This window comes from Gemmatimonas sp. UBA7669 (genome assembly GCF_002483225.1).
Taxonomy (GTDB): Bacteria; Gemmatimonadota; Gemmatimonadetes; order Gemmatimonadales; family Gemmatimonadaceae; genus Gemmatimonas.
The window spans coordinates 1-115,343 of the sequence record NZ_DLHL01000055.1; the positions used below are offsets into that span (position 1 = coordinate 1).

Sequence of the window (115,343 nt, forward strand, 5' to 3'; positions counted from 1 at the left end):
TTTTTCAGCACCCTGCTAGAGGAAACCAAGGACGCGGCACTCAAGACCCGGAACCCGAACCCAGAACTCGGAACTGATCAGTTTCGGGTTTTGAGTTCGAGTTTCGAGTCGTAAGTGTCTGTTGACTCCGAACTCAAAACTTGAACTCAAAGCTCACAGCTAACCGGACTGTCGGTGAGCTCTGAGCTTTGAGTTCAAGTTTTTGAGTTTTGGGTTTCCCGGCGCTCAGCCCCCCGGGGACAGCCCCTGCAACCAATCCGGCCCAGCCCGCGTACGGCCCGTATGCCTACCCCCCTGACTCAGATCAGCTCGGTCACCTGGGAACACCCGGCCGACCGCGCCGCCCTGCGCGCACTGCGCGCCATCCCCGGTTTCGACGAGGTGGTCCGCAAGATTGCCGGCGCCTTCGGCGAACGCGGTGTACGCAACCTCTTCCTCGGCGATGCGGTCCTGGTAGGGCCCACACAGCGCCCACGTCTCCACGCCATGTACGAAGACGTGCTGCGCACCCTCGACTGGCCCAACGCCGGCCAGCCGGTCCCGCAGCTCTATGTGGCGCAGAATCCCATTGCCAACGCCGGTGCGGTCGGATTCGACCAGCCCTTCATCGTGATCAGTTCGGGCACTCTCGAACTGCTGGAGCCCGACGAGCAGCGCTTCGTGTTGGCCCAGCAGCTCGGCCACATCATGACGGGTCGCACGACGTACCGCACCATTGCGCTCATCGTGCTGTTCTTCGGCATGAGCGCGCTGCCACTCCTGGCGTCGATTGCGCTGCTGCCCTTCCAGCTCGCGCTGCTCGAGTGGTATCGCAAGTCGGAACTGTCGGCCGATCGCGCCGGCATGCTCGGCACACAGGATCCGCGCGCGAGCCTGATGGCCTTCCTCAAGCTCGCGGGTGGCAAGGCCGAGGGTGACACCATCGACCTCGACGCCTATCTGGTGCAGGCGGCCGATTACGAGATGGGTGGCACGGCGTGGGACAGCGTGCTCAAGGCCCTCAACACCGCGCTGCGCGAACACCCCTTCCACACAGTGCGCGCCGGCGAGCTGCGCCGCTGGGAGCAGAGCGGCGCCTACGCCACGATTGTCGGCGGCGAATACATCCGCCGCGGCAGTGAGGCTGAACGTCCGTTCCGCGACGACCTGCGCGATGCGACCGATTATTACAAGGAGAAGGCGCGCGAAGCAGCCGACGCCGTCGGTGGTGTCATCAATCGCGCGGCCGACGCGTTCCGCGATGCCTTCAAGGCGGCGGCCAGCATGGGCGACGCGCCCCCTCCGCCTCCGTCGGAGCCGCCACCGCCCGCTCCCGAGCCGCCGCCAGCCCCGGAGCCACCACCGGCCCCTGCACCGCCGGGCAGCACCTTCTGACACATCAAACCCGCCCGCCGAGACCACGCGTCTCGGCGGGCGGGGTGTTTGTGCTGCAGCGCGAGTCGGACGCAGCCTGATGGCCCGCTGCCCGACTAGATTTCCGCCCCATGAAGATCCTGCTTCTTGGTTCAGGTGGCCGCGAACATGCGCTGGCCGATACGCTCTCGCGCGAAAACACCGCCGTTGAACTGCTGGCCGGTCCCGGCAATCCGGGTATTGCGCAGCTTGGTCGTCTGGTGAGCATCAAGGCCGATGACCCCACGGCCGTTGTCGCGCTGGCGGAGCAGGAGCAGGTGGACCTCGTGGTCGTGGGCCCTGAAGCCCCGCTGGCGGCCGGCGTGGTGGATGCGCTGCAGGTGGCGCGCATTCCCGCCTTCGGACCCACCATGGGCGCCGCGACGGTGGAGACCAGCAAGGCCGACACCAAGACCCTGATGCTGCAGGCCGGTGTGCCCACCGCGCACGCGGAAACGCATCGCGTGGCGCGTGACGCCAAGGAGGCCGTGCGCACGCGCTTCGGCGCCCCCGTGGTCATCAAGGCCAGCGGTCTCGCGGCCGGCAAGGGCGTGATCGTGTGTCAGTCGGAGGCCGAGGCCTTTGATGCCATCGATCGCATTCTCGATGATCGCGTGTTTGGTGAGGCGGGCGCGGAATGTCTCGTGGAATCCTTCATGACGGGCGAGGAGCTTTCGCTCTTTGCGGTCACCGATGGCCACGACGTGCTGCCCATGATCGGCGCCCAGGATCACAAGCGTCTGCTCGATGGTGACGAGGGCCCGAACACGGGTGGCATGGGGGCGTATACGCCGGTGTCCTTCTCCACACCGGCTCTTGTAGACGAGGTGACGGAGCGTGTCTTCCTGCCCACGCTGCATGCGCTACGCAAGCGTGGCACACCGTTCACCGGTCTCCTGTACGCGGGCCTCATGCTCACGCCCGACGGCCCCAAGGTGGTGGAGTTCAACTGCCGATTCGGTGACCCGGAGACGCAGGCCATTCTGCCGATGCTCACCAGCAGTCTGCTGGAACCCATGCTCGCGGTGGCGCGCGGCGCGCGCATTGGCAACATGCCGGCCTTTACGTGGCGCGCTGGCGCCAGCGTGACCACGGTGGTGGCGTCAGCCGGGTATCCCGATGCCCCGCGTACCGGCGTGCCGATCTCGCTGCCGGAGTTCGGCGACGCGGTGCGGGTATACCACGCCGGCACCAGGCGCGACGGGCGCGATCTGCTCACCAGTGGCGGTCGCGTGTTTGCGGTCACCGCCATGGCCGACAGCTTTGCCGCCGCGCAGCAGGCCTCGCGCGACGCCGCCTCGCGCATTGACTTCGAGGGGGCCAGGTATCGTCGCGACATCGGATGGCGCGAGGCCACACGAGTCGGATGATTCTGACCTGACTACCACGGACAAACACCGACAACAACGGAAAAGTCAGGATGACCGCTCGGATTTGTGGATGGTGCGAACATCCGACGCCGTCTCCTGTTGTTTCTTTTTTCTTCGGTGTTACTCCGTGGTAGGCAGTAGAGACATGCGCCATGCCTGAACTCCCGGAAACCGAAACCATCGCGCGCGATCTGCACGACATGGTGCGGGGCGCCCGGGTGACGCGGGTGAACGTGCCGCGCCCCGACGTGCTGCGCGAGACGGATGTGGCGGGGCTGGATGCCGCCCTGCGTGACGCAGCGGTGGAACGGGTGTGGCGGCGCGCTAAGCTCATCGTGCTGGACCTTCGCGGCGCCTCAGGTGCGTGGCACGTGGTTGTGCAGCCGCGCTTCACCGGTGGCCTCATCGTGGACGACGGCCAACTCTCCGAGAGCGAACGCCAGTACGTGTGCGTGAGCTTCACGCTCGGTGATGGCCGCGTGCTGCACTACCGCGACGTGCGCCGACTGGGCGCCGTGGCCCTCATGTCTGGCGAGCGTTTCGCCGAGTATTCCGCCGGACTTGGCCCCGAGCCTCTTGACCCGACACTCACTACGGCTGCATTTTCGGGTTGTATTCGGGACTCACGCCAACCTATCAAGGCCGCGCTCATGGATCAACGGCGGCTGGCCGGCGTGGGCAACATCTACGCCAACGAGGCGCTATGGCTGGCCGGCATCGACCCATCACGCGAAGCAGCGTCGCTTTCCGATCCGGAGTGGGCCACGCTGCACCACGAACTGCGGCAGGTCCTGCAAGCCAGCATCGCGGCACGTGGCACCAGCTTTCGCGACTACCGGGACGCGCGCGGTGAGCGGGGACGTTTTGTCGAACAGTTGGCCGCATACGGTCGTGCCGGCGAGCCCTGCCGCCGCTGCGGGCATCGCCTCATCGGTACCCACGCCGTGGACGGACGCAGCACGGTCTTCTGCGCGAGGTGTCAGTACTGATCTGGCCGCGGGTCTGGCCGCGTCACTGCCAGCCCGCCCCACGCGTCGCCCGCGTGCGCTGGCCACACAGCTCGACCTGGCCATGCCGGCCAGCGAAGCCAACGTGGCCCGGCTGCGTGAACAGGTGCGCGCCACCACGCGCAATGCGCCCGGTGTGTACCTCATGCGCAGCGCACACGGCGAGGTGCTGTACGTCGGCAAGAGCACGCAGGTCCGCACGCGCCTGCTCAGTTACTTCCGCCTGCCCTGGCCCGAGCACCGCCACGCCCGCATGCTGCGTGAAACAAGCAGCATCGAGTGGGAGCCGCAGCCCAGTGAATTCGCGGCCCTGCTGCGCGAGGTGCGACTCATTCGCGCGCACCTGCCGCGCTACAACGTCCGCTCGGCACGGCCGCTCGACAAATGGTGGGTCATCAGCATTGCGAGGGGGCCGGCGCCGCGTCTTCGCATCCAACGCGCCAGTGCCGCCGCCCGCTCGCGGGATGTGGCGCAGATCATTGGCCCCTTCGCGTCACGTCGTCCGTTGCAGGACGCATTGCGCGTGCTCAACGACGCGCTGGGCCTGCGCGACTGCAGTGACCGCGTGCCCCTGCATCTCGCCGATGTGCAGGAGCTTTTTGACGCCGCGCATCCGGCCATGCAGCGCACGCCTCGCTGTCATCGCTACGAAACCCGCCGCTGCCTCGGCCCCTGCGTGGGCGCCACGAGCGAGTATGAATACCGCGCGCAGCTTACGCGGGCCCGGGCGGTCCTCGAGGGGCGCGACGATACGCCGCAGCAGCAACTGGTGCGCGAAATGGCGGCAGCCAGTGCGTCCTTGAGCTACGAGCGCGCGGGCTGGCTGCGCGACCGACTCACCGCGCTGCAGGAACTCGAGGCGCAACTATCGCGTGTGCGCGAGGCGCTGGCACGTCCGAGTTTTGTGTATGCGGTGCCTGGTCACGATGGCGACGATCGTTTGTATCTCGTGCGCCACGGTGTCGTGGTGGCCGAGGCGCGTTGCCTGGAACCTGAGAGCGTGAACAGCATGCAGGCACTCGAGCGGCAGACGACGCAGGCGGTACCCACTGGTGCGCTGGTCGATCGACTCGATGAGCTGCTGCTGGTGGAGTCGTGGTTCCGCGGGCGCAATGGGGCACAGGCCATTGTGGCGGAGACAGTGGTGGGGGCGCTGGAGGGACTCGTGCTTGCGGCCAGATCGTTGAACTGATGGTGTGAGGATTGGAGGATCCAAGGATTGGAGGGGCGGGCGTCGAGGGTTCCGCCAACGGGGAGCCCTCGACGCCCGCCTCTCTTATCCTCCGATCCTCTGATCCTCACACCTTCAGTTCAGCGGTTCAGCGGAGAGCAACGGAATCAACTCCACATCCGCCTGCCCCTTCCAGATATACAGCTTGGCCACACAGGGCTGCAGCTTGAAGCGCTGCGGACCCGCCGCCCCTGGGTTCACCACCACGCGGCGCGCCGCCTTCGTCACCAGTTGCTGATGCGTGTGCCCGTACACAATCACGTCGGCGTTGGGAAAGGCGCCAACCAGCTTGGGCGGCGTGGGGCTGCCCAACTCGTGGCCGTGCGTGACCACAATGCGAACGCCATCAATCACGTCCTCAATGCGCTCGACGAGATCGGGACGCCCCGGCGCATCGGTATTGCCCCACACGGCGCGAACCGGCGCGATGGTGGCCAACTCCGTCAGGACATCCGCCGGCCCCACGTCGCCGGCATGCAGAATCTGCGACACGCCCTCCAACGCTTCGAACACTTCGGGACGCACAAGCCCGTGCGTATCGGAGATGAGGCCGATGATGGTGGCGCGTTCGTTCATGGCTCGGAGGAAGACGGTGGTGTGGAGTCAGCGTTGCGAATATCGCGCGGAGCGTGAGGCGCCGCGTGTCCGGCCTGCTCACGCAAGGTGGCTAGGGCCGTTTGTGCGCCTTCGGCGTCACGCGATCCGGGAAACTGTTGCATGATGCGGCGGAGCTCGCTCATGGCACGGTCGGTATCGTGCAATGGACCGAGATAGAGATCAATGAGGCGCTGCGTGGCGAACAGGTCGTCAGAGCGCGTGGCGCCATCGGCCTTGCGCAAGCGCTGCAGCAGGGCCTTGGCCCGCTCGACATTACCGCCAGGCTTGAGTTGCCAGGCAATCTCGGCGTGCAGCACATCGACCCGGTCGCCGCGCTCCGCATGCAGCGCCTCGAACGCCGCTTCGGCCTCGGCCATGCGACCGGCCGCCGCCAGCGCCTCGGCATGCGAGTAGCCCGGTGGGGCCGCCTTGCCGCCACGCCCGGGGTGCAGAACGTTCATCAGCGCGCCGGAGGCCAGCCCGCCAACGCCCCTGACAGCCGCATAGACCAGTGCGGTGGCCAACGGTGCGCCCACCCACGCGAGCGGCCAGCGGAATTCCACGGGTAGGCCTACGAGCCCAAGCAGCACGTGCACCGGCTTGACGAACAGCAGCGAGGCCAACGCCCACAGCAGCAGCCCATCACGGCGCCGGCGGCGGCGCTCCCGCTCGACCGATGCCGCAAACTGCTGCTCGTCAATCACTCCGAAGGCTCCGCGACGTCACCCCAGCGCTTGCCCACCTGATGCTCCACATCGAGATGGTCAAGAATGCGCGCCACGATAAAGTCGACCAGATCGGCAATGCCGCTGGGCCCGTGGTAGAAGCCCGGCGCCGCCGGAATGACCGTGGCACCGGCGCGCGTCACGGACGTGAGGTTTTCGAGATGCACCAGTGAGAGTGGTGTTTCCCGTGGAACGAGAATCAGTCGACGCCGCTCCTTGAGGGCCACGTCGGCCGCGCGCTCCACCAGCGACCGCGACGTGCCGTGTGCAATGGCACTCACCGTGCCCATGCTGCAGGGGCAGACCACCATGCCACTCGAACGCGCCGATCCGCTGGCCGGCTTCGCCCCGCGGTCGCCGTCGTCGAACACCGTCACATGCCGATCAAACAGCGCTCCGCCCGCGGCCTCGCGCAGTGCCGCGAGATTGGCAATACCGCTCTCTGTTTGCAGCAGTCGCCACCCATGCCCCGACACGATCAGCCAAGTGGGCACGCCGAGTTCCACCAGCGCCTGCAGCAAACGCACAGCGTAGGGCGCACCCGATGCGCCGGTGATGGCCAGCACCACAGGGTGGCGCGCGGCGTTGCCCGACGTGCGCGGCGAGAGGTCGCGAGTCGTGTCCGGCATCAGGCTATCGCTCCCACACCGCGCGCCACGAGCACACGCGCCACCAGCACAAACAACAGGAAGCCGAGACTGATGAGGCCATTCATCGTGAAGAAGGCCGCGTCCACACGGGAGAGATCGTGCGCCTTCACCAGTCGGTGCTCCCAGAGCAGCATGAGGGCGACGCCAACCACCGCGGCCCACAGCACATTCTGCGCCAGTGGAGACACCGTGCCGAGGGGCTGCGCGGCCACGACCGCCGCAAAACACACCACCGCCAGCACATGCAGACTGCGGGCGATGGCGATGGCGCCCGCCACACCAAACGTGCTGGGCACGCTGTGCAGCCCATGCACTCTGTCGAACTCGGCATCCTGCAGCGCATAGATCATGTCGAAGCCGCCGCTCCAGCACACCACGCCAAGCGCCAGCACACAGAGCAACCACCAGGGCTCGCTCCACGCTCCGGTCACGGCCAGATAGCCCCCCACGGGGGCAATGGACAGGCCGAGGCCCAACCAAAGATGCGACCAGCGCGTGAAGCGCTTGGTGTAGCTGTAGCCCAGCACCCACAACAGGGCGACTGGCGAAAGCAGAAAACACAGGGTGTTGAGCATGTAGCTGGCCAGCACAAACAGGCCGCTCGACAACACGATGCTGAAGCGCGCCTGCCCCACCGTGAGCGTGCCGGCCGGCAGCTCGCGCATGGCGGTGCGCGGATTGAGTGCGTCCACGTCGCGGTCAACGAGCCGGTTGAACGCCATGGCGGCAAATCGTGCGCTGGTGAACGCCAACAACACCCATCCCACCACGGCCGCACTCACGGGCGCAACGACACTGGCAAACAGCACGCCAACCAGCGCGAACGGCATGGCAAATACCGTATGCGGCAATTTGACGAAGTTGGCCAGTCGCACCGGCAGCGACTGGCCGCTCAGCAACTGCCCGTCACGTGCGCCCTTGGGCGGCATTACGGTGTTCACGGCTGCGGTACCGGCGGCAGCCCGAGGCTGCTCCACATGGCGTCCACACGCGACTTGGTGGCCGGGTCCATGCTGATCACGCGCGGCCAACTGCGCGTGAAGCCTTCCTCGGGCCATTTGCGCGTGGCATCGATGCCCATCTTGCTGCCGTAGGTGAACGCACGACTGGCATGATCGAGCACGTCCACAGGGCCCATGGTGAAGCGTACGTCGCGCTGCGGGTCCATGTTGTTGAGCGCCACCCACCAGGCTTCCACCGGGTTGCGCACGTTGATGTCCTTGTCGACCACCACCAGGACCTTGGCCAGGGACATGAGCCCCTGGCCCCAGAGGGCGTGCATGACCTTGTCGGCGTGGCCGGGATACTTCTTGTCGATGCTCACGAAGACGAGGTTGTGAAAACCACCCTCAGCCGGCATGTGATAATCCACGACTTCCGGCGTCGTGAGCTTGAGCAGCGGCAGGAAGATGCGCTCGGTGGCGTGACCGAGGTAGAAGTCTTCCATGGGGGGCCGCCCCACGATGGTGGTGGCGTACACCGCGTTGCGCCGCATGGTGACGGCCGTGACGTGCACGCGCGGATACATGTCCGCTTCGCTGTAAAAGCCCGTGTGGTCACCGAACGGGCCTTCCACCACCAGCTCCTCGGCGGGATCGATGTAGCCTTCGATGACAATCTCAGCGTCGGCCGGCACTTCGAGATCGTTGCTGACGGCCTTGGTGAGACGCACCGGATCACGGCGCAGAAAGCCGGCGAACAGGAACTCGTCGATGTTGGGCGGCAGCGGCGCCGAGGCGCTGAACATGCTGGCGGGATCACTGCCCACCACAATGCACACCGGCATCTTCTCGCCGCGTTCGGCCATCTGCCGCATGTGTTCGGCGCCGGTCTTGTGGCGCTGCCAATGCATGGCCACATGCCGCTTGCCGAGCTGCTGCACGCGGTACATGCCCACGTTGCGGATGCCGCGCACGGGGTCCTTGCTGACAACCGCCGTCATGGTGACGTAGGGTCCCCCGTCCTCGGGCCAGCAATGCAGCACGGGCAGCTTGTCGAGATCGATGTCGTCACCGCGCCACACGATGTCCTGGCAGGAGGGCGTGCCACTCTTCACGCGCGGCGGGAACTTGCTCACCTCGAGCAGGCGCGGCAGCAGCGACAGCTTGCCCAGGAACCCGTCGGGCACCTTGAGGTCCATGAGCTGCGTGATGCGATCGCCAATATCGTCGAGGCGTTCCACACCGAGTGCCAACGCCATGCGGCGCATGGACCCGAAGAGATTGATGGCCACCGGGTATTCGGACACGGTGCCATCACGCAGCACGGGCTTCTCGAAGAGCAGCGCCTTGCCACCGCCGGGCATCTTGGAGACGCGATCAGCGATTTCGGTGAGTTCGAGATGCACCTTCACCGGCTGCGAAATGCGATGCAGTTCGCCGATGCCATCAATGGCGTCGATGAATTCAGACAGCGTGTCGAGAGCCATGCGCAGGACTGCGGAGTTGAAGGGCGTTCAGGCGACGCCGGTATGAATGGCGGCGATGCCGAACGTGAGGCGCTGCCAGGTGACGGTCCCGAACCCGGCGGCGCGCATGCATTGAGCCAACGCTTCCTCGGTGGGGAATTGTGCCACCGACATGGGCAGATAGGTGTACGCCGAGCGATGTCCGCTCACGAGCCGCCCCACGAAGGGCAGCACGCGGTGGAAATAGAAGTGATACCCCGCGCGCACGAGTGCGGATGGCGGCGTGGAGAACTCCAGAATGACAAACCGTGCGCCGGGCTTCAGCACGCGATGCACCTCACGCAGGCCGGCGTCGAGGTCCGCCACGTTGCGAATACCAAAAGCCACGATGGCGCCGTCGAGTGACGCCGGCGCAAAGGGCAGTTGCAGGGCGTCGGCGCCAACGGGAGCGAGGCGCTGGCGCGGCGCCTTGCCGGTACCGTGCTGCAGCATGGGCACGGCAAAGTCCGCGCCGGCCACAAAGCCTGTGAACCCCGGCTGACGCACGAGCAGGGCACCGACATCGAGCGTGCCGGCGCAAAGATCGAGATAGCGGCCGCTCGGTGTGGCGCGCCACGCGAGCGCTTCGAGGGCCCGGGCGCGCCAGCGTTTGTCGATGTTGAGCGACAGGACGTGATTGAGCAGATCGTAGCGCGGGGCGATGTCCGAGAACATCTGCTGCACGTAATCGCGCTTTCCCTCGCCCTGGGCCGCCTGTGCGGCCCGCGCGAGCTCCTGGCCGACCGCCTCGGGATTCGAGGGGCCGGGGACGTCCGTGGTACTGGGCATGTCCAAACTTCAGTGAGCGTGCCAAGCGGAGCAAGCGCTGGTCCCCTGCCCGCTCCGGGACTAGCTTGCGCTGCTGCATGCCGACCCTCGACGAGCTGGGAACCCTTCCTGACGCCGACGTCGTACGCCTCGCCCAACAGGGACGGGAACCGGCGTTTCGGGAACTCGTCCGCCGATATGAGCGGCCGGTGTTTTCGCTCGTCTACCGCATGGTGCGCGACCGCGAGACGGCAGAGGATCTGGCCCAGGACGCGTTCATCAAGGTCCTGAACCACATCGACAAGTACAGCCCCGAGTTCAAGTTCTCGAGCTGGCTCTTCAAGATCGCGAACAACGTCGCCATCGATCACCTGCGGCGGCGGCGGCTCGACACCATCAGCATGGACGGTAGTCCGCACGCGACCTCGGCCTCCGAGGTAGAGGCGTCGTCCATCGAGCTGCAGGCCGACCAGGAGACCGCGCTGGAGGAGTTGGAGGCCAAGGAACTGGGGTCGGCCATCGAGCGGGCCATCGGCTCGCTCAGGCCCGAGTATCGCGCCTGCATCATGCTGCGTCACGTGGAAGGGCGGTCGTACGAGGAAATTGCCGCCACGCTCGACCTGCCCCTGGGGACGGTCAAGACCTACATCCACCGGGCTCGGCATGAGCTGCGCAAGGCGCTCGAGCCACTCCGGCAGTGATCACCCCGAGCCTGTTTCTGACTGGCCGCTGCTTTTTCCGGAAAGCCGGGAATGGCCTGAAACCTGCGGCACTCCTGCGGCGTAGTCCGCACATGGAGGCTCATCGCTATGCCTGAACGACACCTGAGACCCGACGAAATCGAACTCCTTCTCGATGGCGAGGAGGGTTTTGGCGTTGCCCCCCTGCGGGCGCACGTCCGATCTTGTGCGTCCTGCCAGGCCGAGCTGCATAGCGCGCGCCTTTTCATGCAGTCCCTTGATGCCCTGCCCGATTTTGCGCCGTCGGCCGGCTTTGCCGACAAGGTCATGAATCAGGTGCAGGTGTTCGAGCCCTGGCATGCCGCCGCCACCCGTACGGTGGCTGATCTGGTGCCGGCCTCACGCCCGGCCCGTCTCGCCGCCGGTGTTGGTGCGGCCTTCGGTGCCGGCCTGCTCACTACCGGTACAACTTGGGCGCTGGCCCGCGCTGACATGGCGGTCATCCTGGCGCAGCTTGGTCTGGAGAGCTTCCGCGAGCAGGTGCTCGCGGCCGGCACGGACCTCATGAGCACGGTGCTGGGCCAGTCCGGTCTGGCGGCACTTCAGGGCAGCACGCCCGAGGTCCTGGCCCTCGCGGCCGGCGGCTTCGTGGCAGCGGCCGGCATGGGTGTGGTGGGCATTCGTGCCCTCGCCTCGGCGTCTTCCCGTCAGGGGCGCTAGCGTTTCATGCTGGCCACCACGCTCACGGCCATTGCCGGGGTCTTTGGCATCGGGCTCATCATCGGCCTGGTGGTGCTGACCACGGCAGAAGAAGCGCTGGTGGCGGTGGCCCGCACGGCCGCCCGCGATGTATCGGGCAGCTTCTGGGCTGGTGTGCTCACCCAAGTGCTGGCGGTACCGGCCCTGGTGGTCGTGGTGGTGGCCTGCGCCGTGACCATCATTGGCATTCTGGCCATTCCGCTGGCGGCCCTGGCCTGGGGCTTGGCGCTGGCTGGCGCATTCACGCTTGGCGTGTTGGCCGTCGCCCTGGTTATCGGCTGGGCCCTGGTTGGCCGTGGGGCCTCAGGCTCCGAGCGTTCGGCGGCCGTGCGAGGCCTGGTGGTGGGTCTTACGGCCCTCAGTCTCGTGTGGTTCGGCGCGGCACTGGCGGCGCAGATGCCTGTGCTGGGCACGCTCAGCCGTCTGGTGGCGGTGGCCTTCACCTGGGCAGTTGCCACGGTGGGTATGGGCGCCGTGGTCAAGTCGCGCATTGGCATGTCCAGACTGAGTGTGCAATTCGGCCGCGTCGGCGGACGCTGGGGCAGCCGCTGGAACGGCGGTACGGCAGCCGCATCCTGGGCCCCCGGTTCGAGCACCGGGGTGAATGAGGTGCCGGTGTCCCAGGTGAGCTGGCAGACCCCGACGCCGGTCCAAGGCGTGGTGGCCGCGCGGCGCCCGGTGGAAGACAAGGAAGGCACGGGGACGGGCGCGGAGCTCTGAGGCGCATGGCCCGCCGCAGGTAAGAACTCAGTGCAGCAACGGGTTCTCGTAACGAAGCCCGCGGAATCTCTGGAAATCACCATCCGCGCTACAGAGCGTGGCTCCGCGCTCCACACAGAGTGCCGCGAGATGGGCATCGGTCACGAGATTGGCCCCTCGCCCCGCCTGGCGCAGCATGTCCGAAAGGATGCGCGCATGCTCCGGACCTGGCTCCACGACTGAGACCACGGGCTGCCGAAGCCAATCCTCGACATTTGTCATGGCTTCATCAATGGACAGTGGCGCACTCATGATGCGTCTGTTGGTGGCAATCCGGAGCACGCCAAGGACGGTCACCCACGGCAATCCGATGGCCTCGTGACCGGTCAGTACCCTCTCCCACCATGCGAGCGCGCGGGCATGGTGCGGACTGTCTGCGTTCAACACGTACACGAGAAGGTTGACGTCAGGGACAATCATCAACGCCCCTCGTTCATCTTGCGAAGGATCTCCTCATCTTCCAGGTCATCGGCAATCCATCGTGCCTTGACGAGATCATAGCCCTCTCGAACAGCGCCCATGTGATACGTGCGCTGCACGTATCGAGACGGACTCACCTCGGGCCCTTCTTCGAGTCCGCGCATGATGACACGATGCAGCATCGCCTTGAATGACACCCCTTCGCGGTGCGCCGCGTCGCGGAGCCGCTCCAGAAGCACAGCGTCGAGATCGATGGTGGTGCGCATTATTTGATGCTAACGCATCACCGACAGTGATGCAATGGCATCACTGTCGACTCATTTGCGTGGCTTGCGGCTCAGCGAGTCTTGACCGCGTCGCCCCGCCTGAGTCCTAGCGTGGCCGCGGCGTTCCCGTTGCGGACCGCCAACTCCAACCAGCCGCTCGACCCGACCAGAGCGACGGCCTCACCGTCCTCCGCGTCGGCATAGGTGCGCACCACGCGCAGCGCGTGCATGCCGGCCGCAACGGCCTGCGGCAGGGCACCGGGCGCAGGCATGAGATTGGTAATGGCGTTGCCGAAGCGGTCGATGGTCAGCACTTCGCCATGCAGGGCACCGTCGGCATCCCGTCGTGGTGCGGGTGTGCGCAAACGCACGGGATGCAGCAGCCGTTCGCCGAGCTCGTCGAGTGGTGCGCCTGTGGCCAGACGCGCGGCAGCAGGCGCAAACACATCGCGCCCATGGAACGTTGCCGAGGCACTGTCGTGCACGACGAGTTGCACCACCTTCGCGTCGAGCGCGAAAAGCGCCGGCGAGAGCACGCCATTGTCAGGGCCCACGAGAAAGCGACCTTCACTGGCCACGGCGAGAGCCGCGCGTGATGTGCCGACGCCCGGGTCGACCACCACGAGATGCACGGTGCCCGCGGGAAACCGGCGCCAGCAGCGCGCGAGTGCGAGGCGCGCCGCGGTGATGTCCTGTGGCGGGATGTCGTGTGAGAGGTCCAGCAACGGAAGGCCGGGAGCGAGCGTGGCCAGCACGCCCTTCAATTCGGCCACGTAGCCGTCGGCGGTGCCGAAATCGGTGAGCAGAGTGATGGGTGGACGTGTCATGCTGCACTCAACTTACCGCGCCAACGCAGACGGTGCGCGAACGCCAAAGTTGCGCCGCGCACCGTGTTGCAAGTTTTCGTGAATGTCTTTCGCGCTGGTGCGATGCTCAGCCCTGGCGCGCCGCCATGCGCTCCATGACGCGCTGCGCCACCTGCTCGATGGCCTTCGCGGCACGGGCCTCAGGTTCCGCGGCCACTATGGGCCGTCCGGTGTCGCCGCCTTCCTGAATGCGCGGATCGATGGGAATCTGCCCCAGAAGCGGCAAGTCGCACTCCTTGGCCAGACGCTCGCCACCACCGCTGCCAAAGAGCGCGATGGGCTTGCCGGTCTCGGGGTTCTCGAACCACGACATGTTCTCGACGATGCCGATGACGGGCACGCCGGTGCGCTCGAACATCTTCACGCCGCGCAGCGCGTCACCCACGGCCACCTGCTGCGGCGTGGTGACGATGACCGCGCCATGCACGGGCGTGGCCTGCACAAGCGAGAGCTGCGCGTCGCCGGTTCCGGGCGGCATGTCCACGAGGAAGTAATCGAGCTCGCCCCACTGCACGTCGCGCAGGAACTGCGTGATGATCTTCATGACGATGGGGCCACGCCAAATGGCCGGCTGCTCCTTTTCAATCAGGAAGCCGAGCGAAATGACCTTCACGCCGTAGGCCTCGAGCGGGATGATCTTTTCGTCGCGCACGGCGGGCGGCGCGTCCACCCCCAGCATGAGCGGCAGATTGGGGCCATAGATGTCGGCGTCCATGATGCCGACACGCTTGCCGGCCTTGGCCAGCGCAATGGCGAGGTTCACGGCCACGGTACTCTTGCCCACGCCACCCTTTCCTGACGACACGGCAATAACGCGGCCGAGGTGCGGATAGGCGACGGGCTCGGGGACCTTGGGCGGGGCCTTCTGCGGCGCGGCCTCCATGACGGGGAGGGCGCGGCCCATGCCGCCGGCTGCGGGGGCCATCGGTTGGCTCATGGCTGGATTGGGCGCGCGGCGCGCCGGTGTGGGTTCGGATTGCGCGGGATCGCGCACGTCGACGCGCACGTCGGCCACGCCGTCGAGACGTTCGATGGCCTGACGCACATCGCGGACGAGCGTGGCGTCGTCTTCGGGCGCCAGCAGCAGCGTGAGACGGACTTTGCCGTCCACGGAGGTGGCGATATCGCGGACCTGCTCGGCGGCCATGACATCGGCGCCGGTGCGGGGGTTACGGACCGTGGCGAGGGCGCCGGTGATCCGCTCCATGAGAGCTGACATAGGGAGTAACCGGTTCGGGATTCCCCTGAAAGCTAGGCGCGGCGGGGTGGCGTTGGAATGGCCCGGGTGTCGACGAAATGGTGACAGCGCACTGACGGGTGGGTGTTATGGTGGCCCCGTCGCGCGGCCCCGGATACCCGGTCCGGCACCGGCGACCAGCAGCGCGGCGCGTGGCCGCGCGCTGATGCACTCATAGATCCAGAGGAGAATACACCATGTCCATTTCACGCTTGGCCACAGCTGTGGCCCTCGTGCTCGCTGCTGCTGCGTCTCTTGCCGTATCGCCCGTGGGCGCACAGGCCGGTGAAGGTGAGGTTGTGTCAACGGTGTGTCAGTCTGGCACTCTGACGCAATGCGGATGGGAGCCGGCCAAGGAGTCCTGCGCCTGGGACTTCTCCATCGGATGGAACTCCACCTCCATTCTCGGAATCACCATCAGCTTCAAGACCTGCACATACGTCGGTGAGAAGAAGTTCTACAAGGACTTCATCCGCGGGCAGAGTGCGGGTGCGTGTGTGGTTCATCCGTCGGGAACAGCGCCCAAAGACAATACGAGTTCGGGCGGCAACGACGAGTCGTTCTCGGAATGCTGACCAACGAGCAGCGGGGAGACCATCGGTCTCCCCGCACCTCCGGCCGCCGACCTTGGCGTGTGCCCGTTGCGGTTGCTGCGTTTACGGGCATGACCATTCTGTTCGGCGTACTGCGCCTTGCATCAATCGATTCCGAACCGCGTTCCAACTCCGTCGGTGGTCCGCGCGTTCAAGACACAACGACATCATCTCCTTCGAAGGCCTTCGCCAGCTCGTTTCGAGCCCTGGTGTATCTCCAGGCGAGCGACTGTCAGGGCAACCTGGCAGTGGTACGGCCAATCCTTGCGATGGCCAGTGCGCACGCGATGCTGGACGTCGAGATAGTTGATGTTTCACGTGCACCGTCAGACAGCGCCATCGCGTCACTGCTTCCCCGTTCGATGCGGTCGTTCCCACTTCGTCGAATTACCCCTGCAGAACGCGATCGGCTTGAGAAGCTCGGTTCCAGAGAGAGTCCGGTTGTGCTTGTCGTCGATGACAGGGAGCGCGTTCGCATGCTGCTCACCACTGAGAGTGAACCGACACTTCGCGTTGCTCAAGCGAGAGCCGTCCGCCACCTGATCGAAGGAGACCCCGGCAGATGACCCCCAATAACATCACTGCGAGCACTACGATGTTGGTGATGTCGACGAGACTGCTTCTGGCACTGCTGGTGCTTGTCCAATTCATCGCAGTGTCCTCAGCGCGAGGTCAACGCACACGTCACTACGAAGCCACACGCTGGGTCATGCTTTGGAATGTTGGCGGGCGAATGGCCGACACGACGTTTGGCGTGATTCGCGAGCATGTAGGTAGCGAGAAAGCCATCTATGTTCTCGACGAAGGTACACTACAGGTCCACGCACTGGATCCTAGAAGCGGCCGCGTGATTTGGACGAGAGGGCGGCGTGGCTCCGGTCCTGGAGAGCTACTCCGTCCAGTTGACATCGCATTGACCCCCACGGGACTTGCTGTGCTGGATCAGGGGAATGGGCGGATCACGTGGCTCGACGCGGGTGGTCGCCACTTGCGTGACGTAGCTGGCGAATCGCTATCCAGTGCAAGCGCGCTTTGCGTGTTTGCAGACGGAAGTTTCGTGACACAACAATCGAGACGCAGCGGTTACCTCGTGCACTATCGATCAGATGGTCGCGTACAAACGAAATGGGATTTCCCCTGGCAGGTCAACACCGAACAGCCCATGCTGCTCTCTTCAAGCGTACTTCGTGGGAATCCCAGTGGTGAGTGTCATTTTGCGCCGACGTTCGGCTTCGGTCTTGTCCATGCAAGTTCTTCAGGCCGTTTGCGCACCACTCCGCTACTTGAGAAATACCCGTCGCCGGAGTTCCAAATTCAACCTGGCAGCAACGGCGTACCACGTACGTTGTTGGTTTCCGGTCAGAACGCCAGCCTCGGAGGTTTTTCTTGGGGCGACACCGTCGGTGTTCAAGCTATTTCGGCATCAGGGAAATACGCCGGACTCGATCTCTACGACCGCATTTCTGGGCAATATCTCGCGACCTGGCGATTGCCACCGGATGATCGTTTCGCGCGCACAGGTGGAGTTGTGTATTCCATTTCCGCTTCGGAGATCACCCAAAGCGTACGCGCGTGGGCCGATACTTCCGACACCACGCGCGTCTTCAGGCATTGGGGACTTGTCCGGAACGTACGGCTTAACCCAACTCCCCCCGCAAATACGCCCGCGCGTCCGCCAGCACCCGCTCGCGCACGTCCTCCAGCGAACCGGTGAGCATGGCGCCTGAGGCCTTGGCGTGGCCGCCGCCACCGTAGCGCCGCGCGAACTGCTGCACATCCACATCGCCGGTGCTGCGGAAGCTCACCTTCACCTTGCCGTGCCCGAGGTCGCGGAAGAACAGCGCCAAACGCGTGCCCACAATGCTTCGTGGATGCTCGACGATGCCGTCGAGTTCTTCGCCGGTCACATCAAAGCGCTCCATGACGTCAGAGGCCACGGAGATGTGTGAAAGACCGAGTTCGGGATCGGAACCGAGACTGGCCAAGGCCTCCCGCAGCAATTGCATGCGCCCCACGCTCACCTGCGCATAAATGCGCCGGTACATCTCCTCGGGGTTTACGCCCGCCGCCAGCAGCATGGCCGCAATCCCGTGCGCGCGCGGCGAGGTGTTGCTGAAGCGGAAACTCCCGGTATCGGTGAGCACCGCCGCATACAGGGCCTGCGCTATGGCCGGCGTGATGTCGAGCCCCAGCGTCATGGCGATGTCGTACACCAGCTCGCCCGTGGCGCAGGCACGCGTGTCGGCCACGGCCAACGTACCCACCGGTTCATCGCCCGCCACATGATGATCGATGACCGAGATGGGCACGGTGAGCGCACGCACACGATCGGCCAGATGGCCCAGGCGGCGCAGGTCGTTGATATCGAGCACCACCAGCGCGTCAATGTCGTCGAGCGCCGCCGCACCGCGCGCACTCTGCTCGTCGATGTCATCGCCAAGCAGGAAGTCGAACATGCCCGGCCAGGGCGTGGGATTCACGATACGACAGTGAATCCCACGCTGAGCCAGGAGGCGGGCCAATGCCGCCTCCGAGCCACAGCCATCGCCATCGGCATTGATATGGGTGGACAGCGCCACCGTCATGCCAGGGCGCAGGGCGGCGAACCACTCCCGGATCGCCGCCTGCCGCGCCTCGGAGGCCGTCAGCAGCCCGTCGGCCACAGCCCCCGTCATGCCTTACCGGCTTCCTTCTTGCCGATGGTGGAGTTGCGCATGCCGTACAGGAAGTACGTGGACATGCCGATCAACGTCCAGGCACCCAGCAGCGTCCAGGTGAGCGCCGGCAGCTGGTACATCATGTACATCGTGGCGCCCGCACCCAGGATGGGCACAACCGGCACGAAGGGCGTGCGGAACGGACGCTCGAGTTCGGGCGAACGCACCCGCAGGATCCACACACCGATGCACACCGTGGCGAAGGCCGCGAGCGTACCGCCCGACACCAGCTCGCCCAGCAGGCCGAGCGGGAAGAAGCCGGCGATGACCACGGCAATGATGCCCACGATCCAGGTGGACGCGGCCGGCGTCTGATACTTGGGGTGCACGCGGCTGAAGATCTTGGGCAGCAGGCCGTCACGCGACATGGTGAAGAAGATGCGCGGCTGACCCATGAGCATCACCAGCACGACGGACGACAGACCCGCGACGGCGCCGATGTTGGTGAGGTACTCGAGCCACTTGAGCTGCGGCACCGCCTCGAGGGCGGCCGACACCGGATGCGCCACACCAAGCGCCGTGTACGGCGCGAGACCGGTCATGACCAGCGACATCAGGATGTAGAGCACCGTGCAGATGAGCAGCGAGGCGATCATGCCGATGGGCAGATCACGCTGCGGGTTCTTGGCTTCCTGCGCGGCGGTGGATACGGCGTCAAAGCCGATGTACGAGAAGAACACCACGGGCGCCGCACGCAGCACACCGGAGATGCCGTACTTGGTGCTGCCGTCCGGGTTGGTGACCATGTCCGGAATGAACGGCGACCAGTTGTCGGTGTTCACGTACATGAAGCCGAAACCGATGACCAGCAACACGATGGTCATCTTGATGGCCACGACGATGTTGTTGAACATCGCCGACTCCTGCACACCACGCACCAGCAGCATCGTGAGCGCCAGAATGAGCGCGACGGCCGGCAGGTTGATGATGCCGTTCACCACGCTGCCGCCCGCCGCCGTGCAAGCCTCGCGCACCACGTAGGCCGCCGAGGTGGCCGGGTCGATGAGCGCCACACCATTGGGATCGACGCAGGCAAAGGCGCGCACGATCTCGTGTCCGTTGACCACCGTGAGCGGCGCAGACGCCAGCGCCGCCGGGATGTGCAAACCGGCCGAACCGAGCATGGCGCTGAAGTAGCCCGACCAGCCCACACTGACGGTGGCCGCGGCGAACAGATACTCGAGCACGAGGTTCCAGCCGATGAACCACGCCACGCCTTCACCCATGGTGGCGTAGCTGTACGTGTACGCTGAACCCGCGATGGGGATCATGGACGCGAACTCGGCGTAGCACAGACCCGCGAACAGACAGGCCAGGCCGGCCAGTACGAAGGAGAGTGACACGCCGGGGCCGGCGAAGTTGGCAGCCGCCGTGCCGGTGAGCACGAAGATGCCGGCGCCGATGATGGCGCCGATGCCGAGCATCGTGAGGTTGAGCGCGCCGAGTGTGCGCTTGAGCCCAGCTTCCGAGCTGTCGGCTTCGGCGCGCAGCGCCGCGATCGATTTCTTGGACCAGATTCCCATCAGTGCGGTACGGTCTGGGTGGAGCGGGCCACGGGTTGGCGTGTGACCCGCGAGGTTCGGCGGGGTCTGCTGCGGTGACAGTGGTCACCCGCGGCAAAATGTGGGGGGGTGCACTGCGTTCGGACAGTGGCGCCCGCAAACTCGGGGGCCGCGGGGCTTGGCGCAACGGGGGTGGGACGAGCGACGGCCTGCCCTGGTGCGGTCCGAAGGACGAACCCAAAACACGGAACCTGAACCCGGAACTCAAGACTGATCAGTTCTGAGTTTTGGGTTCGGGTTCTGAGTCTTGGGTTCGTTTTGCTACAGCGAGTAGTTCGGCGCCTCGCGGGTGATCGTCACATCGTGCGGGTGCGACTCCCGCAGGCCCGCCGTGGTGATACGCACAAATTCCGCTTCGGTGCGTAGCTGCTCAATGGAGGCGCAGCCCGTGTAGCCCATGCCGCTGCGCAGGCCACCGATCATCTGAAAGAGCACGTCGCCGACCGGGCCCTTGTAGGGCACGCGCCCCTCAATGCCCTCGGGCACGAGCTTCTTGGGGGACATTTCGCCGTCCTGGAAATAGCGATCGGCGGAACCGTCCTGCATGGCCGAAAGGGAGCCCATGCCGCGGATCATCTTGAAACGACGGCCCTCGAGCAGGAAGGACTCGCCGGGGCTCTCCTCGGTGCCGGCCAGCATGGAGCCCATCATCACACTGGAGGCACCCGCCGCCAGCGCCTTCACAATGTCACCCGAGTACTTGATGCCGCCGTCGGCAATGACCGGCACATCCCCTGCCCCTTCCACAGCATCCATGATGGCGGCAATCTGCGGAACGCCGACGCCGGTGACGACGCGGGTCGTGCAAATCGAGCCCGGTCCGACGCCCACCTTTACGGCATCCACGCCGCGCGCCACGAGTGCGGCGGCGCCGCCTTTGGTTGCCACGTTGCCGGCCACCAACTGGACCTCTGGGAAGGCCTCGCGCACACGCGCAGTGGCCTGCAGCACGCCTTCGCTGTGTCCGTGCGCCGTGTCGATGATGAGCACGTCGACGCCCGCCTGGATGAGCGCGCGTGCGCGATCGAGGTAGTCACCGCCGGCACCGATGGCGGCCGCAACACGAAGCCGCCCGTACTGATCCTTGTTGGAGTCAGGGTACTGGCGGCGCTTGTGAATGTCCTTGACGGTGATGAGCCCCTTGAGCACCCCCTCACCATCGACCACCGGAAGCTTCTCGATGCGATGCTTGGCGAGAATGCGCTCGGCTTCGTCGAGGTTGGTGCCCACCGGCGCCGTGACGAGATTGGCACTCGTCATGACTTCGTGCAGCGGGCGGTCGAGTACGCGCTCGAACTGCAGGTCGCGATTGGTGAGAATGCCCACCAGCTTGCCGGCCGTATCGACGATCGGCACACCCGAGATCTTGAAGCGCATCATCAGCGCGACGGCCTCACGCAATGACGCGGAGGGCGAGAGCGTGATGGGATTGAGGATCATGCCACTTTCGCTGCGCTTGACACGATCCACCTCGGCCGCCTGCCGATCGATGGACATGTTCTTGTGCAGCACGCCAATGCCACCATAGCGCGCCATGGCGATGGCCATTTCGCTTTCGGTGACCGTGTCCATGGCCGCCGAGATGAGCGGCACGTTGAGGGCAATGCCGCGCGTGAAGCGCGAACTGATGGTCACCTCACGCGGATGCGTGAGCGAGTGACGCGGCGCGAGCAGAACGTCGTCGAAGGTCAGTGCGACGTCTTCGCGAATGCGATTGGGGCGAGAAGAGGGTGCCATCTCGAAAAATACTCGCCCCGGCCCGCTGCAACCAGCGGGCGATGCTCAGTCGTCGTCGCGGTCGCGATCGCGGTCCCGGCGCGGGCGGACCACCATGCGCTGAATGCGGCGCCGCAGCCTGGTGGGCAGGAAAAACCCGGCGGCCGAGACGACACCGGCAATGTTCAGATCATCGAGATCGTCGGGATGACCGCGCCAGTGATCGAGCAAGACGCGGCGCCCGGCATGCTCCACGAGTCGCTGCAGCGAGAGCATGAGCAGGAAAATGTCATCCACTTCGCCCAGGAACGGCACGAGGTCGGGCAGGAAGTCGATGGGCGATACGATGTAGACGAGCGCCGCGACCACGAAGAATCGATCAAGCCGAGAGACGCGCGCATCCCCCACGAGGCCAACCAGCAGGCGGAGATAGGCCGGCAATTGGCGGATGGTGCGCAGCACCGAGCGCTTGAGCCCCGTCTGAGGGCCCCGGCGGCGGCGCGGCGTGTCTTCAGCGTCGTCAGGCAGTCGATGGAGGCGGCGTGGCATTGGCAGGTGCGGAAGAAGCGTTCGGGGGCGCCCCTGTTGCCGGCGCCGGACTGGAAGACGCCGGACTGGAAGACACCGGGCTGGCAGGCGCCGAGGCGGCAGGTGCCGCACCCGGAGCGGGGGCACCCGGAGCGGCCGGTGGCGGGGCGCCAATCTGATCGGCCACGGTCTTGGCCGTGGTCATGACATCGGTGGCGACCGTCTTGCCGGTCTGGGCGACGTTGTTGAGTACACCCATGGCCTTGTTGAGAAAGCCCATGGCCTCAGACACCGTCCCCACCGCCAGGCCGCCGGCGCGCAGGGTGTCTTCCACACCGTCCGTGAATTTCTGGAAGACGTTGGTGGCCGGTGCCGGCTTTTCAGCATACTTGCTTTCGAGGAACTCGACATAGTCGAGCACCTGATACAGTCGCTCGTCGGTGAGCGTGTCCAGCTTGCGGTTGATGCGATCGCGAACGTACGGATTCATGGGGGAGCCTCCTGGCCGGCCCTACGCGGTCACCCGCGCCAACGTTTCCGTTCGCCGCGCGCGTCGATATGGCAATATGGCGTGGCGTAGCCCCGGCTGCTGTATACCCCAAGCCCGCCGGCAAGCTCCGGATGCAAGCGCTCCACCCAATCGACTGCCGTCTCCACCCGATAGGCATCAAAGATGGTCAGCTTGCCATCACCGTCGGCATCGATAGCCACATCGGCCGCGTCCCCATACAGGTGGCGCGAATCACGCGCCGAGCCTTCGACGTTGGCATTGTGGAGCGGCGTGCGGAACCCGCTGTGCACTTCCACGCGGAAGTCCATGCGGTCTTCCCCACGACGGCGCGCCAGCTCGGCCAGCACGAGTTCGATCTTGTCGAGCACCCGCGGATCGATGGCGACGTATCGCGGCCAGATGGTTTGCCGGTCGTGCGTGATGAAGTCGCGCACCTTGAGATGTCGCGTGAGCGGCAGATCGAGATGGTGCTCATGCACCTCGGCAAAACCATCGGGCTTCTCGAGATCGCCGTTGCGGTTCCACTCCGCCGGATAGCGACCGATCTGATAGCCATTGAGGGTGCTGCCCAGCTTGAGCTCAAAGGGCACGAGCACGGCGAGACGTGTCTCGCTGAGCCGCTGCGTAACGCCACCGCGCGAAACGGCCAGCTCGTAAAACCCGGGCTGCAGCGGCGCGAGCAGGGTGTCGCCGTCGATGGGCCGCATGACATCGGCCGATTCCTGCGTGCCGACTTCGACCCACTGATAGCGATAGCCCGTGAGATCGGCGCGCGACTCGAGCGGAAATGCGATGCGCTCGCCGGCACGAACAAAGCGCATCTGCACTTCGCCACTCAAACCGCGGGCTTCACTGGCTACCGCCACGCGGGCCACGGCGCTGCGTGCACTTTCGGCCGACGAGTCGGCCATGAGGACGGCCGGTGGCTGATAGGCGACGGCCGCCACGATGGCGGCGCAGCCACTGAGAATGAGGGCGGTGCGACGACGGATCACCATTCCCCCCAGCGCGCGCGCACGCCCCGCACATCGATGTGCACGAAGGGCCCGTGCGCGCTGGTGGCCTTGTAGATGCCAACGCCACCCACGAGCTCCGGATACCGCTGTTCGACACGCTCGGCGGCCTGGGCGATGACCCGCGCATCGCGCGTGTCCACCCGCCCGTCGCCATTGAGATCCGACATCCAGTCCTTGCTGCCGTTCACCACGTACACATCGGCGGCATCACCATACTGGTGACGGCTGTCGCTGGCGCGGCCACCGGCGCCTACCCCCTGTGCGTTGTACTGCGGCGTACGGAACCCGCTCATGACCTTGAGCTGATTGGCTGCAACGCCCATGTCGCGCAATTCGGCGAGCACCAGTTCGAGCTTGTCGAGCAGCGGCTCGCGGAGCACGAGATACTTGGGCCAAACGCTGTGCTGGTCCTTCGTGAGGAAGTCGCGCAGACGGAAGTGCTCCGAAATGCGCGTGTCCTGGTTGGCGAGCGTGACTTCGAGGAAGCCGTCGGGCTGTCCGCGCAGTGCGGCGGCCGACCCACTGTTGGCTGCCAGGGTGACCTGCGCGCGCGGAGCGCGGCGCTCGGCCGGGAAGGTGCCAATGCGATAGCTGCCGATGCGCCCCTGCACCTTGTCGGCAAAGGGACGCATGGTGATGAAGTGAAACGGGCCGTCCTTGAGGGCCGAGGTGTAGACACCGGCACGCTGTGCGACCGGCTCACCAAAAAGTTCGCGGAGCACGGGCAGACCGGCTGCGAGCCGCGGACTGAGGAAACGAGCGCGGAGCTTCCCGCTGTTGCCACGCAGGGTGTCGAGCAACGAGGCCAGCGCGGAATCGGGCGAAGCCTTGGGCGCGGGCAGCCCCGGCGCACGCCCGGACGTGGCGCGCGCCGGAGCCGGGCGCACCAGAGAAACGAGCGTTGCACACACGAGCGCGGCCGCCACCACCATGAGAGAATGGCGAAGCGGGCGCACGCGCCGGGAACGCGCAGAAGTGCTACTATGCAAAGGCGCTGACGCGCCGGACTTGGACACGAGATCGAGTACGGGTTGAACGGCCGGATCGAGTGATGTACCTGCAGAACAGACGATCAACGGCGCAGCCGGGAAATATAGTCAGTAGATGTAGACGGGCGTCCCGAGGCCGACGGTGTGATACAAGCGAGCGATGTCTTCGTTCCGCATGCGTACGCAGCCATGGCTGACGGCCTGCCCAATGGAGGCGGGATTGTTGGTGCCATGAATCCCGTAGCCATCGCCGAGGTAGAGACGAAAGCTCCCCAGCACGTCGCCATAGCGGCGTTGATTCGTTCCATAGGGCGGGATAACGATGCGCCCGTCGGCCACAATTTCGCGGCCGTCGCTGGCACTGAGCGGCACGGCCTCTCCACCGGCCGTCACGCGGACCACGTCATTGCCACGCACCGTGATCTGCGATCCGTCCTTGAGCGCGAGCGGCTTGCCACGCACCAGTTGCACCAGTCCCAGGCGGCGCTTGTTGGCCTGTTCCTGATAGTGCCAGTCGGGGGGAATCCAGGCCGGCGCCGAGTCGAGGCGCTGCACCTCCAGTCGTCCGCGCGGGGTTTCGAAGCGCAGCACCTTGTTGGCGCCTTTGAGCACGAGGTGTTTGCCGGACCCGGTGGCGACGGGCGCCGTGAACAGGACGCTGTCGCCCTGCTTGTACCAGAGTCGGCGGTCGGCGACGGAGATCACCAGGTAGGGCGTGTCGGTGGCCGGCGCGGCGGTCGCGCTGAGCGAGCCGCGCAAAGAGTCCAGCGACAGGCCGGACTCGAGCACGACCTGCTCCAGCGCCTCGCTGTTGTCGTTAAACACGATGCGAGCCACATCGCGCTCGAACCGCACGCGGAGCGTGTGCCAGACGGCCCAGCCGGCATGTACGGCCAGCGCGGCGTTGGCGGCCAGGAGCAGCATGGTTGACTTCTTCATGTGTTTCTATATTTCAGTAGAAGTAGACACGCATGCCTGGCGAGAGATTTTCACGAATGGCGCGCAGGTCGGCGGCCTCTAGGCGAATGGCACCCGGCATCACATAACTGCTGTCAGCCAATGGCCCTTGCTCGGGAAGGCTGTACAGCAGTGTACCGCCGGTGGTGACCAGCGCCAGCGGGCCCGTCCAGCCGGCCCCCAGGCGGCGGTCGGGCGGCACTTGGCCGCGGTCAGCCCAAAGCCAGGCAGGCAGCTCAAGGCTGTCTTTGGCCCCCAGCACCGTCTGCAGGGCTCGCATGCCCAGCGGCGGCGCCACGTGCACGGTGTCGGGTGGCAGGCCCACGCGGCGGGCCGGCCCGATGCGCGCGGGCATGACCCGCAGCCGCGCGGCGCCGCGGTCGAGCGCGACGTAGCCCGAATCCAAATGCACGGCGAGGTGCAGATTGTCGTCGCCCCGGGCCTGACGTTGCGCGATGAGATAGTGGAGTTGCGCCCGATCGGCATCCGCTGCCACCAGGGCATCGGCGCGGCGACGTTCGAGATCGGACATGCCCTCACGCAGGCGGGCGGTTTCGGCGCGATAGCCGGACCGGCGCCAGGCAAGGGCACCTTCCACCCCCAACAGGGTGACCAAGATCAGGAGCAGCAGAATGGTGCGACGTCGTCCACGCATCAGGCACGCAAGAGGCAGCAGGGTTTAGATTGCCACGCGGTTCCCCATCTCAGCTTATACACGGAGACCGATGTCCGCACGACCCGCACGCGCGGTGGCCCTCATCATCCTTGACGGATGGGGCTATCGGGAAGACTGCGAGGCCAACGCCATCTGCCTGGCGCGCACGCCCAACTGGGACCGCATCTGGCAGCACCCGTCGCGCACGCTGCTTTCGGCGTCCGGACGCTCCGTGGGTTTGCCCGACGGCCAGATGGGCAACAGTGAGGTGGGTCACATGAACCTCGGCGCCGGGCGCGTGGTGATGCAGGACCTGGTGCGCATAGGCGTGGCCATCGAGGACGGCAGCTTCTTCGCCAACCCTGCCCTGCTCGCGGCCTGCGCGCATGTACGACAGACGGGTGGCACGCTGCATCTCCTTGGATTGCTCGGCGATGGGGGCGTGCACGCGCACGAGTCCCATTTGTTCGCGCTGGTGGATCTGGCCGCGCAGCAGGGCGTGCCGCGCACGGCGGTGCATGCCTTGCTGGATGGACGTGACGCGCCGCCCACCAGTGGCATGGAGTACCTGCGACGCGCGCTCGCTCGCATGGACGGCAAGGCGCACCTGGCCTCGGTGTGCGGCCGCTACTATGGCATGGACCGCGATCAGCGCTGGGAGCGCACGGGCGCGTGGTATGCGGCCGCCGTCCGAGGAGAAGGGCCGCGCGAAACCGATGCGCTTGCCGCGCTGCAGCGCGCGTACGACGCCGGCACGACCGACGAGTTTGTGCTGCCCTGGGTGATGGCCGATGCCGGTGGTTTGCCGGTGGCGCCAATGCGCGACGGTGACGCGCTGATCTGCTTCAATTTCCGCAGCGACCGTTTGCGGCAGACGCTGCGTGCGCTGAGCGAAGGGGACTTCGCCGGCTTTGCCACGGGTGCACGGCCCGCGCTGCACATCACCACCATGACGCGCTACGACGAGCGCTATGCGTTCCCGGTGGCGTTTGCGCCGCAAAGCATGCAGCACCTGGTGGGTGACGTGATTGCTGAAGCAGGCCTTGCGCAGCTTCGCACCGCGGAGACCGAGAAGTATCCACACGTGACGTTCTTCTTCAACGGCGGACGCGACGAACCGCTGGTCGGTGAAGACCGTCGCATGGTGGCCAGCCCCAAGGTGCCCACCTACGATCTGCAGCCCGAAATGAGTGCGCACGGCGTGTGTGACATTCTGTGCGAGGCCCTCGCGCAGCGCAGCCACGACTTCATGCTCTGCAACTTTGCCAACACCGACATGGTGGGGCATACGGGCTCGTTGCCGGCCGCCATTGCCGCGGCAGAAGCCGTGGATGCCTGTCTCGGACGCATTCTCGAGGCGGCACGCGTTGGTGGTGCGCGTCTGATTATCACGGCCGACCACGGCAACGCCGATGTGATGGTTGATCCTGTAACGCACCAGCCGCACACCGCGCACACCACCAACCCGGTGCCGCTGGTGTTGCTGGACCCGGACGAAACCGCCACGCTGCGCAGTGGAGGGGCCCTCTGTGACGTGGGACCGACCGCGCTCACCCTGCTTGGTTTGCCCCTGCCGCCGGAAATGAGCGGCCGCGATCTGCGCCTGAGTGGCCAAGCACTGGCTGTTCCGGTGGCGCTCCCCACTGCAGTGTCTGTGCCGCCGGCCGTCACTGTTCCATCTCCCCTTGCCTGATGCGCGTGCCATTCATGCTTCGTCGTGCCCCGCTGCGTTCCCTGTTCGCCTCAATCGCGCCGATCGTGGCCGCACTCCTGGTTCTGCCCGTCGCCACGGCCTCGGCGCAGATTGGCCACATGCCGGACAAGAGTCCCTATGAGGACTTCAAGATCGGGCAGACACTCACCATCATGGGCGGTTGGATGAACATGCGGCGCGATCCGGCCAACGTGGCGCCCGATGCCAACTGGCTGGCCGCTCTGCGCTACGACATCGGCGTGGGTGGCCCCGCGTCGCTCTTCGCCCGCTATGTCGCCTCACCCTCGCAGCGCAACGTGCTGGTGCCGTCGAACACACAGGCCACGCGCATCATTGCGCGGCCCAGCGTGACCACACATATGGCCGATCTGGGTCTCGATGTGTCGTTGACCGGGCGAAAGACCTACCGGCGATTCATGCCTTCGGTGAATGGCGGGATCGGCATCGTCTCCGACTTCGCGTCGGCCGATACCGGCAGCTATCAGTTCGGCACAAAGTTCTCGTTCTCCTACGGCTTCAGCATGCGCTACATCCCGCGCCGTGGGCCGCAGCTCCGCGTGGACTTCACCAACTTCATCTGGCAGTACCAGTATCCCGATCGCTACTTCGTGTTGGCCAACGACACGACGTCGGTACTGCGCCGAGCCAGTGAACAGTCGGCGTGGCGTGGCAACTGGGGCGTGAGCGCCGGCGTCTCGGTGCCACTGTTCCGCTGAGGCGCCGTCGGTGCCGCGTACCTCGCTGACACGCCGCGTGATGTTTGCCGCGGCCCATCGGTACCGTCGTCCCGACTGGAGCGATCAGGAAAACGTTGACGTATTCGGCGCCTGTGCCCATCCGCACTATCACGGTCACACTTATGTGTGTGACGTGACGGTGTCGGGGCCGGTGGACGAGGAAACTGGCTTCCTGGTGGATCTCGGGTTTCTCGATCAGGTGCTGCAGCGCGAGGTCCGGGCACGCTTCGATCACCGCAATATCAACATGGATGTTCCGGAGTTTGCCGACGGCAAATTGATTCCCACGGGCGAGAACCTGGCGCGCTTCATTTGCGAACGGGTGCAGGCCGCGTTGTCGCACACCACGGCGCGGGTCATTCGTGTGCATCTGGCGGAAGACGCGACCTTGAGCAGCACCTACGAGGTGGACGCGTGATGGAGCGGCGCCATGGTTTACCGCTGTTGGCGGTACTCGTGTTCGCAGCCTGCAGCAGCGCATCGCGTGGCCCGACCGCCGACCTGCCGCCGCATCGGCCGGAACCGCCGGCGCCGTACATGGCACCGGCCGCGGTTGTTCGGCCGCCCAACGTACGTGAGGTACTGCGCGGTATTGCCGACTCGGTGCTGGCCGCGCCCATGTGGCGGAACGCGCGCTGGGGCATGCTGGTGGTTGATGCACAGCGGGGTGACACGCTGTTGTCACACGACGCCGATCGGCTGTTCATGCCGGCGTCCAATCAGAAGCTGCTGACCGGCGCCATTGCGCTGGAGGTCCTTGGGCCGGATCACCAGTGGCGCACCCCGGTGCTGTTGCACGGCACGCAGCGGGGCCACACGTTTTTTGGTGACGTGCTTGTGCAGGGTTCGGGCGATCCAAGCGTGAGTCACGCGCTGCGCGGCGGCGACGCGGCATCAGCCTTTCAGCCCATGCTTGACGCGCTCAAGGCTCGCGGCATCACGCGCATTGCCGGGCGCATTCGTGCGGACGGGGACGCGCTGCCGGGGGCCACAACCGGCTACGGATGGGCGTGGGACGATTTTGACGCGGGTTACAGCGCGGCCATCGATGAACTGATGTTCAACGAAGGCGAGCTGTATGTGCATGTAAAGGCCGGCAGCAAGGTGGGGCAGCCGGTGCGTGTGCAGACACTTCCCACACGTGGCTATCCACGCGTTGCGGTGCGGGCCCGCACGCGGGACTCTGCGCCAGCCGCCATGAGTTCAGTCGCAGGCCGCGCCGAGCGCATCACGGTGGCCTATTACTCCATTGGTGACCGCGTGGTGGTGGATGGCAGCCTGGCACTCGGCGACAGCATGCGAGTGACGATGGCCTACCGTCACCCGGCTGATGCCTATCTGGCCGCACTGCGCGAACGTCTGGCCGACAGCGGCGTGGTGCTGCGCGCGCAGCGTGTGGCGCGTCGCGACACACTGGGCCGTGCACCCGATACGCTCACGGTGCTGATGTCTGCACCGTTTCCGGCTGTGCTGGCCCGCATGGAAAAGCCTTCACAAAACCAGATGGCGGAGTTGTTCTTTCGCAGCAGCGCGCTCAAAGCGACGGGCTCGGGTAGCGCCGACAGTGCACAGGCGCTTGGCGCTCGCGTATTGAGTCAGTGGGGGATTGGCGCGCAGGACGTGGCCTATCGCGATGGCAGTGGCCTGTCGCGTCATGACTATCTCACGCCACGCGCAGTCGTGCGCGTGCTCGATGCCGCGCATCGTGCGCCGTGGGGCGAGCTGTTTCGCAATTCGCTCCCGGTGGCCGGTGTGGACGGCACCATTGCCAACCGCATGCGTGGCACCCCGGCAGCCGGCAACGTGCGCGCCAAGACCGGTACACTCGACAAGGCCCGCGCACTATCGGGCTACGTGACCACGGCCGACGGTCAGTTGCTGCTGTTTTCGCTGCTGGCCAACAACTACAGCGTGCCGACGCGCGAAGTGGAGCGTGTGCAGGACCTGATCGCGGCCTATCTCGCGTCAACAACCCTGGTAACGGACAAGTGACCGGCGCGCGTGGTCTGTCGTACGACGATGCGCTGCACTCCATTCTGGACTCGGTGCGCGACCAGCGCACGCCGCTCGAGTGGATCGCGCTCGAGTCATCACTTGGTCGGGCGCTGGCGCAGGATGTAACGAGCCGCCTTGCGCTGCCGCCGTGGGACAATGCTGGCATGGACGGCTACGCTGTGCGGCGCAGCGATGTGCTGGGCGCGTCCCGCAGTGTGCCGCGCGTGCTGCCCGTGATCGGCACCAGCATGGCGGGCGCCGATGCCACCCAGTTGCCCTGGGTGCAGGCGGGTACGGCGCTTCGTATCATGACCGGGGCGCCCATGCCTCCGGGCGCCGACGCCGTGGTGCGTGTGGAGGACAGCGATGCCGGCGAGACGCAGGTGGTCATTCACGATGACCGCGATGCGCAGGGCCGCGGCAACGTGCGTCCGCGCGGCGAAGACGTGGAAAGCGGTCAGGTGGTCTTCACGGCTGGCACCAGCGTTCGCGCGGCGCACCTTGGTGTGCTCGCATCGATTGGCCAGCGGCAGGTGCCCGTGCACCGCGCCCCACGCGTGGCCATGGTGTCCAGCGGTGATGAACTGGTGCTGCTGGACGACTTTGACGCGGCGTTGGCAGGTCAGCGCATCGTGTCTTCGAGTCACTATGCGCTGCCGGCATTGCTGAAAGCAGCCGGTGCCGACGTACAGGTTCGCCCGCCGGTACCCGATACGCTTGATGCACTGACGCAGGCGCTTGGTGAAGCGTTGGACGATGGCTGCGACGTGCTGCTGACCACGGGTGGGGTGTCGGTGGGTGCGCATGACTATACCCGCGAAGCGCTGGCTCGTGTGGGTGGCACGCAGCATTTCTGGCGCGCGCGCATTCGCCCGGGTGGCCCCATTGGTACGGGCAGCGTTCGTGGGGTGCCCTGGATTGGATTGCCGGGCAATCCGGTGTCGACGCTGGTGACCGCAACGCTGTTTGCGTGGCCGCTGCTTCGCACGCTGGCCGGTCACAGAGCGGTGCTGCCGGCGCGCATTCCCGTGCGCGTGGCGCCATGGCTTGAGGCGCCACTCGAAACACCGGCCCCTCTTACCTACTTCCTGCGCGTACAACTGTCGGTGGGAGACGATGGCATGCTGGAAGCCGCGCCCGCCGGTGCACAGGGTTCCAACCTGCTGCGGACGATGGCCCTGGCCGATGCGCTGCTGATGGTACCCGAGACGGTAGAGCGTGTGATGCCGGGTAGTGTGCAGCAGGTCGTGCTGTGGCCCGAGTTTTCACTGCAGATGCCGTGGACATCAGCGCCGTTGCCGGCGCAGGGAGTCAGCTCATGAACCCCACCGATGCGCGGGCGCATGCCGGCGATGGAGCAGACGCCGTGCCGCACGTCACCGACCGGGTGTCCATTGCGGCACGCGCCGACCTGTTCACCTTGCAGGGCGAAGCACTCGACAACGCATTGGCGCGTTTGTTCGTGCTGGCCGATGAATCCATCACCGTTGGTGACGGCCACACGCATCGCACATTTGCGCTGCGCAAGCCGGCCAACGCCGATCACCTCATCAGCGAAGCCGATTTCGTGATGGATGAGCGGTTGCCGTATTGGGCCGACCTCTGGCCCTCCTCACGGGTGCTGGCCGGCGCACTGCTCAGGCATGTGGGCCAGGGCAAGCGTTTGCTGGAACTGGGCTGTGGCCTCGGTCTCGACACGGTGGCGGCCATGACGGCGGGCTACGCGGTGACGGCCACGGACTACTACGAAGACGCCCTGCACGTGACCCGCATGAACGCGCGCCACAACCTGGGGCATGAACCCACGGTGCGCATGGTGAACTGGCGGCAGTGGCCACACGACATTGGCGCCTTTGATGTGGTGATCGCGGCCGACGTGTTGTACGAGCGGGAGTACGCCACACTCGTGGCGCGGTGCATCGCGAGCGCACTGTCGCCAACTGGCGAAGCCTGGGTGGCGGACCCTGGCCGGTTGGCCCTGCCCGACTTTCTCGAGCAGCTGGCACCAGCGGGTCTGGTTCTGCGAGACCGGACCGTCGTGCCCTTCGAAGAGGGCGCCGTGAAGCAGCAGGTACAACTGCTGCGCATCACGCACGCCGACTGAGCCGCTACGCGGTCACGTGGCCGCCATCAACGCGCGCTGCAATGTGGTGAGCAGTTCGTTGGCCGCGAATGGCTTGGCCAGCACCGGCACTCTGGAGAGCGCCGTGAGGTCGTCCGCGTCGAGCTCGTCGTAGCCCGAGAAGAACACCAGGGGAAAGCCCGGATCGATTTGCCGCACGCGCCGCGCCAGTTGCACCCCATCGAGCACCGGCATGCGCAGACAGCTCCTCGCGCTGCGCGTGGAAGTGCTGCAGGGCTTCTTCCCCGTTCGCCGCCTCCACCACCGACCAGCCATGCCGCTCGAGCAGGCGACGCGTGGTGCGGCGCACTGCGTCGTCGTCGTCCACGAGCAGGAGCGCGTGCGCTGGTACCGCCAGCGTGCTGGTTGGCGTCTGTCGATTGGTGATTTCTGCCGAGGCCAACGGGAAGGCCACGCGCATCACCGTGCCTTGGCCTGGTACCGAGTCCACCCGAATGGTGCCACCGGCCTGCGTGACGACGCCGTAGACCACGGACAGCCCAAGCCCCGAGCCCGTGCCCAGAGGTTTGGTGCTGAAGAACGGCTCGAAGATCCGTGAGCGCGTGGCGTCATCGATACCGATGCCCGAATCGGCCACTTCGAGCGCGACGTGGAGACGTTGATCATCCCGGTTCACCTTGACGGCCAGCGTGCCGCCCTGTGGCATCGCGTCACGCGCGTTGAGCACCAGATTGAGGACGACCTGTTCGAGCTGACTGCGATCGGCGAGCACCCAGGCGGGTGAGGGCGGATCAGACTGCACGAGCAGTTGCACATTGGGTGGCACCGAGGTGCGGAACAGTGGCGTCATGTCCCGCACCAGGGCACCGAGATCCACGTGCTCCACCGCGCGCGGCTGCTAGCGGCTGAACGCGAGCAGCTGCCGCGTCAGCCGCGAGGCACGGTCGGCGGTGGACAACGCCACATCGAGATCCGCGCGCGCGGGCGCATCAGCCGGCAGACCATCACGCGCGAGTTCGACCGCGGTGCGAATGGCCGCCAGCAGGTTGTTGAAATCGTGCGCCACGCCGCCGGCCAGTTGGCCCACCGCCTCCATCTTCTGCGCAAGATCGAGGCGTTCCTGAATGGCGGCCCGTTCGCGTTCGAGTTCGCGGCGGCGCGACTGATCGCGCCAGGCCACCACCGATACGCGGCGTCCATCGAGTGCCGCGTGGCGAACGCTCACTTCCACCGGGACCTGCGTGCCGTCGGACTTCTGATGTACCCAGTCGAAGGTGAGCGCGCCTTCGTTCAGTGTCTGCTGACCGAGGGCGCGTGACTTGTCGTCTGAGGCCACTCCGTCGGGCTGTGTGGGCGGCGAGAATTCCGAGGGACGGTGGCCGATCAGCTGCGCCTTGTCGGTAAGGCCAAGCATGGCGAGTGCCGCCGGATTGCAGTCGATAACCCCCGACTGATCAGACAGCAGCAGTCCGTCCTGCGCGTGCTCGAAGATCAGGCGGAATCGCTCGTCCGCATCCTTGCGTTCCGTAATGTCCTGTCCAATGGCCACGATGCCCTGCGCGCTGCCATCGGCCCCCAGCACGCGCGTGACGTTCCACACCAGTGTCCGACGTGAACCGTCGGGCAGAATGGAATCATCTTCGAAGTTGAGCGTGCGTTTGCCCGCCAACACTTCGACGATGTCGGCAGCCACGAAGGCCTGGTGTTCCGGCGCGATGAAGCGCAAAACGTAGTTGCTGCCCATGGCCTCGCCGCGCGGCGTCTGGTACAGCAGCTCCGCCGCTCGATTCCAGAGGAATACCGTATGGTCCGGCCGCAGACCGACAATGACACTGCCCGCCGTTTCGACAATGGCGGCCAGAAGCGCGGGATCGTTGGTGGGCAGATCGGGCAGGCTGGACATTCCGGGAAGATGAACCCCAAACTGTTCTTTGGACAACACAGCGCTGTGGCAACTGCGCAACATTGTGCGGCGCTATTGCACCGACGCATCCGTCACAGATCCGGCTCACTGCGATTGAAACGCTCCGTTGCGTGGCGCGAACGCCCGTCACAAATGTCGCCGTTTCGCGCGGCTGGCGCGCGTGGCACCAGTCTTCCAGTAGAGGCCGGCATGCCTTCCCTGCCGCGCACTTCCCTCCTTCGCGCCCCACTCCTGGTAGTCGCGATCTTTGTTCTGGCCCTGCTGGCCCTCTACCCCGGCGCGTCGCTGCGTGCGCAGTCCAGCACCAACAGCTCGTCACAGTCGACGCCCGTAGCGGTGGACCCGCCCGCTGAGCGCGACGGCGAGGTGGCCGACATGTACGTGAAGGGCAAGCAGGTGGAAGTGCTGTACCGCAACACGGGACGCACCGCGACCAGCATTCTCGGCGAACTGCAGGTGCGCGATCAGGACGGCGAGCTGGTGGCCACCGCGACACTGGTGGAAGGCCGCACAGTGGGCGCGGGCCGCAGTGAGAAGCTGCGCGTGGCCATGCCGCCACTGGCCCCGGGTCATTACACGCTTTACGCGGTGGTGGACTTCGGCGGCGAATCGCTGACCGCCGCCGAAGCCGCATTGGAAATCAAGCCGTGACTTCGGCCTTGAGCTGACCAGCCACCACTTCGGCGATATCGAGTACCGGCACGTCCTTGCCGGCTCCCGTGACGCCGTCGGTGATCATGGTCATGCAGAACGGACAGGCCACGGCAATCTGATCGGCGCCCGTGGCCAGCAGCTCTTCGGTGCGCTCCACGTTGACGCGCTTGCCGACCGTCTCTTCCATCCACATGCGCCCACCGCCCGCGCCGCAGCAGAGCCCGCGGCTCTTGGTGCGCGCCGGTTCGACGAGCTCCACCACCGGCAGGGCCTTGCGCAGCGTGTTGCGCGGCGCGTCGTAGATCTCGTTGTAGCGGCCGAGATAACACGAGTCGTGGTAGGCCACCTTGAGGCGCTGACCATGCTCGGTGTCGAGCGGCACGCGGCCCTCACTGAGCAAGCGCTCGATGTACTCCGTGTGGTGAATGACCTCGTAGTGCCCGCCCAGATCGGGGAACTCCTTGCCCATCTGGTGGAAGCAGTGCGGACAGAAGGTCACGACGGTCCTCACCTGGTAGCCATCGAGTGTTTCGATGACGCCCTTGGCGAGCATCTGATACAGATACTCGTTGCCCATGCGGCGCGCCGGATCGCCATGACAGGTTTCTTCCTGTCCGAGAATGGCGAACTTGACGTTGGCGGCCTGCAGAATGCGCGCGAACGCGACCGTGATTTTCTTGGCGCGATCGTCGAAGGAGCCGGCGCAGCCCACCCAGAACAGGATATCGGGCTTCTCGCCTTCCGCCGCCATTTCGGCCATGGTGCGGATGTTGAGCCCCTCCGTCCATTTCTCGCGGTCAGCGGCGCTGAAGGCCCAGGGACTGCCGTTGCGCTCGAGACTGGTGAGGGCGGGTTGGATTTCCTCGGGGAAGCGCGACTCCATGAGCACCAAGTCGCGACGCAACTCGTTGATGATGTCGAGATGATCGATGCTGACCGGGCACTCCTGCACGCAAGCGCGGCAACTCGTGCAGGCCCAGAGTTCTTCCTCGCTGATCCAGCCGTCCAGCAGCTTCTTGTCGAGCACCGCCTGCTGTTCTTCCGTGGCCGTTCCACCACTTTCGGCCACGGCATCGAGCACGCTGGCCTTCTCGGTCAGGCGCGCGCGTGTTTTCACCACGATCATGCGCGGTGAGAGCAGCTTGCCCGTGAGATTGGCCGGGCACGAGGCCGTGCAACGACCGCACTCCGTGCAGGAATAGCCGTCGAGCAGGTTCTTCCAGGTGAGATGCTCGATGTCCGAGGCGCCAAACTGCTCGGCGTCTTCGGCCTCGAGATCCATGGGCCGCATGGCACCAACGCGCCCAGGCCCGCTGGTGTTGGAGAACCAGACGTTGATGAGCGACGAGAGGACGTGCAGGTGCTTGGACTTGGGCAGGTGGTTGAGGAACCACAGAATGCCCAGGGCATGAATCCACCACGATACGCGCGCCATGGTGTGCGCCGTTTCCGCACTCATGCCGCCGAAGAGCGGCAGCAGCATGGACGTGATGACCCGCCCGCCCATATCGGCGCCGGGTTGTTTGGCGTCACCCACGAATACCAGCAGCAGCGTGACCATGAGCGTGGCAATCACGCTCAGGATGAGCACCGCTTCGCCGCTGTGCACGGCGTCCACCGTAAAGCGCCGCGGCTTGATGACCAGACGGCGATACAGCAGGTAGCCCACCGGCAGCAGCACGAAGACCGCGAAGATTTCCTGCGAGAACACGTAGGGCACATACAGCAGGCGCGGCAGAATCACGTCCCAGGTGAAGGGCGTGTACAGCCCCTGGATCATGATTTCGACCGTGCCCAGGCCCAGCACGCAGAAGCCCCAGAACACCAGGGCATGCATCATGCCGCCCAGCGGCTCGCGCAGAATCTTGGACTGCGCGAGACCGATGAGCAGGAAGTTCTTCGTCCGGATATCCGGATGGTCTGTACGGTCTTCCGGCTTGGCCAGCTTGAGCCAGCGCACGAGGCGCTGCGCCTGGCGCGCAAAGACCGCAAGCGCGCCGGCGAGGATGACCGCAAACACTCCGTTGGCCAAGGTCACAGGTCAGCCCTGTGCCTTGGCCTTCTTCACCGCCTCAGTGAGGGCGGGTGCAATCTCGAACACATCACCCACGATGCCGTAGTCGGCAATCTTGAAGATGGGCGCGTCCTTGTCCTTGTTGATGGCGACGATGGTCTTGGACGTGCGCATGCCGGCGAGATGCTGAATGGCGCCGGAGATGCCAAGCGCGATGTAGAGATTGGGGCTGACGTTGCGTCCCGTCTGGCCGATCTGATCGGAGTGCGGACGCCAGCCTTCGTCGGTGACGGCGCGCGTTGCGCCGACGGCGGCGTTGCCAAAGGCATCGGCCATGTCTTCGCAGAGCTTGAAATGCTCGGGCGCCTTGAGGCCGCGGCCACCGGCAATGATCACCGGGGCGTCGTTGAGATCGAGCTTGCCGGCGTTGCCCTGCTTGAGCTCCACCACCTTCACGCGCGACGCGGCGGGATCGACCGCCGGCGCCAGCGCCTCTGTAGCGAGCGCACGCGCGGCCTCGGCGGGCTGGAACGCGGCCGGACGCACCGAGAGCACGGCCGGCGTGCCGGTGAGCGCCAACGTGGCGATGGTCTTGCCGTTCATGTTGAAGTGCTGGCCATGCACCGCGCCGCCTTCCACCGTGAAGCCGGTAAGGTCAGCGGCAAGACCGACACCCAAACGTGCCGCTACGCGCGGCGAGAGATCGCGGCCCTGCGCCGTGGCGCTGAACAGCGCGTAGGCATAGCTGCCACTCTGGAGCTTCTGCGCGAGCGTGGCCGTCAGGGCCTCGGGGTTGTACTGCGCAAAGCCGGCATGCTCGAGCACCAGGACCGTGTCGGCGCCATGCTGCGCGAGTGCGCCGGCCTTGTCGGCAATGCCCGCCGCGCCGGCGAGCACCGCGTGCACCTGTCCGCCGCCGGACTGCTCGGCCAGCGCACGGCCGGCCGTGACGGCTTCGAGAGCCACCTTGCGCAGTTCACCACCGCGCACTTCCGCGAATACAAGAACGTTGGCCATGATCAGAGCACCTTCGCTTCAGTCTGGAGGAGACGCACGAGTTCGGGCACCGCGTCGGCGTTCTCGCCGAGGATGCGGCCGGCGGCGCGCTCCGGAGGCAGGGCCATCTTCGCCACGCTGACGGCCGTCTGGCCGAGTTGCGCCGGCTTGACGTCGAGCGGCTTCTTCTTGGCGGCCATGATGCCCTTGAGGGACGGCAGGCGCTCCTTGTTGAGCCCATCGTCAATGGTGAGCAGCGCGGGCAGCGGGAACTCCACCACTTCGCTGGCGCCCTCGAGTGCGCGCTCGGCGCGGCCCGTGGCTCCATTGATGTCGAGCTTGAAGACGTTGGTCACGCACGGCAAGTCGAGCAGTTCGGCCACCATCGGACCCGTCATCTGGTTCATGGAGTCGATGGCGATACGACCGAAGAGCACGAGGTCATAGCCGCCGTCCTTGAGCTCAGCGGCCAGCGCCCGCGCAATGGCGAGGCCGTCGGCCGGAATGGACGCCGCCTGCAGCAGCACGCCGCGGTCTGCGCCCATGGCGAGCGCCTTGCGAATCTGCTCCTGGGCCGCGTCGGGCCCGAGCGAAATGGCCACCACTTCGCCGGCGTTGTTGTTCTTTTCCTTGAGCTGCAGGGCCGCTTCGATGGCCCAGAGGTCGAAGTCGTTGACGTCGTACTTGAGCCCCGCTTCGTCCACGCGCGTGCCGTCGGCCGCGATCGCGAACTTGGTTTCCATCACGGGGACGCGCTTGATGCACACGGCGATCTTCACCGCGGATGCTCCATTCGAAAGGCTGGGAGGAGGATCAGGGGAACCGGGCGGCACCGTGGTGCCGCCACGGGGAAGCTAGACAGCGTTCCCCCGACGGGCAATGCGACGAGAGCGTCGCATTTTCGCGGGATCAACTGTCCACTGTACGGGCGAGGGCCCCCTGACGTTCGGCGGGGCGATGCAGCCCCGCCGGCGAACGACACCGTGCGTCGTGCCTTACTTGAAGGCGTTCAGGCCGGTAATGGCCTGACCGAGGATGAGCGAGTGCACGTCGTGCGTGCCTTCGTAGGTGTACACGCTCTCGAGATTGGCCATGTGTCGCATGGCCCCATACTCGGCCAGGATGCCATTGCCACCGAGCAGACGCCGCGTTTCGCGCGCGATGTTGGTGGCAATGTCCACGTTGTTGCGCTTGGCCAGGGACACCTGGGTGGGCGTGAAGTTGCCGGCGTCCTTGAGGCGACCGAGGTGCAGCGAGACGAGCTGGCCCTTCACGATTTCCGTGAGCATGTCCGCGAGGCGCACCTGCTGGATCTGGAAGCCGCCAATGGGCTTGTCGAACATGACGCGGCTCTTGCTGTACGAGACGGCTTCCTCGAAGCAGGCGAGCGCGGCGCCGAGTACGCCCCAGGAGATACCGTAGCGGGCCTGCGTGAGGCACATGAGCGGGCTCTTGAGACCGTTGCTGTTGGGCAGCAGGGCCGTAGCCGGCACGTGTACATCGGTGAGCACCAGCTCCGACGTATCACTCGCGCGCAGCGAGAGCTTGCCCTTCTGATCCCGCGCCTGGAAGCCCGGCGTGTCGGTGGGCACGATGAAGCCGCGGATGGACGAGTCCTCCGTGCTGTCGCCGGTCTTGGCCCAGATGATGGCGATGTCGGCCTTGGAGCCGTTGGTGATCCACATCTTGCCACCGTTGATGATCCAGCTGCCGTCGGCCTGCTGGCGCGCGCGGGTGATCATGCCGGAGGGATTGGAGCCGTAGTCGGGCTCCGTCAGTCCGAAGCAGCCGATCAGCTCGGCCTTGGCCAGCTTGGGAAGGTAGTGCCTGCGCTGCTCCTCGCTGCCGAAGGCAAAGATGGGATACATGACCAGCGCACCCTGCACCGAACAGAAGGAACGGATGCCGGAATCGCCGCGCTCGAGCTCCTGCATGATGAGGCCGTAGGCCACGCTCGACAGGCCGGCGCAGCCGTACTCCTCGGGCAGGTTGGCGCCCAGGACGCCAAGTTCCGCGAGGCCGGGAATGAGCTCGTCGGGAAAACGCCCTTCGACGTAACACTCGCCGATGATGGGCAGGATGTGCTCGTCGACGTACTGCCGGATGGTGTCACGAATGGCGCGCTCTTCTTCCGTGAGCGCGGCATCGATGTTGAAGAGGTCGCCCGGATGGGCCTTGAGTTCGACGGAGGGGAGCGCCGCAATGGCGGCGGCTGCCTGGAGATCGGTGGCCATGGGAACTTGGCGAAAGATTGACACGAGGGGACTCGCTAAAGGTAAGGACAAGACGGGTCTTCCGGAGGCTGCAATCGGTACGGGTGATCTCGCGCACAGTGCCGGTGGGCCCGAAAGGGGCGAACCGTGCCTTGACGCGCGATTTTTCCGTCTCATGCTCCTGGCTGGTTGACACCAACGGGACGATGAAGTCGTATCCATCTCGTCCCACATTTCCTTTCCGACTTTAGCTGAGGATCGCGATGAAGCGATTGTTATCCACCGGTGCCCTGTTCCTGTCGTTGACGGTCGCCGCCTGTTCCGGCGGCAGCGACAACACGGGTCCCGGCAACCCGCCGCCGACACCCACGATCGGCATCGCCCTGTCGTCGGGCTCCTCCACCACCGCGCGTGGTGCCAGCGCCACGAGCACGGTGACCCTGACCCGTGGTGGTGGCTACACGGGTGAAGTCAGCCTGGCGGCCAGCGGCATGCCAGCCGGCGTGACGGTGACCTTTGCCCCGGCCACGCTGAGCGGCGGCACCAACAGTGTCACGGCGACTTTCAGCGTTGGAGCCACGGCGGCACCTGGCGCGGCCTCCATCACCATCACGGCCAGCGGCTCGGGTGTGACCTCGGCAACGGCCACCTACAGCCTCACCATTCCCACGCCGGCCATCGCCCTGACGGCCGGCTCCACAGCCCTGTCGGTTGTGCAGGGCGCCTCGGGCACGGTACCCATCACCATCACGCGTTCCAACGGCTTCGCCGATGGCGTGACGCTGGCGGTGAGCGGCCTGCCGACGGGCGTCACCGGCAGCTTTGCGCCGGCGACGATTGCTGCAGGCTCCACGACCAGCACGTTGACGCTGAACGTGGCGGCCAATGCGGCAGCGGCCACGACCCCCATCACCATCACCGCCAGTGGAACCGGCGTGACCGCACAGACGGCCACGGTGAACCTCACCGTGACGGCGGCGGCGTCGCCGGCCATTTCGCTGACGGCCAATCCGGCCGCCGTGAATGTGGTGTCGGGTGCAACGGCCACCACGTCCATCGGCATTGCGCGCACGGGTGGTTTTGCGGGTGAGGTCACGCTCGCGCTGGAAGGCGCGCCCGCCGGTCTCACGGGCACGTTCAGCGCGAGTCCGGTGCCTGGCACGGTGTTCGCCAGCATCCTCACGTTGAACGCTTCGGCCGCCGTGGCTCCGGGCACGTACAACCTCACGGTGCGTGGCACCGGCACGGGCGTCACGGCGCAGACGGTCAACATCAGCGTCACCGTGGCGGCGGCGCCGGGCATCACGCTCAGCACGGCGGCCAGCACGCTGTCGCTGTCGGCGGGCGCCACCGTGTCCACGGCCATCACCATCGTGCGTGTCGGCAGCTTTGCGGGCGACGTGACCCTGGCGGCCACAGGTCTGCCCACGGGTGTGACGGCCTCCTTTGCGCCGGCCACGCTTTCGGGCGCCACGCTCACCAGCACGCTCACACTCACCGCGGCGGCCAACGCCACGCTGGGTGCGGCCACGGTGACCATTACCGCAAGCGGCGCCGGCATCACGGCGCGCACGTCCAATGTGGCCCTCACGGTCGCCGCGGCGCAGGGCTTCAGCCTCACGGCGGGCGCCGTCTCGCTCACGCAGGGTGGCACGGCCACGAGCACGGTCAACATCACGCGCACGGGCGGCTTTGCGGCGGCGGTGGGCCTGGCCATCAGCGGCCTGCCCACGGGTGTCACAGCGACCATCAACCCGACCTCGGTGACCGGCACGTCGGCCACCATCACGTTCAACGCGGCCAGCAACGCGGCCACGGGCAACTTCACGGCCACCGTCACAGGCACGGCCACGGGTCTTGCCAACGTCACCACCACCATTGCGGGGTCGGTGACGGCGCAGGGCGGCGGCGGCGGGAACGTGAACTGGACGTTCTGTGATCCGGCCAGCTTCCCGCTGTGGTTCGCCGTGCAGAACGGCAGTGGCGCATGGACGCGCGTCAATCCGACGGGCACGATCAACCGTGTGTTCAGCTTTACGGTGGGCGCCAGCGGTGGCGTCGCCTACGCGCAGCAGTTCGATGGCAGCAGCGGTGTGCAGGTGACGGTGCAGTACCTGAGTGCGGCCGAAATGGGTGCAGGCGCTCAGACGGAGTGCCAGATCAACCGCGCGGGCAAGACGCTCAACGGCACCGTGGCGAACCTGACCGCGGGTCAGTTCGGCTTCATCTCCGTGGGCGGCGGCACCGCGACCGTCAACGGTCCGGCCACCACCTATACCATCAACGATGCCGCCGACGGCGTGACGGACCTGGTGGGTGTGCGCACGGCACTGAGTCCGTCATTTTCCTTCGTGCCGGACCGCGGTGTCATCCGCCGCAACGTGAACTACGCGGCCAACAGCAACATCCCGGTCGTGGACTTCCAGGGTGCGGAGTCCTTCCCGGTGGCCTCGGCCAACTACACGGTGGCCAATGCCAACGGCGAGCAGATCTTCCTGGTCGGCTCGTTCATCACGGGCAACGGCCTTGCCGGCACCTTCGCCTTCCCGGGTCTGTCGACGGGCAACGTGCAGACGGTGTATGGTGTGCCGAGTGCGCAGACGCAGGCCGGTGATCTGCATCAGGTCCTGGTGACTTCGACCGCAGGTACCGGGAACGTGACCTCGGGACGCATCTTCGCGCAGTACAACCGCATCCTCCAGGACCGCACCATCACGCTGGGCGCGGCGCTCAACCAGCCGACCATCACGTCGCTGGGCAGCGCGCCCTATAGCCGCTGGACGGCTACGGGCACCTGGCAGGCGGAGTACGGTGACGGCATTGGTGTGAGCTTCAGCCAGCAGAACAACAACACCAACGCGTGGACGGTGACCGTGTCGCGCAGCTATGCGGGCAACGGTGGCAACTACTCGATCACCGTGCCTGACTTCAGCGGCGTGGCCGGCTTCAACAACAGCTGGGGCATCGCGCCCGGCAGCACCAACTGGCAGCTCACCGCCACGGGTGGAATCTTCAACCTGACCGGTGTGGGCCCCACGGGCTTCACCGAGGGCGGCACGTTCCGCGCCGGTTACCGCACCGGCGTGACGAACTGATTCCCGACGAGGAATGAAAGACGCGGGCCCGGTGCACAGGATGTGCACCGGGCCCGTTGTCATTGCGGTGTGGCCGTCGCAGCAGGCGGCGTACCGTGTGCCGACCGCTCAGCCTACCTGCCGCTTGCGGCGTTCCAGCGGGGTCACATCGCGCCGCGCGGCCGGCGTGATGCCCACCTCGCGCGCCTTGGCACGGAACTCGGGGCCATGATCAACGGGGCGCGACGTCTCGTGTTGCCACTGATGCACCATCTCGTGCAGCAGCGTGTGCATGGCTTCGCGCCAGCCGTGCTTCACGATGTGCTGGCGCGACAGCACGATTTCCGGCGGCGTGTGTCGCGAACCGGCGTCGTAGTGCCCAAGCCGCGTGGCCATGCGGCCCGACAGGCGCACGGGAATGTCGCGCAACGCCCCGCCGAAATGCTGGCGATTGAGCTGACGATGCGCTTCGCTGAGCTGCGTCATGAGTGCGAGGTCGCCGGGCCGCAGCGGTTCCTGTCGACGTGGGGCCGGCGCGCGCTCCACGTCATGTGCAAGAATGACCTCACGCGCCGCCAGCCGTTCGGTCTTGGTACGCGCAATGGCAAAGGCCACCACGGCCCTGAGCACCGACTCCGGCGCCTCGGCGTAGCCCTCATGCACGCGCAGCGTACGACCAATGAGCGACACCATGACACGACGGGTGCGCATGAGCACCAGCGTGTCCACGCCCCGCAATCCCAGCTCCTCGAGGCGCGAGAACAATACGGCCGTGCGGGCCCGCAGAGCCGTACGACCGCGTGCCGGACGCTGATCGTCGGGCTCGGGTGCCATGGCAGCCGGCTCGGAAATCGGCCCGGGCACTGGCTCCGGGTCGGGGGCGTTGAACAGACCGAATTGCAGGGTGTCGTTGGCGGCCATCACGCGGAAGATGCGGGGGGCCGCTGGTCACGCGCAACCCGATTGTCGGTTATCCTTACCTCGCCATGACGCCCGCTCCCACCACCGGACTGCCCCGCGGACTCGAAGCCAGCTTTGAAACCGTGCGCTTGCTCGGCTCAGGCGGCATGGGTGCCGTATACCTCGTGCGGGACCGGTTTCTCGACCGCCTCGTCGCGCTCAAGATCCTGCTGGCCGAGGAAGCCACGCCGGAGCATCGCGAGCGCTTCCTTCGCGAAGCGCGAACAAGCGCACGATTGGAGCATCCGCACATCATCGATGTGTATCGTGCCGATGAGACCGACGGTGTGGTGTGGTTCTCCATGCGCTACGTCAATGGTGAGTCGTTGGGCGACCGGCTGCGTGATCGTGGCCCGATGTCGGTGAGTGAGACCGTGCGGGTGTTGCGTGAAGTCACCTGGGGTCTGGCCTATGCCCACGCACGTGGCGTCGTGCACCGCGACATCAAGCCGGACAACATTCTGCTCGACCGCGACTCGGGACGCGCGGTGCTCACCGACTTCGGCATATCGCGCGACGCGGAACAGGCCTCGACGCTCACCATGCACGGTCATGTGCTGGGCAGCGTGCACTACATGAGTCCCGAACAGGCGTCGGGCGAGACCGTGGACGGCCGCAGCGACATCTATGCGCTGGGCTGCGTGGCGTATCATGCGTTGGCCGGTCGCCCGCCCTATGATGGGTCGGCGCAGAGTGTGCTCGTGGCGCATGTCACCCGTCCGCTGCCGGTGTTGGGCGATGCGGTGCCGGGCCTGCCCCCTGCCCTGGTGCGCATCGTGGAGCGCTGTCTGGCCAAGGAGCCGTCGGCACGCTACCAGACCGCCGACAATCTCGCGGCCGAGTTGGACTCGGTGCTGGAACAGGTGGCCGCCGCGGAACGTGCGGCGGCGGACTCCGAGCCGGGCGCGCTGCTCTCCGAGGCCGATGCGTTGGCGATCTGGCAGCGGGCAGCGCAGCTGCAGGCCGAGGCGGCACACCGCATGGAGCGCGTAGCCGCCCCGCCCACCGAGACCAGCGAGGAGGCCGAGGGCTACCGTGTGCGTGCCGTCGAAGCGGCGGCCGTGGAAGCCGGGATCTCGCGACAGTACGTGGCCATTGCGCTGGCCGAACTGCGCGCCAACTCGGCATCCGGTCGTCAGGTCACGCCCGTGTCGGCACGTGCCGATCGCCGCATGACGCTGCTCATGGGTACGGCCGACCGCGCACTGTCGGTGTCGCGCGTCATTCCTGCATCGCCAAAGGACACGCTGCAGGCGCTGGGCGCGGTGTTCACGTCGAACCCGCGCAACTTCACCGTGCAGGACACCATCAATGGCCACCCGCTCGACGGCGGCATTCTGCGCTTCCGCGTACCGCGCATGATGGAGGCGTACAGCAACCCCATGGTGGCGTTCTCCCGTGAGAACCAGTTGCGCTACCGGCTCGAGCAGATCGAACTGTTTGATCTCAATGTGACGCTGCAGGCGCGCGGCGACGCACGCAGGCCGGCCTGCGAGGTGGTCATCACCGGCGACCTCCGTGAAGGACTGCGCCGCAATATCACGTGGGACCTGTCCATGATGGGCGGCGCCAGTACGTTGGCCTTTGCCGGTGCCACCAAGGCGCTTGGAGTCATGCTTGGTGTTGGCGCGCTAACGGCTGCACCGTTGGCCGGTGCAGCCGGCGTGGCCATGCTGGCGGCTGGTGGCACGGCCATGTGGTATCGCTGGCTGTTTCGAAAGGCGCTCGCCAAGGCCATCGACGAGCTCAACGAACTGCTGGCCGAGGTGGAGCGTCATCTCAACCAGCGCACGCTCTTCAGCGCCGAGGGGGCGTTGGGTATGGGGCGTTCGCTGACTGACGAGAGCGACGCGGGACGCTGAGTTCGAGCGGCCCCGGTACATACGCCCGGGCCGTGGCGTCGTAGGGCCAGGCGCGCAGAGCGAGTGCGCTGGCACTGGCCTCAATGACCGTGACCGCGCTGGGCCGATGACCGCGCATGCGGTTGGACAGGGTGTTGGCCGTGCTGGCCACAAACTGTCCGGTTGCGCGGGTGACGAGCTCGAGCCGCTCCTCGTGGTCATGGCCGGAGCAGACGACGTCCACGTCGAGAGCGGCGAGCGCGTCGAGCTGCACCTGTGGGCGTGCGAGGCCCCAGCGCTTCGACAGCCGTCCCTTCACGACGTTGTGATGGACCACGGCAATGCGCAAACTGTCAGGCGGCGCACCCGCCAACTTGCGGCGCGCCACGTCGATCTGCGCTTGGGTAAGGCCACCCTTCACGCGCCAGTCGCGCGGGTACCACGTGAGCGCGGCTGGCAGCATGCCCAGCGAGGAATTGAGTCCCACGAGCGACACGCCAGGCAGATGCAGCGCCGGTTCCAGCTCAGTGTTGACGTGCTCACGATAGCGCGCATGCAGTGTCTGTGCCTCGCCCCAGCCGAACGGCGCATGCCACCAGGCCGTGTCGTGATTGCCGGGCACCACCATGAGAGGGGCACAGGCGGCAAAGCGGTCGAGCCACACGCGCGCTTCGCGGAACTCGTGCACGCGGGCGCGCTGCGAAACGTCACCCGACATGACAATCGCATCCCAGCGCGTACCGCGCGCGAGATCGAGCGCCGCCTCCACATGCGCCGCCACGAAGGGCCGTCCGCAGTGGAGGTCGGAGCAATGCAGGACGCGCACGGTTCGGTGTGCGACGTCTGCCTGATCTGGCTCTGACGAACCTGAATCAGCCAAGCTTGGATCAGCCAAGCTTGGCGATGACGGCGTTGGTGAATTCGTCGGTCGACGCGGTGCCGCCGAGGTCGCGCGTGAGCACCTGGCCCTCGCGAATGGTGGTTTCGAAAGCCGTGCGAATGCGCTTGGCGCGCTCCCAGTCACCCATGTGCTCGAGCATCATGCAGGCGGCGAGTACCAACGCGCCGGGGTTGGCGATGTTCTTGCCCGCGATGTCGGGCGCCGTGCCGTGCACCGCCTCGAAGATGGCGGCGTTCTTTCCGATGTTGGCGCCAGGCGCGAGGCCTAGGCCACCCACAAGACCCGAGATTTCGTCGGAGAGGATGTCACCAAACAGATTGGTGGTGACCACGACGTCGAACTGCTCGGGACGCATGACGAGATGCATGGCCATGGCGTCGATGATACGCTCCTCGAACTGCACACGACCCGCGTACTCGGCGGCCACCATGCGGCCGACATCGAGGAAGAGGCCCTGCGAGAACTTGAGGATGTTGGCCTTGTGCACCAGCGTGACCTTTTCGCGGCCGTGCGCCAGGGCGTATTCGAAGGCATAGCGCACAATCCGCTCCGAGCCTTCACGCGTGATGATGGCTACCGACTCGGCCGCTGCCTTGGGGTCGTCACCAATGCGCACGTAATGCTCGACGCCGATGTAGAGCCCCTCGGTGTTTTCGCGAACGAGCACGATGTCGATGTTGTCGAAACGGCCCGGCACGATGGTGTAGGCCGGCCGCACATTGGCGTAGAGGTCGAAGGTCTTGCGCAGCGCCACGTTGATGGAGCGGAAACCTTCGCCCACCGGCGTCTCCAGCGGCCCCTTGAGCGCGAGGCGGGTGCGCTTGATGGAATCAAGCGTGGCCTCGGGGATGGGATCGTTCCAGCGCGCCACGCCGGCCATGCCGGCCACCTGGCGGTCCCACTCGATGTCGGCGCCGGCCGCGGCGAGGATGCGAACGGTGGCGTCGGCGATGGACGGGCCAATGCCATCGCCAGGGATGAGGGTGACGGGAGTAGCCATGGCGTGCGGGGAGCGTCGTGGTGGCGTATGAGCACGGGACGGCCTGCATGGCTGCCCCGGATAGTGGTCAGTCCTGAAAGATACCCTGCTGCTCACGTGGCAGGACACCCGTTCCGGGGCATCCAGGGGACATCAACGTCCGGGATTCCCGCGGCGTAGCAGAGGCGTACCCGAGGCGTATGCCAAAAAACACGGACGCGGCGCATTGACAACCCGGTGTCCCGACGCGCAATTGGGCACACCTTCCCACCTCTCCACCCCACCCGCGTGACTCGACTGACCAACGTCCTCCCCTGGGTCGGCGTCTCGGCTGTTGGTGCCGGCGCCCTCGCCTACGTGGCGATCAACCGAGGCGAAACCATCTCTGCGGCCTGGCTGCTGACGGCCGCCATCTGCATCTACCTGATCGGCTATCGGTTCTACAGCCGCATCATCTCCCACGACATTTTCGGGCTCGATGCGAACCGGGCCACACCGGCCGAACGGCTGGAAGACGGCCGCGACTACGTGCCCACCAACAAGTGGGTGACCTTCGGGCATCACTTTGCCGCCATTGCCGGCCCCGGACCGCTGGTGGGCCCCACACTGGCCGCGCAGTTCGGCTTCCTGCCCGGCGCGCTCTGGATCGTGGTCGGTGTGGTGCTTGGTGGCGCGGTGCAGGACTTCGTCATTCTCTGCGCGTCCATCCGCCGTGATGGCAAGTCGCTGGGGCAGATGGCCAAGGAAGAAATCGGGACAGTTGCCGGTGCCACCGCGTTGATCGCGGTGCTGGGCATCATGATCATCCTGATTTCCGTGCTGGCACTGGTGGTGGTGAACGCGCTGCGCGACAGCCCCTGGGGCACGGTGACGATTCTGCTCACCATTCCCATCGCGCTGTTCATGGGGCTCTACATGCGCTACCTGCGGCCGGGTGCGGTGCTCGAGACCACGGCCATCGGGCTGGTGATGCTCGCGCTGTCGCTGTACGCGGGCAAGTGGGTATCGGAGTCGGCCACATGGGCGCCGGTGTTCACGCTCAGCGGCACGACGCTGGCCTGGGGCATCATGGTGTATGGCTTTGCCGCGTCGGTGCTTCCGGTGTGGCTGCTGCTGGCGCCGCGTGACTATCTGTCGGCGTTCGTGAAGATCGGTGTGGTTCTGGCGCTGGGCATCGGCATCATCGTGGTGTTGCCACCGCTCGAGATGCCGGCCGTCACCAAGTTCATCGACGGTACCGGGCCGGTGTTCGCGGGCAAGCTCTTCCCGTTCTGTTTCGTGACCATCGCCTGCGGCGCCATCTCGGGCTTCCACGCGCTGATCTCGTCGGGTACGACGCCCAAGATCATCCGCCGCGAACCCGATGCACGCCTCATTGGCTACGGCAGTATGCTCACCGAGTCGCTGGTGGCCATCATGGCCCTCGTGGCGGCCTGCGTGCTGACGCCGGGCATCTACTTCGCGATCAACTCACCGGTGTCGGTCATTGGCGCCACGGCGGTGTCTGCGGCGGACACGATCAACAGTTGGGCCTTGTTCAAGCCCATCACGGCGGCCGAGCTGGAGTTGCTGGCGCAGCAGGTGGGCGAGAACTCCCTGCTCTCGCGCACGGGCGGCGCGCCCAGTCTCGCGGTGGGCATGGCCCATCTCTTCTCGCAGGCCCTGGGCGGCGAGGGGGCGATGGCGCTCTGGTACCACTTCGCCATCATGTTCGAGGCGCTGTTCATTCTCACCACGCTCGATGCCGGCACCCGGGTCGGTCGCTTCATGCTTCAGGACCTGCTGGGCAACGTGTACAAGCCGCTGGGCCGCGTGTCCTGGTATCCGGCGGTGCTGTTCACGAGTGCGATCTTCGTGGCCATGTGGGGTTACTTCCTGTACCAGGGTGTGACGGACCCGCTGGGCGGCATCAACTCGCTGTGGCCGCTGTTCGGTATCTCGAACCAGTTGCTGGCCACGGTGGCGCTCTGTGTGGGCACGACCATCATCATCAAGATGGGCAAGGCCAAGTACGCCTTCGTGACCATCATTCCGCTGGTGTGGCTGGTCATCGTGACGGCGTCGGCTGGCCTGCTCAAGATCTTCAGCAGCGACCCGAAGCTGGGCTTCCTGTCGCACGCGGCCATGCTGAAGGAGCAGATTGCCACCAACACACTGCCGGCCAACATCAAGACGGTGGAAGCGGCGCAGCGCATGATCTTCAACGACAACCTGGACGCGGGTGTAGCGGCGTTCTTCCTCGTGGCGGTGGTGGTCATTCTGGGCGCGTCCATTCGCGAGTGGCTGGCCGTGATCAACGGCCGCAAGGCGGCCGTGTCCAGCGAAGTGCCGTTCCAGCAGACACAGCTCACGGGAGCCTGAGTCATGCGCCGTGAACCCGTTTCCTTCACGGCGGCTTCGACCCGCCAGACCGCGCTCTTCGGAGCGCGGTCCTGGCGGCGCACGCTTGCGCAGCTGGTGGCGCTGGTGCGCCGCCTGATCGGCGTGCCAGATTACGAGACGTATCTGGCGCATATGCATCGCAAGTACCCGGGGTGCACACCACTCGACCCGGAAACGTTCGAGCAGGAGCGTCTCACGGCACGTTATCGCAGCGCAGGCACGCGCTGCTGTTGACCGGTCTTTCCGATCGTCCTCTCCCCCACGCGTCCCATGCGTTCTTCCCTGTCCAGCGCGGCGTTCCGTAACGCCGCGCTTGCTGTTTGTACGGCCCTGCTTGTCACGCCTGAGGCTCAGGCCCAGCAGGCCAGCCCCGCGGTGAACGCGACCTCGTTTGACTTCACGATCGCCAACATCATGCGCGGTCCTGAGCACTATGGACGCGAGCCGCAAAACGTACGCTGGCATGCCAACGGGCAGTGGCTGTACTTCCAGTGGGCGCCGGCCGGCAGCGCGTGGAACGCCCCCACGGCCACGTATCGCGTGCGCGCGGCAGCGGGTGCGCTGCCAGAGCGGGTGAGCGAGGCGCATGTCGACTCGGTGGCCGTACTGCTGGCCGACGGGGTGCTCAACCGGGCGGGAACACAGCGCCTGGTGAACAGTGGCGGCGACCTTTTTCTGGTGGGCCAGCGCGATCTGCGCGTGAAGGCGCTGACGCGCACGGTGGCCGTGGAAAGCAATGCGCGTTTCACCGCCGATGAACAGGGCGTGCTGTTTGTGCAGGGTGGCAATGCGTATCGCGTGGACTTGGCCAGCGGCTCGGTGGAGCAACTGACCGACATTCGCAGCGGCCCGGCGCCTCGTGACGCGGAGCGCACCACTGGCATGCGCGGTGCCCTCGAGCGGCAGCAACGGCAGTTGCTTGACGTCATTCGCGATCAGGACCTGCAGGACTCGCTGCAGCGTGTGAATCGCGACGCACAGCGGGCCCTGCGGCTGCCTGTTGTTTACTTGCCCGCCGGCGAACGCCTGGTGAGCCTCAACGTGTCCCCGTCGGCGCGCACGGCGGTGGTGATTACGGCTAGTGGTGGTGGCTTTGGTGGTCCGGCCGGTGCTGGCGCTGCGGCAGGCGGCGCGGGTCAGGCCCGCACCACGCAGGTGCCCAACTACGTGACCGGCAGCGGCTTCACGGAGGAAATTCCGAGTCGCCCCAAGGTGGGCGATGCCACGGGCCGCTCGCGGGCCTGGCGCCTGGTGCTGGCCACGGGGGCGCTGCAGCCGCTCTGGGTCATCAATGGCGACAGCACGCGCATGTCCTCACAGGTGCGCTTCGTGGACTGGGCCAGCGACGGCAGCGCCGCCATGCTGGCCGCCTTCACCCCCGACAACAAGTGGCGCTACCTGAGCACGGTGGGCGACACGGGCCGTGTGCGCATTGTGGAGGCCCTCAACGACACGGCCTGGGTGGGCGGCCCCTGCGGCGGCTGCATGGGCATTCTGCCCAACGGCCAGGTGTATTTCGCCAGCGAGGCCAGCGGCTATGCGCATCTCTACCGCGCCGATCGTGATGGCGCAAACAAGACGGCACTCACCAGTGGCAACTGGGAGGTGGAGCGGGCCGAGCTGAGCGCCGACGGCAAGACCTTTCTGCTGCACACGAGTGAAGAGTCGCCCTTTGTGCGGCATGCCTATCGCATGCCCGTGGCGGGTGGCGCGCGCACGAAGCTCACGCGCGAACATGGTGGGCACAGCATTGTCCTGAGCCCTGATGGCAAGCGTTTCGCCGACGTGTACTCGGCCAGCAATCTGCCGCCCGAGCTGTATGTGATGGCCGCTGATGGCAGTGGCGCCACACGCCTCACCACGTCTACCTCAGTGGCGTTTCGCTCGCGCAACTGGATCAAGCCGGCCATTGTGAGAATCCCGGCCAGCGATGGCATCGAGGTGCCGGCGCGCATCTACCGCCCCGAGGACCTGGGGGCGAAGCCGAACGGCGCGGCGGTGATCTTTGTGCACGGGGCCGGCTATCTGCACAACGTGCACGATTTCTGGAGCAGCTACGCACGCGAGTACATGTTCAACCAGTTGCTGGCGAGTCGTGGTTATGTCGTGCTGGACATCGACTACCGCGCGAGTGCGGGCTACGGTCGCGACTGGCGCACGGCCATCTACCGCTGGATGGGTGGACGTGATCTGCAGGATCATGTGGATGCGTCGGCCTGGCTGGGCCGCACGTACAACATCGATCCGGAGCGCATTGGTTTGTACGGCGGCAGCTATGGTGGCTTCATGACGCTGATGGCGCTGTTCACGGCGCCCAAGTCGTTCGGCGCCGGCGCCGCGCTGCGCAGTGTGACCGACTGGGCGCACTACAACCAGGGCTACACGTCCAACATTCTCAATTTGCCGCAGACGGACACGCTGGCGTATCGCCGCTCGTCACCCATGTTCTTTGCCGAGGGCCTCGAGGATCCGCTGCTCATGGCGCACGGCATGGTGGACACCAACGTGCACTTCCAGGACATCGTGCGACTGTCACAGCGTCTCATCGAACTGGGCAAGACCAACTGGGAGCTGGCCGTGTACCCGGTGGAGGATCACGGCTTCACGCGTCCCGACTCGTGGACGGACGAATACCGCCGGATCTTCGAGCTGTTCGAGCGGACCATCGGTCAGCCGCGCGGCGGACGGTAACTCACGATGACAGTGCGGTGGGTGCGGGCATGAGACGCGGCGAGGGTACGCCGGAATTTCCGGGCCAAGTGGCAGCCGAGTGGCGTAGCCGTCAGGCCTGGGTGCTGTCTCAGCAGCTGCGTGTGGCCGCCGTGCCTGCGCCCACGGGTCAGGAGCAACAGCGTGCAGACCTGATGCGCGAGCTGCTACGCGCGGCGCTTCCGCAGCGTGATGCCGGTGTGGTGACGCGTGATGACGCCGGCAATGTGGTGCTGTCCATTACCCCGGCCTTGCCGGCCGCAGCGCGTGCTCCGTCGCTGGTGTGCATGGCGCATCTCGACACGGTGTTTGATGCGGCCGTGTCGCACGACCCGGAGGTGGACGGATCGGTGGTGCGCTGCCCCGGCATTGGCGACAATGGCCGCGGCCTCGCGGCGCTGCTGGTGTTGGCGCACACGTTTTCGCAGTCCGCGGTGCGCGCGCGTCTGGCGCGGCCACTGCATCTGGTGGCGACGGTGGGCGAGGAAGGCGAAGGCAACCTGCGTGGCGCGCGCGCGTGGTTTGATGCCGCGGAGAGTGCGGGCGCACGTCCGGCCATGGCCCTGGCCATCGATGGACCGGGCGACGAAAGCATTGTGCATCACGGCGTGGGCAGCTCGCGCTTGAGAGTGGTACTGCGCGGCGCGGGTGGACACAGCTGGCTGCACGCGGGGGCGCCCAACCCATTGGTGGCGCTGAGCCGGTTGGTGGCGCGCGCCGAGGCCCTGAGCGAGCCCCTGACTCGGCGTGTGGTAGTGACCGCAGCGCGCATGCAGGGAGGCGAGGGGCTTACGAGTGTACCGCGCGAGGCCTGGGTGGATTTTGATGTGCGCAGCACCGACGCTTCGCGTCTGGCCGCCACGCGGCGTGCGCTGGTGCAGCTGGCACATGGCGTGGCGCAGGAGGCGAGTGATGCCGGTGTGCACAGCGCCGCGGCGCGCGGACTCGATGTGCAGATCGTAGCACTGGGTGAGCGCCCGGCCGGTGCGCTGGACGTGGCCCATCCGCTGGTGCAGCGCGCCGTTCAGATCACCGAGTTGCTGGGCCGGGCGCCGCGTTCGGGCATGGCCTCCACCGATGCCAATGTGCCGCTCGCGCGCGGCATTCCGGCCATCGCGTTGGGTGCAGGCGGGCGCGGTGGCGGCGCGCACACGCGCGAGGAGTGGTACGACGACCACGACGCGTCGGTGGGGTTGGAGCGGGTGCTGCGGGTGGTGTGGGACGCGAGCGTGAAAGACTTCGGCGGTGCGTGATATTCGTGTCGGACGCGCTATTTGCGTCGATTGGTTGACGGGTCTCGTCCAACGCAGCCCATCGCGTTCACCAGGGCAGCTGGGAGTACGGCGCGGGCAGCCACTGCAACGAGTGCGGGCTCATCATCACGATCGGTGAAGGCCACGAGCTCACAGGTTCTCGCGTTCCAGCTGCTTGGTGAAATTCCGCCGGGCAAGGAAACCGGAACAGGTGCACCCTGCGAAGGATGTACCCACCACCGCGACGTGCCGCGATCGGAAACTCCCGACAAGACCAAACCATTGGAGAGCGGCGCTCCACGGAGCGGGAATCGGATCTCTCCCGCGCGGGACGTGATGCGCTCGCGCCCCTTGGCATTGGTTTCGATTCGTTGCAGAGAGTCCACCACGGCCGCAATGGCCATCGGCGGCGCGAGTGATCGCCGCAGCCTGCCATCGACTCCGTATTCGAGCAGCTGGTACGGCCCCTTCCGCACATAGAGCAGCGTGTTCTGCGCGGTGCGTGCAAGAGTTCCGGTTCCCGTCATGATTAGTCTGGTCCGGTCGACGGCGAAGGCGACCTCACCGAACGAACGTTTGTGCGCACCCACGGCGTCAAACACGTGAATGGCCCTGTTCGCGAACGCCGCCTGTCGCGTGACACCAAGCACCACAAGCGCCGTGTCGCCAATGGCCACGATGTCATCGACAATTGCCAAGGGAAGGGCGAGGCGAAAACGTCGGATGAAGGTTCCATCCCGAGAATACGCGGACACATCCCGCAGGATGAAGTCGTAGATCCAGACCGTGTTCTCTGCGAGTGCCACGCGGTATGGTTGCAGCACATCGCCGGGCCCACTGCCCTTGGCGGTCAGGGACCAGCTGAGCCTGCCATCGGGTGCGATGTAGTGCACCGCGGGCTCAGTTAGATCGGCCACAATGGTGGCCCCGTCGTTCGCAACATCTGCCGAGATGGGCGTGGACAAGATCAGATCCGGCGCCAGACGACGCGGCGGCTGCGCCTGCGACTTGACCGCTGTGACTCCCATAACACACAACAGGGCTATCGTCGCGCTCGTGAACCTCATCGTTCCCCCATGCAGGTACGCCACACGTCGCCTTCCATGGAGGGTTGCCTATTCGGTAAGCCGAAGGCGCGCAACTTGGAATAATCCGTCGCCTGTGGCCAACCCGAAGTATACTCGACCCCTTCCCACACCGACTATACGAGCGTTGGGTGGGGCGCCCGTCACCAGGCGTGGCTCTCCACTCTTGGGGATCAACTGGTAGCGTCGAACACCATTGGCATCTGCCGTTCCTTCGATGAGCGCGTCACCCGAATCAAGACACCACGCACCGTCACGCTCAAAGACCGGCATGTAGCGCGGCCATGTCGGATACTCGTCCGGCGAGAAGAACTGAGCGTTTTCAATGCCCTGGGACGCCTCAATGGCCCGACGTTTTTCGGCAGCGGAGACTGGGACTCGTTGAGCAAGCGGGACCTTTACGGCAGATGGCTTCCCCCCAAACCACCAGTGAACGGTCCCATACGCAGGTGATGCCTGCAACGCGCGCCCGTCGCCACAAACCGCAAGAGCGTCCGGGAAGTCGAGCAGACTGGTGAGCTGGTAATACGATGTGACCCCAGCGATAGTCTTGACCACCATGTTGGACGGAGTGAATGCACCACGCGCAGTGAGTACCGCGTGGGGTCTCGCTTTTTGCGGCGACCAAGCCATCAACTCCACAGAATCAGCACTAAACGGGCTCAACTTTCCTGCGTTTATTGGTCCCCTTCGTAGCGTCGATTCCTTGGCGCGCAAACCATAGACGACGCCGGCCCGATCAATGGCGAGTGGGAAGATGAACGTCTCATGCCATCGCATGTCACCACGTGCTGTTGATTGGTGAACATGCGTACCAACCAGGAGCAGTACGCGGCGTTGCACACTGTCATAGATCAACGTCGAATCGGCCCTACCAGCCACGAGCCCGGATATTGTCTGAATCTCGTTGGGCCCGAACCCTTTTCGTAGTAGTGCCCGACCAGTTGAACCCGGGCCTTCCAGCAACACAAGCTCCCTCTCCAAGCGATCGCCGACGAGGACGGTACCATCAGAGAGTTCGCGAACCCCAGCAATCGAACTAAACTCCCGTTGGTAAACAGCGTCTCTCACCAGCTTCCTGATCGGCGATTGAGCGCCCAACAAAGCTGGGACACCGAGGAGGGCCAAAGCCCATCGAGTTGACCGATGTGACACACTCATCTGACAGAGGAGTTGGCGGAGCCAGGTGCAGTGGTTCCTACCGGTGCCTGTAGAATCGAGTCAAGTTGCCTCTCCGTTGGGGGACCGGAAAGTCGGAATCCGTTCACAAGAACGGTTGGCGTAGCCCTGACACCAATTGACTGCCCAAAGGCTATGTCCTTCTCGACGATGGTGTCAGTGCCCATGACGCACTGTCTGAAACTCGCAGAATCAAGGACACCAGCTCGGTTGGCAAAGCTCTCCCAGCTGATTAGCCCAATAGAGTCCTGCGAGGAATAGAGTGCGTTCATCATGCGTTCTTTCGCATCGCGATTCTGTGAGCACTGATACGCGTTGGCGGCTTGCTTGGCAAATCGATGAGACGCCAGCGGAAAGTGCAGGATTGAGAGCGATGCGCCACCTTCACGCTGCTTCAACCGCTCGGTCAGCCTCTCATGGAGCGTCCTGCAGAACGGACATTCGAAGTCCGTGATGACCACAAACTGTATAGGTGAGCCAGGATCGCCGATTACAGGTTCCTTGGCTGCTGCATACTCCCAGTCTTCAACAGGAAGCTTCTCCGCAACGACCGAAGACTCTACGGGCGGCTCAGGGCTACTGCCGACCATCCGCACCGTTACCGCAACTGCAGCAAGGCCCAACAGTACGTTTACCACGGAATCCAGCCGCTTCCCCATGACGATCTCCAGAAGATTGATTGAATGCGAAACTTGCTGCGCCCACCGACACAGTCTGCCGTGTGGGCGCAGCAGATTGTCCAACTACTCAGGTGTCGCCGCCCGAGCAAACGATAAATGCGTTTCGGCAGCTCGGCACGCCCACCGCACAGCCAGGCAACATACCAGAGCAGCCAATGCTTGCACAGTCGAAGCCGTCCGTTGGACACTCGGACCAGCCGGTGCACGTTGAGCAGATCGAGGAACTCGTTGCCTCAACTGCTCTTCCTTCGGTCGTCCCCGCACCAATTGCGAGGACTGCTACTGCGGCCAGCCTGAACAGACGTTGCATAGAGTTGACTCTCCCCAATCGGGTGTACTTCCCACTGTCTCGCATCCACGAATCAGTGGCCCAGCACTGGGGGCACACTTTACCCCCCCCCCGAAAAACTGTCAAGACCCTTCAAAGTTCTTTGGCAAGCTCTTCAATACACCTCGAACGCCGGCACACTCGCCGCCGTAACGAAGAACTGCGCACGCCCGCCCGCCGTCGGATGCGCACGCCGATACTTCTCCCGCCAGCGCGACACAAAACGCGCGCACTCGGCCTCGGGCACCAAGGCCCACACACTGCCGCCAAAACCCGCGCCAAACGCACTGGCTGCGTGCGCGCCGAGCTCGCGCGCGTAGCGCTGCAAGTGCACGGTCTCGGCCACCTGATTCTCCAACGCGCGCTCGGCACCGGCCTGCGAGCGATCGACGAGCCGGCCGAACGTCTCGAGATCATGCGCCGCCAAGGCATCCGCGGCGCCCGGTACGTAGTGCCAGGTCTCGTCAAAGAATTGCTCGAGCCGCGAGACGAGATGCCGCTCGGGAAACTCGGTTGTGGCCGCACGCCTTGCAGCGTCCACCAGGGCCGACGGCAACTCGGGCTGCAGCGTGAACGGATCGCGTCCTTCGGCGCGCCACGCCGCCTCAAAGGCCTGTCGCAGGACTTGCGCTTCGCTGCTGCCAACCGGCCGTGCCACATTCCACGCGCGCACGAGATGCTGTGCGGTGCGTGCCGCACGATTGTAGCGTTCCCGTGCCGCACCCGTCTTGGCCGCCACCACGCCACTCACGGCAATCACGAAACGCAGGTCAGACGGCAGCGGCACTTCGCGCTCATACTGCACGGGCGCCCAGGCAAACACCCGCAGCGCATCGGGCGCGCTTCAGAGAATGGCGGTCTGATCCTGCGCGCCGCCCATGGTGCCCACGCCACGCTCGCCTGCCAGATCACCAAATTCGTGGCCGTTCTCGATGGCCCCGATGTAGCCCGCCAGCGCCTCGCGCGTGGCCATTACCGTGCGCCACGCCTCCGTGTCGGGCAACTCCGACAGGCCGGACAGGGCCAGCGTGAGGCCCACGGTGAGCGCACTCGAGCTGGACACTCCGGCCGCGGGCGGCAGGTTGCTGGCCAGGCCCACTTCGGCGAAGCACAGCTGCGCGGCGGTAGAGTGCATTCGACCGACGAGGGTATGACCACGCGACCGGCGCAGTAGGGATAGAGCGGGTGGTGTGGCTGACGTTGGCGCTCGCTGGCGGTCGGGGTGTGAACATATCGGCGTCAACGGCTCAGTAGCTGCTCCTGATCAGTTTTTTCAAGTCGGAAATGCTCATGCTGCCTTCAACCAGCTTGCCGTTGATGAGGAACGTCGGTGTTCCACGGACTCCAAGCCTTTGTGTCGCAGAAGAATCTTTCGAAACCGCCGACTCCGCCCACGTGCTCGACAAGCACTGCCGGAATTGCAAGGTATCGGTTACACCAAGCTTTGCGGCGAGACCCACCGCGCCTTCCGATGGCATAGCGCCACCGCTCTCAAATAGCGCGTCGTGGACAGCAACTGCGATTCCAGCCCTGTCAGCGCAGACGGTGGCAATGGCAGCGGCCCTCGATTCAGGACGAAGCAGAGCGCTTCTGTAAACGAAGCGCAGTTTCGATCCCATCTCGTCGCGTGCTTGACGAAGGATTGGCGCCATCTGCTTGCAGTACGTGCAGGCGTAGTCAGAAAACTCAACTAGCGTGACAGGTGCGTTCTCGGGCCCGACAGAGAATGAGTCCTCGGTATACTCATGCCAGTTTGGCGCACTGCTGTTGAGGGTCCGAGTTGTTGCGGTCGGACTCAAGAGTGCGCGGAGTCTCTGTGCACCTAGAATCAAACCGAGTACGACAAGAAGTCCCGTCGCCCAGTCTACGACCCGGGAGAGTTTTGGCGACCAATGGTTCATGTGCAAATCTCTGAACGGAGATTGAGAGTGGAGTAGACTGCCGGGGAGGCAACCACGCCTCCCCGACAGGCATCCGGATCAGGTCTGGTGGTACTCGGAGCAACTGCCGGTGCCGCCAAGCGGCAAATCTTCTCCAATGCAGTAGGCGCAAATGCTGGTAAATTCACACTGAAGATTGCGCCGACAGGACTTTGGCTCGCAAGTTTGCACTCCAGCGGCCCGTGCTTCAGGAACCGGTCCACTGATAGCCACGACGGCAAGGGCCGAACACGCTAGGAAGAATCTCTTCATCGTCGAACCTCCATGGATTGAGCGCTGCTGACGCCGATGTGCGTCATGCGCCATCTTGCGACCGTCAGTAACACTTCAGCTATGCCAAGTCTTGCCAGTTTCGACGAAATCCAGACAGTTAGTGGGTTCGACGTGCTGTAAGATCAATATCGTTGCTAAACCTTATGTAGCTGCTCATTCTCAACCTTGGGAGCGCCATGAAAGCATCCACCTTTGTCGTCATCGCATCGTTGATCCTGCAACCGTTGATGCATGCAGCGCGGTCGCAATCAGCAGTAGCGCCTGGGAACAGAGGGCGCACTGTGCAACGCTGGATCGTCGACACTGCTCCGACGTTGGAAGTTCGAATGAAAGACACGCTGAACTTCTCGCTTATCGTTGGCCTATCGCTCCTTCCTGACGGTGGCATCGTGATTGCAAGCGACATCGCGAACAACCTGCAGTACTTCAACAGGAATGGGACGTACGTGCGCAGCGTTGGGCGGATGGGTCGCGGTCCAGGCGAGTTTCAGGGCATTGGGTCCTTCCATCGATTCGGCGACTCCCTTGCCGTAGTCGATTTGCAGGGTGTGTTCCAGTTTTTTGCGGTAACTGGGAAGTACATACGCACCGCGCCCCCGTTGATAAATAAGTCCCGCACGCTTGGGTTCTTCGCCGATGGACGTCTGATCGCGGGATCGCTGGACTACACGGGCCTGGAGACGGGCAAGTGGCGACAAGCCACGGAACTCCTGCAGGTTTGGCGAGGTAGCGACGCAAGAACCCTTGGCCGTTTCCCCAGCGTCTTGGCATACCGAGGCAAGGAAGGGAGCGTGAAAGGCAACGTCTACTCACCGCGAAACCGCGTTGCCGTACTTGCCAATCACTTCTGCGCGGGGTTCGCGGGGAGTACAAGTATCAAGTGCTACGACGCGGGAGGCCGTGACCGCGCGTCAATTCGTCTACGCGGACGCGCAGACGTAGCCGTGACGAAAGCAGATGAAGAGGCCTATTTTCAGGACATCTACGACGCCAATGTCGGCGAGCCTAAGGCCAAACTTGATGCGCAGGAACGCGCCGCCAGAGCGCGGGTGACTTTTGCCACGTCCATGGGCTATTTCGGAGACCTCATCGCTTCCCGGGACAATTCACTCTGGGTTGGTCCACCGAGCAATAAGGATGGCCGCCCCTTCGCACAGAACGCCTTGCCGGACAAACCAACGCAATGGGACATTTACGACCTCAGCGGAAATGCGCTCGCCGTCGTGGAACTCCCGGCACGTTTCCGCTTGATGGAGGCCGGGGAAAACTATGTCGCGGGCGTGACCGCCGATCACGACGGTCTCGAAGTCGTCCGTGTACTCCGCCTGACAAAGAAGTAGGTGATCACGATCGCTGCACAGCTCATGAATCCGGCTTCATCCAGAAAAGGATAGCGCCACAGAATGGATTACCAAGAAACTCACTCGGCACCTCAGCGGGGAACGAGTACACTTCAATTCCGCGAAGCCGTCGTGGGTCCATGAATGCATCGAGATCTTTGGTTTTCGCGAGTAGTGGTCGACCATCGACGTATACACTCGGCTCGCAAGTCCCGCGTCCGAACCTGGTTCGAATAGTCGCCCGCACCATACTAGTGCGGTCAACCTCTACCCCAGGCAGACGATCGAACAGATCGGCAACATGGAACGCTCGTATAGCCTCAATTTGAGACTCATCGAGAAACACCCCCCTACTCGTTGTCGCCCGTCGCTGCTCGAATCCAGCAAATGTTCGTGAGCTGCGGACGCGAACCGCCGCCAGCATAGATGTAGGTTTGCCCATCCTCACTTGAACGACCATGGAGTCGCTTGGCAGCACATCGACCACCATGCTCACAGGTAGGTAGCCGATGCTACGAGCGTGAAGATTCGTCGAGCCGAGTGGCACTAGGTGTATGGCGAATAGCCCGCTGGCGTCACTGCGACCAACGGCCGGCGCGGAAGCGACGCGGACCTCGCCGTGTGCAACTGGGTTACCCACATTGTCGATGAGTTTTCCTCGGAGAACCGCAACACACGCTGTACCGCATGCAGCCTGGCCACTGGCCGACGACGCCAAACGACTGTTGAGATAAATTTGGCGCACGAAAAGACGGTCCGGGTGGGCTTCGAATGCAATGGAATCCCTCTGACCGTTGCGTCGCTGAAACTCGACCGTGAAGCCGCCGGCAATTGGAAGGCCGCACAGGGCGAAGCTCCCTTCGGTCCCCATCAGAGCGGGAACCACGGTTGTGCGTAGTCCGGGCCCTTGCCCGGCAGTGTCTACGGAACGCCACACGGCTTTGATACTGAGAGAATCTGCTACTGCAATTGCGGCCGGCACGCCGGTAACGCTACCCAGCATGACCGCCTGTTGCTGAGTCGGCGCACTGCCACAGTGCACTTGATAAAGTGCGGCGCTCGACGGAACGGCTAGAACGACAGTTTGCAGCAATGAGCCTGTCAGATCAACGACGGATTGCGCTGCGTGAATCCGCAATAGGTCCAACTTCTGGTGCGTGAATCCGATCCAATACCTCGCTGGCGGAAGGCCGCTATACTCAAATCGACCGCTTGAATCTGAGAGCGTTGAGTATGACCTTGTACGCTCGTAGTCGGGCACGAGAACAACACGCGCTCCGGCCAGTGGCTTGTCGAGTACGCTGTCCCACACCACACCTCGGATCGTCCCGCGATCCTTAGATGCCACCTCGTGGGGCGAAGTAACGGCTCGAATGCCTTTGACAACGCGTACATGCTCGTAAAGCGAGTGCTGGTACGTGCCTGCAGTCGACACGAGCATGATGAGTGCGACCACACCAAACAAGCCGTGTTCTTTGCGACCGACTTCTTTGGCTTCCGTGCGTACCATGGCAGTATGCTTCTCGTGAAGCTTCACAAGTTGACACTCCTGTGGTTCGTGCTTCCCGTGGGTCGGTGCCCAATCACTACGTTTGGCGACAGGACTGAAGCAACCGCGAAAGGAGCGTGCGCTTTGGCTGCTGGATCACGCAGTCCAGATTGGACTGTGTGAAGATCGACTGCAGATGGCGGCGTACGCTCCTTTGGTCTGATATGCCTGACCGCTGCAAGGCGTCCTGAACTGACCCGGCGGCATAGACCACATCAAGCAACCGTGCGACTCGCGCAGCCCGCAGGAGACAATTTGGCACAAGGCCGTGACGCGCCAGTAGTCGATTGAGTGCTCGCCGTGACATCGACGCATGTCTTGCAACAGCATCTACCGTCGCAAATGCACTTGGCTGAAGGAAGGTCAGGCGAATTGCCGTCAGTAGTAGCTGGGGTGCGCCGTTCAGCTTCTGAACAAGCTCGTGGGTACAGCAGAACGAAAGGGAGTTTACCTTGGCGGTAGCCAGCAGCCTTGCAATCTCGATACCGCTATCTGTGACGCCCTCCCCGACGACTCCGATGACCAGCTGGTCCGTAAGCAGACGGTTGAGCCGTCCAATGCTTTCAGCTCGTTGATCCACGTAAGCGATCACTGGGACTGATGGAGGAATCTCCGTCGGACAACCGAAGCTCAGATGCACCTCGACGCCGAGATCAACAAGGAATGCTGAGGTCAAATCCCGCTGCCAACGTGCCACACACTCCGGATGACCAGGGTGGCACAATGAAATCCCGTAAGCTGCTAATCGGGCTTGAAGCTGTTCCCAGACATCAAGCCTGCCGAACCAGAGCAGGTCCATAGCGAATCTCCACGAATTGTCGAGCCAAGGCAACCGTGGTCCACGCCAAGCGCGTACGGCAACGGTGGGCACAATTGCTGTTCCAAGTGCGACGATACCCCCCCCCGGAAAACTGTCAAGACCCTTCAAAGTTCTTTGGCAGACTCTTCAATACACCTCAAACGCCGGCACACTGGCCGCTGTAACGAAGAACTGCGCACGTCCGCCCGCCGTCGGATGCGCGCGCCGATACTTCTCACGCCAGCGCGACACAAAACGCGCGCACTCAGCCTCAGGCACGAGCGCCCAAACGCTGCCCCCGAAGCCGGCGCCAAACGCACTGGCCGCGTGCGCGCCCAGCTCACGCGCATAGCGCTGCAAATGAACGGTCTCGGCCACCTGGTTCTCCAACGCGCGCTCTGCACCGGCCTGCGAGCGATCGACGAGACGGCCAAGGGTCTCGAGATCATGCGCCGCCAAGGCATCCGCGGCGCCCGGTACGTAGTGCCAGGTCTCGTCAAAGAATTGCTCAAGCCGCGAGACGAGATGCCGCTCGGGAAACTCGGTTGTGGCCGCGCGCCGTGCAGCGTCCACCAGGGTTGATGGCAATTCGGGCTGCAGCCTGGACGGGTCACGTGCTTCGGCACGCCAGGCCGCTTCGAAGGCCTGGCGCAGGACCTGTGCTTCGCTGCTACCCACCGGACGCGCCGCGTTCCACGCGCGTACGAGATGCTGCGCGGTGCGTGCCGCGCGATTGTATCGTTCCCGTGCGGCGCCTGTCTTGGCGGCCACCACGCCGCTCACGGCAATCACGAAACGCAGATCAGACGGCAGCGGCGCTTCGCGCTCATACTGCACGGGCGCCCAGGCAAACACCCGCAGCGCATCGGGCGCGCTGCAGAGGATGGCCGTCTGATCCTGCGCGCCACCCATGGTGCCCACGCCTCGCTCGCCGGTCAACACACCAAAGTCGTGTCCGTTCTCCACCGACCCTATGTAGCCCGCCAGCAATTCACGAGTTGGCAGCGCTTCACGCCAGAGCTCCGTGTCCGGCAAGTCCGACAAGCCGGAAAGCGCCAGCGTGAGTGCCACGGTAAGTGCGCTGGAACTCGACACACCGGCTGCAGGCGGCAGGTTGCTGGCCAGTGCCACGTCGGAGCCACGGAGCTGAGTACCGAAGTTGCGCAGCAGGCGCGTCGCGACGGTGCGCGGATAGATGGCCCAGGGCACGGAACCGCGATTGCCCGAATCCAGCGCCAGCGCCACCGCTTCACCGCGCCGCGCGTCTCGCAGCACGAGCTGTCGGTCGTCACGAGGCCGCGCAACCAGCACGAGACCACGCTCCACCGTGCAGAGCAGCGAGCGCCCGCCGGCATAGTCGACATGCTTGCCCAGCACCTCGATGCGTCCCGGCGCAAACCATTGCCTGCGCCCGTCCCGCTGCACGCCGGCGTCATCGAGCGCAGCGTGGGCTTCGCTCAAGAGCGCCTCGCAGCCTTCGCGGGCCGCGGCACTCAGTCCCGCGTCATCGAGGGAGTGGCGGAGCAGCACGGGCGTGGTCACGAGAGCACAACCACGTCAGAGCCGCGGCGTGATGTCAGCCAGCGCCTGCTGCACGGCACTCACGTCACTGCGATGCGAAAGGTCCAGCACGCCGCCCTCGAAAGGCATGGCCTGAACGCGCACGCCTTCGGCGATGGCCAATGCCACTGCCTCTGGCAGCTCGAACTCGCCGCGGGTGGAGCGCGGCACACGGCGGCAGGCATCGGCCAGCGCGGGGGTGATGCACCAGAGGTTCATGCCCACCCATCGGAAGCGCGGGTCATCGGCGGCCCACTGGCCACCGGGCTTCTCCACCACGCCGCGCAATGTGCCGTCTGCCTCCACATCGAGCGCAGCAAACGCCTGCACACGATCGGCGGGAATGTTGCCCCATCGCAGCAGGGCGGCGCGATCAAAGGCCACCGTGGCCGCGCCGCCGTATTCTGCCAGCAGACGAAAAGCCTGCACCGGGTAGTAGTTGTCGCTGTTGAGCACGAGAAAGGGCTCGCTGCCCACGCTGTCAGCTGCGATAGCCACGGCATTGGCCGTGCCCAGCGGTTCGGGCTGCACCACAAAGCGCACATGCACACGCGCGCTGCGCACGCCCGTGGTGAAGTGTCTGCGAATGAGATCATGCGACGGGCCGATGACCAGCACCACGTTGGTGATGCCGGCATCGGCCAACGCGCTGATGACATACTCGAGGAAGGGGCGACCCAAGGGTCCCCCAAACGGCATCATGCCCTTGATGCCCGAGGCCGCCACCGCGGCCTGCGACGCATCGAGCGCGGCGGATGGTTCGTCGCGGCGCATGCGACTGCCCTGCCCCGCCGCGAGGATGACCGCTGTTCGGACGACCGCCGTGCGGGTAGGCACGGCCACTACGGCGTGCTGGTGGCCGGCCCCTGCGGCGCCGTGGATGTGCGCCATGCGCCCCGCGTGAAGTCGGGAAACTTGATGGGAGCGCTGCCCTTGCGGATGGATTGTTCGCAAAGCGCGTAGGGCACGCTCCACGCGGCGGCATCGTACACATCGAAGTCGGGCGCCTGTCCTTCGCGCATGCACTGCACGAGGCGATAGGCCATGATGAAGTCCATGCCACCGTGGCCGCCGTTCTTGCGGGCCAGTTCGCCAACTGCCGTCCACAGCGGATGTTCGTACTTGCTCTTGAATTCGGAGAGCGGCGTGAAGCGCTCACCACCCGGCGCGCCATCGATGTACAGGCGCGGCGGATAGTCGTTGAAGACGGCCTTGGATCCCTGGAGATTGTTGAGCCGCGAGTAGGGCCGCGGATTGACCACATCGTGCTGCAGCAGGATTGTGCGACCCTTGGCGGTCTTGATGAGCGACGTGTTCAGGTCGCCCGCCTTGTAGGTCTCGCGCCACTTAGGACTGTCCTTGGGCTCGTGCTGCTCCCGCCACTCACTGAGACCGGCCTCGGGCGAGGACATGCTCACGACATACTCGAACTTGTCGCCGCGATGAATGCCGAGGTACTGCGCGACCGGGCCGAGCCCGTGTGTAGGGTAGAAGTTCGTGTCGCGCTCCGTGTGCGGGAAGCGGCGCCACAGGCCTTCGTCCTTGTTCTCGAACAGCAGCTTGCGCAGATCGTGCAGATACGCCGCTTCAGCATGCAGCAGTGTACCGAATACGCCCTCGCGCACCATGCGCAGCACGGTGAGCTCGCTGTTACCGTAGCAACAGTTCTCCATCATGAGGCAGTGGCGCTTCGTCTTCTCCGACGTTTCCACCAGCTCCCAGGCCTCGTCGGTGGTGAGCGAAATGGGCACTTCACTGCCGCAGTGCTTGCCGGCCTTCATGGCGGCGAGCATGACCGGCGTGTGCCACTGCCACGGCGTGGCGGTGTACACGAAGTCGATGTCGTTCTGCTGCACGAGACGCAGAAAATCGCGCTCGCCGTTGGTGTACACCGGCGGTGCCTTGCGGCCGGCCTTGGTGATCATGTCCACGGCCAACTGCGCCTTTTCCGGCGCGATGTCGGCCAGGGCCGTGATTTCCACGCCTTCGATGGCCAACAGCTCACGCAGCACCGAGCGGCCACGCAGACCCGTGCCGACAATGGCCACGCGCACCACCGCGTGTTTCTCGAAGGGCACACCCAGCATGCTGCCGTTGCCGGCGGGTGTGGGCGCGAAGAGATCCACGCGCCAGTCGGGCGTGCTGGCCAGCACCTGCACAGGTGACGCAGCCAGTGCGGCGGCCGCCGTGGCGGCGCCCGTCAACCACTCGCGGCGCGTGATGCCGTCTTCGCGTGGGGCGCTCATGCGTCGGCCCGGACTTCCGAGTGATCGCCGGCGGTGAGACGCCCCTTCACACCTTCAACGACCACCTGATCGCCGAGGAAGGAGTCGTGCAGTGCCGCATGACTGATGTGCACCTTGTCACCGGCCACCGTGTCGCGCACGGTGGCGTGGCGCACCGTGCTGCCCGCGCCAAGTGAAACATTGGGGCCCAAGGTGGCATGCTCGATGGTGCAGCCGTCTTCGATGTACACCGGCTCCACGATGGTCGCGCCTTCGCCGAGTGTGGCGGGGCGGCGCGCGCGTCCCTTCTCGAGCATCACGCGATTGGTGTCGAGCAGCGTCTCGAGCTGCCCTGCGTCATACCAGCCCTCGACATCCACCACGCGGATCTTCGCGCCCTTGTCGATCATGTACTGGAAGGCGTCGGTGAGATACCACTCGCCCTTGTTGGGCGCGGTCTTGAGCACATGGTCGATGCCTTCCATGAGTAGCTTCCAGTTGCGGATGTAGTAGAGCCCGATGTTGGCGCGCTTGGAGATGGGATCCTTGGGCTTCTCCACGATACGCGTCATGTGGCCGTTCTCGTCGGTGACCACCACACCGAAGCGCTGGTAGTCCTCGACTTCCTTGGTCCAGATGATGCCGTCGTCGGTGGAGTCCTTGATGATGCCAAGGTCCGCGTCGAAGATGGTGTCGACGAAGATGATGAGCACCGGCGCATCGATGTAATCGCGGGCCTTGGCCACGGCGCCGGCGGTGCCATCCTGCACTTCCTGCTCGATGAACACGCTCGGGATGTCGTAGGCCGCGCGCGCGTAGGCCTCGACCTTCTCCTTGAGGTGCCCGGTGATGTACACGACCTGCTCGACATTGCCGAGCTTCTGCACATCGTCCATCACGTAGCTCATCACCGGCCGTCCGGCCACCTTGAGCATGGGCTTGGGGACCACATGGGTGTGCGGGCGCAGACGCGTGCCCTTGCCGGCGAGGGGGATGATGACCTTCATGAGAGTTGTGGGTTGTGAGTCATGGGTCGTGAGTAGCAAACGCTTCCATGGCAAAATGCAGAACGGCGACGCCCGCGGGGAGGGGCGTCGCCGTTTCGATAAGACTTCTGCCGAACTACACGCTCAGGGCGCGCTGGTGCCCTCTCGGCCGTAGCGGTCTTTGAGGCGCACCACGTCGTCCAGCTCCGGGGTGCTCGCCTCGAGCACATCACAGTCGGTGATGGCTTCCATGTAGTGGATGGTGCCCGGCGTGATGCGGAACGACTGCCCGGTGCTGAGCGCCTGATCGCGGAGCTCCGTGTCACCGGGCAACTGCACCCAATACTTCATTTCGCCGCGCAGCAGGTAGACGGTTTCGTCCTTGCGCTCATGGTACTGCACCGACAGGGCCTGACCGGCCTTGATGTGCAGAATCTTGCCGACATAGCGGTCGGTGTGCGCCCAGATGGTCTCATGACCCCAGGGCTTGTCCACGTGCCGCACTTCCACCCGTCCACTCATGCACCACTCCGTCGTGGGGCGGACGCCCTGAAGTTCAGGAGCGTCCGGTTCAGACGCGCACCGTGCCCATGCGACGGCGGAGCAGCGCCAGCTTGCGGCGTACCGAGCCATCCATGACGGTGTCGTCGATGCGCACCACGACGCCGCCGATGATGGACGGATCAACCGCCACGTGGGGCACAACCTGCTTGCCCACCACCGAGGAGAGGCGCTGACCGATCATGGCCACCTCGGCCTCGCCGGCTTCCCGGGCCACTGTCACGCGGGCGTGCACGATCCCCTCGGACGCATCGAGGAGGGTGTCGTACTCGTCGGCAATGACCGGGATGAGCATCTGGCGGCGATTGCGCACCAGCTGCTGCAGGAAGCGCAGGAACAGGCGCGGGACGCGGTCGCCAAGGGCCTTCGTCAGCACCGCCGACTTGGCGTCGGCGGCGATGCGCGGCGACTCGAGGAAGCGCGAGAGCGTGAGATCCTGCTGCAGCGCGTTCGCGACCTGACGGAGCATGCCGCCCCAGCCCTTCGCGTCCTCGGCCTTGCGAGCGAGGACGAGCAGCGCTTCCGCGTAATTGCGCGCGACCGATTCGCCCTGGACGCCGGCCGGCATTAGCGCGCCGCCTTCTTGGCGTCGAGCGACGAGAGGAAGCTCTCGACGATCTTGCGGTTGTTGTCGGAATCGAGGTTCTGCTCGATGACGCGCGAGGCGCCCGCGATGGCGAGGTCGATGGCCTCGCGGCGCAGATCGGCGATGGCCGCGGCCTTCTCGCCGGAGATGGTGCGACGGGCCTGCTCGATCATCTCTTCCTGCTGCTGCTTGGTCTGCGCGAGCAGATCGCTGCGCATCTTCTCGGCCGTCTCACGGCTGGCGGCGATGATGGACTGGGCCTCGTTGCGGGCCGCCTCCAGCTGCGCACGCTGCTGCGCGAGCAGAGCCTCGGACTCGGCGCGATCACGCTTGGCACCTTCGATGGCGTCTTCCAGTGCCTTCTCGCGCGCTTCAACGGCCGCGAAGAGCGGCTTGAAGGCAAAGCGCGACAGCACGAAGAACAGCGCACCGAAAATGATGAGCGTCCAGAACATCAGCCCGGCCTTGGGGTCGAGCAGATTCACAGGGCCACCCGCTTCTGCGGCCAGGGCCGGCGAGGCGGAAAACAGCAGAGCGGCGGCGAGGGCGCCAGCGCGCACGGAATGAGCGATCATGGATGCGTCCACGAAGAGTGAGAGTGCGGACGGAGCGCCGCGGCGGAAAAGCCGGGCGCTCCGCACGCGAACAGATCAGAACGTGATCTTGCTCTGGATCTGGAAGCCGATCACGACGCCGAACAGCGCGGCGCCTTCGATCAGGGCGGCCAGGATGAGCGCGGCCGTCTGGATGCGGCCGGCCGCTTCGGGCTGACGCGCCATGCCTTCCACCGCCGAACCACCGATGCGGCCGATGCCCATGCCGGCACCGATCACGCCGCCGGCGGCGGCAATGCCAGCGCCGATCAGCGCGAGGCCCTTCGGATCCTGCACCACCGGAGCGGCGGCCTGGAGGAGACCCATGATTTCCATCTGAAAACTCCTGAGACGTAGTCGTTGATGTGCTGCACTCCCGACGGACGCTCTGGTCCGCATGACCCGCCAACGGGTTGAACCCAGCGGGATTCACCGGTCGCTCGACCGGCTACGCAACGGCTGACGGGGGAGAACCGGCAGCTGTTGTGCTAAAGCGCGTGTGCTACAGTGTTCAACCGATCAGTTCCGGGTTCTGAGTTCAGGTTTCGTGTCGTGAGTACTCAAGACCCAGAGCTCAAAACTCCCAGCTGCTGTTAGTGGTGTGCCTCGCGAATCTGCCCGATGAACACGCTGGCGAGCAGCGTGAAGATGAAGGCCTGCAGAAACGCGACGAACAGTTCGAGCATGCTGATGGCCGTCGCGATCAGCACCGGCACCGGCGCGATCACGTAGCTCTTGAACGTGAAGATCAGGCCGATGAGCGCGAGCAGCACGATGTGACCGGCCGTCATGTTGGCGAACAGACGCACGGCCAGCGCGAAGGGCTTGGACAGCTTGCCCACCATTTCCACCGGCGACATGACGAAGAACATGATCACGCGCATGGGCAGCGGCAGATCCTTGTTCCAGTAGAAAATCGTGCTCAGGTAGCCGATCCCGTTGGCACGAATGCCGGCCACTTCCACCACGATGGCGGTGATGATGGCCAGCGTGGCCGTCACCGAGATGTTGCCGGTGGCGGTGGCACCCCAGGGCAGCATGCCCAGCAGGTTCATCACGAGGATGAAGAAGAACATCGTGAGCGCGAAGGGCACGAAGCCCTCACCATGGTGACCGACATTGGGCAGCACCACTTCGTTGCGCAGATAGAGCGCCATGGCCTCGATGGCACCGGCAAAACCGCGCGAGCGGCCCTGCTGCTGGTGCTGACGACGCGAGGCATTGGCCGAGCCGATGAGCACGATTGCGACGATGGTGGCCGCGAGCAGCATGAACACGACGTGCTTGGTGGGCGAGATGTCCACCTGCATGCCACCGATGTTGATGGGCGCCCAGTGCGGCAGCTCAACTTCCTTGGCCAGATGCGAGTTGGGCCACGGGATTTCGAGATGATTGCCGTCGGTGATGTGCGGCGTGATGATGTCGACCGGCGCCTCGCCGGTCTGAGCATGCGCATCGGCCGGAGCAGCGTGCTCCTGGGCGGACAGCGTGAGCGGCGCCGTGACAGTCGTCACGGCCAACAGGGTCACGCAAGCCAACGTGGACAGCGAACGGATCATCGACCGCATCCGGAGTGTAGTCGTCAGTTCAGGAACAACGGCTCGACGAGTGTCGAGACGAAGAAGAACACCACCAGTGAGAGCAACGCGGGCCCGCCGAGCAAGCCCAACGCCTTGATGCCGAGAAACGCCCAGAAGGCCACGGCGGCGAACCGCAACAGCACTCCCAGTCCCCACGCAGCGATCACCTGCTGGCGCGCCACCAGGCGCGCGAAGGCAAAGGTGAACAGCTGCACCACCACTGCAAGCCAGGCACTGGCGTGCACCGCGCGCGCGGCCTCGTCACCGGGCCACACAAAGCGCTGCATGACAAACGCCAGTGCCAGCACCAACACCACCTGCGTCGTCATAAAGGCTGCGATGGAGCGCAACATGCCGCGGCCAGCCACTTCGGGTGTCGACGTCTTGCCGGCGTTCATGTCGACTCCGAGTGATTGCTGTCCGCGTCCCGTGCCTTGGGCGCCATGATGCGCCGATAGCCCGAGTAGAAGGTTCCACCACCACCAACCAGCACGCCGCCAAGCAGAAAAAGCGGCGCTGTGTCCAGCCGGCGATCCAGCCAATTGCCGAGGTACACGAACATCACGATGGCCACCGCGAACTGCATCCCGAGTCCGGCCAGCGCCCACGGTGAGACCTCACCATCGGCACGGGATCCCGGGGGGCGGAATTCGGGCGTTTTCGCCATTCGGGGGCGGAAGCTAGGCGCTTGTGAAATTTTTCGCAAGCGAACTTTTTGACCGAAACCGAACAAAGACCGACAAGGCGAACTGGACAGCAAACCTCCGGAACCACCGTCACTTAGCACGTCGTTGTTCGCAAATTTTCATCTTGACAGCGGGACCACCCGTTGATAACGTGGCGCTGTAGCGAAATGTGAGGCTGGATCGTCCAAACACATGACCGGCATGTGATTGGCTCCAGCGCCAGATCGCCCACCCCCCACTCCCATTTCCCTGATGCTTTCGCGCATCACCGTTCCGCTGCTGGCCGCCGCCGCCCTGGTGTTTGCCTGTGGGCCGCGCACCCCCAATCCGGTGGCCAGCGCACGTCCAAAATCCGGAACGGAACGCGGCGTGGTGTCGCATGTCATGGTCGACACGGCGCGAGGCACGGTCCGCTTCGCCATTGCCGTCACCAATGACTCGCCCAAGCGCGTGGAGCTCAGCTTCCCCGACGGCCGCACCCACGACTTCGCGGTCGAGGACAGCAGCGGCGCCGAAGTCTGGCGCTGGAGCAAGGGACGACTCTTCACGCAAGCCATGCAGAACCGGTTGCTCGACGCGCATGATAGCACCGTGTACGACGAGCGCTGGACCCCGCCCGCCCCGGGTCGCTACACACTGGTGGCGCAACTCCATAGCGAGAATCACCCGGTGCAGCAGCGCGTGGCCTTCACGCTGCGTTGAATTGGCCGGATGGCGCTGAGCGGCCATCGCTCAGCGACGGCCATCACCCGGTGCCACTTGTCCTGCAACGGACGCCCTTGGGCGTCCGTTAGTGTTTTGTGGCAGGTTTCTGGTGCATCTTGTCCACGTACGCCGCGACCGCATTCCTGCCTGCATTCCCGCCCTCTACCCTGCCTCCGTGAGTTCATCTCCCGACGCCAACGATCTTGCCCTGCTCGAGCGCCTCGCCGGCGCCCGCTCGGCCCTGTCAAAACAGATTGCGCAGCGCATTGTGGGTCAGGCCCATGTCGTGGATGACCTGGTGACGGCCCTGTTGGCCGGCGGTCATGCGGTGCTGGTGGGTGTGCCGGGTCTGGCCAAGACCCTGTTGGTGCAGACCGTGGCGCAGGCTCTCGATCTGACCTTCTCGCGTGTGCAGTTCACGCCCGACCTCATGCCCAGTGACATCACGGGCACGGAGCTCATGGAAGAGGAGCCTGGCACGGGCAAGCGGGCGTTTCGCTTCGCGCCCGGTCCGGTGTTCGGCAACATGGTGCTGGCCGACGAAATCAATCGCGCCCCGCCAAAGACCCAGGCGGCGCTGCTGCAGGCGATGCAGGAGCGTACGGTCACGGTGGCCGGCCGCACGTATGACCTGCCGCGTCCCTTCTTCGTGCTGGCCACGCAGAATCCGGTGGAGCAGGAAGGCACGTATCCGCTGCCCGAAGCGCAGCTCGACCGCTTCATGTTCGAGTTGAACATCGGTTACCCGACGCGCGAGGAGGAGGAGCAGATCGTGCTCTCCACCACGGGTGACACACAGGGCAAGGTGGTGCCGGTCCTGGGCGGCGAGGAGCTGCTGCAGTTGCAGCGTCTGGTGCGCCGGCTGCCGGCGCCGCCGAGTCTGGTCTCGTACGCGGTGAAGCTGGTGCGCAGCACGCGGCCCGACGATCCGGAGGCTACGGCGCGCGTCAAGCAGTACGTGAGCTGGGGCGCGGGTCCGCGCGCGTCGCAGTATCTCGTGCTGGGCGCCAAGGCGCGTGCCGCCATGGATGGCCGGGCCATGCCGGACATCGACGACGTGAAGAGTGTGGCCCAGGCCGTGCTGCGTCACCGTCTGGTGTTGAACTTCCAGGCGGAGGCGGACGGGGTACCGGCGGAGTCGCTGATTACCTTCCCAGCCAACTGATCAGCGGTTGTTGTTGGGACCAAACTGATGACGGCGGAGTCCTGGCGGGCTCCGCCGTTTTTCGTTTTTGAGACGAGGCGTGTGTGGCTGGGTGCAGCGCAGTACAATTGACGTGCCGCTGACGCTCCAATGACGAGTGGTACGATGATGGTGGACGCTGCCGCAATCCGTCCCTCATCGCGGGCCTACTGGTCCTCGGAGTGAGTCATGCCCCGTTCTCGTCGTCGTTCGACCCGCCATCGCGATCGTGCGTCGACGTCTCCGCCTATTCCCTCTGCCTTTCCCAGTGTGCTGCCGGTGAGCGACCCGAATGATTCGGTGGCAGGCGGGCCATCCGCGAGCGAGGTGGCGGGCGGCGTGCGGCTGCGCGCGCAGACCTTGGGGGCGGCGCGGGTCTTGTGGGGCCCGCAGCTCATCACGCCGACCTTTGGTCTGCAATTCGCGTTGCTGGTGCGTCTGCTGCACACGCCGGGGCATCGAGTCCCACGTGGCGACCTGTTCTCGGAGCTGTGGCCGGATCAACCGGAGTCTCGCCAGCGCGGCAATCTGCGGCAACTGCTGTACAAGTTGCGCACGATGGGGATGGCGGTTTCGCAGACGGATGCTGACGTGATACTCGACAAGGCTCACGTCGAGGCTGTGTTTTGCGTGGACCGTAGTGTCGAGCACTTCGACCGTGACGTAACGCGCGGCGACGAGCCGTTTGGCCTGTGGCTTCCCGGCTACAACGGTCCGGGCGAGGCGTACGCGCAGTGGTTGTCATTGACGCGTGACGTGGTGCATGCGGACGTGCGGCGCGTGCTGGTGACCCAGCTTCGTCGTCGGCGGGAGCGTGGTGATTGGACAGGCGCGGAGGTGTTGTCGCGCTGGCTGTTGCAATTCGATCCGCTCAACGAAGACGCCACGCTGACGATCGCCGAGTGCGTGATGATGAACGGCGCGAAGGCGGAGGCGGTGGCGATTCTGGATCGCTATCTGGAGGAACTGGGTCCGGACGCTGGCGACATTCGCTTGCCGGCATCGCAGTTGCGCCGGCGCTTCACCGAGCCTTCGGCGCGGCGTCGTCCCTCACTGGCCGCCACCGAGCGTCACTTCATGGGGCGCGAGCAGGAAATGGCCGAGCTGACGATGCAATTGCGGCGCGCGCGCTGGCACGATGGCAGCGCGGTGCTCTTGCACGGACCGGCGGGCATCGGCAAGACGCGTCTGTGCACCGAGCTGGGCAAGGTGGCGCAGATCGAGGGCTACCGTGAGGTGACGATCGAGTGCCGGGAGAGCGACCAGCATCGCCCCCTGGGTGTGGTGATGGAGATCCTTCCGGAGTTGATGTCGTATCCGGGTGCGTTGGGCTGTTCGCCGGAGAGCCTGACGGTGCTGCGGCGGTTGGTGGGGGGAGACCTTCCAGATCAGAAGTCGGATCAAGAGCAAGATGCCGCGACACCGATCATTACTGAGCGATTCACTGAAGACATCGATGCGGTGCTTCGCTCCCTCCGAAGCCACACGATCAGAAACGCATTGGTCGACCTCGTTGGTGCACTATCGGACGACCGGCCCATTTACCTGCAGATTGAAGACCTGCAGTGGGTTGATGACACTACTTGGGACATACTAACTGACCTGATCAAGCGAGTAGGCCAGACGCGGCTTATGCTTGTCGCGACATGTCGTTACTCCACGATTCGAGAGGGTAATCCACGGTCGGTTCCGACGAGACTGATTGTTCGCAGACTAGAGCCACTTGCAATTGAAGCTTGCCAGAGGCTTACCAGGGCCATAGGCAGCGATCTTTCGGCTGATCTCAACGCTGAGATTGAACAATGGATCATCTCCAACAGCGGAGGTGCGCCACTACTTCTACGAGCCCTGGTGGAACACTGGGTCATCAATGGTGATGCAACCGGCGTACCTCCGACACTGGCTAGCGTCATCGATCAACGATTGGACAGACTGCCACCCGCTGCACTTCGCGCTCTCCAGTTAATCGACATTCTTGGACGCAATGCCTCACTCGAGAGGATCCGGGCGATCCTTGGCCTTCCCACTCACGATGTAGTTGACGCGCTCGAGAGACTAGAGGAGTCCGGATGCCTCGCAAAGGGGGACGCATCATTAGTCGTTTCACACGACGTGGTGGCCCGGGCCGCCTCGAAACGCTTGTCACGAATTGGCGAGGCCACGTTGCGCCTGGCTGCCGCGAGCCACTACGAGCAGGAATGCCGTGACCGCGAAGAGAAGGCGCGACTTCTCGACGCCCTTGAAAACCTATCGATCGTGGGATCGCAAAGTGACGTAACAGACTTTCTGCTGAGGAACGAGCTCGATCTACTCGATCTAGGTGCCCCGATTGCGGTTCTCACTCATATCAATAGGGTGTTTGACGACCACTCGGAACAAACATCGCAGAGTGTCAATCGACTCCGAAACAGGCTAGAGCTCGAGGCAGGTGAGTATCGTCGCGCGCTTGGCGGTGCCGCTGGGACAATCGATGTGGCAAGCACAGGATTGTGTCAAACAGACATTCGAGTTGACGACGTTCTTACCTACGCAGATTCAGCTCATCGTGCTGACCCGATTGTAGACCGTGACCACTTAGCGTCTCTTTGCGCGAGCATTGCCGAAGACGACAAGCTTCCGCTCGATAAGAGATTGAGGGCTTCGGCGATCGGGATCACTATTTGTGCAAATACATGCGATTCGATCACTGCATCTCGCTGTTTCTCGCCAGTTGTCTCGTCTGCAGTTCGGCCACAGCTGGCGGATGCTGAAACACGCTCATCTTTGCTCTACCACGCGATCTTCGGCGATCTAAGCATCGCTAGCCGCTTGGCAAAGTCTATCCTAGATGCTGCCGCAACGACTCGGCCATCAACGCAGGTTGCTATAGACTGTGGTCGCGCAGCATTTACGCTCCGCCTCTGCGGAGAGTTTGATTTGGCACGGTCATCGTTTTTGCGGCAATTCGAGATTGCCAATCAGCTTCACACACCAAAACTGGCTGAGTTCCCTGCCTGGCAGTTAGCGCTTATCGCATTGGACGCCGGCGATATGCAGGCTCTATCGCTGTGGAATGGGGAAATCGATCGATTAATGGCATCGAACTTTGATCCAATAGCTGGCAGTTTCCTCATAGCCCACAAGGCGAGGTGCGAGATAGAGGCCGGCAGACCCGACAGCGCGAAGCGTTTTCTGGACGCTGCTCGCAACGGTCAGCCCCGTTTCCCGACAGCGAAGGCGACCGCCTACTTGGTTGCCCTAGAGATTGGCATAGCTCTTGTAGAGGACAGCGGACCTCCTAATCGAGCCTTGCTTGAGTCGGCAATCGAAAAGCACCGCCTCACCGCGTCGTACGGAACCTCGGACTATCTCACTGGCGTACTCTGTTCTGCCCTCGTACGCTGTGATGAAAGTAAGCTCGCGAAGAGCCTGATGTTTAGATACCTAAACGAACAACGCAGAGAACGAGGGGCTCTGCCGCTCTTCCTCCGCGCCGTGGTTGATCGCGTTCTCTAGAGAACTAAGCGACCGCAGGTGTCTTTACTCGCTTTCGTACCGCTTCAAGAATCTGGGTTAGCGAGTGAACCTTGCCCGAGTCACTGCTATCGAAGAGCCTACGGAAGTCTGGCGAGGCCAAGAGCCTCTCGCAAATCTCCGGATCAAACTGCTTGCCCTTCCACTTTAGCAGTTCCGCGCGCACCTCTGCCTCGCCAAGGGCCTTTCTGTAGGGCCGATCGGTCGTCATTGCGTCGATCGTGTCCGCGAACATAATGATGCGCGACCCTAGCGGGATCTCTTTACCCTTCAGCTGATCAGGGTAGCCTGTTCCGTCCCAGTTTTCATGGTGGTGCCGAACCGCGGGCACGATATCCTGCAACTCGGAGATCTTTGCCACAAGCTCGGCGCTCTTAATGGGGTGCAGCTCCATGATCGCCCTCTCCTCTGGGGTAAGCCGTCCTGGCTTCATCAGAATGGGGGCAAAAATCTCATGGATCTTACCAACGTCATGAAGTAGGGCCGCAGTCGAGATTCGATCGATCTCCTTCGGACTCAGGTCGATTAGCTGCGCGATAATCCGCGAGAAGCGGCTAACTCGCTGTGAGTGACCCGACGTATACGGGTCACGGAACTCGACTGTATGGACAAAAAGTTCGAGCAGTTCCCGGTTGGTTGTCTCAAGTTGGTGCTTCGACTGGTAGGTGAAGCGGAGACCAACCACAAGAATACAAAGCGCAAAGATGCCCCATGCGCCCCAGTCAACGTAGGCCCGAGCAAAGAAGTACACCGTGGGAATGGCGACCACGTCGTAGACCAAACCAGCGGCGTTTCCATCGAGCCACGTACGAACGATGCTCTTGCCTTCCGCAATCCCGATGACGGCAGCAACGGCCAGAGTGTTTAGCACGATGAACGTTACAACCGCGCCAACATGCGGGATGGCCTGAAAGTCAGACTTGAGCTTGAGAGACTCACCTCCAAGCCAGACGTACGCTGCGCAAGCCACACTGCCAGCAAGGACGATCTGCGCAACATTGAATGCGCGCTTTATCGCCATCTTCGGCTTCATCATTTCAGCCAGAAGCGCGCCGGTACCTACGACTGCGACAGAGGCCCATGAAGGGTACAACACGAACGCCGTAATAAACGGGATGAACGATACGGCGCCGAACGTGCTTCCCTGAACTCGGTAGCTGAGAACGGTGCCCAGAAAGGCAACAGACGTCAGCCATCCAGCTCCAGTTAGGAGTTTGAGATCCACGGCAGGGTCATTGAAATAAAGCGCGACAAGCGAGGCAGCCGCAGCTGCCACGATCGCGTACACATAGGCGATCACGCTTGTCTTCATAGGTTTTGGTATAGGCGCCCCGCCTAACCGTCACCCTGGGTCAGCCCCAGAGCTTCAGATCAGCCAACACGAACGACGTCATCGCGTTCACGAGCTGGGCCATGAATTCCATCTTGCGTCACCTCCCATCGGGTCAGTCACGACATTCCGCTCGGAATGATCGTGCTATTCGAGGTTGGCTCCGCTCCTGTTACTTGGCCTGCCCGCTCAGCTCCGCTCTTTTCGGTTGACGGGGACGTTGGGGTTGGTCGTCTGGTCGACGAGGTATGTGGTTCCGACCCGGGGACGCGTCGTCGCGTCCTAGCGGTCCAGATGCACCCAGCGGTTCGTCGCGTCGAGCACCGCCAGAACGGCGCTCGTCTCCGCGCTCTCCCGCACTTCACAGCTGCCCGTCAGTGCCACCGGCTCGCGACTCACACGCGCCGCCACACTGACGAAGATGAACTCGCGATCAAACGCCTCGATGAGCTTCGACCCCTCCAGCGCGAGACTGCGCTCGCCGCCAGGTGTGGCCTTCATCGCCCCGATGATCGCCTGCAACGTGGCCCGCGCGGCCAGCTCGATGCGCGAACGCTCCGTCTCCTGCCCTTCCGCCTCACCGAAGTACTCCTGGCCATCGCGCGTCAGCGTCACGCGCACCAGCACGCCCCGCGATCGCGACCGCCGCACCTCGACATCTTCGAACACCAGCAAGCGCCGGCTGCCCGTGGTGTCGGGCAGCCCTGCTGACAGATACGACGACTGATTCGTGGAAACGGCACGAAGTGGGACAGACGGCGAAGCCACGGTCGACGTCACATGTCCGGTCGCCGTCGGCCCGACGGCAGGGGCTCCTGCCGCCTGTTGCGCTGACGCAACGGACGCCGGAGCCACAGGCGCAGCCGAGCCGGTCTGAACGGCCGACGCCGCAGCGGCCGGCCCATCGGTAGCCCGCGGCGCGTCCAGCGTCGTGGCGATGGAGATCTTGCGGTGGTTCACCCGCAACCCGAGCTGCGCCATGAGCGCGCTTTCGATGTTGCGGACCGTGTTCTTGGGGAGGACGAGGTCGGTCGTCAGGACGTGGATTTCATCCACGGCCCCCGTCTCGCTGGGCACGATCCGCACGGACAACACCCCGGGGAGCGTGGCGATCAGCTCCTCGGCCCGACGGATTGGCAGGACGCTCCCCGCAACGATGCCAGATGGCTGGGAGGGCGACGTCATGCCGAGCAGGACTGGATTGGACAGACTGGACTCCGTGAGGGGAGGGATCCGGAGAACTGCATCCGACCATCAACGGCGCCAATCTGTGGATGAGAACGCCGTTTGGCAAGACTCAGCTTTACGGCAAGATGTTGTATGACAACCATGTAACGCCCCAGACCTCAAGTTTCCTCTCCATCAGGCCCCTCGTCGGGCCCCGTCTCCCCCTCGTACTCCCGCAGTTTCCGGTACAAGGTCCGCTCGCCAATCCCCAGCAATTCCGCTGCTTTTCGACGGTTCCCTCCGGAATCCCGCAACGCCGCCTGGATGGCCACGCGCTCGATTTCCGCCATGGTCATGCCCGGCCCCAGGGTAATGACCGTCGCCGGCGGCGTCTGATCGCGCGGCTCGATGCCGTACGATTCCCCGGCCCGGAACTCCGCACCGCGAGCCCCGCCGGCCGGAACCACAGGTCCGATCGCCACATCCCCACCGAACGGCGGGGCCACGTGACCGTTCCCGATCGGGTGGCCCGCCATGGGATGCCCCCCGAGGGGGTGACCACCAACTGGGTGCACGTCGCCCACCCAGCCCAACGGCGGCCGCTGCTCCACGTCCATGCGGCGGCGCAGTTCTTCGACCTGCAGCTTGAGCTCGACGAGTGAGCGCACGATGAACTCGAGCTCGCGGCCCTGCGCGCGTTCGGCACCCTGCACCATGGGCCCCACCGGCACCGGCAGCAGCCGACGCCCACCGCCATCACGAATGGCCCGCGGAATGTCGTCGGCGACGATTTCGCGCCCGTGTGCAAGCACCACCATGCTTTCCACGAGATTGCGCAGCTCGCGCACGTTGCCGGGCCAGTGGTACTCCACCAGCAGGCCGAGCGCGTCGGCCGATATGCCGTTGAAGGCACGATCGTGCAGCGACGAGAACTCGCTCACGAAGCGCCGCACGAGCAGCGGAATGTCCTCACGCCGCTCACGCAGTGGCGGGAGATAGACGCTCAGTACGTTGAGTCGATAGAAGAGATCGGCGCGAAACTGCCCCTCCTCCACATGCTCACGCAACGGGCGATTGGTGGCGGCCACCACACGCACATCCACCGGAATGGATTGCCCGCCGCCCACACGCGTGACTTCGCGCTCCTCGAGCACACGCAGCAACTTGACCTGCGTGCTCTGCGGAATCTCGCCGATCTCGTCGAGAAACAAGGTCCCGGTGTCCGCCAACTCGAAGCGGCCCAGTCGCCGTTCGGCCGCGCCGGTAAAGGCGCCCTTCTCGTGACCGAACAATTCGCTTTCGAGCAGGGTCTCCGGCAGGGCACCCACGTTCACGGCGATGAACGGCTTGCCTCGCCGCGGACTGAGACGGTGCACCGCGCGGGCCACCAACTCCTTGCCGGTGCCGCTCTCGCCCTCAATGAGCACGGTGCTCGTGACCGGCGCGATCTGCTCCACCTTGACCAGCACTTCGCGAATGGCGGCCGACTCCCCAACAAGGCCCGTCAATTCGGCCAACTGTCGACGCTCCATGCGACGACGAATGCTGTCCACCACATCGTCAACGACGACGGGCTTATCCCATACTTCGGCGTACCCGATGTCGCGCAGACGGTCGGTGAGGGCCGGGTCGGCCACGTCCACCAGACCGATGACCGACACGTTGTCCCAGAGCAACTGCCGCACGAGCGCCACGTGCGCCGCGTCGAGCAGCGCGCCGGTGAACACCACGACCATGGGCTTCGCGCGACGCAGTTCACCGCGCACGTCGTCCATGGGTGAGATGGCCACCGTACGATGCCCGAGCGCCTCGAGCGCGGCGTTGATACGCACCGCCGGCTCGACGTCGGTGAGCAGAATGGCCACTACGCCGTTGTCGTCACCTTCAACAGTGCGACGCGACGTGGCAGCCCGTACGGGTTGTGTCACGCCTTGCCTGGACGCTTGTAGAAGGGGAGCTTGACCACGCGCGCGGGCACGCGCTTGCCGCGGATATCCACTTCGAAGGTGGTGCCTTCCACGGCGGCGGCCGTCGGCAGATAACAGGTGCCGATGGGTATGCCCAGCGTGGGGCTCATGGTGCCGCTGCAGACTTCACCGACCACCACGTCGCCGTACACCACGGGATAGCCGTGCCGCGGAATGGCGCGCTCTTCGAACGTGAAGCCGACGAGCTTGCGGTCGGTGCCTTCACTGTGCTGGCGCAGCAGCACGTCCTTGCCGAGGAAGGGCTCAGCCTTGCCCAGCTTGACGAGCCAGTTGAGCCCGGCCTCGAGCGGCGTGGTGCGATCGTCGAGCTCGTTGCCGTAAAGACTCATGCCGGCCTCGAGACGCAGCGTGTCGCGGCACCCGAGTCCGCAGGGCGTTACACGGCCACCAGCCATGATGGCGGCCCACACCGTGCTCGCCTGCGCGGCGTCGAAGTACAACTCGAAACCGAGTTCACCCGTGTAGCCGGTGCGTGAGATGATGCAGGGCACGCCCGCCACCTGCCCCTCGACAAACCAGTAGTACTTGATGCCGTCGAGCGGCACGCTGGCCAGCGCCGCGACAATGGCTGGCGCCTCGGGGCCCTGCACGGCCAGCAGCGCGGTGGCGTCGGACACATCCGTCAAGCTGCAGTCGAAGCCGGCGCGGTTGGCCTCGAGATGCGCGATGTCCTTGTCTCGATTGCTGGCGTTGATGACCAGCATGAGGTGATCGGGAAAGCGATACACCAGGAGGTCGTCGACAATCGTGCCATCGGCGCGCAGCAGCGTGCTGTACTGAATCTGCCCCACGGCCAGCGCCGAGACGTCGTTGCTCGTCACCGACGAGACGAAACGAATGGCATCAGGCCCACGCACGATGACTTCGCCCATATGCGACACGTCGAACATGCCGCAGGTCTCGCGCACCGCCTTGTGCTCGGCCGTGATGCCGGCGGGATACTGGACGGGCATTTCGTAGCCGGCGAAGGGCACGATCTTGGCGCCGAGGGCGACGTGCACGTCGTGAAGCGGCGTGCGCTTGAGCGCAGTGGTGCTATCAGCAGTCATGGGCGGGGTCGGAGCTGGTGGTCGGCCACAGCGGCCGAACAGGTAAGATGCCAGAATTGGCAGGACTGTGCCAGCCATGCTGGCAGTCGAACGCCCGATGCGCTGCGGGGATTTCCCCGACCGCGCCACGTCCCGGCTCCGGATATACCTTCCTCAGTATCTCGCCGGCTCGACACCGGCTGACTCCGACATTGCGAGGTCCTGATGCTCGTCCGCCAGATCTTCGACCCGGCCCTGGCTCAGTATGCGTACCTGATCGGCTGCCCGCGCAGCGGTGAAGCCATCGTCATAGACCCCGAACGCGACATTGATCGCTACTACGACGTGGCCGAACGGCACAAGCTGCGCATCGTGGCGGCGGCCGACACGCATATCCATGCGGACTATCTGTCGGGCTTGCGGGAGTTCGCCGAGCGGGGCGTGCGGGTCTACGCCAGCGACGAGGGCGGGCCGGAGTGGCGCTACGAGTGGCTGCTCGACTCGTCGTATGACTATCGGCTGCTCAAGCACGATGACCACTTCAAGGTGGGCAACATAGAATTTGTCGCCGTGCACACGCCCGGCCATACGCCGGAACATCTCGTGTACGAGGTTATCGACCACGGGTCGGGTGCCACGGAGCCTGTCGGTGTGGTGTCGGGCGACTTTGTGTTTGTGGGCGACCTGGGTCGGCCCGACTTGCTGGAGAACGCAGCAGGCCACGCGGGCAGCATGATTCCGGCGGCGCAGCAACTCTACCGCTCACTGGCGCGTTTCCGCAGACTGCCGGAGTTCACGCAGGTGTGGCCCGCCCATGGTGCCGGCAGTGCCTGCGGCAAGTCACTGGGTGATGTGCCCTCGTCCACGGTGGGATACGAGCTGCGCTTCAATCCGGCGCTGCGTTCGGCCACATCGGAGACGGATTTCATCTCCTACATTCTGAGCGGACAGCCCGAACCGCCGTTCTACTTTGCGCGCATGAAGCGGGACAACAAGGTGGGGCCCAAGGTCATTGGCGCCGTGCCAGGACTGCCCCACCTTCCCTCACGCGAGTTGAGTGCCCTGGCGGGTCGCAGTGACGTGGTGGTGGTGGACACGCGGCCGCGCGGAGAGTTCATCAAGGGGCATCTACCCAAGTCGTTGTTGGCCGAGTGGGAGTTCCAGTTCGTCAACATCACCGGCTCGTACATCGAGGAAGGCACGCCGATCTATCTCATCATCGAGCCCTCACAGGTGGATGAAGCGACGCGTCTGCTGCTGCGTATTGGCCTCGACAAGCTGGTAGGCTACTTCACGCCTGCGGACTTTGCGGCCTACGTGGCCGGCGGCGGTTCGGCCGCAACGCTCGAGGCCATCAGCATGGCGGAGATGGAGGAACGTCGTGTGGCTGGTGGCGTGCGTGTGCTCGACGTGCGCGGCAAGGTGGACTTTGACACAGCGCAGGTGACGGGCGCGCAGAACATTGCGCATACGCGTCTCTTGGCGCGACTTGGTGAGCTACCCAACGATGCGCCGGTGCTGGTGCACTGCGCGAGCGGTGCCCGCGCCGTGCATGCGTCAGCTTTTCTTGCCCGCCATGGTTACACGCCGAGCACGGTCGCGGATTCGTTCACGCGATGGCAGCCGGCCGTCTCCGCCTGATGCGCTGACGCAGCTCGGCGGCAACGGCCTCGATGTGGCCAGCCACTTTGACCTTCTCAAAGACGCTGGCTACACGACCCGCCGGGTCAATAATCACAGTCGTGCGCACCACGCCCATGTACTCACGGCCGTAGAGCTTCTTGGGTGCCCACACGCCCCACTTCTCGAGCACGCGGTGGTCCTCGTCGGCCAGCAGCGTGTATGGCAAGGTGTGTTTGGCCTTGAATCGCTGATGTCTGGCGACGGAGTCGGGGCTGAGGCCCAGCACCACGGCACCCATCTCTTCGAACTCGGCCCAGGCGTCGCGAAACGCGCAGGCCTCTGCGGTGCAGGCCGGCGTGTCGTCCTGCGGATAGCAGAACACCACCACCCACTGTCCGCGCAGTGACTTGAGCGTGAGCGGCTCACCGGAATCGGTGGGCAGCGTGAAGTTCGGGGCCATGCGCCCCACAACGAGTGACATGCGATGTGTGGTGAGAAGCCGTGGACAACGGCGACTCACCCCATCGTGTGAAGCGGCTCGTTGCCCATGAGGGCGGCCATGATGGCCTTCTGGATGTGCAGGCGGTTCTCGGCCTCGTCCCACACCACGCTTTGCGGGCCGTCGATAACCTCGGCTGTCACTTCCTCACCCCGATGTGCCGGGAGACAGTGAAGGAAGATGGCGTGACGTGCGGCGCGAGCCATGAGCTCCGCGTCCACCTGATAGAGGGCAAACGCCAACGCACGCCGCGCTTGTTCCTCCTCCTGGCCCATGGATGCCCATACGTCGGTGGTCACCACATCGACCCCATCGACGGCTTCGCGCGGATCGCGGAGCAGACGCACATCGGCGCCGCGCGCGCGGGCATCGGCGAGGAACTGATCATCCGGGTCGTAGCCTTCCGGGCAGGCCAGCCGCAGGCTGAAGCCGAGATGTGCGGCGGCCTCGATCCAGGAGTTGGCCATGTTGTTGCCGTCGCCAATCCAGGCCACCGACTTGCCGCGCACATCGCCGAGGTGCTGCTGCATGGTGAGCACATCGGCGAGCACCTGACAGGGATGCGAGAGGTCAGTGAGGCCGTTGATGACGGGGATGTGCGCGTAGGTGGCGAGATCCTGGGCATCCTGATGCGCAAAGGTGCGGATCATGATGCCGTGGACGTAACGCGAGAGCACCCGGGCCGTGTCGGGGATGGGTTCGCCGCGGCCCAGTTGCACGTCACGCGGCGAAAGGAAATGCGCCGTACCGCCGAGCTGATTGGCGCCCACCTCGAAGGACATGCGGGTGCGCGTGGACGACTTCATGAAGATCATGGCCAGCGCCTTGCCGGCCAGCGGCCGCGCGGTGTAGGCGCCGGTGCGCATGCGTTCGGCGAGCGCGAGCAACGCAAACGTCTCGTCGGTCGAGAAGTCGGCGATGTTGAGGAAGTCGCGGTGCGGTCGCTCGGGGTGCATGGGCGCCTGCCTGGCTCGGTCGTCCGGGAAACGGAACGCAGACGGCGCGACCGGGGAGGCCGCGCCGTCTGCATGGATATGCAGGAAACTTAGTCGAGTGTGTCGTTTGTCCAATGCTTGGGCGGGAATTCATGCGGGGGGGCTCCTGAAGCGAGGTGCCCGGAGCTCTACCATCGGCCGGGGCTATAGATTCCCACTTATGGAGCATGTCCCCGACACCCACCTAGAGATACTGTCCCGCGCCGCCGAGCGAAACTTGACGGTGGCGATGGAACTGCGCGCCACGGCGTGGGAGCTCGCGGCCGCGGGGCTGCGCACTTTTCGGCCGGAGCTCTCGGAGGCTGAGGTACAGGCCGAAGTCAGGACGCTTTTTTTGCGTGCTTCAGGATGAAAGTGGCGGCGACCATTCGCGAAGATGGCGACCATGGTTGGTGACTTGTTGGCTCGCTTTACCGTGCCGTTCGAGACCATTGGCTTGCCTTACATGGTCACCGGCGGTGCTGCCGCGATCGTCTATGGTGAGCCGCGGCTGACCAACGACCTCGACATCGTAGTGGACATGGCACCCAGAGATGCGGCACGCATGATCGCCGCGCTTGCGGCTGAGGAAACGTACGTGCCCCCACTCGAGGTAATCGAAGTCGAATGCGCCCGATCAGTGCACGGGCACTTCAACGTCATTCACAGCCCCACCAGCTTGCGGGCGGATGTTTACCTCGCCGGGACCGACCCGCTCAACCTGTGGGGCCTGTCACGCAGGCGGCGGCTCAGCGTGGGCGGATTGGCTATTGCCATTGCGCCCCCGGAGTTTGTCATCATCAAGAAGCTGCAGTACGCGGAGATGGGCGGAGGTGACCGCCACTTGCGCGACATCAGGCGCATACTGGACCGCGGGTTGGCACCGATCGACCACGAAGAGATTCAGCGGGCGATCGCGCTCTATGGTCTGCAGAGCATGTGGTCGCGCGTCGAGGGTTTTTCCGAGCCGCGCTGAGCAACCAGCGAGTGCGAACCGTTGGGGGCGGCCTCACGCTACTCTGCCGTCAACATGTTGAACCGAATGGGCCATGTCACCGCGGCCCATCAGGCTGGCAATACGCGAATGGGCCGGCCGTGGTTGCAGCCAGAGAGCCAGGCAGCGGCACCAGGCGGAGCGCGGATTCGGTGCTGTCTGTTTCCGTAGTCCACTGCACCGCGTGGCGCGCGCCGAGGCCCAGCAGCGTGGCAACAAGTTGGCCTGGCGACGTTTGCGCAGCCACACGCCATGAGCCGTCCACGGTGGCGAACTCATGGATCCGCCATACGGGCGCCGAGCCTGCATCGTTCGCGCGTGTCCGGTACCACAGACGTCCCACGGCATCAATGCGCGGCGTCATCGGCCTCGAGGCCCTGGAGCGATGCTTCTCCATGAATGCGAGAATTGCCTGCCGGCGCCCGGCGTCATTCACCATGGGTGCAAGGCGTCTGTCGGTCCACACTGCCGAGGCAGTCTCCAGAGGCGCGTCGATGGACCACTGTTGCTTGATGCGCCACAGCTTGTCCCGCAGCCACACGCTGTTGCCCTCAACGTGGAGCAGACCAGAGTCGCAGACTGCGATGGCGGAGGAGTACACAGTCTGGTGGAACGACTGCATGCCGGTCGACGCGACGGCTTCGATGCGCGCAATGGCCAGTCGGCGTCGCTGGTGGCCGGGCACAAAGCGCTCCACGAAAGTGGTGTCGAGACCGAGCGAATCGGTCGTGCGTGCCACCGCATCATCTGACCGGAGCGTGAGCAGCTCTTCACCGCCTACGTGCCCGATGACCTTCCCAACGTTTGCAGAACGGCGACCCGTTTGGGGTTGCAGGAGGGTGTCCCGCTGTAAGGCACCGTTGGCCCCCCACACCTGAAAACGGCCCCGCAACTCGTCCACCACACCGATTTGCGAGTCTGGCAAAGGCACGAGGTGTTGCACGACACGATACTCGCCCGGTCCTTCACCGAGTCGGCGGACACGCCACCGAATCTTTCCCGTTGTGTCGGCGCGCCACACTTCCTGCCCATTGTCTTGTGTGAACACAATTGAGCCGTCGGGCAGAAAGGCCAGTGACGACGGGAACTCGTCGGCCAGCGTGGTGCCCACTACGTCCTCCTGCCCGGCCCCTGCAGCAGCCACGACGACGTCACCAGCGGGCGCGGGTGCAGTCTCTTTCTCACAGGCGCTGATGCACAGCCATGACACCAGCGCGAACACATTGATGGCGAGTCGCCGACAGGCAGGCATGCGAAAATCGGGAGGGGATTGACAAGGCAGGCGGGCCGTGATGCCACGATCGCGGCCCCACTGCACTACAAGATGTACTTGCGCAGGTCCTCGTCCTCGCTGATGACCTTGAGCCGCTCGCGCACCATGGCCGCGTCCACCACCACCGGTTCGCGCCCGCGGTCTGGCAGCTCGTAGAGCAACTCTTCCAGCAGCGTGGTCATGACGGTGTGCAGGCGCCGCGCCCCAATGTTTTCCATGCGCTCGTTGAGCCGTGTGGCCACGCGCGCCAGCTCGGCGATGCCCGCGTCGGTAAAGGACAGCGAGGCGTTCTCGGCCTCCACGAGCGCCGCGTACTGCTTGGTGAGCGCGTGCTCGGGCTCCTGCATGATGCGCACGAAGTCGGCTTCGGTGAGCGCCTTGAGCTCGACACGAATGGGGAAGCGGCCCTGCAACTCGGGAATGAGGTCGCTGGGTTTGCTGACGTGAAATGCGCCGGCCGCAACGAAGAGAATGTGGTCGGTCTTCACCATGCCGTACTTGGTCTGCACGTTGCTGCCCTCGACAATGGGCAGCAGGTCGCGCTGCACGCCTTCGCGCGACACGTCAGGACCACCGCCCTGGCCGCGCTCGCCGGCGATCTTGTCGATCTCGTCGAGAAAGACGATGCCCATGGCTTCGGTACGCTCCAGCGCATCGGCGGTGAGATCGTCGAGATCGATGAGTTTGTCGAGCTCCTCGTCGAGTAAGAGCCGTCGCGCTTCACTCACCTTGACCGTGCGCCGCTTCTTGCGCTTGGGCAGCATGTCGCGAAACCACTCGGCCATGCTCTCCATGCCTTCGGGCGCGCCCGGCATGGCCTGGCCCGGCAATCCCGGCCCCTGCTGCGTGACTTCCACCTCCACTTCGCGGCCGTCAAGCTGCCCATCGAGCAAAAGCGCCTTGAGCTTCTCGCGCGTGCGCTTGTGTCGCTCGAGCGCCGCCTCATGCTCGGCTTTTGCATCGGGCGTTTCCGACTGCAGGGCGGGCGGCGTGGGCAAGAGCAAGTCGAGAATGCGTTCATCAACCTTTTCGTTGGCGAGATCTTCGACTTCGACCTCGCGCTCACTGCGCACCATGTCGATGGCGTTCTCGATGAGGTCGCGTACCATGCTTTCCACGTCGCGGCCCACGTAGCCGACTTCGGTGAACTTGGAGGCTTCGACCTTCACGAAGGGCGCGCCGGACAACTTGGCGAGACGACGGGCGATCTCCGTCTTGCCCACGCCGGTCGGGCCGATGAGGATGATGTTGTTGGGCGCGATTTCCTGGCGAATGGCTTCCGGTGCGCGCTGACGCCGCCAGCGATTGCGCAGCGCAATGGCGACGGCCTTCTTGGCGTCGGCCTGGCCCACGATGTAGCGATCGAGTTCGGCAACGATCTGACGCGGCGTAAGGTCGGCCAGCCGCGCAATGGCCTGTTTCGTACGTGGTGATGGCATGCGATCAGACCGTGGGTTCGAGCACGGTGATGTTCGTATTCGTGTAGATGCAGATCTCGCCGGCAATGACGAGAGCCTTCTCTACGATCTCGCGCGGCGCCAGTCCGGTTTCACGCGCGAGCGCGCGCGCCGCAGCCTGGGCATAGGCACCACCCGAGCCGATGGCGAGGATGCCGTCGTCCGGCTCGATGAGTTCGCCGTTGCCGCTCAGCATGAAACCGTGGTCGCCATCGGCGACGATGAGCATGGCTTCGAGGCGACGCAGCACGCGATCGCTGCGCCACTCCTTGGCCAGCTCCACGGCCGCACGCGGCAGATTACCGGGATAGCGCTCGAGCTTTTCTTCGAACTTCTCGAACAGCGTGAGCGCATCGGCCACGCTGCCGGCAAAACCGGCCAGCACGCGGCCGCCCTTGAGCGCGCGCACCTTGACGGCCGTATTCTTGGCGACCGTGTCGCCGATGGACACCTGGCCGTCGCCCCCGATGGCGACCCGGCCGTTCTTGCGCACCGCGAGGATCGTGGTGGCCCGGACAGGAGGAAGTGGCATATTGATGGAATGTACCCGATTGCCTACGCCGATGTTGCGTCCGCGCGTGAGCGCCTGCGGCCATTCTTTGACCCGTCGCCGGTGCGCCACTACCCGCTGCTGGATGAGTTGGTGGGCTTTGGCATCCGCGTGTATGTGAAGCACGAGAACCACTTGCCCACCGGCAGTTTCAAGGTGCGCAACGGCACCGCGAGTATCACGGCACTTTCGCCAGAGGCAGCACGACGTGGCGTGGTGGCCGCCACCACCGGCAACCACGGACTGGGCCTGGCCTGGGCGGGCGCCGCGCGTGATGTGGCGGTGACCATTTGCGTGCCGACGGGCAACAACCCGGAGAAGAACGCCACCATCCGGTCATTGGGCGCCACGCTGGTGGAAGTGGGTGCGCGTTACGACGAGACCGTGGCGGCCTGCCGGGACATCGCGCTGCGCGAAGAGCGAACGCTGGTGCACTCCACCAATCACCGCGAGGTGCTGGCCGGCGCCGGCACCATGACCGACGAGTGGCTGGATGTGGTGCCGGACCTCGATGCGCTGGTGATTGCGCTTGGCGGCGGCTCGCAGGCGGTGGGCGCTTCGGTCGTGGCGGCGCATCGCAAGCCCGGGCTGGCAGTGTACGCGGTGCAAAGCGCGGGGGCGAGTGCGCAGCACGATGCCTGGCACGATGGAACACCGCGGGCCAATGCACCGGTAGCCACGTTTGCCGAGGGCATTGCGACAGGCTCGACATACGAGCTGACGTTCGATGCGCTGCGTCGGGGGCTCACGGACTTTGTGCTGGCGAGTGAACCCGCGATCGCGCAGGCGGTGCGCGATCTGTGGCGTATCACGCACAACTTGCCGGAAGGTGCGGGCGCGGCGGGGCTGGCCGGGCTCAGACTGCTTGCGCCGCGACTGGCCGGGCAGCGGGTTGGAATCGTGATGTGCGGGGGCAATCTCGATGCGGAGCGGGCGGCGGTGGTGCTTGCGGGTGGGAAACCGTAGCCGATTCGACCCATGACTCGCTACTCAAACTCACAACTCGAAACTGATCAGTTGCGAGTTGTGGGTTCGAGTTTCGAGTAGATGGTTGGCGTGACTTACGACTCCGTACTTGAACCCAAAGCTCAAAGCTGACCGATAGTCCGGTTAGCTCTGAACTTTGAGTAGAAGTTCCAAGTTTTGAGTTAAACCGGCCTAGGCCCGCGGGTGCGCCTGCCTGTACACCTTCTTGAGGCGGTCGACGCTGGTGTGCGTGTAGATCTGCGTGGTGCTGATGCTGGCGTGGCCGAGCAACTCCTGCACCGCGCGCAGGTCGGCGCCGGCGTCCACGAGGTGCGTGGCAAAGGTGTGCCGCAGCGAGTGGGTGGTAAGATCGGCACCTTCGCTCACCGCCTGCATGAGCCCCACCATGGCATGCTGCACGGCCCGTGCACTGATGCGCGCACCACGCTCGCTGAGAAACACGGCGCCGCGGGCCAGGCGCGCGCGTGGGGAGCCGGCCAGCTTGGCCAGCAGGACATCGCGCTTGACCAGATAATTGCGCAGCGCCTGCTTGGCATGATCGCCCACCGGCACGATGCGTTCCTTGCGGCCCTTGCCCCGCACCTTGACCTGCTGCGAAACGAGATCGAGATCGGTGAGGTCCACCCCGCGCAGCTCGCTCAAACGCAGTCCGCTCGAATAGAACAGCTCGAGCATGGCGAGGTTGCGCACGTCGGTAAAGTCCAGACTCTGCGCACGCGTGGCGGCATGCTGCAACAGCACCTCGGCCTGCTGCCGGTCGAGATAGGCGGGCAGCGTGCGCGGCAGACGCGGCGTCGGCACGGCGCGCGCAGGGTTCACATCCACGCGCTCGTCCCGGTGCATCCATTTGTAGAAGCTGCGCACCGCCGAGAGCTGCCGCGCGATGGAGCGCTTGGCCAGACCGCGCCGGGTGAGGTGCGCCAAATAGCCGCGAATGTGCGTGCGCGTCAGCGCATCCCACTGCCAGCCGGCTGCACCATGCGTGGCCGCCAGCCAGGTGCTGAACTCGCGCAGGTCGCGCGTGTAGGCCGACACGGTGTTGGGCGAGAGGTCGCGCGCTTTCTCGAGATGCACGAGGAACTCGGCAATCTCGGTTGGGAGCGGCGCTTCGGCTCCCTCAGACATGGTCAGACCGCGACCGTGCCCAACGCGTGCTCGTCACGCCAGGCGGCCATATGCGCGAGCCCGCGTTCCGCATACAGTTCGCGCTTGCGCGTCTTGTCCTTGAGCACGCGGGCCGGCACATCCGTGAGCTCCTCCAGCAAGCCGAAGTTGGCGTTCATGGGCTGGAAGTGCTTCGGGTCGGCCTCACGCAGGTAGCGGTACAGCGCACCCATCATGGTGGTGGGCGGCGGCACGACCGGCTCCTCGCCACGCAGCATGCGCGAAAGATTGATGCCGGCCAGCAGTCCCGTGGCGCTGCTTTCGGTGTAGCCTTCCACCCCGGTGATCTGTCCGGCAAACATGGTGGTGGGGGCATCGCGCAATGACAAATGCGGCGTGAGCGCGGCCGGCGCATTCACATAGCTGTTGCGATGGATGCTGCCGAAGCGCAGGAACTCGGCGTCGGCCAGGCCGGGAATCATGCGAAACACGCGCGCCTGCTCGGGAATGCGCAGCCGCGTCTGAAAGCCCACCAGGTTCCACATGCGACCGGCGCGGTCCTCCATGCGCAACTGCGCCACCGCCCACGGCTTGCTGTCGTTGCGCGGATCGCGCAGCCCAATGGGCTTCATGGGACCGAAGCGCAGACTTTCGCGTCCGCGGCGCGCCATTTCCTCGACGGGCATGCAGCCCTCGAAGTACGGCACGCTGTCGAACTCGTGCGCAGTAAACTGGTCGGCGGTGGTAAGCGCGTCGATGAACGCCTCGTACTCGTCCTTCGTGAACGGGCAGTTGAGATAGGCGCCTTCCTCCCCTGCCCCGTCCATCGTTTCCTTGCCCCAGCGCGAGGCGCGGAAGGCAATGTCCTGATTGATGGACTCGAGACTCACCACCGGCGCGATGGCATCGTAGAACGCCAGCGACTCCACACCCAATCGTGTGCGAATGGTCTCGGCGAGGGCATCACTTGTGAGCGGGCCGGTGGCCACCACGCCCACGTCAGGCAACGCGGTGACTTCTTCGCGCGACACCGTGATACGCGGATGCGCGTGCAGCCGTTCATGCACGCCCTGCGAGAAGATCTCACGGTCCACGGTGAGCGCGGTGCCACCCGGCACACGCGCATCGTCAGCGCAGGAGAGGATGAGCGAGCCCAGCGCACGCATCTCGGCCTTGAGCAGGCCGTGCGCGTTGCTGGTTTCGGTGCTCTTGAATGTGTTGGAGCACACCAGCTCGCCCAGGCGCTCGGTGCGGTGCGCCGCCGTGCCGCGCACGGGGCGCATCTCGTGCACCACCACATCGTGGCCGCGCTCTGCCAACTGCCACGCGGCCTCACTGCCGGCGAGACCGCCGCCGATGACGTGAATGGTCACCGGCCGCTCACGCCACTTCCGCCACCTCGGCCGCGTCCTCCGGCGAGGGCACATCCCACTCGTTGCCGCACTTGATGCACTTGCGGAAGGCCCCACGCGTCTTGTTGGACTTGGCCTCGGCCCCCAGGTAGTTGCACTCGGGGCAGGTGTCCGCCACGGGCTTGTCCCACACCACAAAGTCGCAGTTGGGATAGTTCTCGCAGCCGTAGAAGGCCTTGCCGCGCTTCTTGCTGCGCCGCTCGGCAATCTCGCCGCCATCCTTGGGACACATGATGCCGGTGGGCATGCTGCGCGTACCGCGGCACTTCGGGAACTTGCTGCAGCCGAGGAAGTCGCCCGAGCGCCCATGACGCACCACCATGGGCGCGCCGCACTCCTGGCAGAGATACTTGGTCAGCTCCGCCGGCTTTTTCTCGCCCTTGATGGGGCGCGTGTACTTGCAGGCCTTGGGGTGATTCTCGCAGGCCACGAAGGGCCCGAAGAAACCGCCCTTGGCCACGAGCTTGCCACCGCACTCCGGACACTTTTCCTTGGCGAGTCCGGAGAGGTCGTAGGCCTCGCCAATGAGTGCGTCGAGGTCGTTGTCGTTGAGTGTGCGCTGGAAGGGCGTCCAGAAATCGCCCAGCGCGTGCACCCAATCGATCTCGCCGTCGGCAATCTTGTCGAGCTCCTCCTCCATCTGCGCGGTGAAGCCCACGTTGAAAATGTCGGGGAACTTCTTGACCATCACCTTCTCGACGGTCTCGCCGAGCTCGGTGGGGAAGAAGCGCCGCTGGTCCTTGGACACATAGCGTCGCTCCTCGAGCACCGAGATGATGGAGGAGTAGGTGGACGGACGGCCGATGCCCAGTCGCTCGAGTTCCTTGACGAGCGAGGCTTCAGAGAAGCGCGGCGGCGGCTCGGTGAAGTGCTGCGACGAGGTGATGGCCTTGACCGGCACCTTTTCGTCGACGTCGAGCACCGGCAGCGCCTGTTCGTCTTCGAGAGCCTTGGCGTCTCCCTCTTCACGCGCCTCGCGATAGAGCGCGAGGAAGCCCTGGAACTTGATCACCGAGCCCGTGGCGCGGAACAGGTACTGGCGGCCACCGGCGGGCACGTCGAAGTCCACCGTGGTGGTGTCGAACACCGCCGGCGCCATCTGCGAGGCCATGAAGCGCTGCCAGATGAGCTGATAGAGCTTGAACTGGTCGGCCGTGAGGAACTTCTGCACCGACTCGGGACGACGCGAGGGATCGGTGGGGCGCACGCCCTCGTGGGCGTCCTGCGCGTTCGACTTGGCGCTGGGATAGAGCTGCGCCGTGGGCGCGAGGTGATCGTCGCCGAACTGTGCCCGCAGCGACTCGCGCGCCGCATTGGCCGCGTCCTCACTTACACGCGTGGAGTCGGTACGCATGTAGGTAATGAGACCCGTGGCGCCGTCGATGCCGATGTCGATGCCTTCGTACAGATCCTGCGCCAGGCGCATGGTGCGCTTGGAGCCGAAGTTCAGCTTCTTGGCGGCTTCCTGCTGCAGCGTGGACGTGGTGAACGGTGCCGCCGGATTCTTGCGCCGCTCGCGGCGCTTGACCTCGGTGACGACGAGTTCCTTGCGTCCCTTGAGGTCGGCGAGAATGCGATCGGCTTCGCTGCCGTTGGAGATCTCCGGCTTCTTGCCATCGATCTGATGCAGCTTGGCCGTGAAGGGCTGCTGCCCCTTCTGCAGGTCGGCGGCCACGCTCCAGTACTCGACGGGCGTGAACGCGCGAATTTCGCGCTCCCGCTCGACGATGAGCCGCAGCGCGACCGTTTGCACACGGCCGGCGCTAAGCCCCTTCTTGACGGTCTTCCAGAGCACCGGACTGGCCTTGTAGCCCACGAGGCGATCGAGCACGCGGCGGGCCTGCTGGGCCTCCACCTTGCGGGTGTCGATGTCGATGGGCTTGGCCAGCGAGCGAATGACCGCGTCCTTGGTGACCTCGTGGAACATCACACGACGGATGGGCGCGGACACCGCGTGGCGCTTCGGCTGCGTGAGATACTGCTCCACGTGCCAGCCGATGGCCTCCCCTTCGCGATCAGGGTCGGTGGCGATGAAGATCTCGCGGGCGCCCTTCGCCAGCTTCTTGAGGTCGGTGAGGATGTCCTCCTTGCCCTCGATCGTCACGTACTCGGGCGCAAAGCCCTTGTCGATGTCGATGCCGAGCTTCTTGGCCGGCAGGTCGCGGACATGGCCCACCGTGGCGCGCACGGTGTAGCCGCGCCCCAGATACTTGCCGATGTTCTTGGCCTTGGTGGGCGACTCGACGATGACCAGCGCGGTTCCACCAGCGGGCGCCGGTTCAAGATCCTCCGGTTCCTCGACGGCGGCGCTGCGACGGGCAGCCGCCTTCTTGGCCACCGCTTTGCTCGCGCTGGTCTTTTTGGCTGCGGCTTTTTTGGCGGCCTTGCGGGCAGGCGCGGCAGCCGATGACACCGGCGCCGCGGCCTTTACCGTTTTGGCGGCCTTCTTGGGTGCTGCCTTCTTTGCTGGCATCAGTTCAGTGAATCAGGGGACGCTCGCCGCCCACGGCGCCATCGTCGAACCCGCTCTGTTCCGCGACTGCGCGGATTTCAGCGAGCCCGATGCGACCATCCACATGGACGAGCGCACGCTCCACAAGTTGCTCGAAGTCGGTTTGGTTCACGGTCCCCGAGGCGTGCATGAGAACAAGGTAGCCCCAGGCTTCAGCCGTGAACCGGCCGCGCTCATGTGGGCCTTGTACCCGCAACGGGACGTTCCGCGTTCCGGCCGTGTCGACCCAGCTCCGGGACGACACAGTATCGCGATACAGTAAAGAAAGAATCTCACCAATCTGACGACGGTCGTATCCTTGCGACGACAGGTAGGCTTCCACCTCCACGATATCCGTGTCGGCGGCAAAGCGCTCCCGTAGTTCGGCTACAACCGGTGTCCAGCGTTCGTCCATTTCCTAACCTATCCTCGGCGTCCCATCGCGGGCAAGCGCTTGGACGGTTTCCATAACTTGTTGCTGTGAAAGAGTTTCCACGTTTACCTCCAGATCAGCCTGCGCATAAAGCGGACCGCGGGCCTCCCAAAGGGCCTGCATTTTTATGGCTGGGTCCGCTTGCTGCAGCAGTGGCCGGACCACCCGGGATCGCGACAATCGACGGACGGCTTCGGCCGGACTGATTCGCAGATGAATGATGCGGCCTGGCGGCCTCAGCAGTTCCATGACGCCCGGATTGGTTACCCAGCCGCCGCCAGGAGCCAGCACCATGGGCGGCGCGGCCGCCAGTTCGCGGGTCAGGTCCACCTCGAGCTCCCGAAAGGCCGGTTCGCCCCGCTCGGCAAAAAAGCGCGCCACCGACATGCCCACCCGCCGCTCGATTTCCACGTCGTAGTCGAGAAAGGGGCGCCCAAGCCGCTTGGCCACCGTCCGGCCCACTGTGGACTTGCCCGAGCCCGGCAGACCGACGAGCACCAGATGCCCGTCGATCTGCGCGCCCTCAGCGTTCCACGCGTTCATCGAGCCGAGCCAGATAGGCCTCGAGATTGCGCTGCACCTCGGCCAGCGAATCGCCGCCAACTTTTTCGAGCAGGGCATCGGCCAGCACAAAGGCTGCCATGGCCTCGGCAATGACCCCCATGGCCGGCACCGCCGTGACATCACTGCGCTCCGCGACGGCCTGTGCCGCCTGCCCCGTGGCCACGTCCACCGTGCCCAGAGGGCGCATGAGGGTGGAAATGGGCTTCATGGCCACGCGGACGACAAGATCCTCGCCGGTGCTCATGCCGCCCTCGGTGCCACCTGCGCGATTGCTGGCGCGGCGTACGTGGCCGGCCCGTGTACGGCCCGGGGCGGCCTCGATCTCGTCATGCACCTCAGCACCCGTCCGACGGGCCGTTTCGAAGCCCAGGCCGATCTCCACGCCCTTCACGGCCGGTATGGACAGCATGGCCTGCCCCAGTCGGCCGTCCAGGCGACGGTCCCAGGACACATGCGAGCCCAGGCCAACTGGCAGACCACTTACCACCACCTCGCAGATGCCCCCCAGCGTATTGCCCTCCTTCTTGGCGGCGTCGATGCGGGCGATCATCTGCGCTTCCGCCTCGGGGTCGAGCGTACGCAGCGGCGACGCATCAGCGGCCGCGTTCAGATCCGCCGGCATGTCGGTCGGACGACGCGCATCGATGCCGCCGAGATGCACGAGGTGAGAGCCGATGCTCACCCCGACTTCGCGCAGCAGCACGCGGCAGAGGGCCCCCGCGGCCACCCGGGCCGTGGTCTCGCGTGCCGAGGCGCGCTCGAGAATGTCACGCGCGTCCTGCCGGTCGTACTTGAGCAGACCGGTGAGATCGGCGTGACCGGGTCGGACGCGTGTCACATGGCGCTTGCGTGGGCCCTCGGCGTCGCCCTCTCGCGGGGCGGGGTCCATGATCTCCTGCCAGTTGCGCCAGTCGGTATTGCGAATGAGCATGGCGACCGGCGAGCCGAGGGTCTCTCCGGCACGCACACCCGAGAGGAACTCGATGCGATCGGTTTCGATCTGCATGCGGCGCCCGCGACCGTACCCCTGCTGCCGTCGGGCAAGCTGAGTGTCGATGTCGGCAGCAAGTACAGGCACGCCGGCTGGCATGCCCTCGAGCACGGAAACAAGCGCGGGGCCGTGGGATTCCCCGGCGGTGGTGAAGCGAAGCGAGGCCATGTCGCAACGTAGGCAGACAGGGCCTCAAAAGAAAAGACAGGCGACCCGGGGGGACCGCCTGCCTTTTCCTCCCCCACTCCGCCCCGCCCTTACAGGCAGGTGGTCGTGAAGTTGTCGCCGAGGGAGACGAGCGTCACCCCGCGGACGGTGGCGCCGACCAGCACGAGCTGGCCATTGGGGCGCACCGTGGACTTGATGGGACCGATGATCGGATCCCGGATGGGCACCTGCGCGATGCGGCGATAGCAGTAGGTATCGTACACATCGATGACCGGCTCACTGGAGGCCACGAAGGCCAGACGGGTGCGGAGCGGCGTGGAATTCGCACCGCGATTGAGCGGATGGAAGTCGAGGCCACCCGTGCTCGCCCGTGACTGCAGGATGCCCTGCAGGCGCAGTGTGCGATCGAAGAGATACGTGGAGTCGCCCTTCACCGCATTCAGTTCGCCATCGAAGTTGATGCCGACGCCTTGGACGCGGGCGAAGGTGTTGGCGATGAAGTCGGTCACGTCGAGCGGCCGCGAGATGCCGCGGTCGATGACGGGGATGGGCGGCGTGGGGTCGAGACCCATCGTCGCGTCGTAGGTCATGGCGCGGCTGCCCAACACCGGCCCGCCCTCACCGAACACGGCGCGGCGGAAGTTGCCCGAGTTGCGCGTGAAGGTGGTGTCGCGGAAGGCCAGCTGATCGATGCGCACGACGATGGAGAAGTCGAAGGCACTGCCATCGGCACGCTGGACGCGCTGCTTGTACGGCACCAGCAGCGAGTCACTCCCAACGCCGCCGGCGGCGAAGCGCTCCACTTCGAGCGTGTCCGCGCGGCCTTCGCTCGTGCCCATGGCCTGCTCGAAGAAGAAGTGCGACGAGGCCTTGTTCAGGTTCTCCCAGCGCAGGGTGCCCTGATTCGGGAAGGGCCGCGACTGACCGGGCGTTGGCGTGGTGGAGTACGCCAGGATCACGTCGCCGCAGGGGCTGCCTGGTGCAGTACCACCATTGCACGTCGCCGCCAGATACTGCGGGCGATCGGAGAAGTCGTACACCGTGCGCTGCGTGATCAGCTGATCGGTGGTGGCCGAGCGGATGGTGGTGATGCTGTACGCGATCAGGTTGGGCAGCGGATAGCGATAGACTTCGCGTCCCGTGTTGCCCGCGTTGAGATTCACGTAGCTGACGTTCGTACCACCCGAGTTGGCCACGAGGATGGTGTCACCCATCACGCCGTCGCGATTGCGCGGCCACGCGGCCAGGCCCCAGGGACGCGAGCCCACGATGACCGGCGACAGGAAGGTGGAGTCCGCGAGGTTGTACACCTCGAGCACATTGCGCTCGATGTTGGACAGGTAGAGACGGTCGGTGCGCGGCACATAGAGCGCGTCGGCAATCTGTCCACCCGCCGGCAGCGGATTGGTATAGCCGGCCACGACCTGCACCGTGTCGCTGCGCTGACCACCCGACGGGAAGCGCGCCACATCGCGGCGGCCGTTGGCGTTGCGGGCGAAGCCCGCCACCGTGACCTGCGTGGGGAACACGTTCACCGGGATGCGGGTGCGGAAGGTGCGCACCAGCGTGGTGAAGGCGCCGTTGCTGGACACGGAGTCGGCTGTCACGAGTTGCCCCGTGAGCGTGCGGACTTCGTAGCCGAGCGTGGTGATGCCCACCGGATCGGTGGCTTCCACGAATACGGTGTCGGTGATTTCCACGCGGCCTGAGACGCCGGTCCGCACCACGGGCACGGTGTTGGCGTTGGCCGGGCTCTTCACTGCGTACGACACCGGGTTGCCCAGCACCCGCTGATTGAGCGAATCGGTGATGAAGGGCGTGACCTGGATGGTCGCGCCACGCACCGAGTCGGGCAACACCAGCGTGTCGAGCACCGAGATGGAATCGCGGAGCGGCGAGGTGTAGCTGACGGAATCCTGAACGACGAAGGCGCCGGCAATCTGATAGCCCAGCGTGCGCACCTTGTAGCGCGCCTTGCCGGACAGCGAAAGCACCACGGCCTTTCCGCTCACCACCGGCGAACCGGCGGTGGGACTGGTGATAAGGGCCTGCGGCGGCTCGAGGTTGCCGACGGTGAGGGCCACACGGGCCGTATCCGACGCGTTGCCTGCGCCATCGACGGCCAGTGCACGCGCCGTCACCGTCGCCCCGATGGGCGCGTTGGACGGGACGCGCACGTTCACGTTGATGGTGAGCGTGGTGACCGCGCTCGTCATGACCGTGTCGTACTCGGCCGTCACACCACCAGTGAGCAGCAGGCGGACGCGCTTCAGTCCGATGTTGTCAGTGGCGTTGATGGTGACCGCCAACAGGGAGTCGGCGGTGGGATTGCCCTTGGCCATCTGCACCCGCGGCTTGATTTCGTCGCGGAAGGGCGGATCGATTACTTCGTCACCGTCGCAGGCACTCAACAGCGCGGACGTCGCGAGGACGGCCAGGCCGAGCAGCCGGCGGGGTGTGGGGCGCGCGTGGGCGCCCCGGGGCGAATGTGCGGGCATGGGATTCAAGTCCTCGTCGCGTCAGCGGCCCGGCGGCGGCGAAATGCCTTCGTCGAGAATGTGCGGCGTGACCAGGATGAGCAGGTCGCGCTTGGTTTCATTCTTGGTGTTCTGCGAGAACAGGCGACCGATGAACGGCAGGTTCATGAGCACCGGGATGCCGCTGCGGAAGCGCGTCGTCTCGGTGACCGTGAGGCCGCCGATGACCGCGGCCTCGCCGTCGGCCACCAGCACCTGCGACTCGGCGCGCTGGCGGTTGAAGATCACGCCCACATCGGTGGCGGCGAGTTCAGCGCTCGAGTTCTCGGCCTTGATGTTGAGCATCACCATCTTGTTGTTGGTGATCTGCGGCGTGACCGAGAGCTTGATGCCGGCTTCTTCCTTGGAGACCGCGGCGCGGGGGAAGAAGGCCGCCGCATTCGGCGCCTGGCCGCCGGCACCGCCACCACCACCCTGACCACCCTGCGCACCCTGACCACCGGCGTCGATGACGCGGATGGGAATCTCCTGACCGACGAAGATCTCGGCGCTGCGATTGTTGAGGATGGTGATGCTGGGCTCCGACTGCACATCAGCCAGCGATGAGGTCTGGAGCGCGTTGAGGAAGGCCGTCAGCTGATAGCGACCCAGCGCGGTGCTGTAGATCAGGTTGAGCGCGTTCGGCTTGATGGCGTTGTTGGCGTTCGCGATACCGGCGATGGCATTGCCACCGAGGTTGATGCGCGCCGGGCCCTGGAAGGGTGTGCCGCCGCCCATGGCATCGGGCACTCCATCACCATCGGTGTCGACGGGCGAGAGCGTGTTCGGATCGGTGCGCGGCACCAGCTGCTGGAAGAACTGCTTGTTGCCGGTACCCAGATCGTAGGCCAGGCCGATGTCCTGGATGCCCGTGCGATTCACGAACACGATCTTGGCCTTGATAGCTACCTGCGGCGTGCGGATATCGAGCTGCTGAATGCGGGCCACGATTTCCGGCAGACGCGACGGCACTTCGGTGATGATCAGCTTGTTGGTGGCGCTGTCGGCGGCCACTGAGCCGCGTACCACGCAGCCCTGACCACCCTGCTGCTGGCCGGCCTGTCCGCCCATCTGTCCGCCCTGCATGGGGAGACCCATCTGCTGACCAGTCTGCGCCGTGGAGATCTGCGAGCAATCGCGGGCCAGCAGCGCCGACACGGTGTTTCGCAGCGTGGCCGCCTTGGCGTAGTTGATGTCGACGATCTGCGTGACGAGCGGCTCAAGCGCCTGATTGGTGGCGAGACGCTGGTAGCTGTCCACCGTAATGATGCCGCTGGCGTCTTCAGTGGCGGCCAGACCCTGCGACTGCAGGATGGCCTGAAGGGCCACATCCCAGGGCTTGTCGGCGATGTCGGCCGTGACCAGGCCGTCGACGTCCTTGCCCACCACGATGGTGCGGCCGGAGAAGGTCGCGAAGGCCGCGATCACGTCGCGGATGTTCGTGCCATCGTAGCTGACGGTGATGCGCGGCTTCTGCGGCTGACGGCGCGCGGCGGCCACGGTTTCGGTCGTGGCGAGCGTGCGGGGAGTGAGCGGGGAGTTGTCGGCAGCGACCGTGGAAACAGCGGCAGCCGTGGGCTCGGGAGCCGTTGTAGCGGAAGCCTCAACAGCAGCAGCCTTGACCGCGGTGGTCTCGGCGGGTGCGGCCGTGTTCAGTTCCAGCTTGCCGGCAGCCACCGCCGTGGTGGTGGCACCGGTGAAGTTCTTGGAGCCCCAGCGCGCGAACTGCGCCACCGGTGCATCGACCAGCAGGCGCACGATGTCGCCGTCCCGCTCGATGACGTAAGAGTGCGTCTGATCGAGATCGATGACGATGCGCACCGTATCGGCGCGGTACTGCGAGAGGCGCACGTTGCGCACGGCGCCGCGAGCCTTGCCGTCATAGTTGGACGGAATGGCGAGGCTGGCCCCACCCAAGTCGACTACAATGCGCGACGGATTGTCGAGCGTGAAATGCGCGAGGCTGACCCCGGCGTCGACAGCCAGCGCCACCACGGCGCCGCCTTCGGACGGCGCCACTTCGATGGCGCGCACGCGGCCACGGACCGCATTGTCAGGTGTGGTGGCCACAGGGGCCGGAGATACGGTGCGCGCCAGGGGTGCGGTGGGCACCGGAGCGCCGTGCACCAGGAGCGCGGTCATCACCGCAACGGTCGTCGGTCCCATCATGGGTTCCTCGCTTTCGTCGTGTCGCTGCTCAGCGGCAGCGTTTCCTGCCGATTGAATCCGAATTCTTCGATGGTGAACTGCACAGCCTTCTGCTTGATGGCACTCACACGCAGGCGGCCCAGCTGCTGGCCCGCGCGCACGCGGTACTGCACTTTCGAGAAACTGTCGCGGAGAATGGCGACGGAGTTGTTGCCATCGGGATCGAAGGCGACGGCCACGAGGCGCAGATCGCTGAGCAGCGGACGGATGTCGCTGCTCGACATGAGCGACTTGTACGGGTCGCGGCGACCCCCGCTGCTGTACGAGTAGGTCTCGCGGGCAATCACGATTTCCGACGGCGCCTTGTCGCCCTTCGTGTTGGCGGCAGGACTGGCGCTGGGCGCCACCACGCCGGCCGACTCACCGGACACTGTACGCGTCTTGACGGGCGCGGCCGACTGGGCACCGAGCGACGCCGCCGACATGGCGACGAACGCGAGGGCACTGAGCGCGAGAGGACGGATCATGACGAACGCTCCTTCGCGGCGCGCGCGGGCGCCGTCTTTTCCACGTACGTTTGCAGCGTGATGGTGGACGCGAGCGCGTCCTTCTGACTGGTGCGCAGACTCGACGAGGCGCGCTGTGCACCCATGGCAATGCTGAACTTGACCGGCGCCACGATGCGCGGCAGCGAGCCCACGTTGGCGAGGAACTCGCCCACCTGGTGATAGCCGCCGATGATGGTGACGGTGTAGCGGTAGGTATCGAAGCGCTCACCGGCAATGACCGGCTCCGGCATCACGCCGCCCACATCCAGGCCGGCGCGGCGTGCCGCCGTGCTGACTTCCTCGAGCAAAGCGGGCACTTCGTTGCCCGTCGGCACGAGACGACGCATGACGGTGAGTGCCGAGCGATTCTCGGCGGCTTGAGTGCGCAACGACTCGATGGAGCCGCTCGCGAACTCGCGGGCCGCCTTGAGATTGGCTTCCTCGAGCTGCTCGATGCGCGTTTCATCAAGCGCGAGCTGCTCGTTGGTGGAGGCGTAGGGATACATCCAGTACAGGAACGCCAGAGCGAGCGCCGCGAAGGCAATCAGCAGCTTGACCTGGTCCCGCTGGGCTGTTGGGAGAATGGACATGATCGACTCGGTTCAGCGCACGGGGACAACAAGCGGCGTCGTCTGGATGACGCCCTTCGGGGGCACTTCGTATTCGGCCTTCAGCTCGAACTGCGTGACGTCCTTGCTGTCGACGATCACGATTTCCGACTTCGTGAGCGCGACCTTCTGGATGAAGGGCGAGCTTTCGAGCTGCCGCATGAACATCGTGAGGGCCTGAATGTCCACCGTCTGCCCGACGAGCTTGAATTCGAGCGGATGATGCACGGCAATCGTGTCGGCGACCGCCTTGGCCTTGGCCTCCTTCTTCGCGGCGGCAGCCGCAGCCGGTGCCGCGGCCGTCACCGCCGAATCCCCACCCGGAGGCAATGGCGCATCGCTGGTCTGTTCAAGCGACGTCAGCCAGGTGTAGGCCGGCAGCGCGCGGCTCACTTCATCGAGGATGTGCGCCCAGTTGTAGCGGTTGTCGTCGATGGTGCGAATGATCTGCAGCTGGCGATACACGGAGTCGCGCTCGCTCGTGAGCTTGTAGCGCGCCGACAGCACCTTCTCGTAGCGCGTCGAATCGCGTACCGCGCGATCGAGGCGCTCGCCGAGTTCGGCGGCGCGGGCGTTCTGCGCGGTGAAGAGGAAACCGACGGAGGCGACGGCCACCACGACCGACGCGGCTGCACCGAGCAGCCACGGGTCCTTGACGCCGCCCCCGAGGGCGCTGAGCGATGACGCGAGGCCCGCGACACCCGAGGTCCGCGTGCCCTTCTTCGCGCCGGGCAGGAGATTGATCTGAATCATCATGGGCGGGATCCTCAGGCGGCCGCGCGAAGGGCGAGGCCCACCGGCAGCATGAGCAGCGGGGCGACTTCGTCCGTGGAGAGGAATTCCATGGCTCCCTCACGCACCGTGAGCTGGGCCAGGGCGTTGGCCGGCTGCACCGGCATGCGCAGACGATCAGCCAGCCAGGGCAACAGACCCGGCACTCGGCTTCCACCACCGCAGGCGTACACCGCGCGGATGGCGCCGAAGCTGCGCGACGAAGTAGCGAGGAAGGTCGCAGCGCGCTCGAGGCCGATGGCGAGTTCTTCACCGCGCATGGCGATGATGTTCTGAAGCAGGTGATGTGACTCGCCGCCACGCAGCAGGTCTTCGGCTTCATCCGCGCTCAGGCCTTCGCGCTGCAAGTCCTCGCGGAAGCGCCGCGTACCCACGCCCAGATCGCGCGTGAGAATGGGCGTGCCGTCGTCGAGGATGTTGAGGTTGGTGGCTTCGTTGCCGATGTTGAGCAGCGCCACCGTCCCGTTCATGGCATCGGGATAGTTGGTCTCGAAGGCGTTGTGCAGCGCGAACGCGTCGACGTCGATGACCGAAGCCGGCGCACCGGCTTCCTGCAGCAGATTCTGCCGCGTCTCGACGAGTTCACGCTTGGCAGCCACGAGCAACACGCTCATGTCGAGGCCATCGCCGTCGGGGTCGAGCACCTGGAAGTCGAGCTCGACGGAGTCCATGTCAAAGGGCACGTGCTGTTCCGCTTCCCAGCGCATCAGCTCACGCGCCTGCTGCTCCTTCACGCGCTCCATCTGAATCTTCTTGACGATGACATCGCGTCCGCCGACGGCGGCCACGATGTGCTTCGTCTTGACGCCCGTCGCGGCGATGGTCTGGCGGATGGCGTCGGCCACGATACCGTGGTCCATGACTTCGCCTTCCACGATGACCGTGTCGTTGAGCGGCGTGATGACGACCTTCGCCAGCTCCGGCTTCGATCCGCTGTGATCGATGACGACGGCCTTGACGAGGCCTGAGCCGACATCAAGTCCGACCGTGAGTTTCTTCCGACCGAAGAGCGCCATGGGACTGGGGGGTTGCACAGTGAGGAGCATTCCGCCTGTCCCGCGCGGCGTACGGCTTGAGGGACAGATTGACCTGTCAGGACCTGACTTGTCTCCCTTGAAACGACCCGCGACTCACGAGGTAACGCTGGTCACAGGGGGGTTCACGGGCGTGCGGTGCCACTTTGTGACAGTGCGGGCCCATTCAGCCTCCAACGGGTCGGTCCTTCTGACCGGGTGTCGGTTATCCGGTGACATAGGTCACCAACCTCGACCTGGCGTGCGAATGCCAAACACGGCGGCACGCGGACGGGCGAGTGTGGCCAGCGCGAGATCCACTGCGCAGGGGTCGAACTGCAGGCGCGAAGACGGGCCCAATTGCACGACATCGGTCGCGGCGTCATTCGCAATGACGGCGCCGTGCACCGTGAGTTGCCCGGCGCGCGCATCAAGCGAACGACGCACCATCAGCAGGCCTCGCAGCTCCACTTGCCCTTCGATGACGACGTTGCCGTTGACGACCAGCAGTCCGTTCCAACGCAGCGGACCGCGAAGGGTGAGCAATGGGACGTCGAAACGGCGAGCGCGCCAACCCGGGTCGGAAATGGGCGACTGCACCGCGTCGGTGTTGGCGTGCGCCGGCAACCGAGCCAGTACATCGGCCCAGCCGTTCTCCACGGCATCGCGCTGTGCGGACGTCGTGGCCCGCCATGCCGGCATGGTGGACCACAGGCGTCCGCTGTCTGGTGAGACATCGGCCGCCACGACTGGCGGGACACTGGGCAGCACATACGTGCCCGGACACCATGACGTGGCGAGGGGCGCGGTCTCCGAGATTGTTACACCGTCTTCGCCCTCCACCATGGCCAATGCGGTGAGCGGCGACTCGCGAGGTACGACGGGCGGTGCGAGCCAGAAGGCGCGCCGTTCAGTACGGCGGGCAACGAGAGTTCCCGGTGGACCACTGGTGGCGGCGGGCTGTGCATCGAGTTCCAGCCACGCGACGAGCGGATGGGTGCGTTGCCAGGACGAGCGCACTCGAATGGCTTCGACGTGCGCATCCGGGCGCCAAACACGTTGTGCGAGGTCATGTCGCGTCAGCGAATCCTGCGCGTACGTGGCGACCGCCTGCACCGCGGCTTCGTCGAGTGCGCGTACCACCTGCTGCGCGCGACGTGCGGAGTCCGCGCTGCGTGACGCGCGCCATGCCGTATGCAGCAGGCCGGTGGCGAGCAGGCTGATACTGGCCACGACCACAATGGTGAGTGGCAGGGTGCTACCTTTTCGCCTGCGGCCTCGCCGTGATTGCCCATTGCTCTTCATGGCTGTGGCGGGAGCGAGTCAGGCTGCGGCGCGCCGCGCAGCGCCAATTGCACCTGCACCGAATCGCCGGCGCCAACGGTGCGACCGGCGGTGGTGTGCGGCGCGCGCAGCGTGAGCGTCAGCAGCGCGGCCTCACTGGCGTTGGATGTGGGCGCCCCCCGCCAGTTCGCAGCCTGAATGCGCATACCACCGGCGACGGCGCTGTAGAGTGGCCCGGCCAGCGGCTGGACCGTTTCCCATCCGCTCACATCAAGCGTGCGACGACCGATCCACCATTGCCCATCGCTGCGGTAGTGCGTGTAACGCGTACGACGCTGCAGCAGCACGGGCGTACCCGGTGCGAGGTCGGGCCCCCAGGTGGAGTCCACCACCGTACGCCAACGCGGCAGACGCAGTCCGTCACCCGCTGCGCCGCACGGTCCCTGGCCCAGCGCGCTCCATGTACCGGTCGCCATCCGTGCGGGCACTGGCGCGCTGACCAGTGCCCCGCCGGTGGGGAACGCCGCGTGTTGCCAAGCGGTGAGCGCATCGCCGGGGCGCGCCACGCCGAGTGGCGAGGGGCTGAGCGCCGACATGTCGCCCAACACCAATTGATCAGGGGCCGGCCGATTGCAAACCACGGCCGCCGCCAATACCGCGTCGAACTCGAGCAGCGTGTCACTGACCGCCACCACATCACCCACGCGCAATCGATCGACATCGTGCGACAACACAAGCACCGCATGCCGCAGCTCGCGCGACACCTGCAGTGTGCGTCCCTGGGTGCGTGCGGAGCGCGCAACGGAGAGCATCAGCATGACGGCCAGGCTGCCCATGATCGCCATGAGCGGCAGGGCCACCAGCAGCTCGATGAGGCTGCTGCCGCGAGGGCGGCGGCGTCTTGTTTGGCGTCGCGCCGCGCGAAGTGACCCGGACCTCACTCGCATAACGCAGCCCCCAGCGACGACAACTCATGCCAGGTTTGGCCAGTATTCGACACGACGAGCGCACTGGGTCGCCACATCAGGCGCAGCCGCTCGTGTCGCGCCGGCCCGTCCGGCTGCTCCGTCCCATCCACCGTATAGCGATTCCGCACCGCTTCATTCGTGGTTGAAGCCGACGACTCACAGGCATGCAGCTGCAGCGCACTGCTATGTGAGAGCAGCGTGCGCTGCGCCACGTCCTGTGCGAGGGCGCTGTTCACGAGCATGGCCGACGAGTTGGCCAACAGCAGCACCACCGTGGCGCTGGCGCTCAGCAGCACCATGGCCACGCAGCACTCGACGAGCGCGCGCCCGGATCGGAGAGTGGGCAGATGTGACATGGGGCCACGGTATCACCCGTGGCCCCAGATCATGTCATCAGAACGTTGCGCGTTGTGTCATGGGAACGCGGGCGGCACATCGGCTGCGATACGTCGCAAGCCGCTGGCGTGCAGCGGCAGCAGAATGACAAAGGCCGCACCACCTTCGCGGGCCCGCTGCACCCAAATCGTGCCGCCCAGATTCTCGATGGTGCTGGCCACGATGGCGAGTCCGAGGCCCGTGCCCTTCCCCGGCTGCTTGGTGGAGAAGAACGGCTCGAAAATGCGCTCTTCGTCTTCGGGCGAAACGCCGGTGCCCGAGTCGGCAATAACCACCTGCAGAAAGCGCGACGGAGACTCGGGCCTGGCCAGCCAGGCGATGGCGCGCTTGCTGGGCCGGTGCGCCCAGCGCTGCGGCTCCGGGTCGGTGCGCCGCTTCTCAATGGACTCAGTAAAGGCCGAGGCCTCGTTGATGCGCGAGCGAATGACGATGTCGCCCTCGCGGTCCATCGCATCCACCGCATTCAGCAGCAAGTTCACGAACACCTGCTCCAGATCATGCCGCTCGGCGTACACCACGCCATCCGGGGCCTCGAGTTCGCGGTCCAGACGGAAGCGCCGCACAATGCCCTGATCGGCCAGGAGACGCAGCACGTCCTCGATGACCTCGTCCACCACGATGGGCTTGGGAGTGAGCCGGCGCGGACGCGCGTAATCAAGCAGGCCGCGCATGATGCGATCAATGCGCGTGATTTCGCGCTCGAGCGCATCGATGGGCTCGGCCGTGCCCGGCACGTCCCGTGTGCGCATGCGCAGCAGGTGCGCATAGTTGGCAATGGCCGACACCGGATTGCCGATTTCGTGCGAGATGCCGGCGGCAATGCGCCCCATGGTGGCGAGTTTCTCCACCCGCAGCCTGGACTGCGTGGCCGCGTTCATCTGCTCGGTCATGCGGTTGATGCTGTCGGCGAGGCGGTTGAACTCCTCGGTGCTGGCCGGCGGGACGGTGCGTGACGAGTCGCCCTTGGCCATGGCGTCGGCGGCCTCTACACAGTGTCCAAGCGGCTGCTCAATGAGTTCGGCCACCTGCCTCTGCAGCATGCTGGCCGACACGAGGGCAATGAGAAACACCAACAGCACGACGATGGGCCACCGGATGGCAGCGGGCAGCTGCTCGGTGAACCACATGGTGGTGATAATGGCAACAATGAGACCGCTGCTGGCGAGGACGAGCACGCGCTGCAGGCGATCGTGGATGCTGGGCCGCTTGATTTCCGTCACGCGGGGAGGATGCAACCTCGGCGCGAGTGGGGCAACCGGAAACGGCAAAGGGGTCAGGCTTTCGCCCGACCCCTCCCCCCCAACCAGTGTGGCCTGCCGTGGCTGGCCGTGCTGTTGGATTGTCCGTGTTGCGTGCTGCGGTAAGCCGGTGGCTTACTTGCAGGCCGCGCCGTACGGGATGCCTTCCTCGATCGGCGCCACAGCCGCGGCACCCACCGCGATCTGGCAAACCACACCCGAGGCGGCATGCGTGGCCGTCGCGCTCCAACCGTCAGCCGCCGGCGTCACAGCCACAACCATGCCTTCCGAGCCGTAGGTCGCGGGGACCGTCCAACCCAAATACGTGCCACCCTCGGAGAAGAACGCTTCGCCCATCGGGACCAGGTTCTTCAGGTCGGACTTGGCGGCCGTGACGTAGGCCTTCTTCTTGGTGTCAGCGAACTTCGGGATCGCGATCGCGGCCAGGATGCCGATGATGACGACGACGATCAGGAGTTCGATGAGGGTGAAACCCTTGCGAGTGCGCTTCATGGTGGAATCTCCAATGGGGGTTGGTGCGTCGGGCTCGTCCTAGGTGACGCGCCCTTCGACGCCATGCAGAATGGCAACTGCCTTGCCAGCACGGCGGCCCCAATTAAAGCTGTTGCCACATAACGACTTGCATCATTTCTACGCGCATTGGGTCCTCGCGACGGCGCTCGGATTTCGCAAGATTCCTTGCAGCGTGCAATCCCCCAGTCGCGGCCTGCCCAATCGCCCTGTGCCGGCAACGAAACAGCGCCGTCACGGCTGTGACGGCGCTGTTCATCTCCCCTGGCCCGCGGTGCAACGCGGCATCAGTTGCAGACAGTGCTGCTCTTGATGTTGGGGCCCGAAGTGAGCGTGCACTGCACGCCGGGCAGCGCCGTATGGCTGGCGGTGGCGGTCCAGCCCTGACCGGCAGGCGTGAACGAGAGCGTCACGCCCTGTGAGCCCAGCGGCGGGGTGAAATTGGCGTAGGACTGGTCCTGGGAGAACACGGTCTCCGCCATCGTGGCCACGCGCTTGAGATCCGCCTTCATGGTGGCGTAGTGCGACCGGCGCTTGGAATCACCGAACTTGGTGATGCCCAGCATGGCCAGCAGACCGATGATGACGACCACGGTCAGCATTTCGATGAACGTGAATCCGGCGCGGCGTCGCGAATGGGATTGTGACATCAGGCATCTCCGTAGCGGGCAAGCTTGCGATACAGGGTGGACGGATCAATTCCCAGCATGTCGGCGGCGCGACTCTTGTTGCCGCCCTCGTTCTGCAGCACCCACTGGATGTAGGCCCGCTCGATGGCTTCGAGTGTTGGCGTGACGGGGGCGCGTTCGCTCACCAGCGGTTCAGCACGACGCGAGGTGACCCGTTCGGGCAGGGCCTCGGGCCGCACCACATGCCCCGACGACAGAATCACGGCGCGCTCGAGTGCATTCTCCAGCTCACGCACGTTGCCCGGCCAGGCGTAGGCCATCATGGCGTCGAGCGTGTCTTCTCCCAGCACCTTGGGATCCTCGCCGCGCAGCAGGGCCGAGCGATTGAGGAAGCTCTCGGCCAGCAGCGGAATGTCATCGGCGCGCTGACGCAGCGGCGGCAGGTGCACGGCAATGACGTTGAGACGATAGTAGAGATCGGCACGGAAGCCGCCGCGCTTGATTTCTTCTTCGAGTTCGCGATTGGTGGCCGCCAGCACGCGGGTATTCACCGGCACCGATTCCGTCGCACCTACGGGAATGATCTCACGCTGCTGCAGCACGCGCAGCAGCTTGACCTGCGTGGACGGCGTGGTCTCGCCGATTTCGTCCAGAAAGAACGTGCCCTGGTCGGCCGCAGCAAAAAGACCGGTCTTGTCCTTCACCGCACCGGTGAACGAGCCCTTCACGTGGCCGAACAGTTCGCTCTCCAGCAGCGACTCCGGCAGGGCGCCACAGTTGATGCTGAGAAAGTTGTTTGGTGCGCGTGAACTCAGTTCATGGATGTAGCGCGCGATGACTTCCTTGCCCGTGCCCGACTCGCCGGTGATGAGCACCGTGGAGTCGGTGGGCGCCACGGTTTCGGCCAGGTGCAGCACATCGTTCCAGCTCTTGCTGCGGCCAATGGGCCGACCGGCCGTGTTGCGCTCGCGGCGACGAATTTCCTGTTTGAGCTCCTGGTTCTCGATGCGCAGCTTGCGATGCTCGGCCGCGCGCCGGAGAATGGCCACCAGCTCGTCGTTGCGGAACGGCTTCTGGATGTAGTAGAACGCGCCCTCGTTCACCGCCTGCATGGCCGACTGCAGCGTGGCCTGTGCCGTCATGAGAATGACCGGCATGTTCGGGTCGTTCTGGCGAGCGGCGCTCAACACCTGCACACCCGTGACATCGGGCATGCGGACATCGGTGAGCACAATGTCCGGCTGCAGCTCGGTCAACTTTTCAATGCCCTGTCGTCCGCCCTGCGCCACATGCGGCGCAAAGCCTTCCGACTTGAGCAGGATGCGCAGCGAATCGAGGATGCCCGATTCGTCGTCGACGATGAGAACGCGCGGCAGATCCGCGGTGGCAGGAGCGATCACGCAGCAACTCCGGTTGCACGAACTGATGAAGTGTCAGACGCAGCCCGCGCGGTGGGCAGCAGGATGGTAAAGCGGGTTCCCACGGGCAGGTGGTCGACGGTCACGAGACCGCGATGCGCCTCCACCGAGCGGTGCACCACTGGCAAGCCCAGACCACTGCCACTGGCCTTGCCCGACACGAAGGGTTCAAACAGGCGGCCGCGCAGGTGATCGGGCACGCCCGGCCCGTCGTCGGTGACCGTGATGGCCAGCAACTCACCGGCGATGGCGCGATGGTTGCGGCCTTCGCCGTCATGCACATGACGTGACACCGTCACAAACACGTGTCCCGCAGGGCCTACTGCCTGCACGGCGTTGAGCACGAGATTGAACACCGCGCGATGCAGCAGGTCCTCGTCGCCAGTGAGCGGCGGCAAGTCGGGCGAGACATCCACCTGTACCTGCACGTTCTCGCCGCGATCGGGATGCGAGGCCGCGAGGGTGGCTGCCGCCTGCACCAAGGCTCCGAGATCCAGGGACGCGGTGTGGGTCACCCGCGCGCGCGCGAAGTCGAGGAACTCGGCCAGCAGGCGGCTCAGACGATCGGCCTCACGCACAACGAGGCCGTGCAAGATGCGTTCGTCTTCGTCTTCTGTCTGACCTTGCTGCGCCACCCGCAGCGATTGCCGGCGCGCCAACTGCTCGGTGGCGCTGCGAATGCTGGCCAATGGATTGCGAATTTCGTGCGCCAGCGATGCGCTGAGCTCGGCCACGGCCTGCAGGCGTTCGGCGCGCACATGCAGCGTCTGAAGCCGCTTGCTGTCGGAAATGTCCTGAAAAATGGCGGTGGCCGTGGTGCTGGCATCTGGACGGATGCCATCGGCCACGGTGGTGGTGACACCGATCTCCACGTCTTCATCACCGCGGCGAATGACGCCTTCGGCGCGTGTGGTGCGCACCCCATCGCGGGCGCTGCGCTCCACGAGGTCGGTGAGCTGCGGCGAGACGCGGCGCAGTGTGGGCAACACGGGCCGCCCGATGTAGGCGCGCAGGTCCAGTTGCAGCAGGTCCGATGCGGCCGGGTTGGCGTAGAGCAAACGGCCCTGCGCATCGACGGTAAGGATGCCGGAGCGAATGGTGCGCAGAATGTCGGCGGCTTCGAGCTGCACCTTGGCCAACTGCGCGGCCAGCGCTTCACGTCCCGAGCCCGCCTGGCGCAGGCGCTGCGCAACAAAGCCCGTCCCCAGCGCCACGACAATGAAGACCACCGTTTGCACGGCAAAGCCAAGACCGGGCGAGCCGCCACGCAACCAGAGTACGTCGGCCGCGTACAGCCCGCAGGCGCCGGCCGCGACCGCCAGGCCGCCGCGCATGGGCAGCAGCAGCGCGCCACTGGCGATGACCAGAATATAGAGGGCGGCGAACTGCGAGCTCCAGCCGCCGGTGATGTGCACAATGCTGGTGACCAGCAGCAGGTCAATGACGCACTGTCCCGCGAAGTACAAGCGCCCCAACGGCTTGCCGTTGGTGCCATAGAGGGCCGAACCCACTGTGGAGAAGGTGGCCACGGCAAAGGCCAGGGTGGCCACCAGCGTGTCCGTTGGCTCGGCCTGCGTCCATACGAACACAGCGGCCACCAGGATGGCGGAGGCCAACGCCATGCGTCCAAGCCACACCCAGCGCAGCACGCGGGATGGCTCGAGCAGCTCCTGAATGGGGTCCTGCGGAAACGCCGGCGTGTAACGCACGCTGGTCCGGGTGCCGGGAACGGTTGAAAAACGGATTCGTGCAGAATGCAAGAGGCGCGGAATGCCATGCGGTCTTGCAGATTGCACTATCTGGACGAACCAGTCGTTTCATCGTTTCCTTTCGTCATGCTTTCCGACCCTTCGTTGTCCATTGAGCCGGACCTGACCTTCGGGACCATATCGGTCCGGCTCCTGTTCGTGCTCATCCTTGTCCTGCTGAATGCCTTTTTCGTGGCAGCAGAATTCGCCCTTGTGGGGGCGCGTCGCAGCAAGATCGACCAGATGGTGGCCGACGGCGACAAGAGTGCCCTGGTG

Annotated in this window: 105 protein-coding genes (1 of these 105 running past the window's edge); 30 read left to right on the plus strand and 75 right to left on the minus strand. The window is 65.1% G+C overall.

From position 1 onward, the window contains the following. Nucleotides 1-282: 282 nt before the first annotated feature. The 4 genes from B2747_RS16945 (at nt 283) to B2747_RS16960 (ending at nt 4,961) form a co-directional block, all read left to right on the plus strand. Nucleotides 283-1,374 carry a M48 family metallopeptidase gene (locus B2747_RS16945; RefSeq protein ID WP_291163676.1) on the plus strand — a complete coding sequence of 364 codons (1,092 nt, stop codon included), beginning with the start codon at nt 283-285 and terminating at the stop codon, nt 1,372-1,374. 110 nt (nt 1,375-1,484) lie between these two features. Continuing rightward, complete coding sequence (purD, locus tag B2747_RS16950) at nt 1,485-2,762, plus strand: phosphoribosylamine--glycine ligase (protein ID WP_291163678.1); 1,278 nt, start codon at nt 1,485-1,487, stop codon at nt 2,760-2,762. 152 nt (nt 2,763-2,914) lie between these two features. Beyond that, on the plus strand, nt 2,915-3,751 hold the full coding sequence (mutM, locus tag B2747_RS16955; protein WP_291163681.1) for a bifunctional DNA-formamidopyrimidine glycosylase/DNA-(apurinic or apyrimidinic site) lyase: 837 nt from the start codon (nt 2,915-2,917) through the stop codon (nt 3,749-3,751). Beyond that, nucleotides 3,654-4,961, plus strand: coding sequence for a GIY-YIG nuclease family protein (locus tag B2747_RS16960; protein WP_291163684.1), 1,308 nt, complete (start codon nt 3,654-3,656; stop codon nt 4,959-4,961). The genes mutM and B2747_RS16960 overlap by 98 nt, the downstream gene beginning before the upstream one ends. 114 nt (nt 4,962-5,075) lie before the next feature. On the opposite strand, the gene B2747_RS16965 is transcribed toward B2747_RS16960, so the two are convergent. The 6 genes from B2747_RS16965 to B2747_RS16990 are packed head-to-tail and all read right to left on the minus strand — an operon-like array spanning nt 5,076 to nt 10,207. Then, the gene (locus B2747_RS16965) at nt 5,076-5,576 is read right to left on the minus strand and encodes a metallophosphoesterase family protein (RefSeq protein ID WP_291163687.1); all 501 of its coding nucleotides are present in this window, start codon (nt 5,574-5,576) and stop codon (nt 5,076-5,078) included. Continuing rightward, complete coding sequence (locus B2747_RS16970; RefSeq protein ID WP_291163690.1) at nt 5,573-6,301, minus strand: hypothetical protein; 729 nt, start codon at nt 6,299-6,301, stop codon at nt 5,573-5,575. Before B2747_RS16970 ends, B2747_RS16965 begins: the two co-directional genes overlap by 4 nt. Beyond that, complete coding sequence (locus tag B2747_RS16975) at nt 6,298-6,951, minus strand: flavin prenyltransferase UbiX (protein WP_291163693.1); 654 nt, start codon at nt 6,949-6,951, stop codon at nt 6,298-6,300. The genes B2747_RS16970 and B2747_RS16975 overlap by 4 nt, the downstream gene beginning before the upstream one ends. After that, on the minus strand, nt 6,951-7,913 hold the full coding sequence (locus B2747_RS16980) for a UbiA-like polyprenyltransferase (RefSeq protein ID WP_291163696.1): 963 nt from the start codon (nt 7,911-7,913) through the stop codon (nt 6,951-6,953). The genes B2747_RS16975 and B2747_RS16980 overlap by 1 nt, the downstream gene beginning before the upstream one ends. Beyond that, nucleotides 7,910-9,400 (minus strand): menaquinone biosynthesis decarboxylase, encoded by a 1,491-nt coding sequence (locus B2747_RS16985; RefSeq protein WP_291163699.1) that lies wholly within the window; start codon nt 9,398-9,400, stop codon nt 7,910-7,912. Before B2747_RS16985 ends, B2747_RS16980 begins: the two co-directional genes overlap by 4 nt. Nucleotides 9,401-9,427: 27 nt before the next feature. Then, on the minus strand, nt 9,428-10,207 hold the full coding sequence (locus tag B2747_RS16990) for a ubiquinone/menaquinone biosynthesis methyltransferase (protein WP_291163702.1): 780 nt from the start codon (nt 10,205-10,207) through the stop codon (nt 9,428-9,430). A 77-nt stretch (nt 10,208-10,284) separates the two neighbouring features. Here B2747_RS16990 and B2747_RS16995 point away from each other — a divergent pair, with 77 nt between their 5' ends. The 3 genes from B2747_RS16995 (at nt 10,285) to B2747_RS17005 (ending at nt 12,345) form a co-directional block, all read left to right on the plus strand. Continuing rightward, nucleotides 10,285-10,887, plus strand: a complete 603-nt coding sequence (locus B2747_RS16995) for a sigma-70 family RNA polymerase sigma factor (protein WP_291163705.1) — start codon at nt 10,285-10,287, stop codon at nt 10,885-10,887. A 246-nt stretch (nt 10,888-11,133) separates the two neighbouring features. Then, nucleotides 11,134-11,586: a hypothetical protein gene (locus B2747_RS17000; RefSeq protein ID WP_291163707.1), complete on the plus strand. Its 453-nt coding sequence runs from the start codon at nt 11,134-11,136 to the stop codon at nt 11,584-11,586. 6 nt (nt 11,587-11,592) lie between these two features. Beyond that, nucleotides 11,593-12,345, plus strand: a complete 753-nt coding sequence (locus B2747_RS17005) for a hypothetical protein (RefSeq protein ID WP_291163709.1) — start codon at nt 11,593-11,595, stop codon at nt 12,343-12,345. 27 nt (nt 12,346-12,372) lie between these two features. Here the strand turns inward: B2747_RS17005 and B2747_RS17010 are convergent, their stop codons facing one another. The 4 genes from B2747_RS17010 to B2747_RS17025 form a co-directional block, all read right to left on the minus strand. Next, complete coding sequence (locus tag B2747_RS17010; protein WP_291163711.1) at nt 12,373-12,804, minus strand: type II toxin-antitoxin system VapC family toxin; 432 nt, start codon at nt 12,802-12,804, stop codon at nt 12,373-12,375. Then, complete coding sequence (locus B2747_RS17015; protein ID WP_291163713.1) at nt 12,804-13,070, minus strand: hypothetical protein; 267 nt, start codon at nt 13,068-13,070, stop codon at nt 12,804-12,806. Before B2747_RS17015 ends, B2747_RS17010 begins: the two co-directional genes overlap by 1 nt. Nucleotides 13,071-13,141: 71 nt before the next feature. Beyond that, on the minus strand, nt 13,142-13,897 hold the full coding sequence (locus tag B2747_RS17020; protein ID WP_291163715.1) for an SAM-dependent chlorinase/fluorinase: 756 nt from the start codon (nt 13,895-13,897) through the stop codon (nt 13,142-13,144). A gap of 106 nt (nt 13,898-14,003) precedes the next feature. Continuing rightward, complete coding sequence (locus tag B2747_RS17025) at nt 14,004-15,155, minus strand: P-loop NTPase (protein WP_291163717.1); 1,152 nt, start codon at nt 15,153-15,155, stop codon at nt 14,004-14,006. A gap of 215 nt (nt 15,156-15,370) precedes the next feature. On the opposite strand from B2747_RS17025, the gene B2747_RS17030 reads away from it, so the two are divergent. Continuing rightward, the gene (locus B2747_RS17030) at nt 15,371-15,748 is read left to right on the plus strand and encodes a hypothetical protein (protein WP_291163719.1); all 378 of its coding nucleotides are present in this window, start codon (nt 15,371-15,373) and stop codon (nt 15,746-15,748) included. 89 nt (nt 15,749-15,837) lie between these two features. Next, a complete protein-coding gene (locus B2747_RS17035) occupies nt 15,838-16,332 on the plus strand; it encodes a hypothetical protein (RefSeq protein ID WP_291163721.1) in 495 nt (164 codons plus the stop codon). A 1,071-nt stretch (nt 16,333-17,403) separates the two neighbouring features. Here B2747_RS17035 and B2747_RS17040 read toward each other — a convergent pair. The 9 genes from B2747_RS17040 to B2747_RS17080 all read right to left on the minus strand — a co-directional run bounded on the left by B2747_RS17040 (nt 17,404) and on the right by B2747_RS17080 (nt 26,417). After that, a complete protein-coding gene (locus tag B2747_RS17040) occupies nt 17,404-18,441 on the minus strand; it encodes a bifunctional oligoribonuclease/PAP phosphatase NrnA (protein ID WP_291163722.1) in 1,038 nt (345 codons plus the stop codon). Further along, entirely contained in the window at nt 18,438-20,006 is a 1,569-nt protein-coding gene (locus B2747_RS17045; RefSeq protein ID WP_291163725.1) for an amino acid permease, read from the minus strand. The genes B2747_RS17040 and B2747_RS17045 overlap by 4 nt, the downstream gene beginning before the upstream one ends. 300 nt (nt 20,007-20,306) lie before the next feature. Further along, nucleotides 20,307-21,782 carry an IMP dehydrogenase gene (gene guaB / locus B2747_RS17050; protein ID WP_291163727.1) on the minus strand — a complete coding sequence of 492 codons (1,476 nt, stop codon included), beginning with the start codon at nt 21,780-21,782 and terminating at the stop codon, nt 20,307-20,309. 45 nt (nt 21,783-21,827) lie between these two features. After that, nucleotides 21,828-22,310 carry a YkvA family protein gene (locus tag B2747_RS17055; protein WP_291163730.1) on the minus strand — a complete coding sequence of 161 codons (483 nt, stop codon included), beginning with the start codon at nt 22,308-22,310 and terminating at the stop codon, nt 21,828-21,830. Beyond that, on the minus strand, nt 22,282-22,779 hold the full coding sequence (locus B2747_RS17060) for a hypothetical protein (RefSeq protein WP_291163732.1): 498 nt from the start codon (nt 22,777-22,779) through the stop codon (nt 22,282-22,284). The genes B2747_RS17055 and B2747_RS17060 overlap by 29 nt, the downstream gene beginning before the upstream one ends. Before the next feature lie 29 nt (nt 22,780-22,808). After that, nucleotides 22,809-23,798, minus strand: coding sequence for a D-Ala-D-Ala carboxypeptidase family metallohydrolase (locus B2747_RS17065; protein ID WP_291163735.1), 990 nt, complete (start codon nt 23,796-23,798; stop codon nt 22,809-22,811). Beyond that, nucleotides 23,792-24,772, minus strand: a complete 981-nt coding sequence (locus tag B2747_RS17070; RefSeq protein ID WP_291163737.1) for a YcbK family protein — start codon at nt 24,770-24,772, stop codon at nt 23,792-23,794. Before B2747_RS17070 ends, B2747_RS17065 begins: the two co-directional genes overlap by 7 nt. Nucleotides 24,773-24,913: 141 nt before the next feature. Beyond that, nucleotides 24,914-25,744, minus strand: a complete 831-nt coding sequence (locus B2747_RS17075) for a L,D-transpeptidase (RefSeq protein WP_291163739.1) — start codon at nt 25,742-25,744, stop codon at nt 24,914-24,916. A gap of 13 nt (nt 25,745-25,757) precedes the next feature. Next, nucleotides 25,758-26,417 (minus strand): hypothetical protein, encoded by a 660-nt coding sequence (locus B2747_RS17080; RefSeq protein WP_291163742.1) that lies wholly within the window; start codon nt 26,415-26,417, stop codon nt 25,758-25,760. A gap of 70 nt (nt 26,418-26,487) precedes the next feature. Here B2747_RS17080 and gpmI point away from each other — a divergent pair, with 70 nt between their 5' ends. From gpmI to B2747_RS17110, 6 genes are read left to right on the plus strand one after another with little or no spacing between them, the layout of a single operon-like run. Then, on the plus strand, nt 26,488-28,110 hold the full coding sequence (gpmI, locus tag B2747_RS17085; RefSeq protein ID WP_291163744.1) for a 2,3-bisphosphoglycerate-independent phosphoglycerate mutase: 1,623 nt from the start codon (nt 26,488-26,490) through the stop codon (nt 28,108-28,110). 14 nt (nt 28,111-28,124) lie between these two features. After that, nucleotides 28,125-28,847: a hypothetical protein gene (locus tag B2747_RS17090; RefSeq protein WP_291163746.1), complete on the plus strand. Its 723-nt coding sequence runs from the start codon at nt 28,125-28,127 to the stop codon at nt 28,845-28,847. Nucleotides 28,848-28,857: 10 nt separating this feature from the next. Continuing rightward, on the plus strand, nt 28,858-29,286 hold the full coding sequence (locus B2747_RS17095) for a 6-carboxytetrahydropterin synthase (RefSeq protein WP_291163748.1): 429 nt from the start codon (nt 28,858-28,860) through the stop codon (nt 29,284-29,286). Then, nucleotides 29,286-30,860, plus strand: a complete 1,575-nt coding sequence (gene dacB, locus B2747_RS17100) for a D-alanyl-D-alanine carboxypeptidase/D-alanyl-D-alanine endopeptidase (protein ID WP_291163750.1) — start codon at nt 29,286-29,288, stop codon at nt 30,858-30,860. Before B2747_RS17095 ends, dacB begins: the two co-directional genes overlap by 1 nt. Continuing rightward, nucleotides 30,857-32,185 (plus strand): gephyrin-like molybdotransferase Glp, encoded by a 1,329-nt coding sequence (gene glp / locus B2747_RS17105; RefSeq protein WP_291163753.1) that lies wholly within the window; start codon nt 30,857-30,859, stop codon nt 32,183-32,185. The genes dacB and glp overlap by 4 nt, the downstream gene beginning before the upstream one ends. Beyond that, on the plus strand, nt 32,182-32,967 hold the full coding sequence (locus B2747_RS17110) for a class I SAM-dependent methyltransferase (RefSeq protein WP_291163755.1): 786 nt from the start codon (nt 32,182-32,184) through the stop codon (nt 32,965-32,967). The genes glp and B2747_RS17110 overlap by 4 nt, the downstream gene beginning before the upstream one ends. A gap of 4 nt (nt 32,968-32,971) precedes the next feature. Here B2747_RS17110 and B2747_RS17115 read toward each other — a convergent pair whose 3' ends face one another. Next, on the minus strand, nt 32,972-33,796 hold the full coding sequence (locus tag B2747_RS17115) for an ATP-binding protein (protein WP_291163758.1): 825 nt from the start codon (nt 33,794-33,796) through the stop codon (nt 32,972-32,974). A 48-nt stretch (nt 33,797-33,844) separates the two neighbouring features. Next, nucleotides 33,845-34,849 carry a PAS domain-containing protein gene (locus B2747_RS17120; protein ID WP_291163761.1) on the minus strand — a complete coding sequence of 335 codons (1,005 nt, stop codon included), beginning with the start codon at nt 34,847-34,849 and terminating at the stop codon, nt 33,845-33,847. Between the two features lie 210 nt (nt 34,850-35,059). On the opposite strand from B2747_RS17120, the gene B2747_RS17125 reads away from it, so the two are divergent. Continuing rightward, on the plus strand, nt 35,060-35,521 hold the full coding sequence (locus tag B2747_RS17125) for a hypothetical protein (RefSeq protein ID WP_291163764.1): 462 nt from the start codon (nt 35,060-35,062) through the stop codon (nt 35,519-35,521). On the opposite strand, the gene B2747_RS17130 is transcribed toward B2747_RS17125, so the two are convergent. From B2747_RS17130 to B2747_RS17145, 4 genes are all read right to left on the minus strand, one after another. Beyond that, on the minus strand, nt 35,511-37,562 hold the full coding sequence (locus tag B2747_RS17130; RefSeq protein WP_291163767.1) for a (Fe-S)-binding protein: 2,052 nt from the start codon (nt 37,560-37,562) through the stop codon (nt 35,511-35,513). The genes B2747_RS17125 and B2747_RS17130 overlap by 11 nt on opposite strands. A 3-nt stretch (nt 37,563-37,565) precedes the next feature. After that, complete coding sequence (locus tag B2747_RS17135; RefSeq protein ID WP_291163770.1) at nt 37,566-38,555, minus strand: electron transfer flavoprotein subunit alpha/FixB family protein; 990 nt, start codon at nt 38,553-38,555, stop codon at nt 37,566-37,568. Between the two features lie 2 nt (nt 38,556-38,557). After that, nucleotides 38,558-39,313, minus strand: a complete 756-nt coding sequence (locus B2747_RS17140) for an electron transfer flavoprotein subunit beta/FixA family protein (protein ID WP_291163772.1) — start codon at nt 39,311-39,313, stop codon at nt 38,558-38,560. A 216-nt stretch (nt 39,314-39,529) separates the two neighbouring features. Beyond that, on the minus strand, nt 39,530-40,768 hold the full coding sequence (locus B2747_RS17145) for an acyl-CoA dehydrogenase family protein (protein ID WP_291163775.1): 1,239 nt from the start codon (nt 40,766-40,768) through the stop codon (nt 39,530-39,532). A gap of 242 nt (nt 40,769-41,010) precedes the next feature. Between B2747_RS17145 and B2747_RS17150 the strand changes: the two genes are divergently transcribed. Then, nucleotides 41,011-43,842 (plus strand): hypothetical protein, encoded by a 2,832-nt coding sequence (locus tag B2747_RS17150; RefSeq protein ID WP_291163778.1) that lies wholly within the window; start codon nt 41,011-41,013, stop codon nt 43,840-43,842. Nucleotides 43,843-43,950: 108 nt separating this feature from the next. Here B2747_RS17150 and B2747_RS17155 read toward each other — a convergent pair whose 3' ends face one another. After that, nucleotides 43,951-44,742, minus strand: a complete 792-nt coding sequence (locus tag B2747_RS17155) for a SprT-like domain-containing protein (protein WP_291163780.1) — start codon at nt 44,740-44,742, stop codon at nt 43,951-43,953. 65 nt (nt 44,743-44,807) lie between these two features. On the opposite strand from B2747_RS17155, the gene B2747_RS17160 reads away from it, so the two are divergent. Continuing rightward, complete coding sequence (locus B2747_RS17160) at nt 44,808-46,643, plus strand: serine/threonine-protein kinase (protein WP_291163783.1); 1,836 nt, start codon at nt 44,808-44,810, stop codon at nt 46,641-46,643. On the opposite strand, the gene B2747_RS17165 is transcribed toward B2747_RS17160, so the two are convergent. Then, nucleotides 46,579-47,448, minus strand: coding sequence for a metallophosphoesterase family protein (locus tag B2747_RS17165; protein ID WP_291163786.1), 870 nt, complete (start codon nt 47,446-47,448; stop codon nt 46,579-46,581). The genes B2747_RS17160 and B2747_RS17165 overlap by 65 nt on opposite strands. Nucleotides 47,449-47,509: 61 nt before the next feature. Continuing rightward, nucleotides 47,510-48,523: an isocitrate/isopropylmalate dehydrogenase family protein gene (locus tag B2747_RS17170; protein WP_291163788.1), complete on the minus strand. Its 1,014-nt coding sequence runs from the start codon at nt 48,521-48,523 to the stop codon at nt 47,510-47,512. A 267-nt stretch (nt 48,524-48,790) separates the two neighbouring features. Between B2747_RS17170 and B2747_RS17175 the strand changes: the two genes are divergently transcribed. From B2747_RS17175 to B2747_RS17190, 4 genes are read left to right on the plus strand one after another with little or no spacing between them, the layout of a single operon-like run. Continuing rightward, on the plus strand, nt 48,791-50,863 hold the full coding sequence (locus B2747_RS17175) for a carbon starvation CstA family protein (protein ID WP_291163791.1): 2,073 nt from the start codon (nt 48,791-48,793) through the stop codon (nt 50,861-50,863). A gap of 3 nt (nt 50,864-50,866) precedes the next feature. Then, on the plus strand, nt 50,867-51,118 hold the full coding sequence (locus tag B2747_RS17180; protein ID WP_291163794.1) for a YbdD/YjiX family protein: 252 nt from the start codon (nt 50,867-50,869) through the stop codon (nt 51,116-51,118). A 36-nt stretch (nt 51,119-51,154) separates the two neighbouring features. Continuing rightward, nucleotides 51,155-53,575 carry a S9 family peptidase gene (locus tag B2747_RS17185; protein ID WP_291163797.1) on the plus strand — a complete coding sequence of 807 codons (2,421 nt, stop codon included), beginning with the start codon at nt 51,155-51,157 and terminating at the stop codon, nt 53,573-53,575. Nucleotides 53,576-53,604: 29 nt separating this feature from the next. Then, nucleotides 53,605-54,846 (plus strand): M20/M25/M40 family metallo-hydrolase, encoded by a 1,242-nt coding sequence (locus B2747_RS17190; protein WP_291163800.1) that lies wholly within the window; start codon nt 53,605-53,607, stop codon nt 54,844-54,846. 17 nt (nt 54,847-54,863) lie between these two features. On the opposite strand, the gene B2747_RS17195 is transcribed toward B2747_RS17190, so the two are convergent. From B2747_RS17195 to B2747_RS17215, 5 genes are all read right to left on the minus strand, one after another. Continuing rightward, nucleotides 54,864-55,937: a hypothetical protein gene (locus B2747_RS17195; protein ID WP_291163802.1), complete on the minus strand. Its 1,074-nt coding sequence runs from the start codon at nt 55,935-55,937 to the stop codon at nt 54,864-54,866. Between the two features lie 1,151 nt (nt 55,938-57,088). Beyond that, entirely contained in the window at nt 57,089-57,769 is a 681-nt protein-coding gene (locus tag B2747_RS17200; protein WP_291163805.1) for a DsbA family protein, read from the minus strand. A 464-nt stretch (nt 57,770-58,233) separates the two neighbouring features. After that, entirely contained in the window at nt 58,234-58,941 is a 708-nt protein-coding gene (locus tag B2747_RS17205) for a hypothetical protein (RefSeq protein ID WP_291163808.1), read from the minus strand. A gap of 21 nt (nt 58,942-58,962) precedes the next feature. Continuing rightward, a complete protein-coding gene (locus B2747_RS17210) occupies nt 58,963-59,253 on the minus strand; it encodes a hypothetical protein (protein WP_291163811.1) in 291 nt (96 codons plus the stop codon). Nucleotides 59,254-59,365: 112 nt separating this feature from the next. Then, nucleotides 59,366-60,019 (minus strand): DsbA family protein, encoded by a 654-nt coding sequence (locus B2747_RS17215; RefSeq protein ID WP_291163814.1) that lies wholly within the window; start codon nt 60,017-60,019, stop codon nt 59,366-59,368. 488 nt (nt 60,020-60,507) lie between these two features. Between B2747_RS17215 and B2747_RS17220 the strand changes: the two genes are divergently transcribed. After that, entirely contained in the window at nt 60,508-61,671 is a 1,164-nt protein-coding gene (locus B2747_RS17220) for a 6-bladed beta-propeller (RefSeq protein ID WP_291163817.1), read from the plus strand. 22 nt (nt 61,672-61,693) lie between these two features. On the opposite strand, the gene B2747_RS17225 is transcribed toward B2747_RS17220, so the two are convergent. The 13 genes from B2747_RS17225 to B2747_RS17285 form a co-directional block, all read right to left on the minus strand. Next, nucleotides 61,694-63,208, minus strand: coding sequence for a carboxypeptidase-like regulatory domain-containing protein (locus tag B2747_RS17225; protein WP_291163820.1), 1,515 nt, complete (start codon nt 63,206-63,208; stop codon nt 61,694-61,696). Nucleotides 63,209-63,257: 49 nt separating this feature from the next. After that, the gene (locus B2747_RS17230) at nt 63,258-64,019 is read right to left on the minus strand and encodes a hypothetical protein (RefSeq protein ID WP_291163823.1); all 762 of its coding nucleotides are present in this window, start codon (nt 64,017-64,019) and stop codon (nt 63,258-63,260) included. A gap of 147 nt (nt 64,020-64,166) precedes the next feature. Continuing rightward, nucleotides 64,167-65,561 carry a galactokinase family protein gene (locus B2747_RS17235; protein ID WP_291163826.1) on the minus strand — a complete coding sequence of 465 codons (1,395 nt, stop codon included), beginning with the start codon at nt 65,559-65,561 and terminating at the stop codon, nt 64,167-64,169. A 15-nt stretch (nt 65,562-65,576) separates the two neighbouring features. After that, nucleotides 65,577-66,470 carry a nucleotidyltransferase family protein gene (locus B2747_RS17240; protein WP_291163829.1) on the minus strand — a complete coding sequence of 298 codons (894 nt, stop codon included), beginning with the start codon at nt 66,468-66,470 and terminating at the stop codon, nt 65,577-65,579. Further along, complete coding sequence (locus tag B2747_RS17245; RefSeq protein WP_291163832.1) at nt 66,422-67,825, minus strand: Gfo/Idh/MocA family protein; 1,404 nt, start codon at nt 67,823-67,825, stop codon at nt 66,422-66,424. The genes B2747_RS17240 and B2747_RS17245 overlap by 49 nt, the downstream gene beginning before the upstream one ends. Continuing rightward, entirely contained in the window at nt 67,822-68,811 is a 990-nt protein-coding gene (locus B2747_RS17250) for a sugar nucleotidyltransferase (RefSeq protein WP_291163835.1), read from the minus strand. The genes B2747_RS17245 and B2747_RS17250 overlap by 4 nt, the downstream gene beginning before the upstream one ends. Nucleotides 68,812-68,934: 123 nt before the next feature. Beyond that, entirely contained in the window at nt 68,935-69,312 is a 378-nt protein-coding gene (locus B2747_RS17255; protein WP_291163838.1) for a cupin domain-containing protein, read from the minus strand. Between the two features lie 49 nt (nt 69,313-69,361). After that, nucleotides 69,362-69,919, minus strand: coding sequence for an ATP synthase F1 subunit delta (locus B2747_RS17260; protein WP_291163841.1), 558 nt, complete (start codon nt 69,917-69,919; stop codon nt 69,362-69,364). Then, nucleotides 69,919-70,512, minus strand: coding sequence for a F0F1 ATP synthase subunit B (gene atpF / locus B2747_RS17265; RefSeq protein WP_291163844.1), 594 nt, complete (start codon nt 70,510-70,512; stop codon nt 69,919-69,921). The genes B2747_RS17260 and atpF overlap by 1 nt, the downstream gene beginning before the upstream one ends. A 75-nt stretch (nt 70,513-70,587) precedes the next feature. Next, nucleotides 70,588-70,857 (minus strand): ATP synthase F0 subunit C, encoded by a 270-nt coding sequence (gene atpE, locus B2747_RS17270; RefSeq protein WP_343125919.1) that lies wholly within the window; start codon nt 70,855-70,857, stop codon nt 70,588-70,590. A 266-nt stretch (nt 70,858-71,123) separates the two neighbouring features. Beyond that, a complete protein-coding gene (gene atpB, locus B2747_RS17275; RefSeq protein ID WP_291163848.1) occupies nt 71,124-72,089 on the minus strand; it encodes a F0F1 ATP synthase subunit A in 966 nt (321 codons plus the stop codon). A gap of 23 nt (nt 72,090-72,112) precedes the next feature. Beyond that, nucleotides 72,113-72,508, minus strand: coding sequence for a hypothetical protein (locus B2747_RS17280; RefSeq protein ID WP_291163849.1), 396 nt, complete (start codon nt 72,506-72,508; stop codon nt 72,113-72,115). Continuing rightward, nucleotides 72,505-72,696 carry an AtpZ/AtpI family protein gene (locus B2747_RS17285; RefSeq protein ID WP_291163851.1) on the minus strand — a complete coding sequence of 64 codons (192 nt, stop codon included), beginning with the start codon at nt 72,694-72,696 and terminating at the stop codon, nt 72,505-72,507. The genes B2747_RS17280 and B2747_RS17285 overlap by 4 nt, the downstream gene beginning before the upstream one ends. Nucleotides 72,697-73,048: 352 nt before the next feature. On the opposite strand from B2747_RS17285, the gene B2747_RS17290 reads away from it, so the two are divergent. From B2747_RS17290 to B2747_RS17300, 3 genes are all read left to right on the plus strand, one after another. After that, nucleotides 73,049-73,498: a BsuPI-related putative proteinase inhibitor gene (locus B2747_RS17290; RefSeq protein ID WP_291163854.1), complete on the plus strand. Its 450-nt coding sequence runs from the start codon at nt 73,049-73,051 to the stop codon at nt 73,496-73,498. Between the two features lie 178 nt (nt 73,499-73,676). Next, nucleotides 73,677-74,666 (plus strand): AAA family ATPase, encoded by a 990-nt coding sequence (locus B2747_RS17295; RefSeq protein ID WP_291163857.1) that lies wholly within the window; start codon nt 73,677-73,679, stop codon nt 74,664-74,666. 207 nt (nt 74,667-74,873) lie between these two features. Beyond that, nucleotides 74,874-78,179 carry an ATP-binding protein gene (locus B2747_RS17300; protein WP_291163860.1) on the plus strand — a complete coding sequence of 1,102 codons (3,306 nt, stop codon included), beginning with the start codon at nt 74,874-74,876 and terminating at the stop codon, nt 78,177-78,179. A gap of 4 nt (nt 78,180-78,183) precedes the next feature. Here B2747_RS17300 and B2747_RS17305 read toward each other — a convergent pair whose 3' ends face one another. The 4 genes from B2747_RS17305 to gcvT form a co-directional block, all read right to left on the minus strand. Next, nucleotides 78,184-79,497, minus strand: coding sequence for an HD-GYP domain-containing protein (locus tag B2747_RS17305; protein ID WP_291163863.1), 1,314 nt, complete (start codon nt 79,495-79,497; stop codon nt 78,184-78,186). A gap of 312 nt (nt 79,498-79,809) precedes the next feature. Beyond that, nucleotides 79,810-80,712, minus strand: coding sequence for a hypothetical protein (locus tag B2747_RS17310; protein ID WP_291163866.1), 903 nt, complete (start codon nt 80,710-80,712; stop codon nt 79,810-79,812). 161 nt (nt 80,713-80,873) lie between these two features. Then, complete coding sequence (locus B2747_RS17315; protein WP_291163868.1) at nt 80,874-82,622, minus strand: sigma-54 interaction domain-containing protein; 1,749 nt, start codon at nt 82,620-82,622, stop codon at nt 80,874-80,876. Continuing rightward, nucleotides 82,619-83,731 (minus strand): glycine cleavage system aminomethyltransferase GcvT, encoded by a 1,113-nt coding sequence (gene gcvT, locus B2747_RS17320; RefSeq protein ID WP_291163871.1) that lies wholly within the window; start codon nt 83,729-83,731, stop codon nt 82,619-82,621. Before gcvT ends, B2747_RS17315 begins: the two co-directional genes overlap by 4 nt. Before the next feature lie 204 nt (nt 83,732-83,935). Here gcvT and B2747_RS17325 point away from each other — a divergent pair, with 204 nt between their 5' ends. Continuing rightward, nucleotides 83,936-85,351, plus strand: a complete 1,416-nt coding sequence (locus B2747_RS17325) for an MBL fold metallo-hydrolase (RefSeq protein WP_291163874.1) — start codon at nt 83,936-83,938, stop codon at nt 85,349-85,351. On the opposite strand, the gene bcp is transcribed toward B2747_RS17325, so the two are convergent. Both bcp and argF read right to left on the minus strand, forming a co-directional pair. Beyond that, nucleotides 85,320-85,814 carry a thioredoxin-dependent thiol peroxidase gene (gene bcp, locus B2747_RS17330; protein ID WP_291163877.1) on the minus strand — a complete coding sequence of 165 codons (495 nt, stop codon included), beginning with the start codon at nt 85,812-85,814 and terminating at the stop codon, nt 85,320-85,322. The genes B2747_RS17325 and bcp overlap by 32 nt on opposite strands. 35 nt (nt 85,815-85,849) lie before the next feature. Further along, complete coding sequence (gene argF / locus B2747_RS17335; protein ID WP_291163880.1) at nt 85,850-86,788, minus strand: ornithine carbamoyltransferase; 939 nt, start codon at nt 86,786-86,788, stop codon at nt 85,850-85,852. Nucleotides 86,789-87,203: 415 nt separating this feature from the next. On the opposite strand from argF, the gene B2747_RS17340 reads away from it, so the two are divergent. Continuing rightward, nucleotides 87,204-87,782 (plus strand): hypothetical protein, encoded by a 579-nt coding sequence (locus B2747_RS17340; RefSeq protein ID WP_291163883.1) that lies wholly within the window; start codon nt 87,204-87,206, stop codon nt 87,780-87,782. A 76-nt stretch (nt 87,783-87,858) separates the two neighbouring features. Here B2747_RS17340 and B2747_RS17345 read toward each other — a convergent pair whose 3' ends face one another. The 3 genes from B2747_RS17345 to hslV form a co-directional block, all read right to left on the minus strand. Next, nucleotides 87,859-89,052: a hypothetical protein gene (locus tag B2747_RS17345; RefSeq protein ID WP_291163885.1), complete on the minus strand. Its 1,194-nt coding sequence runs from the start codon at nt 89,050-89,052 to the stop codon at nt 87,859-87,861. 65 nt (nt 89,053-89,117) lie between these two features. Next, complete coding sequence (gene hslU, locus B2747_RS17350) at nt 89,118-90,512, minus strand: ATP-dependent protease ATPase subunit HslU (protein WP_291163888.1); 1,395 nt, start codon at nt 90,510-90,512, stop codon at nt 89,118-89,120. 4 nt (nt 90,513-90,516) lie between these two features. Next, nucleotides 90,517-91,062 carry an ATP-dependent protease subunit HslV gene (gene hslV, locus B2747_RS17355; RefSeq protein ID WP_291163892.1) on the minus strand — a complete coding sequence of 182 codons (546 nt, stop codon included), beginning with the start codon at nt 91,060-91,062 and terminating at the stop codon, nt 90,517-90,519. A gap of 9 nt (nt 91,063-91,071) precedes the next feature. Between hslV and B2747_RS17360 the strand changes: the two genes are divergently transcribed. Further along, nucleotides 91,072-92,046: a threonine ammonia-lyase gene (locus B2747_RS17360; RefSeq protein ID WP_291163893.1), complete on the plus strand. Its 975-nt coding sequence runs from the start codon at nt 91,072-91,074 to the stop codon at nt 92,044-92,046. A gap of 192 nt (nt 92,047-92,238) precedes the next feature. On the opposite strand, the gene B2747_RS17365 is transcribed toward B2747_RS17360, so the two are convergent. The 20 genes from B2747_RS17365 to B2747_RS17460 form a co-directional block, all read right to left on the minus strand. Further along, nucleotides 92,239-93,192, minus strand: coding sequence for a tyrosine recombinase XerC (locus B2747_RS17365; RefSeq protein WP_291163896.1), 954 nt, complete (start codon nt 93,190-93,192; stop codon nt 92,239-92,241). A 2-nt stretch (nt 93,193-93,194) separates the two neighbouring features. After that, a complete protein-coding gene (gene trmFO / locus B2747_RS17370) occupies nt 93,195-94,598 on the minus strand; it encodes a methylenetetrahydrofolate--tRNA-(uracil(54)-C(5))-methyltransferase (FADH(2)-oxidizing) TrmFO (protein ID WP_343125918.1) in 1,404 nt (467 codons plus the stop codon). Further along, complete coding sequence (gene topA / locus B2747_RS17375) at nt 94,552-97,056, minus strand: type I DNA topoisomerase (protein ID WP_291163902.1); 2,505 nt, start codon at nt 97,054-97,056, stop codon at nt 94,552-94,554. The genes trmFO and topA overlap by 47 nt, the downstream gene beginning before the upstream one ends. A 4-nt stretch (nt 97,057-97,060) precedes the next feature. Then, nucleotides 97,061-97,489: a DUF494 family protein gene (locus B2747_RS17380; protein ID WP_291163904.1), complete on the minus strand. Its 429-nt coding sequence runs from the start codon at nt 97,487-97,489 to the stop codon at nt 97,061-97,063. A 3-nt stretch (nt 97,490-97,492) separates the two neighbouring features. Continuing rightward, nucleotides 97,493-98,050, minus strand: coding sequence for a shikimate kinase (locus B2747_RS17385; protein ID WP_291163907.1), 558 nt, complete (start codon nt 98,048-98,050; stop codon nt 97,493-97,495). Further along, complete coding sequence (gene aroC, locus B2747_RS17390; RefSeq protein ID WP_291163910.1) at nt 98,031-99,230, minus strand: chorismate synthase; 1,200 nt, start codon at nt 99,228-99,230, stop codon at nt 98,031-98,033. The genes B2747_RS17385 and aroC overlap by 20 nt, the downstream gene beginning before the upstream one ends. 89 nt (nt 99,231-99,319) lie before the next feature. After that, the gene (locus tag B2747_RS17395; RefSeq protein WP_291163913.1) at nt 99,320-101,728 is read right to left on the minus strand and encodes a YncE family protein; all 2,409 of its coding nucleotides are present in this window, start codon (nt 101,726-101,728) and stop codon (nt 99,320-99,322) included. A gap of 21 nt (nt 101,729-101,749) precedes the next feature. Beyond that, entirely contained in the window at nt 101,750-103,888 is a 2,139-nt protein-coding gene (locus tag B2747_RS17400) for a type IV pilus secretin family protein (RefSeq protein WP_291163916.1), read from the minus strand. 23 nt (nt 103,889-103,911) lie between these two features. Further along, nucleotides 103,912-104,421 (minus strand): hypothetical protein, encoded by a 510-nt coding sequence (locus tag B2747_RS17405; protein ID WP_291163919.1) that lies wholly within the window; start codon nt 104,419-104,421, stop codon nt 103,912-103,914. Beyond that, nucleotides 104,418-105,032 (minus strand): type 4a pilus biogenesis protein PilO, encoded by a 615-nt coding sequence (locus B2747_RS17410; RefSeq protein WP_291163922.1) that lies wholly within the window; start codon nt 105,030-105,032, stop codon nt 104,418-104,420. Before B2747_RS17410 ends, B2747_RS17405 begins: the two co-directional genes overlap by 4 nt. 12 nt (nt 105,033-105,044) lie before the next feature. After that, entirely contained in the window at nt 105,045-105,806 is a 762-nt protein-coding gene (locus tag B2747_RS17415; protein ID WP_291163925.1) for a PilN domain-containing protein, read from the minus strand. Nucleotides 105,807-105,817: 11 nt separating this feature from the next. Next, entirely contained in the window at nt 105,818-106,858 is a 1,041-nt protein-coding gene (pilM, locus tag B2747_RS17420; protein ID WP_291163928.1) for a type IV pilus assembly protein PilM, read from the minus strand. A 240-nt stretch (nt 106,859-107,098) separates the two neighbouring features. Beyond that, entirely contained in the window at nt 107,099-108,088 is a 990-nt protein-coding gene (locus B2747_RS17425; RefSeq protein ID WP_291163931.1) for a hypothetical protein, read from the minus strand. Nucleotides 108,089-108,156: 68 nt separating this feature from the next. Continuing rightward, nucleotides 108,157-108,999, minus strand: coding sequence for a hypothetical protein (locus B2747_RS17430; protein WP_291163934.1), 843 nt, complete (start codon nt 108,997-108,999; stop codon nt 108,157-108,159). Nucleotides 109,000-109,076: 77 nt separating this feature from the next. After that, a complete protein-coding gene (locus B2747_RS17435) occupies nt 109,077-109,463 on the minus strand; it encodes a hypothetical protein (RefSeq protein WP_291163937.1) in 387 nt (128 codons plus the stop codon). Nucleotides 109,464-109,520: 57 nt separating this feature from the next. Next, the gene (locus B2747_RS17440) at nt 109,521-110,723 is read right to left on the minus strand and encodes a sensor histidine kinase (RefSeq protein WP_291163940.1); all 1,203 of its coding nucleotides are present in this window, start codon (nt 110,721-110,723) and stop codon (nt 109,521-109,523) included. Between the two features lie 153 nt (nt 110,724-110,876). Next, nucleotides 110,877-111,254, minus strand: a complete 378-nt coding sequence (locus B2747_RS17445; protein ID WP_291163942.1) for a type IV pilin protein — start codon at nt 111,252-111,254, stop codon at nt 110,877-110,879. 305 nt (nt 111,255-111,559) lie between these two features. Then, entirely contained in the window at nt 111,560-111,922 is a 363-nt protein-coding gene (locus B2747_RS17450) for a prepilin-type N-terminal cleavage/methylation domain-containing protein (protein WP_291163945.1), read from the minus strand. Then, nucleotides 111,922-113,301, minus strand: a complete 1,380-nt coding sequence (locus B2747_RS17455; RefSeq protein ID WP_291163948.1) for a sigma-54 dependent transcriptional regulator — start codon at nt 113,299-113,301, stop codon at nt 111,922-111,924. Before B2747_RS17455 ends, B2747_RS17450 begins: the two co-directional genes overlap by 1 nt. Next, a complete protein-coding gene (locus B2747_RS17460) occupies nt 113,298-115,028 on the minus strand; it encodes a two-component system sensor histidine kinase NtrB (protein ID WP_291163951.1) in 1,731 nt (576 codons plus the stop codon). Before B2747_RS17460 ends, B2747_RS17455 begins: the two co-directional genes overlap by 4 nt. A gap of 126 nt (nt 115,029-115,154) precedes the next feature. Between B2747_RS17460 and B2747_RS17465 the strand changes: the two genes are divergently transcribed. Next, a protein-coding gene (locus tag B2747_RS17465) for a hemolysin family protein (protein ID WP_291163953.1) crosses the window boundary here: on the plus strand, nt 115,155-115,343 show its 5' end (the start). The gene runs 1,167 nt beyond the window's last position; only the first 189 of its 1,356 coding nucleotides appear in the window; it begins with the start codon at nt 115,155-115,157; the stop codon falls past the right edge of the window.

Bases quoted from the DNA above. Each gene is read 5' to 3' on its own strand.
- B2747_RS16945 (WP_291163676.1), top strand. From the start codon at position 283: ATGCCTACCCCCCTGACTCAGATCAGCTCGGTCACCTGGGAACACCCG.
- purD (WP_291163678.1), top strand. From the start codon at position 1,485: ATGAAGATCCTGCTTCTTGGTTCAGGTGGCCGCGAACATGCGCTGGCC.
- mutM (WP_291163681.1), top strand. From the start codon at position 2,915: ATGCCTGAACTCCCGGAAACCGAAACCATCGCGCGCGATCTGCACGAC.
- B2747_RS16965 (WP_291163687.1), bottom strand. From the start codon at position 5,576: ATGAACGAACGCGCCACCATCATCGGCCTCATCTCCGATACGCACGGG.
- B2747_RS16975 (WP_291163693.1), bottom strand. From the start codon at position 6,951: ATGCCGGACACGACTCGCGACCTCTCGCCGCGCACGTCGGGCAACGCC.
- B2747_RS16985 (WP_291163699.1), bottom strand. From the start codon at position 9,400: ATGGCTCTCGACACGCTGTCTGAATTCATCGACGCCATTGATGGCATC.
- B2747_RS16990 (WP_291163702.1), bottom strand. From the start codon at position 10,207: ATGCCCAGTACCACGGACGTCCCCGGCCCCTCGAATCCCGAGGCGGTC.
- B2747_RS16995 (WP_291163705.1), top strand. From the start codon at position 10,285: ATGCCGACCCTCGACGAGCTGGGAACCCTTCCTGACGCCGACGTCGTA.
- B2747_RS17000 (WP_291163707.1), top strand. From the start codon at position 11,134: ATGCAGTCCCTTGATGCCCTGCCCGATTTTGCGCCGTCGGCCGGCTTT.
- B2747_RS17005 (WP_291163709.1), top strand. From the start codon at position 11,593: ATGCTGGCCACCACGCTCACGGCCATTGCCGGGGTCTTTGGCATCGGG.
- B2747_RS17010 (WP_291163711.1), bottom strand. From the start codon at position 12,804: ATGATTGTCCCTGACGTCAACCTTCTCGTGTACGTGTTGAACGCAGAC.
- B2747_RS17015 (WP_291163713.1), bottom strand. From the start codon at position 13,070: ATGCGCACCACCATCGATCTCGACGCTGTGCTTCTGGAGCGGCTCCGC.
- B2747_RS17020 (WP_291163715.1), bottom strand. From the start codon at position 13,897: ATGACACGTCCACCCATCACTCTGCTCACCGATTTCGGCACCGCCGAC.
- B2747_RS17025 (WP_291163717.1), bottom strand. From the start codon at position 15,155: ATGTCAGCTCTCATGGAGCGGATCACCGGCGCCCTCGCCACGGTCCGT.
- B2747_RS17030 (WP_291163719.1), top strand. From the start codon at position 15,371: ATGTCCATTTCACGCTTGGCCACAGCTGTGGCCCTCGTGCTCGCTGCT.
- B2747_RS17035 (WP_291163721.1), top strand. From the start codon at position 15,838: ATGACCATTCTGTTCGGCGTACTGCGCCTTGCATCAATCGATTCCGAA.
- B2747_RS17040 (WP_291163722.1), bottom strand. From the start codon at position 18,441: ATGACGGGGGCTGTGGCCGACGGGCTGCTGACGGCCTCCGAGGCGCGG.
- B2747_RS17045 (WP_291163725.1), bottom strand. From the start codon at position 20,006: ATGGGAATCTGGTCCAAGAAATCGATCGCGGCGCTGCGCGCCGAAGCC.
- guaB (WP_291163727.1), bottom strand. From the start codon at position 21,782: ATGGCACCCTCTTCTCGCCCCAATCGCATTCGCGAAGACGTCGCACTG.
- B2747_RS17055 (WP_291163730.1), bottom strand. From the start codon at position 22,310: ATGCCACGCCGCCTCCATCGACTGCCTGACGACGCTGAAGACACGCCG.
- B2747_RS17060 (WP_291163732.1), bottom strand. From the start codon at position 22,779: ATGAATCCGTACGTTCGCGATCGCATCAACCGCAAGCTGGACACGCTC.
- B2747_RS17065 (WP_291163735.1), bottom strand. From the start codon at position 23,798: ATGGTGATCCGTCGTCGCACCGCCCTCATTCTCAGTGGCTGCGCCGCC.
- B2747_RS17075 (WP_291163739.1), bottom strand. From the start codon at position 25,744: ATGAAGAAGTCAACCATGCTGCTCCTGGCCGCCAACGCCGCGCTGGCC.
- B2747_RS17080 (WP_291163742.1), bottom strand. From the start codon at position 26,417: ATGCGTGGACGACGTCGCACCATTCTGCTGCTCCTGATCTTGGTCACC.
- gpmI (WP_291163744.1), top strand. From the start codon at position 26,488: ATGTCCGCACGACCCGCACGCGCGGTGGCCCTCATCATCCTTGACGGA.
- B2747_RS17090 (WP_291163746.1), top strand. From the start codon at position 28,125: ATGCTTCGTCGTGCCCCGCTGCGTTCCCTGTTCGCCTCAATCGCGCCG.
- dacB (WP_291163750.1), top strand. From the start codon at position 29,286: ATGGAGCGGCGCCATGGTTTACCGCTGTTGGCGGTACTCGTGTTCGCA.
- B2747_RS17110 (WP_291163755.1), top strand. From the start codon at position 32,182: ATGAACCCCACCGATGCGCGGGCGCATGCCGGCGATGGAGCAGACGCC.
- B2747_RS17115 (WP_291163758.1), bottom strand. From the start codon at position 33,796: ATGACGCCACTGTTCCGCACCTCGGTGCCACCCAATGTGCAACTGCTC.
- B2747_RS17120 (WP_291163761.1), bottom strand. From the start codon at position 34,849: ATGTCCAGCCTGCCCGATCTGCCCACCAACGATCCCGCGCTTCTGGCC.
- B2747_RS17125 (WP_291163764.1), top strand. From the start codon at position 35,060: ATGCCTTCCCTGCCGCGCACTTCCCTCCTTCGCGCCCCACTCCTGGTA.
- B2747_RS17135 (WP_291163770.1), bottom strand. From the start codon at position 38,555: ATGGCCAACGTTCTTGTATTCGCGGAAGTGCGCGGTGGTGAACTGCGC.
- B2747_RS17145 (WP_291163775.1), bottom strand. From the start codon at position 40,768: ATGGCCACCGATCTCCAGGCAGCCGCCGCCATTGCGGCGCTCCCCTCC.
- B2747_RS17150 (WP_291163778.1), top strand. From the start codon at position 41,011: ATGAAGCGATTGTTATCCACCGGTGCCCTGTTCCTGTCGTTGACGGTC.
- B2747_RS17155 (WP_291163780.1), bottom strand. From the start codon at position 44,742: ATGGCCGCCAACGACACCCTGCAATTCGGTCTGTTCAACGCCCCCGAC.
- B2747_RS17160 (WP_291163783.1), top strand. From the start codon at position 44,808: ATGACGCCCGCTCCCACCACCGGACTGCCCCGCGGACTCGAAGCCAGC.
- B2747_RS17170 (WP_291163788.1), bottom strand. From the start codon at position 48,523: ATGGCTACTCCCGTCACCCTCATCCCTGGCGATGGCATTGGCCCGTCC.
- B2747_RS17180 (WP_291163794.1), top strand. From the start codon at position 50,867: ATGCGCCGTGAACCCGTTTCCTTCACGGCGGCTTCGACCCGCCAGACC.
- B2747_RS17185 (WP_291163797.1), top strand. From the start codon at position 51,155: ATGCGTTCTTCCCTGTCCAGCGCGGCGTTCCGTAACGCCGCGCTTGCT.
- B2747_RS17190 (WP_291163800.1), top strand. From the start codon at position 53,605: ATGAGACGCGGCGAGGGTACGCCGGAATTTCCGGGCCAAGTGGCAGCC.
- B2747_RS17200 (WP_291163805.1), bottom strand. From the start codon at position 57,769: ATGGGGAAGCGGCTGGATTCCGTGGTAAACGTACTGTTGGGCCTTGCT.
- B2747_RS17210 (WP_291163811.1), bottom strand. From the start codon at position 59,253: ATGCACTCTACCGCCGCGCAGCTGTGCTTCGCCGAAGTGGGCCTGGCC.
- B2747_RS17215 (WP_291163814.1), bottom strand. From the start codon at position 60,019: ATGAACCATTGGTCGCCAAAACTCTCCCGGGTCGTAGACTGGGCGACG.
- B2747_RS17220 (WP_291163817.1), top strand. From the start codon at position 60,508: ATGAAAGCATCCACCTTTGTCGTCATCGCATCGTTGATCCTGCAACCG.
- B2747_RS17230 (WP_291163823.1), bottom strand. From the start codon at position 64,019: ATGGACCTGCTCTGGTTCGGCAGGCTTGATGTCTGGGAACAGCTTCAA.
- B2747_RS17240 (WP_291163829.1), bottom strand. From the start codon at position 66,470: ATGGCGCACATCCACGGCGCCGCAGGGGCCGGCCACCAGCACGCCGTA.
- B2747_RS17245 (WP_291163832.1), bottom strand. From the start codon at position 67,825: ATGAGCGCCCCACGCGAAGACGGCATCACGCGCCGCGAGTGGTTGACG.
- B2747_RS17250 (WP_291163835.1), bottom strand. From the start codon at position 68,811: ATGAAGGTCATCATCCCCCTCGCCGGCAAGGGCACGCGTCTGCGCCCG.
- B2747_RS17255 (WP_291163838.1), bottom strand. From the start codon at position 69,312: ATGAGTGGACGGGTGGAAGTGCGGCACGTGGACAAGCCCTGGGGTCAT.
- B2747_RS17260 (WP_291163841.1), bottom strand. From the start codon at position 69,919: ATGCCGGCCGGCGTCCAGGGCGAATCGGTCGCGCGCAATTACGCGGAA.
- atpF (WP_291163844.1), bottom strand. From the start codon at position 70,512: ATGATCGCTCATTCCGTGCGCGCTGGCGCCCTCGCCGCCGCTCTGCTG.
- atpE (WP_343125919.1), bottom strand. From the start codon at position 70,857: ATGGGTCTCCTCCAGGCCGCCGCTCCGGTGGTGCAGGATCCGAAGGGC.
- atpB (WP_291163848.1), bottom strand. From the start codon at position 72,089: ATGATCCGTTCGCTGTCCACGTTGGCTTGCGTGACCCTGTTGGCCGTG.
- B2747_RS17280 (WP_291163849.1), bottom strand. From the start codon at position 72,508: ATGAACGCCGGCAAGACGTCGACACCCGAAGTGGCTGGCCGCGGCATG.
- B2747_RS17285 (WP_291163851.1), bottom strand. From the start codon at position 72,696: ATGCAGTTCGCGGTGGCCATCGTGATGTTCGTGTACCTCGGCAATTGG.
- B2747_RS17290 (WP_291163854.1), top strand. From the start codon at position 73,049: ATGCTTTCGCGCATCACCGTTCCGCTGCTGGCCGCCGCCGCCCTGGTG.
- B2747_RS17300 (WP_291163860.1), top strand. From the start codon at position 74,874: ATGCCCCGTTCTCGTCGTCGTTCGACCCGCCATCGCGATCGTGCGTCG.
- B2747_RS17310 (WP_291163866.1), bottom strand. From the start codon at position 80,712: ATGACGTCGCCCTCCCAGCCATCTGGCATCGTTGCGGGGAGCGTCCTG.
- gcvT (WP_291163871.1), bottom strand. From the start codon at position 83,731: ATGACTGCTGATAGCACCACTGCGCTCAAGCGCACGCCGCTTCACGAC.
- B2747_RS17325 (WP_291163874.1), top strand. From the start codon at position 83,936: ATGCTCGTCCGCCAGATCTTCGACCCGGCCCTGGCTCAGTATGCGTAC.
- bcp (WP_291163877.1), bottom strand. From the start codon at position 85,814: ATGTCACTCGTTGTGGGGCGCATGGCCCCGAACTTCACGCTGCCCACC.
- argF (WP_291163880.1), bottom strand. From the start codon at position 86,788: ATGCACCCCGAGCGACCGCACCGCGACTTCCTCAACATCGCCGACTTC.
- B2747_RS17340 (WP_291163883.1), top strand. From the start codon at position 87,204: ATGGCGACCATGGTTGGTGACTTGTTGGCTCGCTTTACCGTGCCGTTC.
- B2747_RS17345 (WP_291163885.1), bottom strand. From the start codon at position 89,052: ATGCCTGCCTGTCGGCGACTCGCCATCAATGTGTTCGCGCTGGTGTCA.
- hslU (WP_291163888.1), bottom strand. From the start codon at position 90,512: ATGCCATCACCACGTACGAAACAGGCCATTGCGCGGCTGGCCGACCTT.
- hslV (WP_291163892.1), bottom strand. From the start codon at position 91,062: ATGCCACTTCCTCCTGTCCGGGCCACCACGATCCTCGCGGTGCGCAAG.
- B2747_RS17360 (WP_291163893.1), top strand. From the start codon at position 91,072: ATGTACCCGATTGCCTACGCCGATGTTGCGTCCGCGCGTGAGCGCCTG.
- B2747_RS17365 (WP_291163896.1), bottom strand. From the start codon at position 93,192: ATGTCTGAGGGAGCCGAAGCGCCGCTCCCAACCGAGATTGCCGAGTTC.
- trmFO (WP_343125918.1), bottom strand. From the start codon at position 94,598: ATGTGCCCTCGCCGGAGGACGCGGCCGAGGTGGCGGAAGTGGCGTGAG.
- topA (WP_291163902.1), bottom strand. From the start codon at position 97,056: ATGCCAGCAAAGAAGGCAGCACCCAAGAAGGCCGCCAAAACGGTAAAG.
- B2747_RS17380 (WP_291163904.1), bottom strand. From the start codon at position 97,489: ATGGACGAACGCTGGACACCGGTTGTAGCCGAACTACGGGAGCGCTTT.
- B2747_RS17385 (WP_291163907.1), bottom strand. From the start codon at position 98,050: ATGAACGCGTGGAACGCTGAGGGCGCGCAGATCGACGGGCATCTGGTG.
- aroC (WP_291163910.1), bottom strand. From the start codon at position 99,230: ATGGCCTCGCTTCGCTTCACCACCGCCGGGGAATCCCACGGCCCCGCG.
- B2747_RS17395 (WP_291163913.1), bottom strand. From the start codon at position 101,728: ATGCCCGCACATTCGCCCCGGGGCGCCCACGCGCGCCCCACACCCCGC.
- B2747_RS17400 (WP_291163916.1), bottom strand. From the start codon at position 103,888: ATGACCGCGCTCCTGGTGCACGGCGCTCCGGTGCCCACCGCACCCCTG.
- B2747_RS17405 (WP_291163919.1), bottom strand. From the start codon at position 104,421: ATGATCCGTCCTCTCGCGCTCAGTGCCCTCGCGTTCGTCGCCATGTCG.
- B2747_RS17410 (WP_291163922.1), bottom strand. From the start codon at position 105,032: ATGTCCATTCTCCCAACAGCCCAGCGGGACCAGGTCAAGCTGCTGATT.
- B2747_RS17415 (WP_291163925.1), bottom strand. From the start codon at position 105,806: ATGATGATTCAGATCAATCTCCTGCCCGGCGCGAAGAAGGGCACGCGG.
- pilM (WP_291163928.1), bottom strand. From the start codon at position 106,858: ATGGCGCTCTTCGGTCGGAAGAAACTCACGGTCGGACTTGATGTCGGC.
- B2747_RS17435 (WP_291163937.1), bottom strand. From the start codon at position 109,463: ATGTCACATCTGCCCACTCTCCGATCCGGGCGCGCGCTCGTCGAGTGC.
- B2747_RS17445 (WP_291163942.1), bottom strand. From the start codon at position 111,254: ATGAAGCGCACTCGCAAGGGTTTCACCCTCATCGAACTCCTGATCGTC.
- B2747_RS17450 (WP_291163945.1), bottom strand. From the start codon at position 111,922: ATGTCACAATCCCATTCGCGACGCCGCGCCGGATTCACGTTCATCGAA.